Below are 115343 nucleotides of genomic sequence, written 5' to 3' on the forward strand. Positions count from 1 at the left end.
CTGAATCTGGGCTGCAATCTGCTCCAGAATGTCCTGGGGTTTCTGATCGTAGACACACGTGGGGGTACCGGTCTTTTTCCAGGCGGGTGGCTCGATGCTCTTCGCTGCGTAGAACCACTGGACGTAGGTGCCATTGGTTCCGGCGGTGCAGTTCGATTTCAGTTGTGACTGGCAGAACGCACCCGGATCACCACTGTTCTGGGCGTCCGCCTGACACAGCACCTCAAAGCGATACGTGTGAGTTGGTACAGGAACAATCGCATTGGACTCGGCCCATTTGGTGCTTCCGGGTACTTGGCGGTATCCGTCGGTCGCGATGCCGCTGTCAGTGAATCCAGTGTTGGTGCCGGTCCCGTCATCGCCAGCCGCATTCGCTGCGCCGATGCTGGTCATCAACGACGCGAAAAACAGGACGAATAGGAGTCCTGCACGAAGCGGCCTCATTGGGGAACTCCGATGTTGGTGATCAACCACTTGCCATTTGCATGGCTTGCGATGAAGATCTTCGCCATTGCAGGGTCTTCTGGAGTCTCCTTACCCACGATTCCGGTGCCCGTTAGGTACTTTCCTGCGGCTAGATTGAACTGGACAACTTCCTGGTAGGCGCCGTCAGTGCCAGGCGTGAAGTAGGTCTGTGCGGCATCGATCCTGGTCAGCTGCCCTACGATCCAGTGCCCCTTGTCGTACGCGGTTTTGAAAGATCCCAGCAATTGGCTGCAGGATGTGCACGTCGGGTCTGCCAAAATATCGCCCAGCACGGTGTCACCAGTTTGGGCTGCGTAGTTGTAGGTCTCAAACCAGTACCGGACGAACGCATCCAGGCCTTTTTCGGAGAACTCGTCTGCCAGCGGAGGCTTGACTGGTTTAGGCACGTTCTGCGCCGGGCCGTTCAGGTCTGCTGGTTTGTAGGGTGCTGCGGCTACGGTGGTGGTCGATGCTGCCGAAGCCGAAGGAGAGGCAGTCACGGGTGCCGAGGCCGATGATGACGTTGCGGGCTCGGATCCGCCAGAGCATCCGGCTAGCAAACCCAGGACCACCATCAATACCACAACGGCACTCACACGCTGCGAGGACCAGGCCGTCATCGAACGCTGGCCTGCTGCATCATGCCTTGCCGTACGTCGTTGCGTTCCTGCCATCGGGGCTACCTTCCGGGTTAGCCCATTGGATGGTCAACTGGGCTGAGTCCACCCTACGGTCACATCAGAGCAAAATGACAGCCCTCACACAGAAATGTGGATAACCCGGCCCCCAACCAGGACCCCTCACTTCCCGCAACCTCGTCACCAGGTCCCGCCGTGTAAAGCCTCCAGGCGGGACCTGCTATCTGGTCCCGCCCCACACGCCAACCAGCCGGGACCAGGAAACCGAGCAGCCGCCTCAGGCCAGCAGCTCCCGGACTCTCGGAATCACCTGCGTCCCATACAGCTCAATCGACTCGCTGAGCAGCCCGTGCGGCATCGCGCCGTTGGAGTATTTGAGATCAAAACGGTCCAGGCCCAGGGTCTTGACCGTTGCGGCGATCTTCGTGGCCACCGTCTCAGGGGATCCGACGTAGAGCGAGCCAGACTCCGCCTCCTGAGCAAACTCCTTAGGCCCGGTGGGGCCCCAGCCCCGCTCGGCACCGATCCTGTCCCGGGTGGCTTTGAAGTAGGGGTAGAGCTGTTCGCGGGCCAGCTCATCCGTGGCCGCGATATGACCCGGCGAGTGCGCGCCGAGCGGCATGATCGGCGTACCCAACTGCTGCGAGGCGCGGTGGTAGAGATCCACATAGGGGCGGAACCGCCCGGGGTCTCCGCCGATGATCGCGAGCATCATCGGAATCTGGTACTTGACAGAGCGCACCACCGACTCAGGGCTGCCGCCGACGCCGATCCAGGCGTGGAGCCTGCCGGACTCGGTTTTGGGGTAGACCTCCACGTCTTCCAGCGGTGTCCGGAACTCCCCCGACCAGCTCACCGGCTTCTCCTCGAGCAGCTGGGCAAAAAGGTCAAGTTTCTCGGTGAACAGGCTCTCGTACTGGCTCAGGTCATAGCCGAACAGTGGGAACGACTCGGTGAACGAGCCGCGGCCCAGAATCACCTCGGCACGCCCGGAACTGAGCGCGTCCAGGGTGGAGAACCGCTCAAACACCCGGACCGGATCGTCACTGGAGAGCACCGTGACCGCGGTGCCGAGGCGGAGACGGCTGGTCTTGGAGGCAATGGCGGCCAGCACCATATCCGGTGCACTCACCGCGAAATCGTCCCGGTGGTGTTCCCCCACGCCCAGGAAGTCCACGCCCACCTGGTCCGCCAGCACCCCCTGCGCGACGACATCGCGGATCACCTGCGCGGCAGGCCTGGCCGTACCGTCCAGGTTCTGGGTCATATCGCCAAAGGTGTCGAGCCCCAGCTCAACGGAAGCATTCTGCGTCATCGGGCCACTTTCCCTTCACTATTCATGCGTTTGCATGTTTGTTCTGCCGGGTGTAACCGGAAGAGTGACCTAGGAATTCCCGCAGCCGGAGAAGGGCCCCGGCCTCCGACAGAACCTCAGCGGTGCACGATGCGCACCACGTCGGCCGCACGCCAGAACCGCAGGTTGACCGAGAGCGTGAGTTCGCCCCGACGAGCCAGAATCAGGCTGACCACGATGGCGGCCAGGGCGGGTACGCCGCCGGAGACCAGCAGGGTCAGATGTGGGCCCAGGTGCTCGGTCAGCCAGCCCAGCAGCAGCCCGCCCAGCGCCTGACCGCCGATCAGCACCATGACGTAGAGGCTCATCACGCGGCCACGGATCTGCATATTGGTGGAAATCTGGACCAGCTGATTGGCTCCGGTGAGGAACATCAGCGAGGAGAATCCGGCGAAGACCATAACCAGGCAAAAGCTCCACATGGCCGGCATGAAGGAGGCCACCACAAGGGCCAGCCCGTAGAGACCCGCACTGGTCACCACCGAGCGCAGGCGCAGTTCCTTGCGTCGCGTAGAGGCCAGAGCACCCGCCAGCGCACCCACCGCAATGAGCGTGTTGAGCAGCCCGTAGCCACCCGCGCCGACCTGGAAGACGTTGTCCGCAAAGGCCGCCATCATGACCGGCAGGCTCAGGGCGAAGACCGCTACGAACCCGGCCATAATGGCGGAAAACAGAATGGCGGGCTTATTGACCAGGTAACGGGCGCCCTCCGCCAGCATTCCCTTGGAGCGCGGCGCCGGTGCGGCCAGGATCAACTCCTTGGTGTTCATCGCGATCAGCATGATCACCGTGAAGAGGCAGGCCAGCGCATTGGTCAGGAAGGCCCAGCCGCCACCCACCGCCGTCAGCATGACTCCGGCGATGGCGGGCCCCACCATGCCACCGAGCTGGAAGATCGAGGAGTTGATGCTGATCGCGTTCCGCAGATGGTGCGGTCCGACGAGCTCGTTGACAAAGACCTGCCGGGCAGGCTGATCGACCACCGTGACAAAACCGAGCAGGAACGCCACCAGGTACACCTCCCAGACCTGCAGGTGCCCGCTGAGGGTCAGGGTCGCCATCACGGCGGCGAGCACGCCCGCGGCACTCTGCGTGACGATCAGCAGGGTGCGCTTGGAGAAGCGGTCCGCCATCAGTCCGCCCCAGGGGCCGAACAGCAGAGTCGGGGCAAACTGCAACGCCACAGTGATGCCCACGGCTGCGACCGAGCCGGAGAGCTGCAGGACGATCCAGTCCTGGGAAATGCGCTGCATCCAGAGCGCGATGACGGCCACAAAGTGAGCCATGGTGAAGTACCGGTAATTGCGGATGCTCAGGGCAGCAAACGTTCCCTTGAGGCTGCTGCGCTGGGTGACAGCGCGGATCGGTGCGGTAATGGACGGGTCCGGGAGCTGCAGAGGCAGTGATCCGGTGACAGGGGTAGCCACGAAAATCCTTGAGGTAGCGGGGTGTCACTCCACCGTATCCAGTGACGGTGTCATTCTGAAGACATATGATGGCTCTAACTGCGATGACGATTCGTAATGGCTCCGGGCAACGCCCGCGCAGATGACCGCAGAGAGAAGGACGCCTGTGTTCGACAACGATCAGCTGCGCAGCTTTCTGGCGGTGGCCGAAACGCTGAATTTCACCCGCGCCGCTGAACGACTGGGCCTGAGCCAGCCCACGATCAGCCAGCACGTTCGCAAACTGGAAGATCATGCGGGCAGACAACTCGTGGTGCGGGACACCCGTGCGGTGCGCCTGACCGACAACGGCGATGCGATGGCTGGCTTTGCCCGCAGCATTCTGGCCGCGCAGGATGATGCCAGCCGCTACTTTTCCGGTGCCGCCATGCGCGGGCGGTTGCGCTTCGGGACCGCCGACGACCTGGCCTACACCCGGCTTCCCACGATCCTCCGCGATTTCCGCCAGCTCTATCCGCAAATCAATCTGGAGCTCACCGTGAGCCAGAGCGACCAGCTCTACCGTCGGGTCAAAGCGGGGCAGTTGGACCTGGTGTTCATCAAATGGGTGTCCGCCATGCAGGGCAGCGTGGATGCCGACTCCGATGCCCCCGCGCAGGAGGGCAAAGTGGTCCGCCACGACCACTTCTCCTGGGTAGGGCTGGAGCAGACCCGGCTGGACTCGCAGGCGCCCGTGCCGCTTATCGCCTACCCCAGCCCCAGCCTGAGCCGCAAGCTCGCCATCGATGCCCTGGAGAGCGTCGGCCGGACCTGGCGGATCACCTGCAACACCAGGGAGATCAATGGGGTGATCGCCGCGGTGCGGGCCGGCATCGGCGTTACCGTGATGCCCTCCACGCTCATTCCGGATGATCTGGTGTCTATCACCCACCAGTTCGACCTCCCCCGGGTGGGCGAGGTTGACTTCACCCTGATCCGGAATCCGTTGGCGCGGACCGATGTGGTGGATGCCCTGGAACAGGCGATCATCGGCCGCAAGCTCAGCACACCCAAAGGGCAGCTGCCAGGGTAGCGCCACTGCGCTGTGGGCGATCAGGGGTTCAGCGAATAACCAGGGGCGGAATACACTTATACCTGTCATGAACCGAACGATGTTTAAATCCAAGATTCACCGTGCCACGGTGACGCATGCCGATTTACACTATGTCGGCTCAGTCACCGTGGATTCCGACCTGCTCGATGCCGCAGACATCCTGCCCGGCGAGCTGGTCGCGATTGTCGACGTCAACAACGGCGCCCGGCTGGAGACGTACACCATTGCCGGCGAGCGTGGCTCCGGCGTACTGGGCATCAACGGCCCGGCCGCACATCTGGTCAAGCCCGGCGATCTGGTCATCCTGATCACCTATGGTCAGATGAGCACTGAGGAAGCCCGCGCCTTCGTGCCTACCGTGGTGCACGTCGACGCCCAGAATCACATTGTGGCCCAGGGCAGCGACCCTGCCGAAGCTTTGACCGAAGGGCTGCTCCGTCCGCCGCTGGCTGCCAGGGCCTAGGAGCTTGCCGCCCTCCGTCGCCCGTGCCCAGGGGCGTGTCGTTCCAGGATCAGCCCGTCCCGCGCTCCTTCTTCAGGTTCTTCAGGTTCTTCAGGTTCTTCAGGGGCAGGTGTAACCGATGGGTGGCGTGCTGATCGGCTTCTCCCTGGTCTGGCTGGTGATCGCCGTCGGCTATCTGCTGGCCAGATTCACGGTACTGGGTGTCGGGGCAGAGCAGGTGCTCAGCCGGTTCAGCTTCTTTGTGGCCACCCCTGCCCTGTTGCTGGAGACGCTCTCCCAGGCGGATTTCCGTAGCGTGTTCGGGCCGCCGCTGTGGACCATCGCCATCGCCGCCTTCTGCGCTGCGGGGCTCTATCTGCTGATCAACCGTCTGCGCTCAAAGCCCCTGGACAGCGAGCTCATGGTGGGGGCGATGAGCGCCTCCTATGCCAATGCCAACAATCTGGGCCTGCCGATCGCGGTCTATGTTCTGGGCAATGCCGCCCTGGTGGCTCCGCTGGTCATGTTCCAGCTGGCCATCTACCAACCGATTCTGGTGATCCTGGTGGAGGTGCTGCGGCGTCGTCGGTCACTGCCCGTGGGGAAGCTGATCCTGGGCGTACTAGCCAATCCACTGCTCATCGGGGCGGTGGCCGGCTCAGTGCTGGCTCTGCTCTCGCAGGACTACGGCTGGAAGCTCCCGGCCCCGGTGCTGCAACCCTTCCAGATCCTCGGCGGAGCAGCCGTGCCCTGCGCGCTGATCGCCTTCGGCCTGTCCCTGTTCGGATCCCGGCCGCTGCGCGAACCTGAAGGCCGGGCACAGGTGTTCCTGGCCACCGGTATCAAACTTCTCGCCCAGCCACTCCTGGCCTATCTGCTGGCCATGTTCGTCTTCCACCTGGAAGGCCCACTTGTGCTCGCCGTGGTGATTCTGGCCGGGCTGCCGACCGCACAGAATGTCTTTGTGCTGGCGTCCCGCTATCAGGTGGGCGTGGCGATGGCCAAGGACACCGTGTTGCTCAGCACCGCACTGGCCGTTCCGGCGATGATCATCAGCGCCGCGCTTCTTAACTAGGATCGCCGTCATCGACTGCTGCAATATGTGCCGCCGCGCCTTTTCGGCAGATACCGCAGCATTCGATGGAAAAACTCCCCGAGTAAAACGCCTCTCGCTAGTAGTCTTTCTTCATGGCATCCAAGAGCACGGAAGAGATTGTCCGCACCATCACCGAGGGGTACACCTTCGACACCCCCGCCATCGCCCTCGGCGCAGCCTTGGTCGATGGCGAGGTCCACGCCGAGGCGCAGGTCCGCCTCCCGCTGGCCATGATGAACCGGCACGGGCTGGTGGCCGGTGCCACCGGTACCGGCAAGACGGTCACCCTGCACATGATGGCGGAGCAGCTCTCCACCGCCGGAGTCCCGGTCTTCATGGCGGATATCAAGGGTGATCTCTCCGGCCTGGCGACGCCCGGAACTCCGAGCGATAAGCTCACCGCACGCACCCAGAGCCTGGGGCAGGAATGGTCCGCCAAGGCCTTCCCGGTAGAGTTCCTGGCCCTGGGCGGCGATGGCAACGGAGTCCCGGTCCGGGCAAGCATCACCTCCTTCGGGCCGATCCTGCTCTCCCGCGTGCTGGACCTGAACGAGACCCAGGAATCCAGCCTGCAGCTGGTCTTCCACTATGCGGACACGCACAATCTGGAGCTCTACGATCTGAAGGACCTGCGCGCCGTGGTCCAGTTCCTGACCTCCGCGGACGGCAAGGCGGATCTGGAGGGCCTAGGCGGGCTCTCCAAGGCCACCGCCGGGGTGATCCTGCGCGAGTTGGTGACGCTGGAGGCTCAGGGCATGTCCAAGTTCTTCGGCATGCCGGAGTTCGATACCACTGAGCTGTTGCGCATCGCACCGGACGGCCGCGGAGTGGTGACCTGCCTGGAGCTGCCGAGTATCCAGGACAAACCGCTGCTCTTCTCCACGTTCCTGATGTGGCTGCTGGCGGATCTGTTCCGTGATCTGCCGGAAGTCGGCGATCTGGACAAGCCCAAGCTGGTGTTCTTCCTCGACGAGGCTCACCTGCTCTTCAACGGTGCTTCCAAGGCGTTCCTCACCGCCATCACCCAGACGGTGCGGCTGATCCGTTCCAAGGGCGTCGGCATCTTCTTCGTCACCCAGACGCCGAAGGACGTTCCGCAGGACGTGCTGGCTCAGCTGGCCAATCGCGTCCAGCACGCCTTGCGGGCCTTCACGCCCGATGACGCCAAAGCCCTGAAGGCGACGGTCTCCACCTTCCCGGTGAGCGACTACGAGCTGGACAAGGTACTCACCAGTGCGGGGATCGGCGAGGCCGTCGTCACCGTGATGAATGAGAAGGGCGCTCCGACACCGGTGGCCTGGACCCGGCTGCGCGCACCCGAATCCATCATGGGGCCCAGCCCGGACGATCAGGTGAAAGCCACCGTGGGAGCCTCTGCGCTGCTGCCCAAGTACGGCACCGAGGTGGACCCCCTCTCCGCTTTCGAAAAGCTCCAGGCGCAGAGCGCGCCGAGCACTGGTGGTTCGGTGGGGACAGTTCCCGAGCCGTTGCCCGCACCGCCGATGCCGATCCCCCCGATGCCCGAGCCATCTGCCCAGCAGGGGGGCGGGCTGGGCGCTGATGTGGTGGGCGCACTGGGCGGGATCCTGGGCAGTGGGCTGAACTCCATGGTGCGTTCCATGGGCAGCTCGCTGGGCCGGAATCTCATGCGGGACATCTTCGGCACCACGAGTCGTCGCCGCTGAGCCGTGACGCATTCCGACACTCAGCGCTCAGAGACGGGGCGCTCAGACGCGGGGCAGAAGGCGGCCACCGAGACGTCATCGTCCGCTGAATCGCCGGCCCCGGGCACACTTCTGGTCCGGGTGGCAGCGCTGTGGCTTTTTGGTGCGCTGCTCACGGTGGGTGCCGCGATTGTCACCATTCAGCTGGTCAACACGAATCTCTACGGTCCGGAGCAGCCCGTGCGCGACTATGTGCATGCGCTGCAGGACGGCAACGGCGGCCAGGCGATGGGCCTGCTGCGGCCCCAGATTCCCGCTGGCGCCGCTGCGGATCTGCTCGACGGGGCGGCTCTCAAGGCGGCAGCATCGTCGTTGAGCGATGTGCATGTGGGCAGCCCGGAAGCGCGCGATGGCGGCCGGGTCAACGTGCGGCTGAGTTACGTTCTGGACGGCAAGCCCGGCGTCACCGACTTCCTGCTGGAACCCGCCGGCACGCAGTGGATGTTCTTCCGCAGCTGGCGCTTCGTCCCGGCGCCGTTGCCCGTGGTGGAGGTCAGCACGGTCAATTCCGGCCAGGCGCAGGTCAACGGAGCCACCGTGGGGCTGCCGAACGGGGTCACCAGCTTCGCCGCGTTCTACCCCGGGCGCTACCAGGCGGGGCTGGACACGGCGCTGTTCCACGCGGAGCCGCAGACCGCCATCGTCAATTCGCCAGGGTCCAAGGCGCCGCTGCTGGCGCTGTCCACGGAGGCTAGCCAGAAGCTCAAGGACCAGGTCTCCAGTTCACTGAAGTCGTATCTTGACTCCTGCACCACGCAGGCGGTGCTGCTGCCCACGGCGTGCCCGATCGGCGTGACCAGCAATAACCGGGTGGTGAGTCCGATCGTCTGGAAGATCACCGAGTACCCGACTCCGGCAATCTCTGCCTACAACGGTTCCTGGGTGTTGGCGCCGCTGTCCTTCAAGGCTGAGGTGAAGTACAAGGAGCAGGTGCTGGCGACCGGAGCCTTCCGGGATGTGGACACCACGCAGACTTACGGGTTCACCGCAACGCTGGCCATCTCTGGCGACACCGTCACGGTGACGCCGAAGGTGCAGTACTAGGGCCCCTCGCCTCTCGCTCTCGCGTCCCGACCGTTGGGAGGTGGAGTGGTCAGTTCATCCCGCGCAGATCCAGCACCAGCTCGGTGGCGCCGTCCGGCGTCAGACGCACTGGGATCCCCCAGTCCTGCTGGTAGAGGTGGCAGGCCGCAAACTCGGGAATCTCCGCCCCCTCTTCCCCGTCACAGGCCGCCGCGCGGGCGCTCAGATGAACGATGCCAGCCTCCACCTCAGGATTGAGCACCAGGGTGCGCTTGAGGCCAGTGGAGGTTCCGCCCCCGTCCAGGAGCAGCTCAGGCGGCGTGGAGGAGACCTTCAACTGGGTCGGGTCACCCCAGCGGAAGTCGAGTTTCTGCCCGCTCGGCGCACTGAAGCGCACCTGCAGCTCCAGGTCTCCGGCAGCGACCTCGGTAGCCGGGCGCTGGCTCTGCGCTGCACCTTCATCCACGGCAAGGGCTTCCGCGGGGAGCGGCAGCCGGACGACCTGGTGCCGGTTGGCCTCCACAACCAGCAGCAGCTCGCCGTCCAGCAGTACATCGGAGGGTTCAGCGAGATCGCGGGCCAGGGTACTGACTGTCCCGGAGGCGGGATCGTAGCGGCGCACCGCCCCGTTGTAGGTGTCCGCAACCGCCACGGAGCCATCGGGCAGCACCGCGACGCCCAGCGGATGCTGAAGCCGCGCCTGGCTGGCATCGCCGTCTCGGAAGCCGAAGTCGAAGAGCCCCTCCCCCACGGCGGTCTCCACGGAGACGATCCGGCGCGGGCCCTCTTCAGCCGCAGACACACGGGCCACCCGCAGCGCGGAGGTCTCAGAGTCCGCCACCCAGATGTTCCCGGCGGCATCGGCGGCCAGGCCGGAGGACTGGGCAAACCAGGCCTCCTCGGCGGGGCCGTCCAGCAGGCCTTCCAGACCGGTGCCAGCCAGAATTCCCACGGTCCGGGCCACCGGGTCGAAGCCGAAAAGCTGGTGAACGCCAGCCATCGCAATGACCACCTGGCCCAGCGCCTCGGAGTAGACCACATCCCAGGGTGAGGAGAGCGCCAGATCCAGCGGATCACCCGGCGCCAGGTCGCTGGGCAGCAGGCCCAGAGTGCCTGCGCCGTCATCGTCCACGCCGGAGTGGGTGTCCGCATCCAGCAGGCGCTGCACGCCGTTGCCTGCCACCGTCACCACCTCGCCGGTTGCCAGCGACAGCCCACGCAGACGGTGGTTGACCGAATCGGCCACGACGACGTCGTAGCCCACCTGAGCGGCGACCTCGGCGGGGAGCCGGGTAAGACCCTGCGGTTCGTTGAACTGAACGTTATCGGCTCCGCCGTCCAGGTAGCCCTTGACCCCGGAGCCGATAACCCGCACCACGGTCTGAAGGTCAGCGGCCAGCTCGACGAGGCGGTGGTGGCCGGTGTCAGAGACCAGGTAGGTGCCGGTGTCCGTGAGCGGCAGCACCTTGCCCGGGAAGCGCAGCGTCCCGGACTGCGGCTCCGGCGCCACGTAGGGTCCATCGCCGCGGTGCAGGGTGCCCTTCTCCTCATGCAGCGCGATCAGCTCCGGGATGAGCGATTCCAGGCCGGAGGCGTGCCCCTCACCGGAAAGGTTGGCCACCACATAGCCTTCAGGGTCGATGACGACCAGCGTGGGCCAGGCGCGCGCCGTGTAGGCCTGCCAGGTCAGCAGCTCCGGGTCGTCCAGCACCGGGTGGTGGATTTCGTAGCGCTCGACGGCGGCGGCGAGGGCCACCGGATCCGCCTCATGCTCGAATTTGGGCGAGTGCACGCCGACGGTGACCAGCACATCCGCGTATTTGGCTTCCAGCGGCCGCAGTTCGTCAAGCACATGCAGGCAGTTGATGCAGCAGAACGTCCAGAAGTCGAGCAACACGATCTTGCCGCGCAGCGCCGCGAGATCCAGCTCGACGCCGCCCGTGTTGAGCCAGGCGCGGCCAAGAAGTTCCGAAGCGCGAACGCGGGCATGCGGCTGTGCCGGGATCCGGGTAGGCAGGGTGGGCGTCATTCGTGTTCTCCTGTGGCTGGATCATCCTGGGCTGGCGCGCTCGGGGTTCGCTCGTTGCTGTGGGTCGGCATACTTCTGGTGGCCTGTGCCCGCACCTGACCGGCATCGCGCTCGGCCAGACGGGCAAACATGTCGTTATAAGCGGCCAGATCCGCATTGTTATTCCGGTCCGCCGCCCGGTCGGTGCGTTTAGTCTCCCGTGCATCGGAACGCGACCAGGTCACGGCGACGGCGATGGCGACCAGGACCGTGGGCACCTCACCGATCCCCCAGGCCACAGCGCCACCCATCTGCTGATCGGCGATGGCGGACAGCCCCCAGGTGCGGCCCAGATTGCCGAAGTAGGAGGCCTGCAGCAAGGCATTGGAAGACATGATGGCGACGCCGAAGAAGGCGTGGAAGGCCATCGTGGCCAATAGCAGGACCAGGCGCAGCGGGTAGGGCAAGCGGCGCGGCACCGGGTCCAGGCCGATCAGTGAGAGCACGAACAGGTAGCCGGTGATGGTGAAGTGCAGGTACATCAGCTCATGGCCCACATGCTGGCGCAGCGCAAAGCCGAAGAGCGGTGTGTAGTAGAAAAGGATGATGCTGCCTGCAAAGTTGGCCGCAGCAAACAAGGGGTTCGTCACCACAGCGGAGAACCGGGAGTGCACCACCACGAGGATCCACTCGCGCAGGCCCCGGCTGCCGTCTCCGCGGTCGCCATCGCCGCGCGGGGTGAGCGCCTTCAGCGCCAGACTCACCGGCGCCCCCATCACCAGGAACAGCGGCGCCACCATGGTCAGCGCCATATGGTCCACCATGTGTGCGCTAAAGAGGACGAGGCCGTAGACGGCGGGCGGTCCGGAGGTGATGTAGGTGAGCGCCAGCAGGCCCACCAGCCAGGAGACAGTGCTCAGCCAGGACCAGGAATCGCCGCGCTGGCGCAGTTTGCGCACGCCCAGCAAGTAGGCGACCGCGCCGCCGATGATCACCGTGAGCCAGAGCCAGTCCGGCCGCCACTCAGTGAGCCAGCGGATCGGGGTGAGCTCCGGCGGCATCGGATACCCGGTCAGGATCTCCACGGGCGGTGCGGTGGAAAGGATTTCGGTGGACTGCGGGGGCGCGGAGCGGCTCAGGCCCACCGCGACGCCGCTGGTGAAGCCCATCAGGACCGCTTCCACGCCGATCAGCTGCCAGAGGACCCGGCGAGGCTTGAGTGCGGTATGAGGCGTTCGAGCTGGCTTCTGGCCGGTGGGGGCGCCGTCCCCGAGCCGGGGAATGAGCCATTGCCGGTGCACGAAGCCGATGACGCCCAGACACACCGTGGCGCCGGCCTTGACCAGGATGATCTGGCCGTAGCTGGAGCCGAAGAGCAGGCCCCAGCTGGTGAGCCGGATGGAGGAGTTGACTACACCGGAGGCGGCGACCAGCACGAAGGCGAACAGCGCCAGCGAGGAGAACCGGGTCAGGACGGTGCGGGTCACATCGCTACTGCGCGGGTCGGTGCTGCGCAGGGTTCCGGAGACGACGGCCAGCGCAACCAGGCCGCCCACCCACAGCGCCACCCCGGTAATGTGCAGCAGCAGCGAGTTCACGCCACCGGAATGGTCCGTCGAGGAGGCGGAGTGCCCAATCAGCGCCTGCGGGACCAGGCCGATCAGGGTCAGCACCAGAGTCAGGCCCAGGCCGGTGAGCGAGCGCACACCGAAGCAGAAGGTACTCACGATGGCGGCAATCACCGTGGTGACCAGCCAGGCCTGTCCGGCCGGAAGCTGGGTCATGAAGAAGACCAGGCCCTGAGTGAAGTCCGGGCCGGTGGAGAGCGCGACGCCGGCCTGATCCAGGTAGGTGAAGATCAGCACCGCGATGGCCGCCACGGTCCAGACGACCGAGGCGGCGCCGGCCAGGGCCAGCGCACGGGTGAAGGCGGGGTGCAGTTCCGTTTTCTGGCCGCTCTTGTCATGTGTGCTGGCCCGCTGGGCGTTGCGCGGCAGGATGACCACCGCGAAGAGCAAGGCGCCGACGACGCAGGCCAGGGCGACGTTGTGAATGGCCAGGACGACCGGCAGTCCCCAGCGGACCAGGGGGCCGGGGTCGAGCAGTGTCTGGCTGGCGGCGGCTCCGCCGAAGATCAGGGTGGCGACCAGTCCAAGGACGGTGACCAGCGCAGCGGCGATCAGCCAGGGACTGCGGACCTGAGGGGCTTCCTGTGTGCCGTTGCCGTTGGTTTTGCCTGCCCTGCCGCTGGCCACCGGGTTACTGGCTACCGGGGCGGAAGGAGCAGGACGGTTAGCGGAAGGCACTTGTCCATTCTCCGGCATCGGCGGCAAGGCGACCAATCAGGGTGTTGGGAAGGGGTGCCGGGTGAGGTTTGCTGTGGGACTGGCTACGGGGTTAAACAGCTCGGGGACGGACCGCATGGTCCGTCCCCGATACGCGCTCTGAAGAAGCGGACTTCTTCCTGGCGGTTACTTCTTCTTGGCAGGAGCCTTCTTGGCCGGAGCCTTCTTGGCAACAGCAGCCTTGAGCTTGGAGCCTGCGCTCAGCTTGACGCTGAAGCCAGCGGGGATCTGGATGGTCTCGCCGGTCTGGGGGTTGCGGCCGGTGCGAGCAGCACGCTCGGTGCGCTCGATGGCGAGCCAGCCGGGAACGGTGATCTTCTCGCCGGCGGCAACGGAGCTCTCGAAAACAGAGAACAGCGCATCCAGCACGTTGTTCACGGCAACCTGGCTGGTCTCCGCCTTGGCGGCAACTTCAGCAACAAGTTCACTACGGTTCTTAGCCATTGAGGTCCTCCTGGACTAGGGATTGCGCTGGGACAGGTTGTTCCAGCCACTGACTGAGAACATACCAGCAATGTCACGATTCGTGACCAAAAGACCGGCGTTTTCCGCGGGATTTGGCGTTTTTGGTCATATTTCTCGGCGTTCTGGGCTATTTCCGGGAGGTTTCCGGAGGGGGGCGGGAAGCCTCGGCGAAGATCATGACTGACCGAATCGACGGCGGCGTGCAGCGTTGCTCCACCCGGTACGCCGCCCCATGGTGGAGCTTGCCGTGGGGGCATCTGCGGGATCGGCGAGCCGGAGCAATAGGGTGATTCCGTCAAAATCGATTGGTGTCCAGTGGTGCCCGTGGACCTTGAATTCCAGCCCTTGTTCATTTCGCGCTGAATACACCATGATGGCCCGGCCGTTTCCGACCATGGAGACCGCTTTCTCCCACATGAGTTCCCGAACTCGCTTGGAAACCCTGCCCACGAAAACTCCCGCCGACAGTTCGAGCAGCCACCGGGTCAGATATCCACGGAGTCCGGCTGGACACGCGGAAAGCACCAGGACAACCATCAATCGCCGCCGTAAGAAGTACCACCCGGAACGGCGCGTTTGGTTCCGTCCCAGAGCAGAACCACATCTTCGGCGAGTTCTTCGCTGACGTCCTCCGCGTCGTCGTCAGGTAGGAGGAGATGTTGGATGTCGGCGACGCACCGCTTGAGAAATGCTCCACCATACATAGCGTCCCGCACAGCACGTCTGGTCGAGCCACCCACATCCATCATCTGTTCAGCGGCGATGTCAAAGGCAAGCGGAATGGTCAGCTCAGCTTTGTAGAGATCGGCGATGTCATAGACGAACGACCTCACGTGTCCAGTGTGAACAAAGCCCAGGCCCGGCGAACAGCCCAGCGCAACGATAACCGAGTGAACCACGCCGTAGAGACTCGTGTGTGCTGCGGACAGCGCCTGGTTGATGGGGTCTCCCGCGGAGAAATCCTCCACGTCATAGCTGCGTTTGTCCCAGGGAACACCAGTGCGCTGGGACTCTGCTCGGTAGATAGCGCGTACCCGTGCTCCCTCCTTTCCGCGGAGCTGCTGCATGGTGAGCCCCGAGGTGTTCTCGTCGGGAAACCGCATGGCATACATTTCACGGGCCACAGCGAGCCGCGAGTTCTGGTTGGACACCAATTTGGCCTGAGCCTCGAGCAGTCTCGAACTTCGCGCCAATGACCGCCCGTGGGCGTAGTAGCGGACGCCTTGCTCTCCGACCCAGACCACGGACGATCCGCTCTCGGCAAGCAGCATCATTGCGTGATGGCTCACCCGCGTCCCTGGCCCCAGCAGCAGAGTGCCTAAGGAGGCTACAGGAATGTGCACGGTTCCGCGTTCGTCGGTCGCGGTGATCGCGTTGCTTTCACGATGAACAACCGAGCGCTCCAGATAGATGAAGGACACTCGATCCTCCACTCGCACCAGCTCAGGCAACGACGGCGGTGGCGCACCGGGAATCTTCATCTCACTCAGGGCCCCTGGACAGTGGGGCAAGCGTCATCAGGCCGCATCCGTACCCTTTGGCTCGCCCAATTCCGTCCATCAGACTGCGTCGCAACCTGGCTGCGTCCACCACGTCCAGAACCCCGTCAAACGTGGACACGGCGAGCGTGACCTGTTGGCCCTGGCGAAGAAACTTCCGCACACTGTCTTCTCGGATCTCAAACCGGTAGTCACCCGGGGTGGGCGGTTCCTCCGGGTCCAGCCCGTCGGCCAGCGGGATGGAAAAGCCCGAGCGCTCCGCTCGCGCCAAAAGCCACTCAAGCTGCTCGCTGGACGCTGACAATGGAATCACCTTGCCGCGCCCGCCTCCTGGAACCGCCAGGCTTTTGGTGGGATTCGCAGTCAGCCTGAAACCCCACCGTTGACCTTCAGCCAGGCCATCGAGAAATGAGTCGTAGGAGTGCGTCAACCAGGTCTCTGTGGTCGGCCAACCTGCTTGTTCCACCAGGTGGCTCAGGTCCGGTCGCGCGCCACTGACAATGTAGAGAAAGGCTTGATGTGCTTGAGAATCAACCCGCCACAGGACCCTGCCCACACCCTCAGCCTGCGGCTCTGCAAAACCGCTCAACACAGCAGCATGCATTGCCTGCGGCGAGGACAGTAGTTTGTAGGAGCCACGCCGTCGGGGATTAATCTGGAATCTCGTCAGGAACATTCAGATTCCTCCGGATAAAGCAGCCATCGGGTCGTGCTGGAGAAGCCCGTCTCGCGCTGCGCTGTCGTCACTCGTGTCAGGCGCATAAGCCTGGTTTGCCCTCGAGACCCTATAGGTCTTCACGCTCCTCCAGAGATACTGTCGGTTTTGCGGATCGAAGCTGAGCGGAACATCTCTGACCTCGACGCTCCTGGGAGTTCCAGGTTCCACATCTACAGTGATTTCCAGGGTGACAGAAGGTGCCCGGAGGTTCCGCTGGTACCAGCCTGCCGCCTGCCAAGGCTCCGCCTCTAGCACCTCTGCGAGCGAGCCCTCACGAATCTCGGGCCTAAAAGGCATTGCAGGAGGGCAGGATCGCCGCCCCAGATACAAAGGAAATTCCGGGTTCTTCAGGGCATACTCAAGGCCGCGAAGAAGCTCCGTGTTGTCACTCTCTATCCCCGCCAAAAACACGGCGTCGCCCAGGTAATACCTTTCAGACAGTGGCATAGAGACCTTGCCATCCAGAGTCCTTTCCGTTTGAAAATCACGCACCAAGCGTCCTGGCTGATCCGTCCGTACGCCAAATGTGAGTTCTAGCAGTTCGGTGATGGGGTCGGTGCGTCGAATACCCCTGGCTGCGGCCAATAGCCCGAGCACACCGCTCTTGCTGGGCATCTGGTCAGTGCCCCGTCGGGCAAAACGACTTGAGGTCCCCCAGGACTGCAACGGCCCTTTGAGAACAAAGGTGAGTACCGTCATGGCTGAGCCTTGAGCTGTTCTTCGACCACCGATCCCAGCTGGGTGACAAGTTCACTGAGCGGCACGCGGGGGCCCAAGGCATCCAGGGACTGCAGGGAATCAGACACTCGTGCCACCCACACCCGATCGGGTGCGACCAGTGAGCCATAGGCCTCCGACAGATCGCCGACGTACTTGGCAAGCTTCGCTGCTGCATTCTTCAGGTGGGGTGCGCTCACGGGCTCCTCGAAGGCACCCACCAGATTCACTGGTTGTGTTGACCGCACCGTGACAATGACCGCATCAGGCAAGGTCCGGTTACCGAACGTGTTCTGTTTCCCTGTGGGCATGGAGGTCACGAAAGAGTCGACAAACGCCTCGACGGCACGCTTTGTTGCCTCGACATCACCCAGATTGTCCATGAGGCGATTCGCGTCCACGGTGGCGTATCGATACAGCGTCGAAGAGTTGAACTCGACCGTTCCGATCATCCCTGCACCAGCATCCGCAGCATCGTCAGCCGCCTTGTGGTCGTCCACCGCGGTGTAGTAGTCGAACTCGTTGTCGACTTCATGAACACTCAAGGCATGAGCGACCTGCGAGGCAGCATCAACGTTGAGGTCGGTTGCATCTGCCACCATTCGGCCAAAGAGCGCGATGTCGACCGAGTGATTGAGGTCGAGTTTCTTCTTGAGCTCAAGCGACTTGAGGGTTGCCGCAAAGTCATCACTCGCTGCGGCCTCCAGCGCTGCCCCCGCCAGGTGATCGACCTGCAACGAGCTGAGGAACAGAAGGAACCCGGACTCGTCAGGACCCGCGGTCTGCCCCTTGGCTACCCGAGGAGGAGAGAGCTTTACTCCGGCTGATTCAAGGGTCTTTTTAGCGAGGTCCAGCGCAGCTTCTTTTTCGATGCCCGAATTCTTCTCATGAATCCGTTCCGCGAGCAGTTCCACGACTCGCTTGGTCCGCACCCCCAATTCCGAAGGGTTCAAGCGGGTCTTGAACCCGAGTCGGGTGGCACGCTTCCACGCCTGACTGGACACTCGCGCGCGCCGAGTGCCGCCGTAGACAGCGGTCTTAGGGCTTCCGTTGTCATCACGATTCAGGTTGCTCGGCGGAACCGTCTGCAGAACATTAATGTCAATGATGGTGCGAGTCATCTCAGTGATCCTCATTTCCAGGGTTCAGGTCAGGGTTATCGTGGTGCGAGTGCGGTTCTGGTTGTTCTGCGGGTTCGGACGCGGAACCAGTACCTAACCGGTAGAAATCAATTCCCCAACGGCGACGTACGAGCTTCGCCGTTTCAGGACGCTGGAGCAGATAGAGATCCACCGCAAACTGCCCATAGTCGAGGGGAATCTGTTCCTGTCGAAATTGCTGGATCAGGCCCCGGGCGTTGTACTCCAGGCCCTCAAAGGTTGATGCGGTGGCTAGCGCTTCAAATCGACGGACCACACCCTGATCGGACTTCTTCGCAGCACGGAGCATTCGGGCGGATCGTCCGAATGAATAACCAGCCCGATGTGCGGATCCGGATCGTTGAGACTGTTGGTGGGCCGCAAAAAGTGTCAACGCTGCATAAGCAGCCCGTTCTTCATCCGTCGGCTCCGTGGGGATGAACTTTCCGTCTGGAATTTCGTCGTAAAACGGCGCAACAGTCAGTCCGACAAGGTCCGCGTTCCAACCAATCCCGCGCCCGATGCCTCGTCGCATCCTGGCCAATTCGGAGACCGCCCCCGCTTCATTGGCCCGATAGGCTCTTTGTAGTTGGACCACCCGTGCTGTCACCAGCCGTCTCAGACGGTCAATCGGGCTTTCAGCGGTGGTCTGCTCTTTCGCGATCGAGACGCTCATGCTGCGCCTCCCTTCTTGATAGGTTCGATCGAACGCCCAAGCGCTGCGTCCAGTCCACGTCTGAAACGAAGCTCGGCCAATGGAACATTGAGGGTGGTGGCCCCGTCCCGCACCCGCCCTCTCCATGCGGCGGGGCTGGCCTGGTTAAGCAACTCCTCTGCAGAATTCCACATCAGCCTACGCACCAGCCCTCGCCACTCTTCGAGGCGTTCAGAGGGGTCGGTGTCTTCATTCAGACCGACAACCCAATCTCTGAACAATCGGTCCAGCTCATAGAAGGCGCTTTCATCCGCTCTCTTGCGGTCGCCAACACCTTCACCGCCCGCTGCCTGCGCAAGATCGCCGGCAAGGTTCTTCAGAGCAAGCACTGCCCCTTCGGCTGCCTCGACTGCAGACACCGCACACGCGGCGAGCGCAGGATTAGTTTCGCGGAGCAGCGCGATGGAGACATCGAGCCGGTCATCAACAATGTCCGAGACGACCGACGACTGAGCTCCATAGAGGACACCTACCGCATGTACCGATATCAGCTGGGAAGAGGGAAGATAGCCTTCTTTGAGCCGTGAAACCCATGAAATGACCCCGGGCACCAGCCCGGGAGCGGGGCCGGAGCCACCTTGCCCTACGGCCAGACCTGGAAGCAGCGCAGATAGTCCTCTCCAGAAGCTTCGCGACGGGTCATGTTCCTTCGGCATGTAAATAGTGCCGATGCCGTGCTTTTTTGTCTGAGGCTCGCTGAATCGCCATGCCGTCATAGGCTCAACATCAAAGAGATTCTGTGGCGTGAGCTTGTCGCCATTGCTGACCACGCAACTGGTGATCGTTCCGCCTGTGACCACCAGCCTTATCCGGCGACTCTGCCAGGTAAACAGATCCACCGGCCCCCTGGGCAGGCGTTGATAAAGGCCTGCGGTACCCCGCGGCGGCTGCCCTGCCAAATCTTCCTCAGCTGTGTGCGGAGAAAGCTCCCAGGGCGCTGCATCGTCATCGTCGTCATAGTTGATCTCATTCGGTTCGACGAGATTAAGCAATAGAGTTTCGTGAAGGTTATTTCCCTCCAGAGCGACGCCTCCCAGCAGACCGGCCCACGCCACTCCAAGCGGATACCCTTTGCCACCTTTGACTCGGCGATCGCCCACCGCGCCAGATTTGATGCCGGAGACGTCGTAGGCCTGCAGGTGGACCAGCCAGCGGGCGGCCTCCGCATAGCTCAGGCTCTCCAGCCCCACGCCAGCCCGCATGGAGAACAGCCTGTTGTTGGAGGGAACATCAAAAAGCAGCGTTGCTACCTCTTTGGTCTCATCCTTAGCTGTCCGCAGATCAGCGACCTGGAAAAAGGGAGTCTCCGGATGGAGCAGATCGAAACGTTCCCGGTACTGCTCCAGATGGGCCTTCACCTTGTCCAGAGGAACACCTTCCTCCCAGTAGCGCCCCCAATCGTCGGTCGAAAAATATTCATCCTTGAGGCTTCGATACGTGACTGCCAGCAGTAGCCGAAGAATCGAAAAGTCCTGAGTCGGCAGGTCCCCAGAAATCCGTTTGATGTCCCGCGCCCGTTCAAATACGTCCGTCAGCGACAGCTGCACCAAATCTCCGTTCACCAAACGGACCTGGATCCACGGCAGATCAATGAGGTTGAAGGTGTCCCCTGTGACTCTAGTCATTTGCCCCAACCTCTAATCCTCGCTCGGCGTTGTAGGACAGGGTATAAGAATCAAGGGTGGCCCGACCTGTCTGATCAAAAATTACGGCCAACTCACCTTTGAGCTCTCTGGATCCAGCCCATTGAGGAAAATCAAAGGCTCTCTCAAGATGAGATATAAGAGAATCGACCCGCCCTCCGCGACACATCCATCCAGGCAACGAAAGTGTCGATCCCAGGATCGCTCTACCCAGCCAGGGCTTGGGCGGAGCATCCAGCGGTAACGGGACACCTCCGTTTTCCTCCCACCAGGGAGGAGTCATCACCTGCTCAGATTCATCCCGGAACAACGCAATGACCTCAAGGCTCTCCTCAATATCTCGTACCGCCGCACCTGCCTTATTATCGGGGACCGACCCGACATCGGCCCCCATCCAGCCGATTAGGGTGGCCGCACTGTGCCTGACTTCCTTGAGGCAAAAGGTCTTGGCCTGAGCACGCTGGCCGTCAATGTGCGCTTGATAGTTCTGTTTCGAGGCGGTAAGAGCTTCATCCCAGCCAGGTCCACCCAGGGCTCCATCGCCGTAGACCTGCTGAACCAGCTCGGGGATGTCAGAGGGTAACGAAAGCGACGCCCGGTCCTCGAGAACCGCCAGAGTCCGGTAAGACACATAGGGCTGGTACACCTTGCTGAAACTCTTCTGAGGTTCCGGCGGTAACGCGTTCCAGTCGACGCCGCTCAGATAGAGCCGCGGTTGTCTGAGCTTCGCCGGCCGTTCTGCTTCGCCAACACCGCGTCGATGCCGGTGCAGGCGGCCAGCTCGCTGGAAGAGTAAATCGATCGGTGCGAGCTCAGCGATCATGACGTCAAAGTCGATATCCAACGATTGCTCAATCACCTGGGAGGCAATCACCACTGCCCGATGTGGCCGTCCGGTCGACCTCCTGGGTGAGCCAAACATGTCCAGAAGCAACGTGTCCTTCGAAGCCCTATCAGTGGCCAGGAACCTCGAGTGGGCGGTCACAATCTCACAGTCCGGCCAGCGAGCGAGTAGAACCTCCCTGAGATGGTCAGACGTCTCCTGCACCGCGCGAACAGTGTTGAGGATGACGGCAGCGCACCCGCCTTCCTCCAAGAGGTCGAGGAGAACGTCGCTGATCGACTCAGTACCTGGCACCAGCCTTTCCAGAGCTATCTCCAACTCCACGGCGCCATCCTCACGCTCCGGAAGAATAGCCCGCACCTGCTCTTGCTGATCGGTGCGCACTACCGAGGGATAGCCGAGATCAGGGCCAGCGGCTGCCTGAATCTTGCCTCGGTCCACCGAGCGCCGGATGCCTCGCGACCGCTGACGACCATCGTTGTAAGCAATAAGCATCTCCTGGCGCTTGTGCGTCGGCAGAGTAGCAGAAAGCAGAATTACCGGAACCTGGTAGGCACCTAACCAATGCAGCACGCGGCTCAGATAGACATTCATGAAGGAGTCATAGGCATGACATTCGTCGATGACCACCACTTTCCCAGCGAGCGCAAGGTGCCGAAGCATCACGTACTTGCTGCGCAGCGCCATGACCAGCCCTTGATCAACGGTACCCACCATGATGTTTGCTGAGGGGCCCAGCTTCCCAGTGAGCCACCGGTGTGCAATCAGCTCGTCGTCGACCCCGTCCTTGCTCCGAGGTGAGTTCCCGGCTGCCTCCTCCGTGATGGAGCGTACGAAGGCATCCTGAAGCATGCCTTGATACTGCTTATTGAGGCTGGATTTTCCGTGGCCGAGGAAAACGCTGCTGGGCTGGCCCTGCTCAAGAGCGCGAGCCCATTCAAGAACTCTGGAGAACATGCCGTTGGTGGTTGCCTGGGTGGGCAGGCCCAGATAAATACCGCCAAGACCAAATTTTGCGGCGAGAATTTCCGCTGCAGCGAGCGCTGCCTCGGTCTTCCCTGTTCCCATCTGCGCTTCAAGAATGAAAAGTTCTGGCTCTTCAGCCGCCTTAGCAGCCTCAATCAGCGCCGATTGAAGTTTTCGAGGCTTCGCGCCGTCAGGAAGTGAGAACCGAGCAGCGAACAATTCGTCCGTTTCCATCGGCGGGTCGGGCAACTGCCAGGGGCTGAGTGCGTCAAGGCGCTCCCAGGCCTCAGCCAGGCGCTGCACTGTATCCGCGTCCGCAGCTTCGCCGCGTTCCGCATAACTGAAGAGTTGCTCATTGCTGGCAATCCAGTCCGCAACGATGACGAGGGCACTGAGCAGGACGAGAGCGGTCTCCGGTAGGTCCACTCTCGACAGCTGATCCAAGTCGCCGTCCTGGAGATGGAGAGAGCGCGCTCGCTCCAGAAACTCGTTGCGCGTATTGAGCCACAGGCCATCGCCAATCAGCCATGAACGATCTTCAATCTGCTGGAGCAAGAGAGAAGATGGCGGCCTGCCGTGGTGAGCGGCGATGATTGAGGCAACGCTGGCGGCCCGTTGAGGTGGGCACCCATTCGATTGCACCAGCCAGTTGCGAACGGCGAAATAGCCCACGGACTCATGTCGGGCTTGCTTACGCTCTTCGGTGCCCCGGAGCGCGGGGTTCATCACGAACCCCGCCTGCTGCATATCCCCGCCAAGCTCCTCCGATTGGACCGCGAAGGCTGGGCTGGCTTTGCCGACATCGTGAATCGAGACGAGCCACGTGTATATCCGCTGGGCCAGCTCTTCATCGCCTCCGAGCGCCTCGACGATCAAACGCCTGACATTCAGCGGGACCCAATCGCTCCAGAGCATTGATGCCACCCCTGCGGCATCATCAAGGTGCTGGTAGAGAGGTAGCCAGGACACCTCTCCCGATTCAGGATCCCTGAAGCTCTTGGCCCACACCGAGCGTGCTGCATCACTGAGCTCATGGGAAAAGTTGTCAGTGGTACCCGGCAGACTCATGGAGAACTCCTTCATTGGAGGTGCACGTCTTGGCGTGGCCGAGCCCGGATAGGTAAGTATGAACCTCACAGGCTCGGCCACAGTCTCAGACTATCCGAAAATCCGTGGATGTGCCATGCACCTCAACTATCAAGTTACGGTCTGACTCAGAAAACCCCGCTATCGCGGGGAAAATTTCGGCCACTTCCCGTGCACTACAACGATCAATGGCTCATCCAGGCTGATCCGCCTAGCGACTCAAGCCTACCGGCATCCAATTTTCAAGTAGGCATACACACACAACGAGAAGGGCGGAGTCCAAAGACTCCGCCCTTCTCAACCCAAACTCAACCCAAAGTTTGGGGAAATATTTACCAGCTCGACTTGGTGACGCCGGGCAGCTCGCCACGGTGTGCCATATCGCGGAAACGAACACGCGAGATGCCGAACTTCTGGAAGGTGCCTCGGGGGCGCCCGTCGATCGCGTCGCGGTTACGCAGACGGATCGGGGAAGCGTTGCGGGGCAGCTTCTGCAGGCCCAGACGAGCCTCTTCGCGAGCCTCATCGGTCGAGTTGGGGTCAACCAGAGCCTTCTTCAGAGCGAGACGCTTCTCGGCGTAGCGCTCAACAATGACCTTGCGCTGCTCGTTGCGAGCAATCTTGGACTTCTTAGCCATCTCTTAGCGCTCCTCTCGGAATTCGACGTGCTGGCGAATCTTGGGATCGTACTTCTTCAGAACCAAACGGTCTGGGTCGTTACGACGGTTTTTACGGGTCACGTAGGTGTACCCGGTGCCCGCAGTGGACTTGAGCTTAATGATCGGACGTACGTCCTTGTCTTTTGCCATTAGAGCTTCACACCTCGAGCCAGGATGTCTGCAACGACGGCGTCAATACCGCGCACGTCGATGACTTTGATGCCACGCGCGGAAACCGTGAGCGTGACGTTACGGCGCAGGGACGGAACCCAGTAGCGCTTCTTTTGAATGTTCGGGTCGAACCGACGCTTGCTGCGACGGTGCGAGTGCGAAATGCTATGCCCGAAGCCCGGCTCAGCTCCAGTCACCTGGCAATGTGCTGCCATGATTTGCCTCCAGTTGTTGTTAAGGAATGCGCGCAGCAACGTCCAGCAATACCGGGGTTGATTCGGAATCGGCTGACTGTGGGATGGTGCAACCTGAGCCCCTGACTACCGATGGCCTTTGAAGGTCATCGGAGCGACTGCACAGTTCCACGCCACTGAGCGCCCCACAAGACTACCGGATGTGCTATAGGAGCGCCAATTGAGGCGGTTCGAGGAGACACTTCCCGTTCCCCCTTGCCTGCATCCCCTCCCAAAAGTTGAAGCCGACGACGTCAATATTCCTCCTTACGCTTGCGCTCAATCTCGTGCCTGCTGGTTATTGATGAGGGTCGTCCAGCAGACGCGAGGAGCACATTGTGAATTCGAGGAGTCGCAAGGATATCTCATGCGATTCATAAGCTTTTAGGTTCATCACCCATGCAGAGCACCCGCGGATCTCGAGTTCGCTGGAGAAGTGTCGGGCCACCCGGCAGAACCCTGTGTACCTCTTCCATAGGAGGTGCTGGTTCCTCCCCCAATCAGTGGAACCAGCACCTCCTATGGAATGTCTCAGGCTCTCCTAGCCTGCCCTCCCTTCACCTTGACGTACCTTGCAAATTCCTTCACCTAGGCCGTCCGGATGTGGGGAACACTGGCACCCAGCGGGCTCATCCCCGCGGACGCGGGGAACACTACTTGTGGCCTGGCGGCGCGTCTCCGATGTTGGGCTCATCCCCGCGGACGCGGGGAACACGAGAGCACATCTCCGCTCCGCCTACTGCTGGCGGGCTCATCCCCCCGGACGCGGGGACCACCCGCCTCCAGCGCACCGGAGGTTCGCGCGGATGGGCTCATCCCCGCGGACGCGGGGAACACCGGATCCGGCTACTGCACCGGCCGCGCAGCGTGGGCTCATCCCCGCGGACGCGGGGACCACCGGATCCGGCAACTGCTCCGGCCGCGCAGCGTGGGCTCATCCCCGCGGACGCGGGGACCACGAGAGCACATCTCCGCTCCGCCTACTGCTGGCGGGCTCATCCCCCCGGACGCGGGGAACACCCGACTCCAGCGCACCGGAGTATCGCGCGGAAGGGCTCATCCCCGCGGACGCGGGGAACACCGGATCCGGCAACTGCCCCGTCCGCGCAGCGTGGGCTCATCCCCGCGGACGCGGGGCACAAGGCCACCCTGACAGGCTGGTGCTGACCTCCGTGGGCTCATCCCCGCGGACGCGGGGAATACCCGATGAAGCATCCCGGCTAGTCGAACTGGCCGGGCTCATCCCCGCGGACGCGGGGAACACTTGTGGATCGTGACGCCCAGTAGGGGGGAATCGGGCTCATCCCCGCGGACGCGGGGAACACCGGAGCCGGCAACTGCTCCGGCCGCGCAGCGTGGGCTCATCCCCGCGGACGCGGGGAACACTGCCACCCTGACAGGCTGGTGATGACCTCCGTGGGCTCATCCCCGCGGACGCGGGGAACACCCGATGAAGCATCCCGGCTAGTCGAACTGGCCGGGCTCATCCCCGCGGACGCGGGGAACACTTGTGGATCGTGACGCCCAGTAGGGCGTCATCGGGCTCATCCCCGCGGACGCGGGGAACACCGGTTCGATTTCGCGGACCTTCTCCACGATCGGGGCTCATCCCCGCGGACGCGGGGAACACTCCCGAATTCGGTGGGGTCGGCGTTCACGGTCGGGCTCATCCCCGCGGACGCGGGGAACACATGACGGATCTGCAGCGCTATGCCAGCGGAGGGGGCTCATCCCCGCGGACGCGGGGAACACTCCTCGGTCTTTGGTGCCGTTGCGGGCCCGTCGGGCTCATCCCCGCGGACGCGGGGAACACCGGCTTTGGTGGCCATGCGGCGCAGTACTGCCGGGCTCATCCCCGCGGACGCGGGGAACACCTGGAGCCTCTCGCGCCGCGGCTGCCGAAGCTGGGCTCAGCCCCGCGGCCGCGGGGAACACGCCCGAATGCGGAGGGGGCGGCGATCACGGCCGGGCGCATCCCCGCGGACGCGGGGCACACGGGGCGCAGGCCCGGGGGGCGAGACCCCCCCGGGGCTCATCCCCGCGGCCGCGGGGACCACGACGACACTGCGTTGATCGCCGAGGAGACGATGGGCTCATCCCCGCGGACGCGGGGAACACGCGCTGCCTCCGATAAGTACGCCGCGCGCATGGGGCTCATCCCCGCGGACGCGGGGAACACGACGACACTGCGTTGATCGCCGAGGAGACGATGGGCTCATCCCCGCGGACGCGGGGAACACACCCGACAGATGGAAACCCATGGCGGAGTTTTCGGCTCATCCCCGCGGACGCGGGGAACACCAGGTTGCGGCTGCGGGACCGCCAAACCATGAGGGCTCATCCCCGCGGACGCGGGGAACACAGCTGTATTTGCCAGGAAACTTGTAGTCGAAAGGGCTCATCCCCGCGGACGCGGGGAACACGCTGACGCGGCGTCTGGTAAGGCATGGGGCGAGGGCTCATCCCCGCGGACGCGGGGAACACTGGAACCACACCGGGGCCGGAGCACCCCCGGTGGGCTCATCCCCGCGGACGCGGGGAACACATCAGTGCCTGGCTGACCTACATAGGGGCCCTGGGCTCATCCCCGCGGACGCGGGGAACACTGAGCTCTGACCCGCCTGGCGAGACCCCACCAGGGCTCATCCCCGCGGACGCGGGGAACACATCCTTGCTGGTGTCCAGGACGATGCATCAAAGGGCTCATCCCCGCGGACGCGGGGAACACACTGATCGGGCGGCGCGACGGGAATTCGTCTCGGGCTCATCCCCGCGGACGCGGGGAACACACCTGGAGAGGGAAAAACCGCGGAATCATGCGGGGCTCATCCCCGCGGAGGCGGGGAACACATACCCGACATGTCCGTGACCTCGGTGAGGCGGGGCTCATCCCCGCGGACGCGGGGAACACAGGTCACATTCAATCGAGGCCCGGGCGATGACCGGCTCATCCCCGCGGACGCAGGGAACACCGTGCAACCGTAGGCCGGGCACTCACCCGCTGGGGCTCATCCCCGCGGACGCGGGGAACACGGGGTGTCTAATCTTTCCGCGGCTGTGGGCCGGGGCTCATCCCCGCGGCCGCGGGGAACACAGGTCACATTCAATCGAGGCCCGGGCGATGCCCGGCTCATCCCCGCGGACGCAGGGAACACCGTGCCACCGTAGGCCGGGCACTCACCCGCTGGGGCTCATCCCCGCGGACGCGGGGAACACGGGGTGTCTAATCTTTCCGATGCTGTTGGCCGGGGCTCATCCCCGCGGACGCGGGGAACACACGACTATGACGCCGCATGGAATTTCCTCTACCGGCTCATCCCCGCGGACGCGGGGAACACGTTTTCCGGGATTTGGTGTCTGCTACCCGGAAGGGCTCATCCCCGCGGACGCGGGGAACACGTGACCAGAGGAACCGCACTCGCCACAGCCCTGGGCTCATCCCCGCGGACGCGGGGAACACACCAACACCGGGCCAGGCTTCGACCCTTACCCGGGCTCATCCCCGCGGACGCGGGGAACACCCATGATTCCGCGAGAGGCTTCACGTGTTCCAGGGCTCATCCCCGCGGACGCGGGGAACACTGCCGAGTGATCCGTCGAGTTTGTCGGTGACGGGGCTCATCCCCGCGGACGCGGGGAACACGAAAGGGTCCGCAATGACACCGGGCGGGCACCGGGCTCATCCCCGCGGACGCGGGGAACACAGGAGTGGCTGTTCCCGGCCGGGACGTTCGATGGGCTCATCCCCGCGGACGCGGGGAACACAGGGACAGGATCATCTATGGCGCCAGCCTCGTGGGCTCATCCCCGCGGACGCGGGGAACACGCCTCCACCGGGGGAGGAGTACTGACCGCCGCGGGCTCATCCCCGCGGACGCGGGGCACCCGTTCGGTGTCCCCCTGGTCGCGGTTCTTCGGGGGGCTCATCCCCGCGGACGCGGGGACCCCGTTCGGTGCCCTACTGGTCGCGGTTTTTCGCGGGGCTCATCCCCGCGGACGCGGGGACCACGCCTCCACCGTGGGAGGAGTACTGACCGCCGCGGGCTCATCCCCGCGGACGCGGGGAACACGTTCGGTGACCAACTGGTCCCGGTTTTTCGCGGGGCTCATCCCCGCGGACGCGGGGAACACTGATTTTTGGATGGTGGATTCTAACGGGACCGGGGCTCATCCCCGCGGACGCGGGGAACACAGTCGGTACAACCGTCGCTGGCCTTTCAGTCCGGGCTCATCCCCGCGGACGCGGGGAACACGAAAGTGCGAGCCATCCGGAATCCTGATTTTTGGGCTCATCCCCGCGGACGCGGGGAACACACCCGTCCTCGGGTAGCCCGGTGGTTCCGACAGGGCTCATCCCCGCGGACGCGGGGAACACACGACGGCCAGTTCCTTGAGTTCCAGGAACCTGGGCTCATCCCCGCGGACGCGGGGAACACCACGGTCGCTCGCATCAGCACAACGCCCGAGGGGGCTCATCCCCGCGGACGCGGGGAACACGATGCCTGCGCAGCCGCTAGGCGTTTTCCCACGGGCTCATCCCCGCGGACGCGGGGAACACTACCTGTGGTCACACCGGGGACAAGAGCAGCCGGGCTCATCCCCGCGGACGCGGGGAACACCCTGGGAGAGTATCGTCAACCGGTAGGACCGGCGGCTCATCCCCGCGGACGCGGGGAACACAGCCCAAGCGTCCCCGGGGACTGCCTAGGCCCGGGCTCATCCCCGCGGACGCGGGGAACACCGCGCGCTATCGCGCTCGTGGTCTTCATCCTCGGGCTCATCCCCGCGGACGCGGGGAACACGTCTATGCCGCCATCGGCCTGACGTACTGGCTGGGCTCATCCCCGCGGACGCGGGGAACACGGCAATTTCAACACGCCAGGAAAGTGCCCAGTGGGCTCATCCCCGCGGACGCGGGGAACACAGCGTATTCGAGGGCGAAAAGCAGGTTGCCGGGGGCTCATCCCCGCGGACGCGGGGAACACGGGGTGTCTAATCTTGCCGAGGCTGTTGGCCGGGGCTCATCCCCGCGGACGCGGGGCACACTATACGCCAAAAATCCCCTAGACTTCAAGGAACGGCTCATCCCCGCGGACGCGGGGAACACCGGGGATCTGCCAGGTCAACGGAGCCTTCGCGGGGCTCATCCCCGCGGACGCGGGGAACACGGGGTGTCTAATCTTTCCGATACTGTTGGCCGGGGCTCATCCCCGCGGACGCGGGGAACACTATACGCCAAAAATCCCCTAGAATTCAAGGAACGGCTCATCCCCGCGGACGCGGGGAACACCGGGGAACTGCCAGGTCAACGGAGCCTTCGCTGGGCTCATCCCCGCGGACGCGGGGAACACGGTTCGCATGCTGACGCCGACGGCCTGCCCAAGGGCTCATCCCCGCGGACGCGGGGAACACTTCCCTTTGATGCACCTGGTTGGTGAACCACTGGGCTCATCCCCGCGGACGCGGGGAACACACCGCCTGATTGAGGCGGGGGACCTGGCCACTGGGCTCATCCCCGCGGACGCGGGGAACACGGGTTGGTGGCAATCAGGGCGCCGAGGTCGCAGGGCTCATCCCCGCGGACGCGGGGAACACCAGACGCTGACGATCCATCCGAGACGTGCGACGGGCTCATCCCCGCGGACGCGGGGAACACGTGAGATAACAAACATTTTCGGTCTCCTACCGGGGCTCATCCCCGCGGACGCGGGGAACACACCACAGCGGCAGGTAAATCAGCGGAAGACGCGGGCTCATCCCCGCGGACGCGGGGAACACATCGCATGCCGGCCTTCCTGACCCGCGATGGAGGGCTCATCCCCGCGGACGCGGGGAACACATGGTGGCCTTCCATGCGGTGTCGTCGGCCGTGGGCTCATCCCCGCGGACGCGGGGAACACCCATCTGGAATGCATCAATTGATTTGAAAGTCAGGCTCATCCCCGCGGACGCGGGGAACACGGTATCCATGCGGTGGTGTAGGTCCAGAGTTGGGGCTCATCCCCGCGGACGCGGGGAACACGCTCGACGCCGGCCAACCCGGCCAAGGTGCCCAGGGCTCATCCCCGCGGACGCGGGGAACACCGAAAGCGGAGAAAGTTCTCCGTGGCTTGACGGGGCTCATCCCCGCGGACGCGGGCAACACGTCGGTGATGGATACTACGGCTTCCCAGTACTCGGCTCATCCCCGCGGACGCGGGGCACACCGAATGCGGAGCACGTTCTCCGTGGCATGACGGGGCTCATCCCCGCGGCCGCGGGGAACACGGTATCCCTGCGGTGGTGTAGGTCCAGAGTTGGGGCTCATCCCCGCGGACGCGGGGAACACCGAAAGCGGAGAAAGTTATCCGTGGCATGACGGGGCTCATCCCCGCGGACGCGGGGAACACGTCGGTGATGGATACTACGGCTTCCCATTACTCGGCTCATCCCCGCGGACGCGGGGAACACGGCGGTGATGGAGACTACGGCTACCCATTACTCGGCTCATCCCCGCGGACGCGGGGCACACCGAATGCGGAGCACGTTCTCCGTGGCATGACGGGGCTCATCCCCGCGGACGCGGGGCACACGTCGGTGTTGGATACTACGGCTGCCCATTACTCGGCTCAGCCCCGCGGACGCGGGGAACCCGGGGCCGTCCTCGGTGACCTTCACGCGCTCGGGGGCGCATCCCCGCGGACGCGGGGAACACTGTTTGCAACACGCGCAGTTGACGGCAGTGTGGGGCTCATCCCCGCGGACGCGGGGAACACGGGGCCGTCCTCGGTGACCTTCACGCGCTCGGGGGCTCATCCCCGCGGACGCGGGGAACACTGTTTGCAACACGCGCAGTTGACGGCAGTGTTGGGCTCATCCCCGCGGACGCGGGGAACACTCAGATAGTCGTCAGTAGATTTCACTGCTCTCCGGCTCATCCCCGCGGACGCGGGGAACACGGAGCCCTCGACGCTTAGATTCCGGCGCTGGTGGGCTCATCCCCGCGGACGCGGGGAACACGGGGGCGTGGTCCGTGACCTTCACGCGCTCGGGGGCTCATCCCCGCGGACGCGCGGAACACTGTTTGCAACACGCGCAGTTGACGGCAGTGTTGGGCTCCTCCCCGCGGACGCGGGGAACACTCAGATAGTCGTCCGTAGATTTCACTGCTCTCCGGCTCATCCCCGCGGACGCGGGGAACACCCAGCACGGGACCCTTTGAGTGCTGCGAGGGTGGGCTCATCCCCGCGGACGCGGGGAACACTGGGTCGCTTTCCGCGACCAGCTCGAAGACGACGGCTCATCCCCGCGGACGCGGGGAACACGTACCGGTGCCGTTGAGGAGCTGCTGCTCTTCCGGCTCATCCCCGCGGACGCGGGGAACACAGGAGCATGACCATGGCAACCACGCAGGCATTGGGCTCATCCCCGCGGACGCGGGGAACACCGTAGACCCAGGAGAAGACGATGACCACTTACCGGCTCATCCCCGCGGACGCGGGGAACACGTTTTCACTGACCCGGCCAGGCTGATTTCGCCGGGCTCATCCCCGCGGACGCGGGGAACACTCATCTCGCAGCCGCTCGTAGGACCGCCCATCCGGCTCATCCCCGCGGACGCGGGGAACACGGGTTCTGCCAAAACCCGCCCATGACCTGCACGGGCTCATCCCCGCGGACGCGGGGAACACGGCGTCGACGATGACGGATGGCACGTCGAGGAGGGCTCATCCCCGCGGACGCGGGGAACACCTCGCCGCAAACAAAGCGGCACTTGAGGAGCAGGGCTCATCCCCGCGGACGCGGGGAACACGTCTTCGGATCGGCGGTCGACTTCTTGCTGGAGGGCTCATCCCCGCGGACGCGGGGAACACCGGGTTTGAGTTCTTCGGTAATGGCTGCCATGGGGCTCATCCCCGCGGACGCGGGGAACACGCATGACGACGCTTCTCATCTGCACCAGCGGTGGGCTCATCCCCGCGGACGCGGGGAACACGCATTGATGCAGACGGCATGGTGCACGATGACGGGCTCATCCCCGCGGACGCGGGGAACACGCTGACGCGGCGTTCGATAGGGCATGGGGTGAGGGCTCATCCCCGCGGACGCGGGGAACACCTGACTGGTTGGCGCTCGACGGCCGTCCGCCAGGGCTCATCCCCGCGGACGCGGGGAACACGGGTTGGTGCCGGTCCCGTCGGCCACAAAATAGGGCTCATCCCCGCGGACGCGGGGAACACAGTCGAGCATGGCACTGGTCGAGTTCGACTGAGGGCTCATCCCCGCGGACGCGGGGAACACATAGGCCTTCTTGAGCACTTCGTTCCAGTCCTGGGCTCATCCCCGCGGACGCGGGGAACACGACCTCTCCACTCCGATGTCGTCCAGGCTATCGGGCTCATCCCCGCGGACGCGGGGAACACGTCCCGGGCCGAATGGTAGTCGGAGGATTCTTTGGGCTCATCCCCGCGGACGCGGGGAACACGTTGGTCGAACCAGGTATGGATTTCTTCGGTGGGGCTCATCCCCGCGGACGCGGGGAACACTAAAACGTTGACGGCGGAGCAGGCGCAGACCCGGGCTCATCCCCGCGGACGCGGGGAACACCCGAAGACTTTGCGGAAGACGGTGGCGACGTTGGGCTCATCCCCGCGGACGCGGGGAACACGGGGAGTGGTGCCCAGAAAATGACGTCCGTGAGGGCTCATCCCCGCGGACGCGGGGAACACGGGCAGGAGTTGGTCCGGCAGGCCCAGTTTCAGGGCTCATCCCCGCGGACGCGGGGAACACCCGCTGCAGCAGACTTCCGGCAAGAACTATTCGGGCTCATCCCCGCGGACGCGGGGAACACGGTGGCGACCGGAAGCTGCTCGGTGGCCAGGTGGGCTCATCCCCGCGGACGCGGGGAACACGCCGATGCGCAGACGGTGACGGCCCGGATGCTGGGCTCATCCCCGCGGACGCGGGGAACACCCCTTCAAAGCACCGAGGGCGTTGCCATACGCGGGCTCATCCCCGCGGACGCGGGGAACACTGCCTCCATTTTTGCGAGGCTTGCTGTTGTCGGGGCTCATCCCCGCGGACGCGGGGAACACCCCGGTGTCATCGTGAAAGTCGGTGCAGACCGGGGCTCATCCCCGCGGACGCGGGGAACACCGTTCCCGTACACCCGCTCCTAAGCGGGCCTAGGGCTCATCCCCGCGGACGCGGGGAACACCCATCCTCCTCGGTGACGCTTACGCCGAGATGGGGCTCATCCCCGCGGACGCGGGGAACACGCCGGGGCAAAAGAGGCCGCAATCCGGCACCGGGGCTCATCCCCGCGGACGCGGGGAACACCGACTCTTCTTGTTGTCCGGGTCAGGCTTTCGGGGCTCATCCCCGCGGACGCGGGGAACACGGTCGGTGCCAGGATTTGCACCCAGTCACCCTGGGCTCATCCCCGCGGACGCGGGGAACACACACTCACCATCCACGGCCACTCCAGGATCAACGGCTCATCCCCGCGGACGCGGGGAACACCTGGGCCACGGACCCGGTCCGGCAAATGCGCCGGGCTCATCCCCGCGGACGCGGGGAACACGCGGACCTGGAGGTATCAGATCCGGAGACGTTGGGCTCATCCCCGCGGACGCGGGGAACACCACGGGGGTGGTGGTCATTAGTGCTCCTTCAGTGGGCTCATCCCCGCGGACGCGGGGAACACGGTCTCCCCTGCCTCCAGGTCGCTGACGGGAACGGCTCATCCCCGCGGACGCGGGGAACACAGACGTGGAAAGCCTTGCAGGACGGCCCGCTGCGGCTCATCCCCGCGGACGCGGGGAACACTCAGCTTGTTTGATGCGAGCCCGGTAGGCTTCGGGCTCATCCCCGCGGCCGCGGGGAACACCCCGCATAAATGGCGAGCGGGGACTGCGAACCGGGCTCATCCCCGCGGACGCGGGGAACCCGCGGTCCTGGAGGTATCAGATCCGGAGACGTGGGGCTCATCCCCGCGGACGCGGGGAACACACAGCTTGTTTGCTGCGTTCCCGGTAGGCTTCGGGCTCATCCCCGCGGACGCGGGGAACACTCAACAATCAACGTTTCCGCAGGTCAAGACACGGGCTCATCCCCGCGGACGCGGGGAACACCCCGCATAAATGGCGAGCGGGGACTGCGAACCGGGCTCATCCCCGCGGACGCGGGGAACACCCCATTACTAGCGAATTATGCCGGCGTCATCGGGGCTCATCCCCGCGGACGCGGGGAACACGGTCTGGGTGATGAGCCTCCGGGCTGCCCACCGGGCTCATCCCCGCGGACGCGGGGAACACGGATCGTCTCCCCGCGCTCCCAGTTGCCGACGGGGCTCATCCCCGCGGACGCGGGGAACACTCAGCTTGTTTGAGGCGTGCCCGGTAGGCTTCGGGCTCATCCCCGCGGACGCGGGGACCACGCTGGCGTCGCCGGGTCCCCGTGCTGCCTTCTGGGCTCATCCCCGCGGACGCGGGGAACACGCAGCTTGTTTGATGCGTGCCCGGTAGGCTTCGGGCTCATCCCCGCGGACGCGGGGAACACGCTGGCTTCGCCGGGTCCCAGGGCTTCCAGCAGGGCTCATCCCCGCGGACGCGGGGAACACACTGGCCAACTGGTCTTCCACCTGGTGGAGGCGGGCTCATCCCCGCGGACGCGGGGAACACGGCCGGGTAGGCCAGTTCTCGGTTCCGACGGAGGGCTCATCCCCGCGGACGCGGGGAACACGCGCGGAGACGGGTGATGGCGGCGGGATCGTTCGGCTCATCCCCGCGGACGCGGGGAACACGCCACAAGGCTAACGGGCTGTCGACACTCGACGGGCTCATCCCCGCGGACGCGGGGAACACAGTCGTGCTATTTCGGTGGTGTGTTGGGCGTAGGGCTCATCCCCGCGGACGCGGGGAACACGAGGCCTGCAGTGTGTCCATGAACGGGCCGGCGGGCTCATCCCCGCGGACGCGGGGAACACTTCCGCCATTGTTACACCCATCAGGGCCGGTTAGGCTCATCCCCGCGGACGCGGGGAACACCTACTGCGGCTGTTGCCTTTCATGTGAAGGATGGGCTCATCCCCGCGGACGCGGGGAACACAAGGTAGAGAGCCTGCCCGACCTCGTGTCGGAGGGCTCATCCCCGCGGACGCGGGGAACACACTTGCTGACCAGTAACTTTACCTGCCACCACCACCATTTTTGATGAGATCGTCCGCTCAACACCACCTTTTTTGCCCGCCCTCCGGAAAACCGCCCTTGACACATCACCCCTCCTGGAGTTGAGTCAGGCCCAGCTGATGAAGCCACAGGCAACCAACCGAGGAGCCCCGATGAGCAAAGTTCTCTGGATGCATGACCCCGAAGACCATGACTACCCGGCGGCCGCCAGCTACCTGGCGCTCCTCGCGGACGACGCCACCATCAAGGCACTCGTCGACCGTCTGAAAACCGCGCCGGTCAGCCTCTTCAAGGCCAAGGACATCCTCCGCTCCTCCGGCCTGGTCGCCCTGCCTAAGGACAATCCGCACGTCGCCTCGGACCTGCATAAGATCGCTGCCAACAAGCCCCTCTCCCCCGTGATTCTGGTCCGTGGCGACCTCACCTCCGGCAGGCCCGCCCAGATCGCAGACGGCTACCACCGTGTCTGCGCCAGCTACATCACGGACGAAAACACAGACATCCCGGTCAAAATCGTCAGCCTGACCGACTGACTCACCGACTGACCACCACCCGAATCACCAGCCATGGGCTTCCCCGCACTCTCCCTCGTCGTCCTGGTCGCACTCCTCGGCCCGCTCCTCGCCCTGCCCCCACGCTGGCATCTGCCCGTGGTCCTGGGCGAACTCGCGGCCGGCATCGTGATCGGTACCACCGGCTTCTCGCTGGTCGACTCCACTGACACCACCTTCACCTTCCTGGCAGACATCGGCTTCGCCCTGATCATGTTCGTCGCCGGATCCCACGTCCCGGTGGGCGATCAGCGGATCCGCTCCGCACTGGGCCAGGGCGCCCTCCGCGTGGCCCTCACCGCCGCCATCTCCGCAGCCCTCGGCCTGGCCATCGCCGCCATCGCCGGCCTGAGCCACGCACCCCTCTATGCGGTCCTGATCGCCTCCTCCTCCGCCGCCCTGGTGCTGCCCATCATCGAATCGCTCCACCTCGGCGGGCCCAAGGTCTTGACCACGATGGCGCAGGTCGCCATTGCGGACACGGCCGCCATCGTCGCGCTGCCACTGGCAATTGACCCTGCCAACGCGGGCCGGGCGGCGCTGGGCGCACTCCTCGTCGCGGTCTGCGCCGCAGCGCTCTTCGTGGCGCTGCGACGTTTCGACCGGATGGGCGTCCGCGCCCGGGTCCACCGGCTCTCCGAGCAGCGAAAATTCGCTCTGGAATTGCGCGTGCAACTCGTGATCCTGTTCGCCCTCGCGGCCCTGGCCACACTCAGCCACGTCTCGATCATGCTGGCCGGCTTCAGCTTTGGCCTCGCCGTGGCCGCCGTCGGTGAACCACGGCGCCTGGCCCGACAGCTGTTCGCCCTCACCGAAGGCTTCCTCGGTCCACTCTTCTTCGTCTGGCTGGGCGCCTCGCTGAATCTGCGCGAACTGGGCGTCCACCCCACCATGATCCTGCTGGGCCTGGCACTCGGCGCTGCCGCCATCGTGGCCCATCTGGTCTCCCGCTTCCTCGGTCAGCCGCTCCCCCTCGGTATGCTGGCCGCCGCGCAGTTGGGCGTTCCGGTGGCAGCTGCCACCATCGGCACCCAGGAGAAGCTCCTGGCCCCCGGTGAGGCGAGCGCCCTGATTCTGGGTGCTCTCCTCACGATCGGCGCCTCGGTTCTGGCCGGAGCCCGCGCCGCGAAGAGCTTCCAGAGCGCGCCGAGCGAGCCAGGAAACCAGCTACCAGGTCCAGCGCCGTCCTGAAGACCGGCACTGAAGACACGCCCGCAACACAGCGAACCATCCTTGTCTGCGCCAGCTAAAACGCATTAGCGTACAAGACAGTAGCCGTGCAACGATGCGCTGAAAGGATGACTCCATGTCTCACCGCCCGAATATCGTCTTCTTCCTGACCGACGATCATGCGGCCAACGCCACCAGTTGCTACGGCTCCGTGGTCAATCAGACTCCGCAGATCGACGGCATCGCCCAGGCCGGAGTGCGCTTCGACAACGGCCTGGTGGAAAACGCCCTCTGCACGCCCAGCCGTGCGGCCTTCCTGACCGGCACCTACAGCCACACCAGCGGGGTCAAAACCCTCTCCACCTACCTGCCCCGCGAGCGCACAACCTTCATCACGGAGCTGAAGAAGGCCGGTTACCGCACCGCCCTCTTCGGCAAATGGCATCTGGGCCACGGCCCCGCCTTTGACCCGGCGGGCTTTGACCATTGGGAGGTGCTGCCGGATCAGGGCGAATATTTTGATCCGGAGTTCATCACGGCGCAGGGCCGGGTCCGCTACGAGGGCTATGTCACGGATCTGATCACCGATCACGCGCTGGCCTGGATGGCGGAGCAGGATGCAGAAACCGAGCACCACCCCTGGTGCGTGCTGATCTGGCACAAGGCCCCGCACCGCCCCTGGCAGCCGCACCCCCGCCATGCCGACCTCTTCACCGAGGAGATCCCGTTCCCGCCCACCTTCCTGGACGACTACGAAGGACGAGGCACGCCCGCGCATCACGCGACCATGCGGATTGCCGACTACCTGACCGACATCGACCTCAAGGAAGACCCACCCGCGGAACTGGACTATGCCGCCCGCGCCCGCTGGAAGTACCAGCGCTATATGCAGGACTACCTGCGCTGCGTGGCCTGCGTCGACGAGAATGTGGGCCGGGTGGTGGATGCACTCAAGGACTCCGGGCGCTGGGCGGACACCCTGACCATCTACGCCTCGGACCAGGGCTTCTACCTGGGTGAGCACGGCTGGTTCGACAAACGTTTCATGTACGAAGAGTCGCTGAAGATGCCGCTGCTGCTCAGCTACCCGCGGCGGATCGCTCCCGGCCAGGCACTGCCCGCGCTGGTCTCCAATGTGGACATTGCTCAGACCATCCTGGAGTTCGCGGGGGCCGAGGCGCCGGATCAGATGCAGGGTGCCAGTCTGGTGCCGCTGATGGCAGGCGCAGCGGACGATGCCGCAGTGCCCACCGAGTCGGTGCGCGACGCCCACTACTACCGCTTCTACGAGCACGACGACCATATGCACCACGTCTGGGCGCATTACGGAATCCGCACGGACCGTTACAAGCTCATCTATTACTACGCCGATGGCCTGGGCCTGCCCAACGCCTCCCAGGTGACATACCCGCCCGAATGGGAACTCTTCGATCTGGAGAAGGACCCCTACGAGCTCACCAGCGTGCACCTTGACCCGGCCTACGCGCAGATCCGCCAGACCCTCACCCAGAAGCTCTGGGACCTCCAGCAGGAGCTCGGCGATGCGCCCTACCCGCGGCAGGAGATGCCAGCGTGAGTCCCGCTCAGGACGTTTGAGTGTGCAGGGTTGCAGGGTGCGGCCGCCGGTCACCCTGCAACCCTGCACACACAGACACGATGCACGAGGTTAACCCCGGGGCGGTGAAGTACTCTCCCGCACGGTGAGCACCGGTTGCGGGCCCGTGCGGCTGGGCAGTGGTCCAGGGCTGTCCAACTGCTCCATCAACGTGGTGGCCGCCACCTCGCCCAGTTCAAAGGTATCCCGGGTCATACAGGTGATCGAGGGGTGCACCAGCCCGGCAATGACCGAATCATCAAAGGACGCCAACGAGATCGCCCCGGGCACCTCCACCCGCATCTCCTGCACCACCCGCAGACCCGCCACAGCGAGCACGTCGTTGTCGAAGACGATGGCGGTGGGCCGCTCCCGGGAGCTGAGCAGGCGACGGGTCCCGATAACGGCGGATGCCGGCAGATAGTCGGTGTAGACCGTCTCGGTGCGTACGCCGGAGGCCTGCAGGCGGTTGAAGGCCGCAACGCGCAGCGCAGTGTGCTCAAACGCCGCCGGGCCAGCCAGATAGGCGATATGCCGGTGGCCCAGAGCCACCAGGTAGTCGAACAGGGTGTTCGCTGTATGGTCGTCGTCAATCCACACAGCGGTCGGGCCGTCCTGTGGTGCTGGGTGACTGCCGATCACCACGGCGGGCAGCCCGACGTCCCGCAGCAGCGGAAGTCGCGGATCGTCATCGCGCGGGTCGATCAGGATCACCCCATCCACCTGTTGCGAGCCATGCCATTCCCGATAGATCTCCAGCTCATCCTCCAGACTCACTGCCACGCGCAGATGCATGGCCGTCCGGGTCCGGGTGAGGCCGGACTGGATACCGGAGATCAGATCGGCAAAGAACGCCTCCGCGCCGAGGGTACGGGCCGGACGGTTCACGGCCAGCCCGATCACGCCGGTGCGGGCACCGACCAGGGTCCGGGCTGCCATATTGGGCCGCCATTGAAGCTCCTGGGCGATGGCCAGGATCCGCGCCCGGGTGGCCTCGCTGACCCCGGGGCGCCCATTAAGGGCGAAGGACACCGCCCCGGCGGACACGCCGGCCAGTCGGGCAATATCACCGATCGTGGCGCGCTTCGGTGGGACCATGGCTTCGTCCTTCACTGGAAAATGCTCTGAACACTCGTGGGGAAACGGCGGCGTAACTCGCGAATACTGTGGATACTCTGGGAAAAACTGCTACAAATCGATGAGACACCACTGTAGCGGCATCACCGGCCCGCCGCTGAGGCACCGGGGATATTGACGGGGCCGTACCGCTAATGGAAGCATCAAGACACAACTTGAACGTTTTAGCTTAGGCCGTGCAGCAGTTGCTTATTGCCAAAGCGTTCATCGCCCCACTTACCTACCGCCTGACTTGTTCACTGCCTGACCCGAAAGGTTCACCCGTGCACGACGACATCTCCCTGACCACCGGACGGGCTAAACGCGTCCTCACCGAGCGCATCATGCCCGCCATTTACTCGGCATCGACGCCGCTGACCGTGGGTGTGCACGAGCTGCCCGGGGAGCCCATTCCGCCCGCGGAGGGCCTGGAACTCAGCTTTGAGCCCTACACCCCGGGCACCCCCTGGGGGCCGGCCTGGGGCACCACCTGGTTCCGCGTCGAGGCGCAGATCCCCGAGGGCTGGCGCGGCCGCAAGGTCGAGGCGCTCATTGACCTGGGGTTCGATGTGAACATGACCGGCTTCCAGTGCGAGGCGCTGGTCTACCGGCCGGACGGCACCCCGGTGAAAAGCCTCAACCCGCGCAATCAGTGGGTTCCGGTGACACAGGATGCCGCCGGCGGCGAGCAGGTAACCCTGTTCCTGGAGGCTGCCTCCAACCCGGTCCTGTTGGACTATCACCCCTTCCTGCCCACCCAGGAGGGTGACATCCTCACCGCCGCCAAGGACCGGCTCTACCGCACCCGGCGGATGGATCTGGTGGTCTTCGAGCCGGAGGTCTTTGACCTTTCACTCGACCTGGAGGTGCTGCTGGAACTCCAGGCCGAGCTTCCCGAGACCTCGCCGCGACGGATGCGGATCCTCCAGGCGCTCGATGACGCCCTGGACGTTCTGGACCTGCAGCACATCGCCGAAACCGCCGGGGCCGCCCGCGCCCAGCTCGCCGAGGTCCTGGCCGCTCCCGCGGAGGCCAGCGCACACCGCGTCGCCGCCATCGGCCACGCCCACATCGATTCGGCCTGGCTCTGGCCGGTCCGCGAGACGATCCGCAAAGTCGCCCGGACGGCATCGTCCATGACCACCCTGATCGAGGAACAGCCGGACTTCCTCTACGGCATGTCCAGCGCGCAGCAGTACGAATGGCTCAAGCTGCACCGGCCCGAGGTGTACGCCCGGGTCCGCGATGCCGTGAAGGCCGGGCGCTTCCTGCCACTGGGCGGCATGTGGGTGGAAAGCGACACCGTCATGCCCACCGGCGAATCCCTGGTGCGGCAGTTCAGCTACGGGCAGCGCTTCTTTGCCGAGGAGTTCGGCATCCGCTCCCGCGGCGTCTGGCTGCCGGATAGCTTCGGCTACTCGCCGGCGCTCCCGCAGCTGATGCGCCGGGCCGGTTTCGAATGGTTCTTCACCCAGAAGATCTCCTGGAACCAGGCCAACACCTTCCCGCACCACACCTTCCTCTGGGAGGGCATCGACGGCTCACGCATGTTCACGCACTTCCCTCCGATGGACACCTACAACTCTCAGCTCTCCGGGATGGAACTGGGCAAGGCCACGCGCCAGTTCAAGGAAAACCGGGTGGCAACCAGCTCGATTGCCCCGGTCGGATGGGGCGATGGCGGCGGCGGGACGACGCGGGAAATGACCGGCCGCGCCCAGCGCCTGGCAAACCTTGAGGGCAGCGCCACGGTCGAGTGGAAACACCCCGATGTGTTCTTTGAGGAGGCGAAGGCCGAGCTGGCTTACCCGGCCGTCTGGGTCGGCGAGCTGTACCTGGAGCTGCACCGCGGCACACTGACCAGCCAGCACGGCACCAAGTCCGGCAACCGGCATTCCGAGCAGGCGCTCATCGAAGCCGAGCTCTGGGCCGCAACGGCCGCCGTCCGGGAGGGCTTCAGCTACCCAGCCGCAGAACTCGACCGGCTCTGGAAGCTGTTGCTGCTGCATCAGTTCCACGACATCCTGCCCGGCACCTCGATCGCCTGGGTGCACCGGGAAGCCGTCGCCGTGTTTGCCGAGATCGTGGCCGGTGCGCGCCGGATCGCCGAGCAGGCCCGAGCGGCCCTGGCCGGTGCGGGCGATCAGGAACTGGTCTTCGCCCCGACGTCGATCTCCGGACATGCGGCCTCTTCTGAGGCAGTTCCGCTGGGTGCGAGCCCGGTACCCGCAGCCCCGGAGGCGGCCACGCTGCGCCCCGAGGACGGCGGCTTCCGACTGGAGAATGAACTGGTCTCGGTGCTGATCTCCGCCGAAGGCCTCATCGTCTCCGCAGTGGACCGCACCAGCGGGCGCGAAGCGATCCCGGCAGGGCGCCCCGCCAACCTGTTCCAGCTGCACCAGGACTTCCCGAATATGTGGGACGCCTGGGACATCGACAAGTACTACCGCAACCGGGTTGAGGACCTGACCGACGTCGCGGGGCTGCGGGCCGAGGTCGTGGACGGGGTGGCGACGGTCGTCATCGAACGCGTCTTCTCCGAATCCCAGCTGGAACAGACCATCACGCTGGCACCGGGCTCACGCACCGTGCTGCTGCGCAACGCCATTGACTGGCAGGAGACCGAGAAGCTGCTCAAGCTCGCCTTCCCGCTGGATATCTTTGCCACTCACACGGACGCAGAGACGCAGTTCGGCTACCAGAGCCGGGTCACGCATGTGAACACCAGCTGGGAGGCGGCGAAGTTCGAAACCTCCATGCACCGCTTTGTGCTGATCCGCGAGGACGGCTTTGGCGTGGCGCTGGTCAACGACTCGATCTACGGCTACGACACCTCCCGCGATGCCACCGAAAAGGAGGGCGTCACGACCACGGTGCGGCTATCCCTGTTGCGGGCGCCGCGCTTCCCCGATCCGGAGACCGATCAGGGCGAGCACGTCATCACCGTGGGCCTGGTGATCGGCGCCGACCCGGAGACTGCGACCGCGGCCGGCATCGCACTCGGTGCACCGAACACCGTGGTCCGCGGCGCGCACGCGGTGGCGCCGCTGGTCCGCGTGGATGGTGAGGGCCTGGTGGTCTCCGCCGTGAAACTGGCCGATGACGGCTCCGGCGACGTGGTGGTGCGGGTGTACGAGGCGCTGGGTCGCCGGGCACGCGGAACCGTGACCGCCGACTTTGAGCATCGTGGTGTGCAAACCGTGACCCTGCTGGAGGATCCGATCGATGGCCGGCAGTCCCCCAACCAGCCGGTGGAGCTTCAGCTGACGCCTTTCGAGGTGCGCACGCTGCGATTTATCCGGTAGCTCCCCGCATCCGGTAGCTCCCCTCGAGTGGTGAGGTCTGGCCCCTAACAGCCAGTGTTAGGGGCCAGACCTCACCACTCGGCATCAGGCGACGGCCAGGCATCACAGGACAGCCAGTTCAGTCCGCGCTGGCTTCGAAAACCGGCCGCAGATCCCTGCGCGTGGACAGGCCCAGCTTGGCCAGCACATTGCGGATATGGAAATTGACCGTCGCCGGCGAGACGAAGAGCCGGGCCGCAATCTGCTGGTTGGTCAGCCCCCGCGCGGCAAAGAACGCCATCTCCCGCTCGCGCCCGGTCAGCGATTCCAGCGCCGAGGTACCAGCACTGCTTGGGCGTTGCTCCAGCTCATCGAGCAGCGCCAACGTCCGGCTCAGATAGGGCCGCGCTCCGAGTGCACGGAAAATCCGGGCCGCCGCCCGCAGCGAGGCGGCCCCCGCAGCATGGTTGCCCTGAGCGGCCACCAGACGCCCCAGATCGAAGCTGGCCAGACCCTGCGCCAGAGGGAATCTGTCGATCCGGCTGGCGGCCCGATAGTGGGCGGCCGCCTCCCAGTTCAGCCCGTAGGCTTCCTCCACCCGGCCGCGCAACCAGTCGAGCGAACCGTAGATTGGCCACCATCCGGCATCCTGCGCCTGGAGACACACCTGCAATTCCCGGTCCGCCTCCTCGGCCCGTCCGAGTGCCGCGAGCGCGTCGACCCGGTAGGTCAGGATGCTCAGGCTGGCCCGGATATGTCCTTCAAACAGATCCTCCCGCACAGCCTTCAACTGCCGCTCGGGCTCCCCTGCCGCCCGGGCCAGCTCTGCCTCGGCCAGGAGTTCCAGCTGGTAGCCGAAAGTGTCGTAATCGGTGACCCGCACCTGCTCTGCGGTCACCATGGCGGCACGGCAGGCCGCCTCATCACCCTGGCTCGCGGCGATGGCGGCACCCACCATGAAGGTCAACGGCCTCGCCGTCAGCTCGGGGCTGTCGAAGGCGACCAGCCGCGCGGTGTCGATGAGCGTCGAAGCCTCCTCGTAACGGCCCTGTAGGTAGTAGCAATAGGCAAGGATGAGCCGAGTGTGACCGATGGTCCAGCCGGGCCGGTTGCGCAGGGCCACAGCCACGGCACGCTCCAGATCTGCCACCGCGGCCTCGATCTGCCCGGTACCGGCAAGGAACGCGCCGCGGCAGAGCAGGCCGTCCATCAGCGCGGGCGATTCCGGCGCGCCCTCCACACTGGCATTGAGTGCCCCCAGCGCCGCCCAGACCGCCGCGCCCGCCTGAGGATCCCCGGTACGCGCGGCCCATTGACCCATAGCGCTCAGAAAGAGGCCGGCCAGCCGCAACTCCACCTGATCCGCTGAGGGCAGATGCCGAAGCCGCGCATCGTGAATCCCGGCACCCGGAGTCGAAAAATCAGTGTCAGAAGCCGCCGCTGCCTGCCATCGCGCCAGATACTCGCGGCCCCGAGCGACCACGTCCAGCAGCCCGCCCTGATCCGTGCCTGCCAGCGCCATGAGCGTCGTGGAGAGGGCAATATGGGAGGCCATCAGGGCGCCATCGGGGTGCTCCAGAACCGCCTGCTCCGAGATGGCAGCCAGGGCATCGATCTGCCGGATATGCCCGGTCATCTGTTCCAACTGCAGCAGGCTGAAATCCCGCACCACGCCGGGTGGCAGGTGGCGCAACTGCGGGAGCAACTCCAGTACATCGGAGAGATTCAGCGAATTGGCGGTCAGCACGGCCGCCTCGATCAGGTAGTCATCCCGGGCCTGCCCGGTGAAGCGGTTCATCCCGCCGCGCACGTAACTCAGCGCCAGCTCATAGGAGCCGCGTCGCACCGCCTCATCCACGCCGAGGCGGATCTCCTCCGCCAACTGCTCATCGCCGGGCTCATCGATCATCAGCCGGAAGCGCAGCGACCGGTGCGGATCCTCCAACGCAGCAGCGATCGCCCGGCAGAGCGCGTTGCGTTCGGCCACCCCCAGGCTGTCCACGGCCGCAGCCGCCACCAGATCATGCGCCGGCCGGAAGGTGACCACCGGGAGGGGATCGTTCGACGTCGTCGACTGGCCCCATTCGGTCACCACCAGCCCGGAGCCCAGCGCCTCCTCCAGGTCCAACGGCCACCCCAGCTCCGCGCAGATTCCGGCGACGACCTCCTGTTCCGCCGGGTCGCGCAGCAGGCAGAGCAGCTGAACGAGGCGCCGACTCAGCTCGCTGAGACCCTCCAACTGGCGAACGAAGGGATTTCGATGCGAGGCCTCCAACAGAAGCCGCTCCTCTGCCGGGCTGATCAGCTCGTGGGCGGAATCGGTCAGACTGGAGGCGGTCAGCACGGCACTGAGCAGCAGCGGCGTGCCACCGGTGACCTCGCGCAGGCGTCGCGCAGCACCCACGGAGAGGTCGCGGCGATGCACCGAGCTGACGTAACGCTGTACCTGGGCGGTGTCCAGCGGCTCCAGCGTCACGGGAACCATCAACGGCCAGGCCAGCAGATTCTCGCCCAGCATCGCCTCAATGGCCGCCGCACCTGGGCCCCTGAGCCCGGCCAGCACCACCGCAGCGCCATCCGGGGCAAGCCGGGGAAGCACATAGCGCAGCGCAATCAGCGATTTCTCATCAATCCACTGGGTGTTGTCGATCACCAGGGTCAGCGGGGTCCGGCTGCCTCTGCCCGCCTTGGTGCCAATCCGGCCGCTGCCCGCGGAAGAGAGCGCGCTCAGCAGGCTACGGGCGGCATCGAGCGGCTCGGGGAACTCCGCCTCCTCACGATGCGCGGGATCCGCGGCGCGCAGGAGCTTGTCGATCAGCGCATAAGGCAGGTCCGACTCGAAGGAATCCGCGGCGACCGCCACGACCTGTCCACGCCCGATGACGTCCACGAGCTGACGGCACCAGGTGGTCTTGCCGATCCCCGCGATCCCGGTCACGCTGATCAGGCCACCACCGGCGGCGCGAACCCGCCGCACCAGAGCCTCCGGCTCAAACTCCTGCGCCAACCCCGGGTGGGTGATGTACTCCACGCGGCCGCCTTCCCCGCTCAGCAGAACAAGAGCCGCCCCCCAGCTCAGTGGCGATACCCGCCGTACCGAACTTTAAGCCCGGAATGGTGCGACAGACAAGGATCCGTCGCACCATTCCTTCACACCATCTCAGGGTTTATCCTGGTCTCCTTCCGGCGAAATCTGCCAGGAGTTCAGGCCTTCCGGGAGGCCCTCCTGCGCAGGCTCAGCACCATCGAGCCGCCAGCCGCGATGAAGGCCACGGAGAGGATGAGCGAGAAGCTCACGAAACCGCTGGCCACGCCGGTTGCTGCCAGCATCGGAGCCTGGCTGAAGTGCCCGCCGTAGCCACCGCTGATGGTCACGTTGCCCCCGGTAGCACTCACATTCGCCGGTGTTGGCGCCCCCGGCGTGCGAACCGCAACCACCGCCGGATTGGAGACACCGGCGAGGAAGAAGTCGTCACCGGAATAGCTCGCCGTGATCTGGTGATTGCCATCCGGCAAGGGACCGACGATGGCGACCGCCACCCCGTGCGCATCCACCGAGAACGGGGCCAGGACGGGCGTGCCGTCCACCAGCACCGTCAGAGTGCCGGTCGGCTGGAGCGGCTGGCCGATCTGCGGCGCAACGCCCATCTGGACCTGAATCGGTGTGGAGCTGGTAGGCGTCAGGTTCTGCGGAATAGCCGTCACCACCGGAGTGGCCTTAACCCCGGTGATCGTCAGGGTGACCGGGGCTGCCGCCAGGTAGCTCTCGTCACCGGCGTAGCTGAGGGTGAAATCCCGCACGCCCAGCGCCCACGGAATCTGGGTGCTGAAGCTGCCGTCCGGGTTGAGCGTCATCGTGGTCACCGGCGTTCCGGCCAGGCTCAGCACCACGGTGCCACTGGGCCCGGGAACTGCCGGGGACACCGGCGCCTGCGGCGCCACGATCGACGCTCCGTGGGGGGCGATCCCGGCCGGGAAGATCGGGATGCCGGGCGGGCCGGCCAGTGGGCCCGGGATCACCGTGCCAGTGATGGTCACCGGATGGCCGGTGACCGGGTTGTCCGCCGTGACGGCATCGAACGCGCTGGGCGCCTTGTCCACCTGGACCGAGGTCTGGCTCTGGGAGGCCAGGAACAAGGTGGTATCCGGTGTGAAGCTCGCGACGAGGTGCGCATTCCCGGCCGGAAGCAACACATTGCTGAAGCTCGCATGCCCATTCGCCACGGTGGCTGAGCCCATCGAGCCGCCGGGGCCACTGAGCGTCACGGAACCGGTGGGCACCGTTGAGGGGAGTTCACTGTTGACGACCGTGACATTCACCGTGGTGCTCTGCCCGTAGGTCACCGTGGGAAGGGCACTGCTCACGGAGGTGACCGTGGGGTACTGAACGCTCCAGGTCAACTGCACGCCACCATTGGCCACATTGGTGTAGCCGATGCCGGTCTGAACGACCCGGGCGGCATCGACCATGCTGCGACCACCGCCACCACCACCGCCACCACCACAACCCGCGCCGCCACCACCGCCACCACCACCGCTGGGCCAGCCGCCACCACCACCGGCGCCTCCACCAGCCAGACTGCCGGTGGAGGCATTGCCACCCTGGCCACCGTTTCCGGCGGTGTTCCCGGCGCCACCGCCACCACCGCTGCCGGCACCGGATCCACCACCACCGTTGATATCTCCGGGACCACCCGTACCGCCGTAGTAGTCCAGGAAGCAGCCGTTGCCGCCACCGCCACCACCACCGGCCGCGACGATCAGCGGGTTGCCACCGGTATCCGCCACGGCGGCCGCACCACCGCCGCCCGCACCGGCATGGGCATCACCGGAGCCGGTATTACCGCTGCCACCGGAGCGGAATCCCGCCCCACCGCCGCCCGTATCGTTTTTGCCGCTCCCCATGTTGCCGCCGGGGTAGGAGCCGTAGAACACAAGCTGCTGGCCCGGTGTGACAGCGATGGTGGCCTGGACCACCCGACCGGCTCCGCCTGCGCCATCGCTGGTCAGAGCGATATTGGTGCCCGGGATGACCGTGGGGCCACCGCCGCCTCCGGGCGAGCCGAAGACCTTGGCGCTGAGGCTGTGTACCCCGGCCGGAACGGTCCAGGTGTCGCCACCTGGGTTCCCGAACCACTGGGTCTGTGGGGCGGCCGGGTCGATGACCACGGCCGGTGCCGTCGCTGGCTGCGTCTGTGCCTGAGCCGCCTGCACCCCGCCCAGGAGCGCTTGTGCGACTCCGAGGACGAGGGCGGCGGTGACCACGGCCCCCCGACGTGGTCCGGTCCGAATGTTCATAAGTCGTTCCCCTTGAGATGTGCGCGCAGCGCTGGGCTGGCGGGCTGGTGCGAGAATCCGTGCAAAGCTTCTCCCCCGCCACGCTAGGAGTGTTGAGCCCAGATCGCGGGGAAAGCAGCAAAAACTATTCACCGCGAATAGGTGTGAGGCCTCTGGGCATGGACGGGGGCCCCGCGGTGAGCCTGCGAACCGTGCGGGTGGGTGGGTGGTTGGAGAGGGTGAGGAGGGCATGGGGAGTAGCGTGGAACCAGAACCACTTCCGGAAGGATCCCCATGCTTGCCACTATGATTCACGCCCCTCGCGACATCCGCGTCGAGGAGCAGCCCCTGCCGACCATCGCCCTGCCCACCGACGCCGTGGTGCGCGTCGTGGCCGCCTGCGTCTGCGGCTCCGACCTCTGGCCCTACCGTGGCGTCCGCCCCACTCACCAGCCGCACGGCATCGGCCATGAACTGGTGGGCATCGTGGAGGAGGTCGGTGCGGATGTGAGCACCGTGAAGCCAGGCGACTTTGTGATCAGCCCGTTCACCATGGGTGATGGCACCTGCGTCAACTGCCGCAACGGCTGGAACCAGGCCTGCGAACACCTCACCGGATTCGGCGGCCCGGACGCCACGGGGCACCTGGTACAAGGAGCGCAGAGCGCCTACGTGCGCATTCCCTACGCTGACGGCACGCTACAAGTGGTTCCGGGTGATCCGGCGCCGGAGCTGATTCCGCACCTGCTGACTCTGGCCGATGTAATGAGTACCGGACACCACGCGGCCGTCTCCGCGCAGGTGGGGCCGGGGTCCACGGTGGTCGTGGTGGGCGATGGCGCCGTCGGCCTCTGCGCCGTGCTGGCCAGCAAACGGCTGGGTGCGCGGCGGATCATTGCCATGTCCCGGCACGCGGACCGGCAGGCGCTCGCGCTGGAGTTCGGGGCGACCGACATCGTGGCCGAACGCGGCGAGGCCGGCATCGAGCGGGTGCGCGAACTGCTCACCGAGGATGGCGAACCCCGGATGGCTGATTCCGCCCTGGAGTGCGTGGGGACCGCGGAGTCGATGGACCAGGCGCTGCGCTCGGTGCGTGCCGGAGGCTACCTGGGCTTTGTGGGGGTTCCGGCGGGCGGATCGCAGTTCCCGATTCGCTATCTCTTCGATTCGAATATCCATGTGGCGGGAGGCATGGCCCCGGCGCATCGCTACATTCCGGAGTTGCTGCCCGAGGTACTGGACGGTTCGCTGCAGCCGGGCAAGGTCTTTGACCTGGAGTTGCCTCTGGCCGAAGCGGCTGAGGCCTACCGCGCCATGGACGAGCGCCGCGCCATCAAGGTGCTGCTGCGCCCCTGAGGCAAGCTGCGTTCATTCTCCACTTCTACAGGGTGCTTGAGCCGGACACCCTGTAGAAGTGGAGAATGAACCGCGATGCCGACGGCTCGGGCCTGGAAGCTCGCGATGCCGGACCTCAGCCCCACCGGAAAGCCCTCTCGAGTGCTCATTGACAGGCGCAAAGTAACGCGAGTAAGCTACATCACATCATGCAACTAACGCGCGTTACTACTGCAGCCGCGGCGACCCTCCAGCGCCCGCCACGAAATGGGCAGACACGCACCAACCCTGAATAACGAACCGACCACCCGCTGACCCCAGCAGCACACGATCCAATGGAGCATTCAATGGCGAAGACCCCCACGCGCGGCACTGCCGCTGCGAAAGCGGGTCATCGTGGGGTCACCATGACGGACGTTGCTCAGCGCGCGGGGGTCTCCCGCACTGCGGTCTCCTTCGTCCTGAACAATCGCGAGAATGCGAGCATCTCCGGTGAAACCCGGATCCGCATCGCGGAAGCTGTGCAGGCTCTGGGTTACCGGCCCAATGCAGGCGCCCGGGCCTTGGCCTCGCAACGCAGCGACTGGTACGGCATCGTCACCGAGATCGTCACCGCCCCCTTCGCCGTGGACATCATCAAGGGCGCCCAGGATCAGGCCTGGCTGGACCACCGCTTCCTGCTGATCGCCCCCTCGGACCAGGCCGACGCCATCGGACACAACCAGGGTCTGGAAGATGCCGCCATCGAAAAGCTACTGGAACAGCGCGTGGAAGGGCTGCTCTACGCGGCCACCTATCACCGCGCCGTACAGGTGCCTGCGAGCGCCCATGAGGTACCGACCGTCCTGATCAACTGCTTTGACGCGGACGGCAAGCTCCCCTCGATCGTCCCAGATGAACGCGCCGGTGGCCGCGTCGCCATCGAGCGGCTCCTTCAGGCCGGCCACACGCGGATCGGAGTCATCAACCTCGACCCGGATATTCCTGCCGCCATCGGACGTCTGGCCGGCTGCCAGGAAGCCCTCGGGGCAGCCGGACTGGAACTCGATCCGGAACTTCTCGTCGCAGGATATGCGACGGCAGATGGCGGCTATCACGCCGCCTGCACGATTCTTGACCGGTACCCGGTAGGAGAAGGCCGCCCGACGGCCCTGTTCTGCCTCAATGACCGGATGGCGATGGGCGCCTATGACGCCATCAAGGAACGGGGACTGACCATCCCCGGAGACATCGCCGTGATCGGATTCGACAACCAGGAACTGATTTCGGCCTATCTCCGGCCGAAACTGACCACGGTTGCGTTGCCGTTCGAAGAAATGGGCGCTCTGGGAGTGAAGACTCTCTCTGCGCTCACAGCAGGACAGCCGATCCCTGCAGACCAGCAGTTGGTCGGCTGTCCGCTGCTTGAACGTTCTTCAGTCTGACCGCTAAATCACCGCTGAAGAACTGCCTCAACCCACCTTTCACGTAAGACAGGAATGAGACCACTATCATGACACACCCCAGGTTTCTGAGGGCTGCGCGGATCACCGCTGTTGGCCTCGCCATGGGAGCCATGCTCCTCACCGGATGTTCCGCGAATGGCAGCTCCTCCTCATCCGTACCTGCAGCGAATCCGAATACGCTCCTGACCATCCCCCGAGAAGACATGAGCACCTTCGATCGCAACTTCAACCCCTTCGCGCCCACCGTGAACCCGATGGTGAACCAGGCGATCTATGAACCGCTCATGATCTTCAACCCGGCCAAGGGCAATACCGTCCCCTGGCTGGGGACCTCCTGGGACGCTGCCAAAGACGGCAAGTCCATCACCTTCACCCTGCGCGATAGCGTGAAGTGGTCCGACGGGCAGCCCTTCGTCGCCGATGACGTGGCCTATACCTTCGAACTGCAGAAGAAGATCAAGGGCGGCTTCGAATATCTGGATTCGGTCACCCCCAGTGGCACCAACAAGGTCACCTTCACCTTCAACAAGCCGTGGTCCCCGGCGCTGTACGAGATCGGCCAGCTCCCCATCCTGCCCAAGCACATCTGGGCTTCCATCGCGGACCCGGCGAAGGACACGAACGCCAACCCGGTGGGAACCGGCCCCTACACCCAGGTGGACAGCTTCCAGCCGCAGTCTTTTGTGCTGAAGAAGAACCCGAACTACTGGCAGCCGGAGAAGCAGCAGATCGCCGGCATCAAGATGCTGGCCATGTCTGGTAATGACGCCGCCAACCTGGCCAGCGTCAACGGCGATGTCGACTGGTCCACCCAGTTCATTCCGAACATCGAGAAGACCTTCATCGCCAAGGACAAGGACCACCGCCACTTCTGGTTCCCGCCGACGGGCGCCATGATCAACTGGCAGCTGAACACCACCAAGGCGCCGTTCAGTGACGAGGCCGTGCGCAAGGCGCTGAGCATAGCGGTTGACCGCGATCAGGTCACCAAGATCGGCATGAGCGGCTACGCCAAGCCTGCGGACTGTACCGGCCTCTCCGGCAACTACGCGGGTTGGAAGAATGCCGATGTCGCGAACAGCTGCACCTGGACCAAGCTGAACGTCGATGAGGCGAACAAGATGCTCGATGCCGCCGGCTACCCCAAGGGTGCAGACGGCAAACGCACGCTCAAGGACGGCAAGCCCTTCGAGTTCAGGATCTCCGTGGGCGCCAGCTCCTCCGACTGGCTCTCCGTGGCCAATGTTATCTCGCAGAACCTCCAGGCTATCGGTGTGACAGCCAAGGTGGACTCTCCCGACTGGGCTTCGGTCGTCTCCGACTACGAGCAGGGCACGTTCGATACCGGCATCGTCTGGAGCGCCAACGATCCGAGCCCGTATAAGTACTTCGATGCCGCGATGGGCACCAACACGGTCAAGCCGGTCGGAACCAAGGCCACGGAGAACTACCAGCGCTTCGGCGATCCCAAGGCCGATGCTCTCCTGCAGCAGTTCGTGGCCACCGGTGACGAATCCACACAGAAGCAGATCGCCAACCAGCTTCAGGCCGAATACAATGCGGCCGCCCCGCTGGTACCGCTTTTCTCTGGCCCGGAATGGGGCGACTACACCGACGTGCACTTCACGGGCTGGCCCACTCAGGACAACCCCTACGCAACGCTCTCGGACCGCTCTCCGACTACCGTTCTGGTGCTGACCAGCCTGGCACCGCGTAAGTAACGCCACCAGCCTGGTTTGGTCTTCGGCTGGTGGCTGCGAACTCCTGCAGCCACCAGCCGGACGCTCTCCACCTCTTCACCTTCCATGCCCGGGGCCGCCATCGTCCCGGACCCCATCCTTCCTGAACGGAGGAACCGTGCGCTTCATCCTGCGCCGTCTGGGTTTCTACCTGATCGCCTTCTGGGCTTCCATCACTCTGAATTTTCTCCTCCCACGGTTCATGCCGGGAGATCCGGTCTCGCGGATGTTCGCCCGCACTCAGGGCAAAATGCAGCCCGAACAGATCGAGGCCCTGCGCAAGATGCTGGGCGTGGACACCCGGCCGATCTGGGAGCAGTACCTCGACTACATGCACAACATCCTGACCGGAAATCTGGGCATCTCGATCACACGGTTTCCCACCCCCGTCGTCGACGTCATCTCCGGCCAGGTGGGCTGGACCCTGCTGCTGGGCGGAACCTCGCTGGTACTGGCCGCCGTCATCGGTAATCTGCTGGGCATCCTCGCAGCCTGGCGTCGGGGCGGCTGGATCGACTCGGCTCTGCCGCCGGTGCTCGTGTTCATTGGCTCTTTCCCCTATTTCTGGCTGGCCATGGGTGCACTGTACCTCTTCGGCATCACCCTAGGCTGGACGCCGCTACGGCACGCCTTCAGCGACGGCATGGAGCCTTCCTTCAGCTGGGCTTTCATCTCCGATGTCGGCGCTCACCTGGTGCTCCCGGCGCTGACCATCGTCGTGGTGTCGATCGGCGGCTGGATGCTCGGCATGAGGAACACGATGATCGCCACGAACTCCGAGGACTACATCACCATGGCTGAGGCGAAAGGCCTCCGTCCCGGCCGGATCATGTTCCGCTACGCCGCCCGGAACGCCATGCTGCCCTCCGTCACCAGCTTCGGCATGAGTCTGGGTTTCGTGGTGGGCGGCGCACTTCTGACGGAAGTTGTCTTCGCCTACCCGGGCGTCGGCTACCAGCTACTCAATGCCGTACAGGGCCTGGACTACCCGCTCATGCAGGGGTTGTTCCTGGCCATTACGGCGGCCGTGCTGTTGGCCAACTTCCTGGTGGACATGTTCTACGTCCGCCTCGACCCGCGCGTGCGCAGCAACTAGGGAGCGCTCATGACCACCATCACCAACCCGGCCGACACCGGGAAATCCTCACCCCGCACCCAGAAACGGCGCCAGGGTTTCCTTCGCGGCCTGCTGCAAAACCCCAAAGCCGTCACCGGGTCTGCAATCCTGCTGGCGTTCATCCTGCTGGCGCTGCTGGCTCCCGTATTGTTCCCCGGCGACCCTTCCCGGATCACCGATATGGCGAGCCTGGAGCCCTCCCTCGATCACTGGCTCGGCACCACAGCCAAGGGTCAGGACGTCATGGCCCTGACCGTCTATGGAGCGCGCAGCTCCCTTCTGGTAGGCCTGACCGTGGGCCTGGCCTCTACGTTCGTCGGCATCCTGGTGGGGCTCGCCTCGGCCTATTTCGGCAAGTTCGTGGATGAGGCCCTGTCCCTGGTCACCAATGTCTTCCTGCTACTGCCGGGCCTTCCTCTCCTGGTGATCCTGGCGGCATTCCTGCCTCCCGGACTTGGCACTGTGATCGTGGTGCTGATCATTACCGGCTGGGCGGGATCTGCCCGCGTGCTCCGTTCCCAGGCCCTCTCCATCCGTTCCAAGGACTTCGTCGCCGCCTCCGTGGTGTCCGGAGAAGGGGCACTGCGGATCATGTTCCGGGAGATCCTTCCAAACATGGCCTCCATCGTCATGGGTACCCTGCTCGGTTGCGTGATCTACGGAATCGGCGCGCAGGCAGGCCTCGAATTCCTGGGTCTGGGCGACACCAGCACTGTCTCCTGGGGCAACAACCTCTTCTGGGCCGGCAACGAGGGCGCACTGCTGACCGGCAGCTGGTGGGTGTTCGTGCCATCGGGCCTATGCATCGCCTTGGTGGCGTTCTCCCTGGCCCTCATTAACTACGCCGTGGACGAGGTCACCAACCCTCGTCTGCGGAAAATCAAGGCCGCCAAGCCGGCCCGTACCCAAAGGAGCGCATCATGACCGTCTCCCAGGTCTCCTTCGGTTCCCACGAGCCGGTCCTGGAGGTCAAAGACCTCATCGTGAAATATGTGGGCGACACCCGATCCACCACCGCCGTCGACAGGGTCTCCTTTAGCATCGGCACCGGCGAGATCTTCGGCCTGGCCGGCGAATCCGGCTGCGGCAAATCCACCATCGCCAACTCGATCATGCGCCTGCTCAAGGACCCGGCGAAGATCGCGGCCGGGAGCATCCGCTTCGGCGGCAAAGATGTGCTGGCGATGAGTCCCGAGGAACTGCGCAGCTTCCGCTGGCAGGACGTGGCTATGGTCTTCCAGTCCGCCATGAACTCGCTCAACCCGGTGCTGACCATCGGCGAGCAGATCACGGACATCTACACCACACACGCCGGATACTCCCGCAAGGAGTCCCTGCGCCGGGCCGCCGAGCTGCTGGAACTGGTCCGGATCAATCCCGCCCGGCTCAAGTCCTACCCGCACCAGCTCTCCGGCGGCATGCGCCAGCGCGCCGTGATCGCCATGGCCGTGGCACTCAAACCGTCCCTGCTGATCCTGGACGAACCCACCACCGCGCTCGATGTGGTGGTGCAGCAGGAGATCATGGCCCAGATCAAGGAACTGCAGCAGGAGCTGGGTTTCTCCGTCCTGTTCATCACCCATGACATGTCCCTCATGGTGGAGCTCTCGCACCGCATGGCCGTGATGTATGGCGGCCGGATCGTGGAGACCGCCCGGGCCGCTGACATCCACACCAGTCCGCAGCACCCCTACACGAAGGCGCTCATGAGCGCTTTCCCTCCCCTCACCGGCCCCCGCGTGCCCCTGACCGGGCTGGCCGACGGCGTGAAGTTCCGTGACATCCCGGACCTCGCCGAGGTCTCTCCGGGCCATTTCGCGGCGCCTGTCGTGGGCACCGGTAAACCCGCATTCCTGCAAGGAGTTTCCCGATGAGCAGCACCACAAAGCCCTCCCCGGCATACGCCGTCGGCACCGCTGAACCTGCACTGGAAATCCGTGGCCTGAGCAAGACCTTCTCCCTCGGCGGGCTGTTCTCCAGCAAATCCGTCCGAGCCCTGAACACGGTGGACCTGGCCCTGGGCCAGGGTGAGATCGTGGCCCTCGTCGGGGAATCAGGTTCCGGCAAGAGCACCTTGGCCCGCTGCGTGGCCCGGCTGGAAAAGCCGAGTGCCGGAGAGATCCTGTTGGGCGGCGTCGACGTGCTCAAACGCGACCGTTTCCAGGCCTCGCGCCACTACCGCTCCCAAGTGCAGATGGTGTTCCAGGATCCCTTCGGCTCGCTCAACCCGGCGCACCGGATTGAGCATTTCCTGCGGCGTTCCTTGGCCGTCCACGGCAAGGCCCGCTCGGAGCCGGAGGTGCAGCGGCGCCTTGAAGAGCTCATGACCACCGTGGGCCTGCAGGCGGAGATGCTCAATTCCTACCCGCATGAGCTATCAGGCGGGCAGCGCCAGCGCGTGGCGATCGCCCGCGCCCTGGCCGTGGAGCCACAGGTGATCCTGGCGGACGAGCCCACGTCGATGCTGGACGTTTCCGTGCGGATCGGCGTCCTGAACCTGATGCGCAAGCTCCGCGACGAGCAGGGCATCTCCATGCTCTACATCACCCATGACCTCGCCTCGGCGCGGTACCTCGCGGACCGCACGGCCGTGATGTTCGCCGGCGAGCTCGTGGAGGAGGGCGAATCCCTGGACCTCCTCGCCAACCCGGCGCATCCCTACACCCAGCTGCTGGTCTCCGCCGTACCGGACCCCGCACGGACGGGCTCCTATGACCCGGTCCTGCGGGAAGAGCTGCGCACCGCGGTGATGCGGCCGACGTCGTGCGCTTTCGACGGCGACCCGGAACAGCCGTGCTCTGCCGAGCGCCCGGTGCGCCACCGCGTGGGCGATCCCGAAAACCGTCATTGGGTGCGATGCCACCTCTACCGTCCCGCCGCCGGTTCATCCGGCCACGCCCTCGCAGAATCCAAGGCCAGCAAGTGACTGAACTGATCCATCCCCTCGCCACCGTTCCCCGTGGGGAGCTGGTGGCCCGTGCCGATGCGGATCCGCACCGGCCGCGCTTCCACTTCGTCTCCCCGGCCGGCTGGCTTAACGATCCCAATGGCGTGGGCCAGTGGGACGGCGTCTACCACCTCTTCTACCAGTACAACCCGGAGGGCGCCTTCCACCACAGGATCCTGTGGGGTCACGCGGTCTCCACGGACCTGGTCACCTGGCAGGATGCACCCGTGGCGCTGGAGCCGGGTGACGGGCCGGAGGATCCGGACCGGGACGGCTGCTGGTCCGGTGTCCTGGTGAACGACAGCGGTGTACCCACCCTGGTGTACTCCGGCCGGCACGACGGGCATGAACTCCCCTGCGTGGCGGTCGGTTCGCCGGATCTGCTCAACTGGAACAAGGCGCCGGAGAATCCGGTCATCGCCGCCCCGCCGGCCGGGGTGGATATCACCGCCTACCGGGACCACTGTGTGTGGCGTGAAGGCTCCCGGTGGCGGCAGCTGGTGGGTTCCGGTGTCCGCGGCCAGGGCGGTACCGCCTTCCTGTACGAATCAGAGGACCTGCGGTCCTGGGACTATCTGGGGCCATTATTCGTCGGCGACGCCACAGACCGCCCGCAGGATGCCACAGACTGGACGGGCACCATGTGGGAGTGCGTCGATTTGTTCCGCGCCGGCTCCGGCGAACTGGGCTCTGCGGGGGGCCCGGGCGAGGACGTTCTGGTCTTCTCTGCCTGGGACGAGGGCCGGACACACCATCCGCTGTACTGGACCGGGCGCTATAACGGCGATTCCTTCGAACCGATGGACCTGCAGCGCCTTGACTACGGTGGTCGGTATTTTTACGCTCCGCAGTCCTTCCGGGATGAGTCCGGGCGCCGGATCATGTTCGGCTGGTTGCAGGAGGGGCGCAGCGACGCTGCCGCCCAGGAGGCCGGGTGGTCCGGAGTCATGAGCCTGCCACGGCTGACCACGCTGGCGGCGGACGGCACGCTCTCCTTCGAGCCCGTGCCGGAGTTGAAACGGTTGCGCTCCGGTCACCGGACCCTTCCCAGCCGCGTCCTGGTGGGACCGGAAGCGGATACCCCCGGCTGGTCCATCGACGCCCCGGTTCTGGTGGGGGTGTCCGGGGTTCAACTCGACTTGGAGGTGGAACTGCAGCTCTCCCCCGGCTCCGCGGTCCGACTCGGCCTGCTCGGCACCCGGGATGAGCGCGGGACCGTCCTGGAGGAGACCGCCGTGGAGCTCTCTCTCCCCGAGGAGGGTGGCGTCGGGCACCTGCGGCTGGACCGCAGCCTCAGCAACTCCTCCGGAGAGCCGGGCCTCGATCTGGATACCGGCGTTAAGGAAGGGCCTGTGCCCATGGCGGGCGGCCGGGTGTCACTGCGCGTGCTGGTGGACCGCTCCGCTATCGAGGTATTTGCCAATGGCAGACCGCTCACGGCCCGGGTCTACCCAGCGTTCGATGACGGCCAGCTCAGCCTGGGTGCGACGGCGGGCACCGCCCGCCTACTGGCCCTGGACGCCTGGACCATGGATGACATTTTCACCTCCGAGCGGCAGCTCCGGCCGGGCGGCCGTGCCGGCTCCGGGCGCCTGGCCCATCCCACGTCAACCACTTCAACCGACGAATCGACAATGACGACGAAAGCAGGAGTTGCATGAGCAAGTTCAACACCACCCCGGGCTCCCGGGTGACCCGACGTTCGCTGGTCGCAGGCGCGGGCGCCGCCGTATTCACCGGCCTGGTAGCCCCGGTCATGGCGACGGCCGCCTCCGCTGCACCGCAGCCCGGGGTCGGCAATCGACCTCAAAACCAGCGCCCGGAATACCACTTCAGCGTTCCTGACAATTGGAAAAATGACCCCCAGCGCCCCATTTTCGTCAATGGTGAGTACCTGTACTACTACCTCTACAACGCCGACTACATCGCCGGTGGCGGGGGCACCGCCTGGCGACTGGCCACCACGGTGGACCATGTGTCCTTCCGGGACCGCGGCGTGGCCATCCCGAAGTTCTCCAATACCAATGGGGACTGCTGGAGTGGCAGCCTGGTGGTGGACGATCAGAACACGGCCGGCTATGGCAAAGGCGCGGTGATCGCCATCGTCACTCAGGCACCGAGCGGGGCGCAGGCACCGTACCTGTGGTACTCCACCGACCATGGACGCAGCTTCACCTCCGGAGGCAACGCACCCGTTCTGCCAAACCCCGGTGCCCCGGACTTCCGTGACCCGAAAATCATCTGGGATACCGACCGGCATCACTGGTTGTTGGTGAATGCTGAAGGCCACAAGCTCGGCTTCTACACTTCTCCCAATCTTCATTCCTGGACCCGAGTGGGCGAATTCGTGCGAACCGACATCGGCACTCTGGAGTGCCCAGATCTCTTCACCATGGCGGCCGATGACGGCACCACTCATTGGGTGCTCGGCACCAGTGCGAACGGCAAGGGGCGCGGACTGCCTGCGACCTATGCCTACTGGACCGGATCCTTCGATGGTGCTGCCTTCACACCCGATCACGGCGACCCACACTGGCTGGACTGGGGATTCGATTTCTACGGTGCCGTCACCTACCCCGATCATCTGGCCTCCGGAGCCGAGAACCCGGCATTGCGCCGCGCCATCGGCTGGGCCAACTTCTGGGATTATCCGCACAACACTCCCACGCTGGTCACCGACGGCTACAACGGGGACGACATGATCGTCCGTGAAGTGCGCCTCATTCACACCGGTGATGGCTACCGGCTTGCCTCGACTCCGTCAGCCGCACTTGCCTCCTACGTATCCCGCACCAACGCGCTGGGTGATATTCAGGTCCGTGGGACGAAAGATCTGGCCATCCGCTCGGGCGCCTATGACCTTTCCTGCGATCTGGTCTGGGACCCGGCTGCAGCACCGTCGAACATCGGTTTTGAGGTGTGCAGGGCACCGGGTGGCGGTCGGCACGTCGACATCGGTGCATTCCTGCGCGGCCCGTACTGCTACGTCAATCGGCGGGGCACCGTCAATCCCACCGGTGGGGAATCGCAGACGCCCTTCAACCCCTCGACGGGGAAACTCACAGTGCGGATTCTGGTCGATCGCACCAGCGTGGAGTTCTTCATCGGCGACGGCACGATCGTCCATTCCCACCGGGTCTTCCCGCTGGAGGGCGACAACGGCATCCGACTCTACGCCAATGACGGCCAGGCCACCTTCCAGAACCTGACCATTCGTGAAATCCGGATGCATTAGTCAGCCGCTCGTGCCCAGTGTCCAGTACCGCACACTGTTTCGCGCTGCGATTGTGCGGTACTGAACACTGGGCGCGATGCCGCCGTGAACCGCGATGCCTGGATGTTCAGGTCTGAGCCTGGCCCAGCTTCCAGTAGCCCATGAAGGCGGCCTGCGACCGGTCGAGGCCGCACTCCCGCAGCAGGTACCGGCGCACGCCGCGCACCAGTCCGGCCTCACCCGCGACCCAGGCGTAGGGCCGCTCCATCGCAGAAGGCCCACTGACAGAAGGCTCGATGCCGGCCTCCTCCGGCACATCCCAGAGAACCTCCAGATGCCCAGTCGCCTGGTACCCGGTCGCCAGATGCCCGGTCAGCTGGCGGCCGGGCACTGCAGCGGAACCTGCCGGGCCACGGCCTACGTCGGGGGCAAACACCTCGCGGAGACGGGCCAGAAGCAGCTCCCCCGGGGGCCGCGCGCCCCGGGCCAGCCAGTACACGTTCACTCCGGGCGGCATCAACAGATCCTGGAAATCGGCGGCCTCCGGAACCTCCAGAATCGCCGTACCACGCGCTGTCGGTGCCAGAGATTCCAGGATGGCACCCACCGCGGGAACTGCTGTCTCGTCCGCCACCAGGAGCAGGGACGTCGCGGTTCCCGGAGCGAATTCGATGCCAAGGCAGACCTCGGCCGCCAGGTTTGGGCCCAGAATCAGCATCGGGTCCCCCACCTGCGCCGAGGCCGCCCACTCCCCGGCCGGCCCGGACGAGCCATGCCCAGATGACCCAGACTCAGCACCCGCCGGATGCAGCACAAAATCGATATCCACTTCCCCGGCCTCCAGACGACGTTCCCGGATGGTGTAGGTCCGCAGGAACCCCCGACGGTCCGGATCCAGACTCAGCCAGGTCTGGTACCAGTTCTCTGAGGAGTCCGCGAAAATCCTTGCCAGATCCGGCCGGGGCTGCCCGGGAACAGGGATCACCAGCTTGACCCGAAGGTCCAGGGTGCGGCCGTGCGGATCGGCCCCGAAGAACCGCAGGTCCTCCGAGGCGAAGGTCAGCCGACGCAGATGCGGGCCCAGGCTGCGCACGGCACTGACCCGCACCTCAAAGGCCCGCGTGGTGCGTACCGGATCTGCCACCACCCTCATCCGCGCACCCCGGTCCCCAGAGCCGCGGAGTCCAGCACTTTCGCCCGCTCGCGTCCCAGCGGCACCACCATCGGCGCGCCGGTCACCGGATCCGCCATCACCACTGATTCCAGGCCAAAAACCTCGCGGACCAGGCCCTCGGTCACCACCGACGATGGCGCCCCCTGAGCCACAATCCGGCCCTGCTTGAGTGCCACCAGGTGGTCCCCGTAGCGCGCCGCCAGGTTGAGTTCATGGAGCACGATGGCGACGGTGGTCCCCCGGCTGCGGTTGAGTTCGGTCACCAGATCCAGCACCTCCACCTGATGCGCCAGGTCCAGGTAGGTGGTGGGTTCGTCGAGCAGCAGAATCGGTGTCTGCTGAGCCAGCGCCATCGCGATCCAGACCCGTTGCCGTTGCCCGCCGGAGAGCTCATCCAGGCTGCGATCCGCCAGCTCCAGCGTCCTGGTCACCTCCAGCGCCTCAGCCACGGCACGCTCATCCTCCGCAGACCAGCTGCTCAGCCATCCCTGATGCGGGTAGCGCCCGCGGCCCACCAGCTCGGCCACGGTGATCCCCTCCGGCGCAAGTGGTGACTGGGGCAACAGTCCCAGCCGCTGCGCCACCTTGCGGGCCGGCAGCCGGTGGATGTCTGCGCCATCGAGCAGTACCGCCCCACGACTGGGGGTGAGCAACCGCGCCAGCCCGCGCAGCAGGGTGGACTTCCCGCAGGCGTTGGCCCCCACGATCATGGTGACCTGCCCGGGTGGCAGTTCCAGGCTGAGTCCTTCGACCACGGTCCGATCGCCGTACGCCAGGGACAGCCCCTCCGCTGCCAGCTGCACGGATTCACTCCCGGACAGGGTGGATGTGTTCATTGGTTCCTCCACGGGGATTTCGGTTCTCATGATCTGGTTTGTCCTGTGCCTGAGCCGGAGCCGCGGGCCAGAAGCCACAGCAGGAAGGGCGCCCCTGCCGCCCCGGTGACCACGCCGACCGGCATCGCGCCTCCGGGCAGCAGGTAGGCGGCGGCATAGTCGGCCGCGAGCACGATGCCAGCCCCCACCAGCGCGGCAGCAGCAAAGGACACCCGGCCACGGAGCAGGCGCCGGGAGATGGGACCGGCCAGGAAGGAGACGAAGCTGATGGGGCCGGTGGCTGCGGTGGCGAGCGCAGCCAGCGCCACCCCGACGGCGCTGAGCCCCAGGACCGTCCGGCTGACCGGAACCCCCAGCCCCGCGGCCAGATCACCGCCCAGCACGAGCACCCGGAGCCTGGACAGGTAGAACACCGCAAACGGCGCCACCACCATCAGCCCCACCAGCAGCACCCCGATTCGCTGCCAGGAGGCCTGGTTCAGCGATCCGGTCAGCCAGATCAGGGCCTCCTGCGCCCGGTACACCTGCGCCCGCTGCATCAGGAACACCACCAGGGCATTCATCAGGGCGGCGACGCCGATGCCGATCAGGATCAGGCGGCCCCCGGCTCGCGCCAGCGCGGCCCCGGAGCGCCCCCGGGCCAGCAAACTGATCGTCCCGGCGACGACCAGCGCCCCGAGCACTGCGAGAACCGACACGGCCGCGCCGCTGGCCGAGAAAAGCACAATAGCCACCACGGCGCTGGCGCTGGCCCCACTGGAAATGCCGATGACGTCCGGGCTGGCCAGCGGGTTGCGCAGCATGGTCTGGAAGATCTGCCCGGCCACGCCGAATGCCGCGCCCACCAGCAGCGCCAGAATGCTGCGCGGAAGCTTGTTTTCCATCACGATGAAGCTGGCTCCGGGAATGTTTTTCCCACCCAGAATCGCCAGGAAGTCCGGCACGGTGACGGTGAAGCTGCCCAGCAGGATGTCGGCGGCCAGGAGCCCGAACACCACCAGGGCCAGCAGCGAGCAGACCAGCCGGGTGCGCCGTTGACGGCCTCGGCGCTGGGCGGGCAGGGCCGGCATCGGACGTACTTCGGTAGAGATCACAGGGCCACCAGTCACAGGGCCACCGCCTGACGTCCGCGGACCAGCCAGATGAACACCGGCGCGCCCAGGAACACCGCCACCACCCCGGCCGAGACCTCGCCGGGCAGCAGAATCATCCGGCCCACCACGTCGGCCAGCACCACCAGCAGCGGCGCTACCAGCAGGGAACCCGGCAGCAACCACTGATAGTCAGCCCCGCCGAACGCCCGCAGCAGGTGCGGAACCACCAGTCCGATGAAGCCGATCGGACCCGCCAGCGCCGTCGCACTGCCGCAGAGCAGAACCACGCCAAGCGCCGTCACGGCACGTGCCACAGCGGGCCGCTGACCCAGCCCGCGGGCCAGATCATCGCCCAGGGCCAGTGCGTTCAACCACCGCCCGGCGAAGACCACCAGCAGCACACCCAACGCCATGAGCGGCAGCACGGCCACCAGCTCCGGCCAGCCAGCCCCGGCGAAGGAGCCGACCTGCCAGTTACGGAAGGCGTCAAAGGCATTCTGATGGGTGATCAGCACCGCGCTGACCAACGAGCTCAGCCCCGCGGTCAGCGCAGCACCGGCCAGCGCCAGCTTCACCGGGGTGGCACCGCCACGGCCCAGACTGGCCACGGCATAGACCACGATGGCGGCCAGCGCCGAGCCGAGGAAGGCGAACCAGAGATAGCCAGTGATGGACTGCAGGCCCAGGAAGGCCGAGGCGCAGACGACGGCGAGCGCGGCACCCGAGTTGATTCCGAGCAGCCCCGGATCGGCCAGCGGGTTGCGCACCATGCCCTGCATCGCGGTGCCGGCCAGGCCCAGGCAGGCGCCGACCAGCAGTGCGGCCATCGTACGGGGGATGCGGCTCTGCACCACGGCCATATCGCCGCTCGTCAGGGCACCGGAAGTCAGGGCACCACCGGCACCACCGGCACCACCGTGTGGAGCCGCACCGAGGTTCCCCAGCACCTCTGCCACCGTGGCGAGCGGCACCGATCGGGCTCCGACCGCCATCGAGAGCAAGGCTGCCAGCAGAAGGGCCAGCCCGAGCGCCCCCAGAATCAGGAGCCGACGTCTGCGGACCGTCATCGTGGTCAGTGGGCGGAACTGGCGTCGACCGCGGCGACCATCTGGGGCAGTATCCGGTCAAGGCTCCAGGGCAGGCTCAACGGCGAGGACGCGGAGATGGCCAGGCTGAGGGTTTTGTCCGAATCCGCAATCAGCCCGCCCTTTTTCAGGGCCGGAATCTGACCCAGCAGCGGGTCCGCCAGCAGGTCGTGTGTGGTGGTTCCATCGGGCAGCCAGCTCAGCAGCACATTGGAGTTGAGCTCGCTCGCCTTTTCCGCGGACCACGGGATGTAGAAGCCGGGCGTGCCCTTGCTGGCCTCCGACACCACGGGAGCCAGCGTCAGTCCCAGCTCCGCCATGAACCGTGAGCGCGAATCGTCTGCGGCGTAGAGGTTGATCACGGTGTTGTTCCTGGTTTCCAGGTTCGCGGCGATGAACGACTTCCCCGCCAGCTGCGGGTGGGCGGCGGCTGCGCTCTTGATTGTTTGCTGCACGCTCGTCACGAGATCCCTGGCCTGCCCTTCACGCCCCAGCGCTTTGCCGATGGTCAGCGTGGAGTCCTGCCAGGCGGTGCTGTAGCGCTCGCCCTGGTAGGCCACCACGGGCGCGATCTTGCTGAGCTTGTCGTAGTCCTCACGGCTGAGCCCCGAATAGGCGGCCAGGATGACGTCCGGTGCGGCCTGGGCCAGAGCGGTGAAGTTCACGCCGTCCTCCTCGGAGTACAGCGTCGGCGCCTTCGGGTTGCCCAGCGGTGCTCCCAGTTTTTCCAGGGCCGCGTTCTTCCAGGGGGTCGATCCCTGGGCATCGCCACCCCAGGTGATGCGCGGAACGGCCACCGGGATCACGCCGAGGGCCAGGGCGACGTCATCGTTGGTCCAGCTGATCGTTGCGACACGTTGTGGGAGCCTGGGGATCACCGTGGTGCCGAAGTTGTTTGGCAGGCTGACCGGGAAGGCGGAGGCATCTGCGCTACTGCCTGTTGGCGCAGTCCCGGCGTCGGAGGAGGCGATGCTGCCCGTGGAGCAGGCGGTGAGACTCACAGCAGCGACGGCCAGGGCAGCGGCTATTGCAGTGAGGGTGGGGCGTAGCGAGATCACGGCGAAAGTCCTTGCAATGGAAGGTCCACCTCGACAGGGACGGGCCCACGAGGCGCGGATAGTTAGGTAAACCAAACCTAAGAAACCCTAACGCAACCCGGGGCAATTAAGAAACAGCTATGTGATCTAATTCATGGTGCGGCTGATATGGCGGAGGCCGCGCCGTTCATTGTCCACTTGCGCACAGTGTCGGCGCTTCGCACTGTGCGCAAGTGGACAATGAACGGTCTGGCAGCGAGCCCGGTCCTCAGCGGGAGCTGAACGGCGAGGGTCCAAGCAACGGCTCCAGCCTGCGGCGATGCTCCGGATTGAGCCGGACGAGCCGCCCGGCAGGTTCATCGAAGAACGCCAGTGCCGTTTCCGCCACCACGCAGCGCACGTTCTCCACGGGATCGACGATGGCGTACGCCAGCGTCAGGCTGGCGCCCTTGAGTCCGCTGACCCACAGCTGGACCTCGACCGGGACGTTGCGGTAGTTCAGCGGCTGGAGATACTTGATCCGATGTTCCACCACCAGAGTCTGCACGCCGTCGGGCAGATCGTTGAACACCGGAAGATCCACGGGGACGCCGGGACGGCCCGTTCCGGCAGGCGGCCCGAAGGCGTGGACCCGGGCCTCTTCCAGAATGCGCACGATCTCCACATTGTTGATGTGCCCATAGGCATCCATGTCTCCCCACCGCAGGGGCACCTTCAGAATCAACGGCCCAACACTCATGAGCCCTACGCTACGCCAGCCGATTGAGACCGGACGTTTGAGACCAGCCGTTTGCCAGCGGAGGAGCCACCCTGTCTAGAATGTTCAGTGGTCCCCAGGACGCCTCAGGTTCGGCACTCCTGATGGGCCTCTCGGAACGTGTCATGAACCGGGGCTGCGACGGAACGCGCCCCAGGAAGTGAGTTGGCCACGTGGCCTTCATGGAACTCAAGGTCGCATCGGCGAATAGCTGACCTACCCGGTCGCCGATGCCCAGGGCCACCCCTCCGGGCGCTTTGAGCGCGCCCAGACCCGGCCCAGCTGCCCTGATTCCAGCACCTTCCGATGTTCAAGGACTTCCCATGCTTCCTCTGACCCAGGACCAGATCCGTTCCAGCTTCCTCAATGCGAGTCGCAGCGAGATCAAGGCCATCACCTTCCCGGCCGACTTTGCCCAGCTGCGCTGGGAGGAGCTCGATTACCTCGGCTGGCGGGACCCCAAAATGCCTCAGCGCGGGTACCTCGTGTTCCCGGCGGACGACGGCACGATCACCTCCGCCATCCTGCGCGCGCCCGAGGGCGGTAGCGGCAAGCTGCGTAAGGTGCTCTGCGATCTCTGCCGCGATGTGCGCTGCGAGGTGGAGGTGTACCTTTATGTCGCACGGCGCGCCGGGGCAGCAGGCCGGGCCGGAAACACTCTCGGCACGCTGATTTGCGCTGATTTCCAGTGCTCGGCAAATCTGCGGGTTCCCGTTCCGCAGAGCCAGCGGCGCGGTGACTGGGAACAGACCCGGGAGCACAATCTCGAGGGCCTCCGGCATCGAACCGCCCGGTTCATGGCCGCCATCCGCGGCAACGAGGGCTGAACGCTCTGAGATCCCGCCGAGAGGTGAGGTAATGCCCCTCAAAGCGCCGTTTAAGGGCGTGATCTCACCTCTCGGCGGGAGAGTACGGCGCGGGTTGACGCGCTCCGGGTAGGGCGGTGGAACTCCTCCACTGCCCTACCCAGTCGGGCACCTGATGACCCTCCGGGCTGTCCCCGATCAGGGCCGCCAGTTCCTCGTTGTCCACCGGCCGCCGGTTCGCCACGAACCTCATGGCCATATGCGCGCGGACGTAGATCTCGCCGTCAACCACAATGCACTGTTCAAAAATCATCGCTTTACCGTCAAAGCCCAGCAACCGGGTCTCCAGCGAGAATCTGGTCCACAGGGTGACCGATTTGCGGAAGGTGATGGTCTCCGCGCTCATCACCGGCATCCAGCCCCGGGCGCGCATCGGCTTCCAGATCCCGGCCCGGATCAGCAGGTCGATGCGCCCCAGATCCATCAGCGAAAAATACATGCCATTGTTGATGTGCCCTGCCACATCGATGTCGGTGAGCCAGGCGCGCATCCGCAACGTGGAGCGCTCCCACAGCCCCAGGGGCTCCTTGGTGGCAGAGAAGATCAGGTGGAAGAGGGTGCGCAACAACAGATGCATAGAGCCATGTTACTGACCAGTAGCCTCAGAAGGCTGTGAGTATTCCGGCCAGCTCAGCGAATGCTCAGCGCACGCTCTTGATCCGGAGCACGAACACCGCGCCCAGAATCCCGATCACCCCGGCCACCAGATACAGCGCCACATAGCTGCCCACCACGGTGACCAGGAAGGCCGCCATCACGCCGGAGAGCACCTGAGGCAGGGAGTTCGCCACATTGATCACGCCCAGGTCTTTACCCCGGCTGGCAGCTGTGGGCAGGACCTCGGTGAGCAACGCCAGGTCAACGGCCAGATAGACACCCTGCCCGATGCCGAGCAGTCCAGCCCCGAGCAGAGCACCGGACCAGGTGGGGAAAAAGGCCAGGGTCACGGCTGCGAGAGCAATAACCGCAGAGGAAACCATGACGAAGATCTTCCGCCGTCCCAGCCGGTCCGCCCACCAACCGCCGATGCCGGCCGTGACCAGGGTCAGCAGGCTGAAGATACCGGTCAGCACGAGCACCCCGAACTCCGGCTCGGTATACCCCACGCGGTCGCGCAGGAAGAAGAGCAGATAGACGATGCACAACTGGACGCCCAGCTGGACCAGGAACCGGGTCAGCCAGGCCCAGCCGAAATCCGGGTAGCGCCGTGGGTTGATCCAGAAGCCGCGCAGAAATCCCGCCATCGACCATGGCTCCCGGGGAAGCCCCTCGGTGGGCGCGTCCTGGCTCTGGAAGAGATAGAGCAGCACCCCAGCGATGAGTGCCACGGCACAGATCACGTAGCCCAGAGCGAAGTTCTTCCCGGCAACGGCCCCCATGGCGGCACCGCACAGAATCCCGATCACCGTGCCCATGGCGACGAACCCACCGATCGAACCGCGCTGGCGCACCGGCACCCGGTCCGGGATGGCGGCCGTCACGGAGGCCAGCATGCCGTTGCAGCCCAGCTGTACCAGACACCACAGGGCGGCCATGAGAGCCACGCTGGGAGCCACGGTCAGCCCCAGCAGCGCAAGTGAGCCCAGGATGGCGCCGATCACCACCCAGGGCACGCGTCGGCCGAAGCGGGACCGGGTGCGGTCAGAGAGGGCGCCGAACAGCGGATTGGCCACCAGCGACACCGCGGCACCACAGCCGGTCACCAGCGCCAGAATCGCCTCCTTATGCGCTTCATCGAAGGCGATGGCCTGATTGCCCAGCAGCACCTGGATCGGACCGAAGAAGGCGGCATTGATACCGACGTTAACCAGGACGACGGCGCTCACCCAGAGCGGACGGACACCCACGGTCGGCTCAGCCAGCGGGTCCGCCTCTACGGCAGGTCCTCCGAACGAGGGGGTGCCGTCCGAAGAGAGACCGTTCGCTGCGGCGCCAGCCTGCCGTGGAGTGTTCCGGTCGCTCATGAGGTGCCTCCCCGTCGTGGCTGGCGGTAATCTGGATTTACTCTACCTGCCCGCGGAAAGCGATCCATGACGAAGCCTGTGCTGCAATGCCCCCGCTCGCCCCGGGCCCGGGGCGCGTCATTTTCCGGTCGGCACACGGCAATTTCCGGGCGGGTGAAGAAGGCGACCGGCCAGGCCACCCCGGCGCTGGCCCTGCTGATCGTCGTGTTGCTGGCAGTCCTCACCGGCTGCAGCAGCACTTCCGGCGGTTCGGGGATCTGGGCACCGGCCGGATCGGGCGGCGGATCTGCGCCCACCGCAACGGCGGCCGGTTCGCAGCCCGGCAAGGATCGCACCGGGACCGACAACTCGCCGGCCACCCCGCGCAGCGATTTCAACCTTCCCACCTCGGTGGGACCGGCGTCCCTCGATTCCAAAGGGTTTCTGCACAAGCAGATCGGTCAGCTGGCTGGCGTGATCAGGGACAACGACCCGAACATCCGATTGGCCAGCTTTTCGGTGGCCGCCATCACGGCCAATTTTTCCTGCCCGGTGGACCCTGCCCTTAAACCGAAAAACGGCCACTTTGTGGCCGTTGAAATGTGGGTGGAGACCTACAGCCTGCTTTCCAGCTCGACGACTCCCTACTTTGGTGTGAGCCCCCGCGACTTTGACATCATCGCCCCGGATGGGGCGATCACCCCCGGTACGGCCTTGGACACCTGGCCGGCACATGCCTGCCTCGATGACGGCACGGGGCTCCCGGCAAGGATCGGCCCCTCGCAGAAGGAGCGCGGTCTGGTGATTCTGGATTCTCCCGTGGCCGCCGGTTCAGTGGTGCTCTCGCAGCAGGACACCAAGGGGTCGGGCTGGCTCTGGAACATTCCGGGCTGAGGCAGCCGCAGCCCTACGTCGCGCGGCTACTTCCCGGCAGCGATCTCGCCCAGCAGGGCCACCATGGCGCGCAATTCTTCGGCTGTGGGCCGGTCCTCAATCCCCGAGTCATTGCTGTCCGACTGCAGGAACAGCGCGGCGAAAACCAGTGAGGTCGCGGCACGGGCGCGCTCCGGCGTCGTCTTCTGCTCAGCCAGGCCGATCACTTCGCCCCGGAGCCCGGACATCCAGTGGTGCACCGCCGCCATCAATTCCGGCTCGGTGTGCATGAGCTTCTTCAGTTGTGGCACGCTGTCCGAACCACTGGAGAGACTGCCGATCAGCGAACACAATCCGTCGATGATCGACTCGCGGCTCTCCAGAAAATGCCGTATCCGCGACTCTGAGAGAGGCTTGTCGGGCAGGCCCAGGGAGGCGAGGGCCTTGGACGGGAAATAGTTGAAGAAGGTGCGTTCCGACACCCCGGCAAGTGCACAGATGTCCGCGATGGTGACCTGCGCCAGGCCGCGTTCCAGCACCAGGGTGCGGGCCGCCTGATGAATGGCCTGCCAGGTCTGCTGCTTCTTCCGCTCGCGTAGCGAATGAGACGGCGAGTGCGGCGATGCCGCCTCCTCCTCGGGAGAGGCTGCGTGGGCGTCTGTGGGGGGAACGCTGTTCATGGGATGCATCCTGTCCGGCCTGTCCGTTGCCGGAAGCCCCGCCCGTCAAGAGCAGAGCTTCCGGCAACGGAATCAGTCCTGGATCCTTAGACCTGAGCGGCTTCAGCTTCGGCTTCAGCCTCGGCGTTGCGGTTGGCCTGTTCCTGCAGCGCCGAGTTCTGACGCAGCGGAGGCACCCGGAAGAACCAGCTGAGCAGGAACGCCAGCGCAATCACCCCGAGGCCAACCCAGTAGATGCTCACGGCCGAGTTGTTGAACCCGGTCATGAACTGGCGGGTCAGCCGAGGATCTGCACCCTTGAGGTAGGAGGTGTCCGAGGTTGAGGCGCTGCTGTTGCCGCTGTCGCTCGACTTCTGCTCCTTGAGCTTCTGCACCATGGTGGGGACCAGCTTGTCCACCACAGCGGAGCGCTGTGCCGAGTTGGCGTAGTCGATGCTCAGCTTGCCGTTCACCACGGAGGCATTGGCCTGCTGGGACGCCGCCTCCAGGGCTTTCTGCTCGGCCGCCGGGGTCGCCGTTGCCACCTGCTGTGCGATCAGCCCTGGCGCCATCGACGCCGGCACCTCACCGGCTGCCACCTTGGCCTGAACTGCCGCCGTCACCTGCTGGGTCACGGCGGCATCGGCCGCCTTCTTCGCTGCCGCAGTGCCCTGATCAAGACCCGTCTGAATCTGGTCCTTGACCGGGTTCACAATCGGGTTCCAGAGCTGGTTCATCACGCCCTGATTGCCGGGTGCGGTGGCTACCGATGGCGTCAGCGCCGCGTCCAGCGAGGAGCGGAGATCACCCTCGTTCTGCATGGCCGTGGTGATGTTGGTCGGCATGACGGCGAACAGCACGGAGAGCAGCACCGCGGTACCCAGCGTTCCGCCGATCTGACGGAAGAAGGTGGAGGCGCTGGTGGCGACGCCCATGTCCTGCGGCTGCACCGCGTTCTGGGTAGCCAGGGTCAGGGTCTGCATCAGCTGGCCGAGGCCCAGACCGATCAGGAACATACCGATCATCAGGAACCAGAGCGGCTTGTCGATGGTCATGAAGGTCAGGACCAGGTAGCCGCAGGCGGTGGCGAAGGTTCCCGTGATCGGGAAGATCCGGTATTTCCCGGTCTTGGAAATGAGCTGCCCGGAGACGATCGAGGCGATCATCAGGCCCAGGATCATCGGCAGGGTGGCGAAACCGGACTCGGTAGGCGTCAGCCCTGTGACCAGTTGCAAGTACAGCGGCAGGGTCAGCATGGCACCGAACATTGCGAAGCCCACCAGGAAGCCCAGGATGGTGGCCATGGAGAAGGTTCCGGACTTGAACAGGCGCAGCGGAATGATCGCATCCTGCTTCATAAGCGTCTCGATGATCAGGAAGGCGACAAGGCCGATGGTGCCGATCACGTAGCAGGTGATGGAGGCGAAGGAGGTCCAGCCCCAGTCGCGGCCCTGCTCGGCCACCAGGAGCAGCGGAACCAGAGTGACGATGACCGCGGTGGCTCCACCCCAGTCAATGCGCACCTTCTTGTGCTCACTGACCTTGGGCAGGTGCAGGAAGGCGAGCACCATGACCAGTGCGGCGATGCCGATCGGAACGTTGATCAGGAAGACCCAGCGCCAGCCGGTGATCCAGAGGATCTGGTTGGCATCGGCGAAGAGGCCGCCGATCAGCGGGCCGACCACGGAGGAGACGGCGAAGACGGCCAGGAAGTAGCCCTGGTATTTGGCACGCTCACGGGGCGCCAGGATGTCTCCCATGATGGCCAACGGAATGGACATCAGCGCACCGGCACCAATGCCCTGAAAGCCACGGAAGGCGGCCAGCATGAGCATCGAGTCGGAAAAGGAGGAGAGCAACGAACCCAGGAGGAATACGCCGAGGCCAAAAATATAGAGCGGTCGGCGACCGAAGATATCGGAGAGCTTGCCGTAGATCGGCGTGGCGATCGTGGAGGTGATCAGATAGGCCGTGGTGACCCACGCCTGCTGATCCAGACCGTGCAGATCATCACCGATGGTGCGGATCGCGGTACCGACAACGGTCTGATCCAGGGAGGACAGGAACATGCCTGCCATGAGCGCGTAGATGACCAGCAGGATCTGCCGATGGGTCATCACCGCATTTCCGGGCCCGGTTTTACTGGCGTGTGCCAGCGGGGCGTTCTCAGTTTTTGTGGACATGTTGGCGACCAGGACTTTCAGGGAGTGGCTGGAGTTACTGTGGAGTCAAAACTCAACGACAATTTTGCAGACCGTGCAACATTACACACTCTGCAACAATTTGCGCAAGTGGCTCCGGGCAACCACCTTTCCGCTGCTCGCGTCGCCGTCAGGCGGTCGCCGTCACTACCAGCGCACTCATACCGGCCCGGATCGGATCGGGGCCGAATCGATCACTCAGAAACTCAGCCACCGCCTCACTGACGTCCGCAGCGCTGCCCCGCCTCGCCGCTTCCACATGATTGAACGTGGGCGTTCCCTGAACATGGGCAATGGCGGCATCCCGGGCACTACTGGGTCGGGTGAGATGCGCCACGGTCCGGATCTGCACCTCGTGGAAGCCTGCGGCATCGAGCTCCTCGCGAATTCGCCGCGGGTCATCGTAGGCAAAGGGCACGCGATGGACGAACCCCGCCGCCTCCTCAAAGCCCAGTTCCATCAGCGCATCGGAGATGGCCTCCGGCAGCGGATTCCGGGGCAGCCGGTCCCAGACCGAGAGCACCATCCGCCCGCCCGGAGCCAGCACGCGATGCGCCTCACGGTATGCACCGATCCGGTCCGGGAAAAACATCGCTCCGAAGGCCGTGACCACCACATCAAAGGAGGCGTCGGGGAAGGGCAGGCTCTGCGCATCGGCCTGTTCCCAGATCACGGCATCGGATGCCGTGCCCGATGCCGCTGCGGCGCCGATCATGCCCGGGTTGAGATCGGTGGCGGTCAGCCGGGCCGCCGGAAGGACCTGCGCCATGGCCCTGGTAACAACGCCGGTGCCGGCGGCGGTCTCCAGGATGCGCGCAGGGAAGGTCATTGCTGCGTCCCGGGCTACGTCTTCCGCGTAGTCCTCAAAGAGCAATGGCACCAGAAGGCGAGCGTAGATATCCGGAAGTGTTCCGGTGAAGGCGCTGTCTGCATTGTCGGCACTGACTGAGCTGGCCATGGTCAATTCTCCCACCGATGCCCGCGGGAAAGAAGGGTTGACGACGCCCGTGCGCGGGCTGAATCACGGGCCGGTCAGCGGCCGTTGATCCGCAGAACGTCCTCCACGATCCGCAGGCATTCCACGGCCTCCATCGGATCCACCGGCGTGGGTGCCCCGAGCCGGATGGACTCGCTCATCAGGCGATAGAAAGCCGGATAGTCTCCGCGCAGCGTCGGCACCGTCAGCAGATCCTCGCCGCGCCCCAGGGTCCCCCAGTTGTCCGCCGGATCCACCCCGTAGCGGGAATCCCCGGGCAGAATGCCGTTCTGAATCTGCTCCTCCTGCAGATCGCCGAAGTGTTTGACGTAGGCGGCTTTGGAGCCAAGCACCCGCATCCGGGAGGTCTTCTGGGCCACCGTCGCACTGGCACTCAGGTGAGAGCGGACGCCATTGCTGTGCAGCAGCGCCACAAAGACGTCGTCATCGCTGGGTTCATTGAAACGCCGCGCATCGAGCTCCCCGTAGACCTGTTCGACTGGGCCGAACAGGTGCAGCGCCTGGTCAATCAGATGCGTCCCCAGATCGAACAGCAGGCCGTTACCCGCCCGATTCTCCGTCTTCCAGGCCTTACTGATACTGGGAGCCCAGCGCTCCATGCGGGATTCAAAGCGGTAGACCTCGCCCAGTTCACCCGCCTCGATCAGACTGCGGGCGGTCTGGATCTCGCCATCCCAACGCCGGTTCTGATAGACCGCCAGCGGTCGGTGCACGCGCGCAGCATGCTCGGCCAGTTCCAGCGCCTGCGCACTGGAGGTCGCGAAGGGTTTGTCCACCACGACGGCCAGGCCGGCATCGAGCGCCTGGTGAGCGAAGGGCGCGTGGGTTGCGGGAGGGCTGGCCAGCACCACGAGATCGAGCTCCGACCAGGCCAACTGGTCCAGGGAATCGACGATGGCGGCCCGCGGGTAGCGGCTTGCGGCCGCTGCGGACCGCTCGGGATTCGCGGTGACAATCGCGTCGAGCTGGAAGGTGGGGTCGGCATCGAGCGCTGGAGCGTGGAAAACGCTACCCGCCAGGCCATAGCCGACCACCGCGGTGCGGATAGGACCTCCGCTGAACCAATGCGGCTCCAGGACGGTGTGCTCCGTTGTGCGCTCCGGGGCTGGTTCAGGGACCATACTCCGAGTCTAGTCCGCCGTCCCTCCCAGGGACCTGACCCCGGCCTTGCTTCTGACTCGATCTCCTGGGCCTACAGAGTTCAGAGGCGGGGACGGCGGGACCAACGCTCGGCCTTCAGCGCCGCATGCAGTTCCAGCCGGGCGGCACCGCGCAGTGGGTCGGTGCCAATGATCCGCCGCACCCGAGCCACCCGGTTATAGATGGTGCTCCGGTGCACGTGCAGGGCATCGGCCACCTGCTGAACCGCCGCATCGCTGTCGTAGAGCATCTCCAGCATCGGGAGCAGGTCATGGCCGGAGTCCTCATCCCGGACTCGGCGGTAGTAGACGGACTCCACCCGGTCCGGAACGCGCGATGCCGCCCGCTCACCAACGCGGCCAGGCGCACCACGGCCAGTCGGACCACGACCAGGCGCGCCAGATCCGGCAAACAGCTGGTAGATGCCTGCATCGCGGCATTCCACCAGCTCACCGAACCCCGCATCCACAGCGCCAGCCTGAGCGGCAACCTGGGCCTGGTGATACGCCACCGGCAGTGCAGACAGCCTGGACACCGGCTCGCTCAATCCCAGCACCACCCGACCCGCCGGGCGACCCAACCGCTTGCCCAGTTCCAGCTGATAGTGCACCAAGACCCCCGCGTGGGCGGCACGGGCCTGCGAATCCCGGAACAGAAACACCGAATGACTCGGCGTCCCGGCGGTGAAGACGACGGCGTCCACGCCCACCGTGGATTGCAGCGCGGCGCTGCGGTGCGTCAACACAGCCGCCACCGGATCCTCGGTCTGTGCCACCCCCACCTCCACGGCACAGACTACCTGCCAGGATCCGGCCTTCGAGGAACCTGAGGCAGGGGGCTGAAAGGCCGGCCAGGCCGCCAACTCAGCCTGGGCGGCGGGCTCCCCGGCACAGGCGGCCAGAAATTGTTGCTCCCGCGCGCGGCGATGCTCAGACTCTGCCGTATGCGAATCGAGCAGGACGGCGGCCAGCAGGTCCAGCTGGTCGCGCACTGCGGGCAGCTGGCCCAGAATCGCCGTCGCACTGGACTGCATGCCTTCCCTGTGGACATCCTCCGATCCGCTTTCCTCCAGCTGAATCCAGAGGTATCCCACCCGGTAGCCACGCACCATCAGCGGAACACAGATCCTGCCCAGCATGCCGAGCGCCTCATTGGCGGGCACCACCACAGGGCGTACCGCGACGGCAACCCCATGAGCCAACTGCCACCTGCTCACATCGGCAGGGACTCGCTTGCTGAGCAGGAAGTTCACCCGCACCCGGTCGGCATGAGTCTGGTTGGAGCTGTAGGCGAGCAGCACGCCGTCCACATCCTCCAGGGACAGGCCGCGCCCCAGCCGTGCCGCCACGTCCTCCACCAGCTGTTCGACGTCCTGAGACTCCATCTCGACAGGATACGACAATTGCTCAGTGCATAATCGACAAATGTCGAGCCGCCCGGAGAAACCACCCCGCAACGGCGCGGATTTCCGCCGCCCCGCTCTGGAGCCGGACTGTGAGCTGGCTCATCCGGCCACAGACCGGTTCTACGCTGATGGCAGACACCTGGAACCACCACGAGCCACCTGGAGAGCCTGATGATCATCGGAGTGCCGAAAGAGATCAAGAACAACGAGTTCCGCGTCGCCATTACGGCCTCCGGCGTACATGAACTGAGCAGTCAAGGTCATACGGTCATCGTGGAGGCCGGTGCCGGAATCGGCTCCTCGATCAGCGACGCCGAATACGCGGCGGCGGGTGCCGAGCTCACCTCGGTGGAGGACGTCTGGGCCCGGGCTGAGATGATCATGAAGGTCAAGGAGCCCATCGCCTCCGAATACGGCTACTTCCGCCCCGGTCTGGTGCTTTTCACCTACCTGCATCTGGCCGCCGAGCCGGAACTGACCGCAGCCCTCGTCGCCTCGGGCGCGACCGCCATCGCCTATGAAACCGTGCAGGAGGGCCGGGTTCTGCCACTGCTGGCCCCGATGTCCGAGGTCGCCGGACGACTGTCCGTCCAGGTCGGCGCACAGTGCCTGACCTCACCAGCCGGCGGCCCGGGGGTTCTGCTCGGCGGCGTCCCCGGCGTGCGACCGGCCAAAGTGGTGGTGCTCGGCGCGGGCGTCGCGGGCTCCAATGCCGCAGCCCTGGCCGTGGGTGCCGGGGCGGATGTGAGCATCCTGGATATCAACATCGCCAGGCTCCGCGAACTGGATGCCCACTATGCGGGCCGCCTGACCACGATCGCCTCCAACACCCTGGAGATCGAGAAGTCTCTGCTGGAGGCAGACCTGGTGATCGGTTCGGTGCTGATCCCCGGAGCCAAGGCCCCCAAACTAGTGACCAATGCCCTGGTGGCCCGGATGAAACCTGGCTCCGTGCTGGTCGACATCGCGGTGGATCAGGGCGGCTGCTTCGAGGACACCCATCCCACCACGCACCAGGATCCCACCTTCCGGGTACACAACTCGCTGTTCTACTGCGTGGCCAATATGCCGGGAGCCGTGCCGCACACCTCCACCTACGCGCTGACCAATGTCACGCTCCGTTATGCCAGCCAGCTGGCAGGCGGTGTGGAGCAGGCGCTGCTCGCCTCGCCCGCTCTGGCTGCCGGTCTCAACGTCCAGGGTGGCCGGATCATGAATGCCTCGGTCGCGGCAGCGAACCCTCACCTTCCGGCCGCCTGAGTAGCTGCGCGGCTAGGTGCTGCGCAACTGGGCGCTCACGGCATCGACCAGGAAGACCCAGGCTCCATACTGCCCTTCCCTGCTCAGCCCCAGCCCTTCCCGCTGGTAGACCAGAAAGTCCGGCTGCAGCGCCTGGAACAGCGTCAGGGCCAGAATCTGAGGGTCGATGCCGGCACTCACCGGGCGGGCGGCACCTGGAGGGTGCGGCCCGGGCACCATCTGGCGCAGTAGCATGCTCAGATGCAGCCGGTACAGCATGGAACTCGGGCCACTCCAGCGCCGTTCCGAGCTCTCCTGCGCTGCGCGAAGCAAGTTCTCGAAATTTTCGGAACGGTTGATGACCGCCTGCCCGTAGGCCAGCAGACGCTCTCTGGGCGGAGCGCCCGGCCCCAGCGGGGGCGGCCCGGAGATGAGAGCGGCCTGAAACTGCTCGTCTTCATAACTCAGTAGCGCCTCAAACAGCCCGGCTCGGTTGCCGAACCGACGGAAGATCGTGCCCTTGCCCACGCAGGCGCGTCCGGCAAGTTCGTCCATGGTCAGGGCCTCGATGCCGTGCTCGGCAATCAGCGTCGAGGCGGTCGCCAGGAGTTTGCGTCGGTTGCGTGCGGCATCCTCCCGCTCAACCGTCTGATTTTCCGGCTCGGGAGGGCCGGAATTCAGGGAAATCTGCATTTTTTCCTCAGGCCGGGAATAGTAAACGGACTACGGTCCGTTTACTCGATGGAACGCCCGTTCGGGCGATGACTATTTGAGGAGAATCCTATGTCCAACACCACCATCATTGCGCTCGTGGGCAGCCTCCGGGCCGGCTCCACCAACCGCCAGCTGGCTGAGGCCGCCGTAACAGTCGCCCCGGAGAACGTCGATCTGACGATCTTTGAGGGTCTGGAGAACATTCCCTTCTACAACGAGGACCTGGATGTGCCCGGGCAGGTCCCTGCGGCCGCCGAACGACTGCGCAACGCCGTCGCCGCTGCAGACGCAGCCCTGCTGGTCACCCCGGAATACAACGGCACCATTCCCGCGGTGCTGAAGAACGCCATCGACTGGCTCTCCCGCCCGCACGGCCAGGGCGCCCTGACCGGCAAGCCCGCGGCCGTGGTGGGCACCGCCTACGGCCAGTTCGGCGGCGTCTGGGCTCAGGATGAGACCCGCAAGGCACTCGGCGTCGCCGGCGCCCAGGTTCTGGAGAACGCCAAGCTGTCCATCCCGGGCTCGCTGGTGCGTTTCGCTGCGGTCAACCCCAAGGACGATGCCGAAGTGGTCGCCGGGCTGACGGCCGTTCTGGACACCGTGGTACAGGGCGTCGCGGAGAAGGCTGCCGCCTGACCAGGGTCACCAACTGAGCAGGATCACCAACGGTGGCCCCGGAGATGTCCCGGGGCCACCGCCATGTCTGAACTCCATCCACCTTCCAGGCGCGATGTGCAGATGCGATTCCAGGCGGGAAATCAGGATGCCAGCAGCTCAGCTTCCAGCATCGTCCCGTCGCCGAGGGTGACGCTCAGCCACACCCGGTCCCCGTGGTCCACACAGCGGACCTCCCCCGGTGCGGTGCGCGGTGCGGCTCCGCCGAGGTACACCAGAGAGGCAAAGACTGTCCGCCGGCCGGTGAAGTGCCCCTCCACCAGAGGAACCGCACTGTGCATGGCCAACGGCGACACCCCGACGGCGTGACTCACCGCCACGCTCTCATAACCCCAAAGCCGCCAGATCACCGAATGCAGGGAGCTCACCGAATGCAGGGAGCCCGTCGATACGCTGGCCGATTCCGCACGCTCCTCGATCCGGATCGACTCCGGCTGATGGTCCGCCAGCGGGTAGCCGCCCTCGCGAACCAGGACTGCCATTCCTTCCCCAGGGACCTCCGGCCCGGAGTACTCGACCAGGTGTAAACGCACCTCGTAACCGCCGGTCGTGGCGGTGACGGTGGAGATCCGCCACGGGGATTCCTCCGGATCCTGCATCCCCCAGACCGGCCGGTAGTAGCTGGCCAGCGAACCCGCCCGGGCTGGAAGACGGTGAATCCTCAACCGCCGGGACGCTGTTCCGTACTCATCCAGCACCGCCACATGGTTATCCAGCGGCCCCGCCGGGTGGTACAGCGGTGCCGTGTGGCTCGAATACGCCAGTCGACTGTAGGCCGGATCGTCGTTGAGTGCCGGTCCGTAATATTTGTCGCTGCCGTGGTTGAGCACCCTCGCCACGCCATCGTCGGCGGTGGAGGCGAGGAGAAAATTGGGCCCGGTGGCAATCCGCCTCCGGTCCGCACGCTCCACCGGCATCGGCTCTTCCACCGCAGTCCACACGGGGTGTTCGGTGGGAAGCAGGAGTCCCACAAAAGCCTTGCTCGACCAGAAAGGTGAGGCCGGTCCGGAGTAGTCCTGGGTCATCGGCTGAAATTCGTGAAACCAGCCCATGGTCGGCAGGCCCGTCCGGTAGGCACCATGGTCAACAAAGAATCGGGCTGCGCCACTGGCAATCCGCCGGATCTGGCCGGGCCGCAGGCCCGAGTCCGCAGGGGCGTCCTCCGCATCGAGACCCAGGAGAGCTGCCGCGAAGAAGGGCGCCACGGCGGCGTAGCGGTAGATCAGGGAGCGCCCCTGGTACACCGGGGAGCCGGATGAGCCGAAAAACCCGGCATGATCGGGCAGGAACTCCGCCAGGCGGGCACCGAACACCGGCCTCAACCGGGCCACCCGCTCTGGGTCACGAGCCTCGGCCATTCTGAGCCACAGAACAGGGTAGAGGTGCATGGCCCAGGCGCAGTAATAGTCGAAGTAGTCGCCATCGCCATCGCGATACCACCCGCCACCGACGTACCAGTCCTCCAGCCGCCGGAAGCCGTGCTGCAGATGTTCCGGGTTGTAGTCATACCCCACGCCCGCCAGGAACTCGGCCACAACCACCTGGAAAAGCACCCAGTTATTGTCATTGGCCGGACCGTCGTTGGAGCCGAAAAGCCAGCGGGCCACCGCGGCCTGCTCTGCTTCGGAAAGCGTCTCCCAGAGCCATTCCTTGGTCAGGTAAAGCCCGATCGCGATCGAGGCCGCTTCCACCTGGGGCTGGCTGCGCGGCGTCATCGGCGGCCACCCTCCCCTCACCCCGGCCACCAACCCGCGACGGTAGGACTCCAGATAGCCGTGTGGATCGGAACCCCGCTCCCCCGCAACGCGGAAGGAGGCCAGTAGGAAGGTCCGGGCAAAGCCCTCCAGGCCATCCGACCAGTACCCGGAGCGTGCCGTGCGTCCGGGAAGATTGATCAGCGCGTGATCCTCCATGGCATAGGGGCGCACCGCCAGGAGCTGGGCGTCGGCGAAAACCAGCCAGTGCTGGCGCGTCCAGCCGGTCAGTGGACTGAGGGACAGATCAGGGTCGGGGAGCTGCACACAGAGCCTTTCACGCAGACGCAGTTAAAATCCCGTCCACGCTACGTGCAACTCTTCACGACCGGCAATGATCTGAACATATCTGCTCATTCCAGTCTGCTCATTCCAGGAGCAGCGCCGGCTCCTCGAGGATCGAGGCGACATCGCCAATGAAGCGGGCGGACAGATCGCCGTCCACCACCCGGTGATCGAAGGAACCGCCCACCGTGGTGACCCACCGCGGCCGCACCTCACCGTCCACCACCCACGGCTTCTGCTTGATGGTGCCGAAGGCCATAATGGCAACCTCGCCGGGATTGATGATCGGTGTGCCCGCGTCCAGACCCAGCGCCCCGATATTGGTGATCGTGATGCTGCCGCCCTGCTGCTGCGCGGGGGACGTCTTCCCGGCGCGCGCTGTGCTGGAGAGCTCACCGATCGCCACCGCCAGCTCGCGCAGGCTCAGCGTATGTGCGTCCTTGATATTGGGCACGATCAGCCCGCGCGGTGTGGCGGCCGCGATGCCCAGGTTCACAAAATGCTTGATCAAGATCTCTTCATCGGTCCAAGTGGCATTGACCTGCGGGTTCCGCAGCGCGGCCCAGATCACCGCTTTGGCCACAATGAGCAGTGGCGAGACCTTGATGCCCTCATAGTCCCGGCTGCCCTTGAGTTTGGCCACGAACTCCATGGTCCGGGTGGCGTCCACATCAACAAAGATCGAGGCGTGCGGGGCGGAGAAGGCGCTGGCCACCATGGCCTGTGCCGTGACTTTCCGGACCCCCTTGACCGGAACCCGCTCCACCGAGCCGTCAAAAGTGGCCTCGACGAGCCCACCGTGGCGGCGCGGATTGGCGGCCGGATTCGGGATGAACGTGTGCGCGTTGCGGTGGAACTCCTCCAGATCGCGGCGGGTCACCTGCCCCTGGCCGCCAGTGGCCGGCACCTGCGCCAGATCGATGCCCAGATCCTTGGCAGCCTTGCGGACCGGCGGCGTGGACAGCGCACGGTTGGCACCGACCGCAGGAATCGTTGAGTTGAGCGTGCCCGCGGACGGCACGGCTGCTGGCGGGACACCAGCGGAGTCAGTGCGACGCGCACGACGGCGCACCGGATCAGCCTTGGGCCCGGAACCCACCAGCGCCTCGGTGGCAGCGTCCTCATGGGCGCTGGCGGGCAAATGGATATCGGGCGAGGGCGTGCCGGTCGGCAGCATGGTGCGCCGGTTCTCGCTCGATACCAGGGCAGGATCAACCGATGCCTCACCCGAACTGAGGATCTGACCGTCCGAGCCCACCGGAGACGCAGCAGCCTGGGTCTCAGCCGCCGAGCCGATCGTGATGATGGGCGTGCCGACATCGACCGTTTCCCCCTCCGCTACCAGTAGCGCCGTCACGGTACCGGCATAGGGCGAGGGCAGCTCAACCAGGGATTTGGCGGTTTCGATCTCCACCAGTACCTCGTTGACCGCAACCTCCTGACCCACCGAGACTTTCCAGGACACGATCTCTGCCTCGGTGAGGCCTTCACCGACGTCGGGCAGTTTGAAGCTGTTCATCTGCTCGGGTTCCTCCTTGAGAGAACTGGCCTGATTCAACAGGTCTGTTCAGTAGGCCATGGCGCGGTCAAGCGCTTCCAGAATACGGTCCAGATCAGGCAGGTAATGCTCTTCCACGCGGGATACCGGATAGGGCAGATGGAAGCCACCCACCCGGATCACCGGCGCCTGCAGGGCATAAAACGCACGCTCACTGATCCGCGCGGCGATTTCCCCGCCCAGGCCGCCGAAGGTCGGCGCCTCATGGGTCACCAGAAGGCGCCCGGTCTTACGCACCGAGGCCTCGATCGTGTCGAAATCCACCGGGGAGAGGCTGCGGGCGTCGATCACCTCGACGCTGACGCCGTCCTGCGCGGCGGCATCGGCCGCGGCCAGCGCCACCGGAACCAGCGGTCCGTAAGCGACCACCGTGGCGTCCCGGCCCTCGCGGAGCACCTGCGCCTCAAAAGCACTGCGAAGCGGCTGCTCACGATCCACCTCGCCCTTGAGCCAGTAGCGTCGCTTGGGCTCAAAGATGATCACCGGATCGGGGCAGGCGACGGCCTCCTGGATCATCCAGTAGGCGTCATGAGCGTTCGATGGCGTGATGATCCGCAGGCCAGCCGTGTGGGCAAAGAGGGCCTCCGGGGATTCGGAGTGGTGCTCGATTGAGCCGATGCCGCCACCGTAGGGAATCCGGATGACCACGCCGGTGCTCAGCCGGCCCTCACTCCGGGCATGGATTTTGGCCAGCTGCGTGGTGATCTGGTTGAAGCCGGGGAAGACGAAGCCGTCGAACTGGATTTCGCAGACCGGCTTGTAGCCGCGCAGGGCCAGGCCGATCGCGGTACCCACGATGCCAGACTCGGCGAGCGGGGTATCGATGACGCGGTCCGCGCCAAACTCGGCCTTGAGCCCTTCGGTGACACGGTAGACGCCGCCGAGGGAGCCGATGTCCTCGCCCATGAGCAGCGATTTCGGCTCCGTGCTCAGCACCTGGCGCAGGCCTTCATTGATCGCTTTCGCGATGGTCAGCGTGCTCATCGGGCCCCTCCGCTCACGGCCGCAGTAGCCTCAGCACCGGCGTCGCTCGCCGCGTCATCGTCCGCGAATCCGGCCTCGTAGCTTTCCAGGAAGGCCAGTTCCTCGGCGACCAGCGGGTGCGCTTGCGCGTAGACATGGGCAAAGCTGGTGCGAAGATCCGGCGCATCCTCGATATGCACCACCTGGCGGACCAGAGCGGCCATCTCTGCGGCTTCGGCATCGACCGCGTCGAAGAATGCCTGATCGGCAAGACCTTCGTTGTCGAGAAGTGTTTTCAGCCGGGTCATCGGGTCCCGGCTCTGCCAGAGCGCTTCTTCATCGCTGCCCCGGTATTTGGTGGGGTCATCGGCCGTGGTGTGCGCGCCGAGGCGGTAGGTGACCGCCTCGATCAGGGCCGGGCCCTCGCCGCGGCGGGCACGATCCTGCGCCCAACGGGTCACCGCGTAGACGGCCAGCACGTCGTTGCCATCCACCCGCAGGCCGGGGAATCCGTAGCCCGCCGCGCGCGTGGCCAGCGGTACCTTGGACTGGACTTCGAAGGGCACCGAGATAGCCCACTGGTTGTTCTGGCAGAAGAAGACGACGGGGGCATTGAAGGAGGCGGCAAAAACCATGGATTCATGGACGTCGCCTTCGGAGCTGGCACCGTCACCGAAGAACGCCATCACCGTCTCTGCTGTGGCGGGATCCTCCGGTACGGTTCCCTGATCACGCGCCACACCCATCGCGTAGCCCACCGCGTGCAGCGTCTGGGCCGCGAGGACCAGCGTGTAGAGGTGGAAGCGGCTGACGCTCGGGTCCCAGCCGCCGTGTGAGACGCCGCGGAACTGACGCAGAAGTTCCTCCGGGGTCACGCCCCGGGCCAGCGCGATGGCGTGCTCCCGGTAGGTCGGGAAGAAGTAATCCTGGGGCCGGGAGGCATGAACAGCACCCACCTGGGCCGCCTCCTGCCCGCGCACCGGGACCCAGAGGGCGAGTTCACCCTGACGCTGAAGTGCCGTGGACTCCTGGTCAAAGCGCCGGACGACGGCCATATCGCGGTAGAACTGCCGCAACTTCTCGCCATCGAGTTCCGCCGCATACGCTGCGAACTCTTCGGGGACGCCACTGCGCCGCACGCCATCGGCGTCGAGCAGTTGAATCAGAGTGTCCTGTGGCTCCACGCGTACTCCTTCAATCCCTCGTCACGGTCGATATATTCCGCCAACGGAATGCATTCCTGCTGCGGCATATTTCCTTGGGCCGAGTTCTACTGTAGCCCGATTCCACCGATATTTCGGGCTCTATGACCGCTCAGAGCGCCGGAACGGGCCGCTGAGCCTCCGGCCACTGGGCGCAGATCTCCAACAGACGGCTGTTCCCCTCGACTTCCCCGATGCTGATCCGCACCCCCTCCTGCCCGAAAGCGCGGACGGAGAGTCCCCGGGATTCGGCCAGAGCGGCGAACTCCGGGGAATGAACACCGAGCGCCAGCCAGAGGAAGTTCCCCTGGCTCTCCGGAATCCACCAACCCGAGCTGCGCAGAGACGCCAGTACCCGCTCCCGTTCGCTGACCAGGCCCTGCACCCGCTCCACGATCTGATCATGGCGGTGCAACGACTCGATCGCAGCATACTGGGCCACCGTGGAGGCGGCGAAGGGCACGGCCGCAACCCGCAAGTACTGCGTCAATTCCGGATGCGACACCGAATAGCCCACCCTCAGGCCGGCCAATCCATACGCCTTGGAGAAGGTACGCAGCACCACCACATTCGGGTGGGTACGGTACAGGCCCAGCCCCTGGACGGCATCGGACTCGGTCACAAACTCGACGTAGGCCTCATCGATCACCACCACCACATCGTTGGGCACCTTCGCCAGAAAGGCCTCCACCTCCGCCGTGCGCAGCACCGGTCCGGTCGGGTTATTGGGGGTGCAGAGCACGATGACGCGCGTCTGCTCGGTGACGGCAGCCGCCATCGCGTCCAGATCGTGGCGGGCCTGATCGTCCAGCGGCACCATGACGCTCTTCGCTCCGGCCAGGCCGACAGAAATCGGATACGCCTCGAAGGAACGCCAGGCGAAGATCACTTCATCCGGCTGGCCGCCATCGTTGGCTCCGGCAAAGGCAGCCAGGATCTGGTTGAAGGCGCCCAGACTCCCTCCGCCCACCACTACGTCCTCTGCGGGAACGCCCAGAAAATCGCTCAGCGCTTCTCGGAGCGGCGCGGCCGTCGCCTCGGGATAACGGTTCAGCTCCGGGTGGCTGGCGATGGCAGCCAGAACCTCCGGCAGCGGCGAGAGCGGGTTTTCATTGGAGGACAGCTTGAAACTGGTCAACCCGGCAACAGCGACGGGAGGCTTGCCGGCAGCGTAGCGGGGCAATCGCCCCAGAGCGCTGCGGCCGGAAACTTCAGCGGATTCGGTACTCACTCCGTCACTCTATCCGGTGGGTCTTTCTCCATTGGATAGACCATGACACCATGGAGCCATGGGGAAGTTCCTGGTACGACTGGTGATCAGCGCGCTGGCGTTGTGGATCACCAGCTGGATTCTGCCCGGCGTCAAGGTTTATGCGGAGAACGCGCTGCCTGCGGAACGTGGCAGCGCCACGCTGACCACGGTGCTCGCGTTCCTGTTCATCGGGCTGATTTTCGGGGTCGTCAACGCCCTGGTGAAGCCGATCGTCTCGCTGGTGTCGCTGCCCGCAACGTTTCTGACGCTGGGCCTGTTCACGGTGGTAATCAATGCGGGAATGCTCTGGTTGACCGCCTGGCTGAGCAGCTTCACCCCGGTGCACTTCACCATCGACGCGTTTTTCTGGACGGCCATTTTCGCCGCCATCATCATCAGTGTGCTGTCGATGATCGGCAATGCCGTGACCGGGATCAACCGGAAGGAAGAATCATCGCAGAACTGAGCGAAGCCCGTGCCAAACGTGGGCTGATCCGTAGCGCCCGTCTGCTCGAACTGGGGCAGGAATCGGTCCCGGCGTTCCTGGCGCAACTTGACCTGGCGATGACCGAGGCCAGGTTTGAGCTGAAGGACCCTGAGGCGCGATTTGGCAGTGCCCACGCCCCACTAGCCTCCGGGGTTCAGCGCTTCTACCGGCGCGGCTCCGCAGTGGGCTCTGCCTTGGAACTCGCCGGCGGCATGAGCTACTTCCTGCGCAGGATTGGGCCCTGGACCGTGACCGGGGGCGTCGTAGTGGTCGCGGAACAGCTGGGAAACGGCCAGGTGCGTCTGACGCTCTCACTGGTATTCGGTGAATCCAGCGCCCCCGATTTCGCCCGGGCCATTGATGCCGCGGTGGCTGCCTGGCAGCGCCAGGGTGGGGCGGTGCGTGATGCCGGGTGGATTCGCGCCGTCGATGTTCCGCAGGAGAGTCCGGCACACCCGACGACCGCGCGAAGCCTGGGCTTCGTCTGAGCGGCACTCGATGCGGAATAATGGGGAACATGCCTGAATCCAGCCTTGCCTCCGGGCGACTTCTCTCTGGCCGCAAGGCCCTCGCCGCTGCCGAAGAGCCCCTCGCCCTCGGCCCCCTTGATGGGCGCTACCGGGCGGCTGTGGCCCCGCTGCTGGACTTCGTCTCCGAAGCTGCGCTCAATCGCGATCGGGTCGCCGTCGAGATTGAGTGGCTGATCCATCTCACCGACCAGGCAGTCCTTCCCGGCACCGAGCCTCTCAGCGAGGAGCAGAAGAGCGCGTTGCGAGCCATCGTGACGGATTTTGATGCCGAATCCGTGGCGGAACTGGCGCAGATCGAGAAGACCACCGTGCACGACGTGAAGGCCGTCGAGTACTTCATCGGGCGCCGACTCGGCGGCATCGGCCTCGAGCGCCTCAAGCCGCTGGTGCACTTCTCCTTCACCAGCGAGGACGTCAACAACCTCTCCTACGCACTCGGCGTGAAGGGAGCGGTGGAGCAGGTCTGGCTTCCGGCAGCCCGCCAGCTGAGTGGGGTGCTGCACACCATGGCCATTGAGAACCGCGATGTCGCCATGCTGGCCCGCACGCATGGGCAGCCGGCCACGCCCACCACCCTGGGCAAGGAGCTGGCCGTCCTGGCCCATCGGTTGGACCGCCAGCTGACACGTATTACCCGTGCGGAATATTTGGGCAAGCTCAACGGCGCCACCGGCACCTATGCCGCGCATTATGCCGCGGCTCCTACGGTGGACTGGCAGGAGGTCTCGCGCAGCTTCGTTGAGGGACTGAGGCTGAGCTGGAACCCGTTGACCACGCAGATTGAAAGCCACGACTGGCAGGCCGAGCTGTACGCGGACATCGCGCGCTTCAACCGGATTCTGCACAATCTGTGCACCGATATCTGGAGCTACATCTCGATCGGTTACTTTGCGCAGATTCCGGTGGCCGGCGCCACGGGGTCCTCGACCATGCCGCATAAGGTCAACCCGATCCGCTTTGAGAATGCCGAGGCGAACCTCGAAATCTCCTCTGCTCTGCTGGATACGCTGGCGGCGACTCTGGTCACCAGCCGGTGGCAGCGAGACCTGACTGATTCCTCCAGCCAGCGCAATATCGGCGTCGCCCTGGGCCACTCGGTGCTGGCCATCAACAATGTGATTGGTGGTCTGGGACGCCTGGACACCGCACATGCCGTGATTGCTGAAGATCTGGAGCACAACTGGGAAGTGCTGGGCGAGGCGATTCAGACCGTGATGCGGGCCGAGGCCATCGCCGGAACCCCCGGGATGGATGACCCGTACGAGCGACTCAAGGATCTGACCCGCGGACAGCGAGTGGACGCAGAACGGATGCGCGAATTCGTTGGAGGCCTGGGGCTATCCACCGAGGCACAGGCCCGACTGGAGGTCCTCACCCCGGCCAGCTACACCGGCATCGCGAGTCAGTTGGTGGACCGGCTGGGCTAGAACTTCCTAGCCGAGTGATCAGATAACGCCCTTCTCAGGCGTGTTGAGGGGCGTGATCTCACCACTCGGTGCGAGGGGTGAGGAGCGCCTGCTCCGGTTCACTGGTAGCGAGCGAATCCAGGGCTGCAAACGCACGTAGTGGCGTGGAGCACGCTCGGCCCAGTCGATGTTGGAACTGCTGAGGATGGGCACATCAACCCGAAGTCGAATCTCTCCCCGCTCATCCAACCCCTCACCGATTCCAAAGAATCGCCAATTCTCATCTTTAAGGCTGTCCCAGACACGCTGAAGTTGCGGTCGGGTGTAGGCGCTGTGCCTGATCACCAATGAATGGGGAGCATGTCTCCGCAACTCTGCTTCGGCCCGCTTCGGGTCTGAGGTAAGAATATATGAGCAGGCCGTTGGTGCGCCTTGGCGAGTTCTGACAGGAATGGTCAAGAACCACAGAGTAGTGCCGGTCAACGAAAGGCGCTCTCTCGCGTGATCGAATTCCACCAAAAGTTCCGGTTTCGATTCCGTCCAGCCTTCCTCAGGCTCATATGGACGAATGATCGTCATTCCAGGTGAAGAGATCCCTGCTGGCTTCTGGGCGGCGCTGACGCGCTGCACAAGAATGGTGGTTCCAGTCCAGATGCCCTCCACATGAATGCCATCACTCTGTCGGAACATATCCAGAACGCCGTTTGCATCGGCAAGGTCACAAGCAGGTAGATTTCCGTTGATCTCGGGAGCATCCGGTGCGAATGATCGCACGGCCAAGGTGGGCGATACTCCTCGTAAATCCAGCAACCCACTTGCCTGAACACGTTCGCCGACTCCAAGGGCTCTAGCCTGCAAGCCAACCTGCTTCATGCATCATCCGCCCGTCGACGCACTTTAGCTTTAGTCGGCTGCGCATTCCTGGCATCCAAGCGGGGTGGTCGCGGCCGCCCCATCTTTGCGAAGGATGCCGGAAGTCGTCATCCTGCACCCGTACGGATCAATAAAGTCCAACAACAGCGTCCATTTTCCAGCTTCAGTTCCTGGCTGGCAATACCAGTCGTCGACATCAGCCCAGATGCTGACCTCGAAGCGAGGAGTGCCTACTCTGGCGAAGGGACAGCAGGCCTACGGCGACCACGATCAGCGTGGTCAGACCCACCGTTACCGGACCGGCGCCCCAGTTGAGGCCGCCGCGACCTTCCGGAACCGCCATCCAGTCGGCCAGGCTGGCACCGAGCGGCCGCGTCACGATGTATGCGAACCAGAAGGCGGCGACGGCGTTCAGCCTGAACTTCCAGAAGGCCAGGGCGGGGATCGCGATGACGACGGCGAATATGAGCCCTGATCCGAGATGCCCCAGGTTCAACGTCATCGCCGTCAGATCTCCCGCCGCCGTGCCGAGTGCGAAGGTGGTCACGACGACCATCCAGTAAAAGATCTCGCGGCGGCGCGTGACGATGCTGTGGATGGAGAGGGTTCCTTCGCTGCGGCGCCAGAGGAGGAACACTGCCGCCAGCACCACCAGAAACCCGAGAGTGGAGGCCGTGTAGGGAACACCCAGCCCGACATGAAGCACATCAGCACACATGGTGCCGAACACACTGACCATGACAACGGTGGCCCAGTAGATCCATGGGATGTACCGGCGGACCGCGAGTTGCAGCACCAGCGCCAGCACGAAGCCCGCGGCACCCAATGCGACGGCCAGCTCCGGTATCAGCTGGTGTGTCAAGTAATCGCTGGCCGTCTCCCCCATTCCCGTGGTGAGCACCTTGATGACCCAGAACGCCGCAGTGACTTCCGGTACTTTCGAAGCCCCGGTCAGGAGCCGACGGGTGGGATTTTCGGTCAGAACCATGCTTGGGATTCTCGCAGGCATCCCTGTGCAGTTCCCGTGGTCACCGGGCTGCGGCCTGCCGACGACGCCGTTCCCAGGCTGTGGCGTGCAGCGCGAGAGCCACGACGGCGGTGGCTACTCCGCTGGGCACCAGTAGAAAAGCGTACGGGACCAGGTAGCTGTACCAGGGTCGTTCCAGCGAGTAGATCGGCTGGCCATTGACGGTGAAGGAACTGGCGTAGGTTGGAGTCGAGCCGTTCACCATACCCACGATGGCGAGCAGCACCTGAAGAACCGCGAAGGCCCAGAGCGCGATCAGCCAGGGGTTGAAGGTCGGCCCGCGGTACGTCTGCTGCTCAGCCGCCAGCTCCGGGACCGCCTCGCCGCGGTCATCCACCTCAACGATCTGCACCTCGTCATACTGACTGGTCATGCGGCCCAGTGTAACCGTCGACTGTGCCAACCGTTTGGCGAACGAAAACGGCGAGTGGGGAACCCGCAGTCCTCAGGAGGTCTTCTTGCTGATCGGCACATCGACGGCCTGGGTTCTACTCGGATCTCCCTGCAGGAACTTCTGGAAACTCGGATCCAGACCCGCAAGCTGGCCTTGGTTCTCCACCTGCCGGACCGACTGGTTGTAGTTGGATCCGTTGTGCTGGCCGGGGACATCGAGATAGCCCACGGACTGCGGGTTCGGCAGATCGACCAGCTGCACGTTGGACGGCGTCACAGCGGGCGGGGCGTTGTACGTGACCCCATTCAGGTCCACCAATGGCACCACATCCCGCGGATGCTGAAAGGCCACCACCTGCACGCCGGGTGCCGGATGATCGTTATCCACCGGGCTGCCATAGGTCACCACATTGGTCAGCCGGTAGCCCGGCAGTGCTGTGGGATCGGAGGCAATATTCATTGCGGACATACCGCCTTGCGAATGGCCCGCCAGCAGAATTTCCGACCCGGCCGGCACGTTGGCCTTGATCGCGTCGATCACGCCCTGCGTCATCGTGGATCTCTGCCCGGCCGCCGTCGCCAGATTGCTGCTGAGGTCAAACACGCTGCCCTCCGCCGTCGGGGACCAGTTCTGCGTCCCGGGGATGCTGACCACATAGCGGTTCACGCCGTCCTCACCCTGCACCGTGGTAATCCGGATACCGCCCTGCGGCAGCTCTGGCGAGCCAGTGGCTCTGTATTCACTGGTGGTCATGGCGACCAGGTCAGCCATGGACGATGGCGTCTGCAGCCCTGGGGTGCCGACCGTACCGTCCGGCCGGATCTGGTCGTTGACAGCGACCGGCACCGCATCTCCGACGACCGCTGTGCCCCGGGCACCCAGCTTAAGGTCAAGGTGGCCGAGGCTGGCCGTCACCCCGGCCAGGCCTAGCCCGGAGGTGAGAGCCAGCAGTTTGGCGGCCTCGAGCTCCCCTGAGGGTACGGGCAAACCCACGGCAATCATCCCGTAGAGGCGCGCGAGATTCCCTGCGTCTCCGGCGAAGTGTCCAGCCCCTTCCACCACATTTCCTGTGGCCTTCAGAGGATTGAGCTCAATCTTGGAGGCCAGCCACGGCACGGGCCAGGGCAGGTCCTTGCTGATCAGCTTGAGGCCGTCGCGCACCTGGTGATCAGCCCCCCGGGCAGACCGCCAGAGATCACCCCAGAAATCTGCGCCAGGATTCCCCTGCACCGGCCCGAACGGGTTGCGCAACCCCCAGGGATCCGCGGGTAGCGGCTGGGGATGCTGGCCGAATCCCGGCATCCCGACAAGACCCCCGAGCGACGGACCGGGCGAAGGAACCTTGTGGAACGGACCCACTCCCAGCCCGGTTCCTGGCCCGCCTGCCAACCCACCGCCTGCTGGGCCGCCCTTCGAGCCCTCCACGGCGCTGGCGGCATCCTGCTCGGTAGCCTGTTCGCGCAGGATGGTCGCGTACTTATCCAGATCCTGGGCGACGTTCTGCAGCAACTGCCGGTAGGAGCCGCTCCACAGGGTGCGAATGCGCGTGGCATCCGGGCCCTGCCAACGGCTGCGGCTGAAGGTGGCGCTGAGCAGCACCTCGGTGCCGCGGAAGTCCTGGGCGCATCGGCTGAAATCCTGCGCCAGATCCCGCACGGCCGCAGGTTCCATCCCCAAAAACTCGCTCATGACCACTCACCCGCTACCGCCATAGCCGCCGGATGCGGTGCGGCATGGGCGCGGTCGGCCGTCAGAAACGCTTCCGCCTCAGCTACCGCACCCTCCAGCCAGCGGGCACAGTGTCCCGTCGCCACCCAGACCACCGCCGGTTCCAGAGTGCCCGACGGCCCCGTCCGGTCCTCGAAGCTGAACAACTGCCCGGCACCGATCGACCACCTCCCCAGCCGACTCAGACCTACGGCATCGGGCGTCGAGCCAGGCGAGACCGTGCTCACAGACAGTGTCAGGCTGGGGCTTGCGTCGTCGATGGCGGAGCGAAGCCCGGAGGGCAGATCAAGGCTGCGCAATGCCTGGCCTGGGGTTTCGCCGGGATGGGTGTGCAGGTGCTCCACCAGTTCCGGGCCCCACGGGGTGAGGAACTGCGGTTCGCCCGTACCGCCCGGGTATTCGTCCGCCGGTGCGAGCAGGCTGGGTAACGGAGGCAGAAGCGCCTGCATCACCGTCCACAGCTCCGCCGCCGGGAAGAGCGCCAGCCGGACGGTGGCACCGAAGCCCCGGCCGCCATCGGGCTCCAGAACCGACTGCTGGAAGCAGGCGACGCCCCGGTTCCGGTCCAGAGCCCAATACACCTGGCCACGGATTGCACCGAAACCGACCGTCGCCAGTCCGGTCACGGGAGAGGTGGCCAACATGGCAATCACCGAGGCCCACTCCGGGGCAAGCTGCTGCCCTGTAGCCAGGCCCGCAGCTTCGAGGTGCTGCCAGGCCTGTTCCCGGGCTGTGCTGTCAGAGTGGCCGATGACGGCCCGGGACCGGGCGCACAGCTCACTCAACGATGCGGGCGCTGTGGCGGAGCCGGGTGCCTGGCTGCCCAGCGGAGTGCTTTCCGCGAGGATGGCCCAGGCGGTTTCCTGGAATTCCAGCCAGGCGATGGACGGTGTGGTATTCATCTGATCTCCTCGAACAACTGTGGATAACGTCGTGTTCGAAGAGCGTAAATTTGCGGAAGAACCCCCAGATATGGGCAGAACTACCCTGTGGATAACCCTCTACTGGGGCTCAGAGTTATCCACATAGAGGGGTGAGCCGTTTGCCGAACATCGAGTGCCGCGTTATGTGCCGAAAATCGACGAAAAACGGCACACAACGCGGCACTCGATGCGGGAAGTTAGGAGGAGAGCTTCTTCTCGCAGATCAGATGTGCCACCAACGCTGTCCAGCCGGTCTGGTGCGAAGCGCCCAGCCCCACACCGGTATCGCCATTGAAATACTCGCTGAACGTGGGGTGATCCCACAGCGGCCCGGTACCATGGTCGCGCGGTTGACTGGGCCGCCGACCCTGCGCATCGGGGCGGAAAAGTGAGACCAACCGGAACCGCAGCTCCTCGGCAATCTCCTCCAGATCCACCCCGCCCAGACGAACCTGCGAGCCCAGACCCACTGCGTGGGTCCGCAGAGCATCCATCAACAGGAAGTTCACCGGGAACCACAACGGTCCGCGCCAGTTGGAATTGCCGCCGAACAACCCGGAATCAGACTCACCGGGCAGGTACTTCAGGCCCATCTCCCGCCCGGCCAACTGCATGGAGAAGCCGTCCCGGTACGCCGCGGACAAGGAACGGATCCCGTACTCGCCCAGAAACTCGTTCTCGTCCAGCATCCGGCTGACCACCCGGGTCAGCCGGTCGGCATCGAGCACGCTGAGGCCGTACAGCGCCTGATCGGATGCGGAATCGGCAATCAGCGAGGCCGCCAACTCGGGCCGGTGTTTCTGAACCCAGCGCACCCGGGAGACGAATTCCGGCAGCTCCTGCTCCACCCACGCCGGGGAAAACGCCACCGCGATCAGCGGCAGCAGGCCCACCATGGAACGCACCCGCACGGGCTGCGTGCCGCCATCGCCGGCCACCAGCACATCGTAGAAGAAGCCATCCTCCTCATCCCAGAGCTTCACCCCCTCGGAACCGAAACTCTCCATCGCCTGGGAGAGGACCAGGAAGTGCTCCAGAAACTTGGTGGCCATGTCCTGCCAGACGGGGTCCTTGCGGGCCAGTTCCAGGGAAATCCGAAGCATCCGCAGGCAGAAGAACGCCATCCAGCTGGTGGCATCGGACTGCTCCAGACGGTAGCCCTGCGGGACATCCTTGGAGCGGTCGAACAGCGAAATATTGTCCATCCCGAGGAAGCCGCCCTCGAAAAGATTGGAGTTATCCGCATCCTTGCGATTGACCCACCAGGCGAAATTCAGCAGGAGCTTGCTGAACACGCGCTGCAGGAAGGCCAGATCTCGGCTGCCGTCAATCTGATACACCAGCCAGGTTGCCCAGGCCTGCACGGGCGGGTTGACGTCGCCGAAACCCCATTCGTAGGCGGGCAGCTGGCCATCCGGGTGCATGGCCCACTCCCGGCACAACAGCACCAGCTGATTCTTGGCGAAATCAGGGTCAATGTGGGCCAGCGGCACGGTGTGGAAGGCCAGATCCCAGGAGGCGAACCAGGGGTACTCCCACTCGTCCGGCATCGAGATGACCTCGCAGAGATCCACGTTCTTCCAGTCGGAATTGCGCCCGTGCAACCGCGATGCCGGAGGCGATGGCTCAGCCGGATCCCCCTCCAGCCAGTGGCTGACGTTGTAGCGGTACAACTGCTTGCCCCAGAGCAGCCCCGCAAAGGCGCGCCGGGCGGTGAGTGTATCTGCGGCATCGGCCTCCGCCGGAATCACCTCCGCGTAGAACTCCTCTGACTCACGATGCCGGTCCGCCAGTACCGCGTCAAAGTCGGCACCGAAGGGGTGCTGGCTCAGCTCGTCGGCGGTGAAGCGCAGCCGGACGGTCACGCTCTCCCCCGGCCCGACGGCGTCGAAATGGTAGTGGAAGGCCACCTTGGTGCCGGTGTGCTGTGGGTTGAGTCCGCTCTCCTCACCGTGGACGACCGCGGCATTGATCGCATCCTTGGGGTACTCTGCCGTCTCCTCAGCGCCAAACAGTGCCCGGGCATTGGTCTCGTTATCGCAGAACAGGACCCCCGGCGCACCCTCCGCGGCCAGCAGATACGCCCCCAGCGCTCCGTGCACCGCCCGGACGGCGCTCAGATTGGCCTGCTCCAGCTGGGGCGGAAGGATCTGGCTGATGAGAGGCCGCTCCGGATGCCTGCCCCAGGACCAGGTGTTGGTGAACCAGAGCTGCGGCAGCAGATCCAGCGGTGCCGCCTCCGGCCCATTGTTGGTGGCCGTGATGGTCAGGCAGATGTCATCAGGGGAGGCTTTGGCATGGCTGACCACCACATCGAAGAAACGATTCTCCGACAGCACGCCCGTGTCGGAGAGCTCGTATTCGGGCGCGTCCCGGCTGAGCCCGGCGTTGACGTCGCGTAGCTCCTGATAGGGGAAGGCCGCCTGCGGGTAACGGTAGAGCCACTGCGCCCAGGAATGGGTGGGGGTCGCATCGAGCGGCCACCAGTATTCCTTGACATCTTCGCCATGATTGCCCTGCTCATTGGTCAGGCCGAAGAGCCGCTCCTTGAGCCGGTCGTCCTTCCCGTTCCAGAGCGCCACCGACAGGTTGAGGAGTCCGGCGTCATCGCACAGTCCGGCCAGCCCGTCCTCACCCCAACGGTAGGCCCGCTGATGCGCCTGATCAAAGGGCAGGTAATCCCAGGCGTTACCATCCGCGGAGTAGTCCTCGCGCACCGTGCCCCACTGTCGGGCGGACAGGTACGGGCCCCAGCGCCGCCAGGGATCGGACATCTGTTGCGATTCGGCCAGGCGGTTCCGTTCAGCACCCATGGGCTCAGTCTGTCAGCGGGCGATGCCGGACGCCAGCCGCGGGCGGACAGACTCAGACCAGCTGCGCTCCGGGGATCGCAGCGAGCAGCTCGCGGGTGTACGGATCCTCGGGCGAGCTGAACAGCTTCTCCGGCGTGCCGCTCTCCACCACCCGGCCGCGCTGCATCACATGGACCTGATCGGAGATCATCCGGACCACGGCAAGATCGTGGCTGATGAAGAGGTAGCTCAGACCCAGCTGATCCTGAAGATCGCTCAGCAAGTCCAGAATCTGCGCCTGCACCAGCACGTCCAGCGCGGACACCGCCTCATCGAGCACCACCAGTTCCGGGGAGAGCGCCAGCGCCCTCGCAATCGCCACCCGTTGCCGCTGACCTCCGGAGAGCTCATGGGGCAAGCGTTCCGCCATCGTCGCCGGTAAGGACACCTGCTCCAGAAGTTCCGTGACCCTGGCCCGCCCCGAGGCTGCGGTGCCGATTCGGTGCACCCGCAACGGCTCGGTGATCGACTTCTCCACGCTGTAGCGGGGATCGAGGGAGGCATACGGGTTCTGGAACACCGGCTGGATGCGACGGCGCAGCGCAAACAGCTCCCGCCGGGACAGCCCAGCGGTGTCCACGCCGTCAAAAGTGATCCTGCCTGAAGTGGGCTGCTCCAGGCCGAGCAACAGGTTCGCGGTGGTCGACTTCCCGGACCCGGACTCCCCTACCACCGACACCGTCTGGCCGCGCGGAATGCTGAAGGAGACGCCATCGACCGCGACGAACTCGCTCGCGGCGCTACTGCTGGAAGAGCGCAGGGTGAAGACCTTGCGGACATCGCGGAGCTGGACGAGCGGCTCCCCTGCGGGAATAGCAGAAGCTGCTTGAACGTCTACAGATACAACAGGCCGGGAGACCGGCCGGATCCGCACCGTATTGAGGCTGGGGGCGGCAGCCAGCAGCTGCTTCGTGTACTCGTGCGTGGGGTTGCTCAAAATCTCCTTCGCCGCCCCGGATTCGACGATTTCGCCGCGATACATCACCGCCACCGTCGTGGCCCGCTCAGCAGCCAGGCCCAGATCGTGAGTGATCAGGAAGACGCTGGTTCCCAGGGTGCTGGTGAGTTCCTCCAGCTGATCCAGGATCTTCCGCTGCACCGTGACATCCAGGGCGGAGGTCGGCTCATCGGCGATCAGCAGCTTCGGCTCACAGGCCAGACCCATGGCGATGAGCGCGCGCTGGCGCATGCCGCCGGAGAACTCGTGGGGGTACTGACCGACCCGGCGTTCCGGCTCCGGGATGCCGACCAGGCCCAGCAGCTCGACGGTCCGCTTGCGCGCCGCGGCACCGCTGGCTCGGCCATGGACCTCCAGTGCCTCCGCGATCTGGTCCCCAATGCGCATCAGGGGGTTCAGATTGGACATCGGATCCTGCGGCACCAGCCCGATGCCGGCACCGCGCAGCGCGATCATCTCCCGCTCGCTCAGCTGCGCCAGGTCCTGCCCCTCAAAGAGAATCTGGCCGCTGGTGATCCGCCCGCTCTCCGGAAGCAGACGGTTGATGGCCGCCGCGGTGGTGGATTTCCCGGACCCGGATTCGCCCACAATGGCCAGCGTTTCACCCTGGGCAAGTTCCAGGTTGACGCCCCTGACGACGGTATTTTCCGGCGTGTCCCGTCCCCTGCCGTTGCCCCGGAAGGCGATGGAAAGATCACGCACAGACAGTAAGGCTGGGGAGGTCATGGCTGGTCGTCCTTGTTCTGGGATGGGTTCTGGGATGGATGGGTGTCGTGATGACCGGAATGAAGTTCGATGGCGGCAGCCTTCAGGAGTGCCTCCCACAGGGTGGCGGTGGGCATCGGCTGGCCCGCGGTGAGCAGACGATTGCTCACAAGGGCCAGCGCAATATCGCTGCCCGGGATGAACCCCACCGCACAGCCGATGAATCCCGGATGTCCAAGGAGCGTGCGCGGGCCATCCGGCGTATCCAGTTCATAGCGGCGGAATCCCAGGGCCTGCTCGGCATCGGGCCCCGCAGCGAAGAACCCCCGGGCCACCTGGGGATTCCACCAGTCCTCATGGTGTTCGTACTGTGCCAGGGCCAGCCCCCAGCGCAGCATGTCCCCCAGGGTGGAGAACAGCCCGGCGTGGCCGCTGACGCCGCCGAGCGCATGGAAGGCATTGCCGTCACTGACCTGCCCGGTGACCGGCTCCGTCCGCCATCGGGAAAACTCTGCAGTTCCCGGCAGCACCGGGTAGGGCTGACCGGTCGCCACCATGGTCCGTTCAATCCGGTCGTCCCAGGAACTGGTGGCGACGGATCCAGGCACCGGAGTGCCATACCGAGTGAATTCCAGACCCAGGGGTGTGGCCACGAGGTTGTCGAACGCCTGCTCCAGAGGCATCCCAGTGACGGTCTCCACCACCTCGCCCAGCACCATGAAGCCCAGATCGGAGTAGTGCCGTTCCACGCCGGGGGCGTAGCGCAAGGGCATGCTCTCTGCCACGGCGAGCGCCGCTTTCCGGCCGTGTGTGGAGGTATCCACCGTGGCGTAGAGCGGTTGCCATTCCCAGAGGCCGCCCCGGTGCAGCAGAAGATCCTCGATGGTGACCCGATCCGCCCCGACCGAGCTGAAGCCTGGAAGGTAGCGCTGAACGGCATCCTCCAGCCCCACCAGTCCCTGGGAGACGAGGCGCAGGAGCAGGGTGGTGGTGGACATGACTTTGGTGACCGAGGCCAGGTCGTGGCTGGTCCAGGCGGTGAGCGACTCGGCGGCAGATCCGGCTCCGGAGCCCCCAGCCACATTGGCCAGCCCGGCCAGCCCGGCAACACTCGTCACACCGGCCCAACCCGCTGTGGCCAGCAGCGTCGTCCCGCCCGAAGCCAGGGCAAAGCCGACGCCAGAGGGCGGCGTCTCGCCAGAGGACGAAGCCAGGGGGGATCCGATGGCGGGACGGGAGACTGCTCCGTCCGCCAGGCTGAGCGGCCGGGCCGGGACCCAGGCCTCCACGGCCCGTTGCCAGCGTGCATTACCCACGGGGGCTCCTTTCCAGATCGACCGACACCACATCACCGGACTCCACATCACCGGAGGCCAGGCCCAGGATTCCCAGCCCCGGCCGAGCGCTTGGTACCAGTGTGGTCCCTTCGCAGAGCAGCCCGCCGGTCACGGGAGAATTCCACAGCCACGTTGCAGCATCCAGATCCTGAGCCGCTCCGGCGCCTGGCAGCGTCAAGGCTGGCAGCGTCAAGGCCAGCGCCGCCGCAGCAGCGAGTCCCACCGAGCTCTCCAACATCGAGCCCACCATGACGCTCAGACCGTGCTCCGCGGCTACGGTCACCATCCGACGGGCCTCGCTGAGGCCGCCGCTTTTGGCAAGTTTCACGTTGACCAGGTCAACGGCATTGAGCGCTACCAGCCGGTGAATATCCGCTGTAATGCGGACGGACTCATCCGCCATCAGCGGCGTCGAGACCGCCCGCCGAATCTGCGCCAGTTCCTCCAGCTGGGTGGCCGCGACCGGCTGCTCCACGAATTCGAGGCACGCTCCAGCATCCTCCCAGTGCCGGATCGTGGCGATCGCAGTGGCCACGTCCCAGCCCTGGTTGGCGTCGGCGCGCAGGGCGATCCCCTCCCCCAGCGCGGAACGCAGCGCGGGAAGCGCCGCCAGATCGTCGAAGCCCCCACCCACTTTGACCTTGAGGCTGGTGAATCCGTCCGCCACATGGGCCAACGCCTGCTCCACCAGTTCCGCGGTGGGTGCGGCGGAAAGCGTCATATCGGTGCGGAGGGCTTCCGGCGATAGGGCCACGCCAGGGGAAAGGAAAGCCGCCAGGCTCTGCCCCGCCTGTTGCGCGGCCAGATCATGCAGGGCGCAGTCCACGGCGGAGCGGGCGGCGGCGTTTCCCCAGAGAGCACGCACGATGGCGGCATCCACCCGGTCCCAGTCGTCCAGTCCCAGCCCATAGACGGCTTCACTGAGCGGGCCATCGACGGCGGCCCGGACGCTGCCGGCCGACTCGCCAGTGACCCGCCACGAACAGGCGGCCTCACCCCAGCCACTGCGGCCGTCGGCATCGCGCGCCTCCACGAGGCACACCTCCAGTTCGGTGGCCCGACGGACGGCGGTGACAAAGGGTCTGCGCAGGGGCACCCGCACCGTGTGAACCACAAGTTGCTGAACTACGGCGCTCACGAGCCGACCGCCACGGCAGCAGGACGCCACGGCCTGGCAGCAAGCACGCCGAGCAGCGCAGCAGCAGCCGCGATCGCCGCGGTGCTGGCGGCAGCACCGGCCGAGCCATTGCGCAGGCTGGCTGCGAGGGGAATCAGCGAGCCTCCTGCTGCGCCGAGGGCCACCAATGTGGCGGTCAGCGGAACGGCCCGCCGCACGCTGGCCTGTGCCACTGCTGTGCCGAGCAGCAGGGAGTAGCAGGGGCCAGCGGCGAGGACCGCGAGGGCCAGGAACAGCAGCGAAGCGGCAGCAGGCACCCCGCTGGAGAGCGTCACCTGCGCACCAGTCAGCGCTGCCAGCAGCAAGACCGTGCAGATCAGCAGCAGATGCCCGGAGGCCCAGTGCGTGCTGGCCCAGACGCCCAGGGCCCTGCCCGACGTCATCAGCAACCAAAAAGCGCTGGTCCCCAGAGCTGCCACACTGGCCGGAAGTAGCAGGGTGTCCTGCACGATGGCGGCCGACCAACCGGCCAGGATCGATTCCGCGCCGACATAGCAGATTAGCGCGAATGCCAGGGGCAGGAGCCGGGACCACGTTCGGGACCAAGCAGGTTTCGCCGATGATGCCGGCGCGGTAACGGAGGACTCTCCGACAGCCGACGCGGAAGGCTCGCCCACGGCGGCTGACGGCGAACGGAAGCTCACCGCCGCGCCGACCGGGATCAACGCGGCCATCAGGAACGCCAGCCGCACCCAGCCCAAAGCCCCGAGCAGCAGCACGATGATCGGCGTCACAGCCGCCGAGGCCGCCACCCACAGGGTCATCGACGAAAGCGCCCGCGTCGTCTGGCTCCCCGCCGTGGCCCGCAGCATGGCGGTGGCGGTGACCTCCAGCAGTCCGAACCCCAGCCCGATCAGGCCAGCGGCGGTCAGGAAGGCCTCGGGGATCCAGGCCAGGCAGGCCGCCAGCAGGCCGAGCGCCTGAAGAACCGTGGCGATCCGCAGTACGAGCACCGAGGTGAGGTGGCGGTGCAGTACGGGAGCAAGCACAACCCCCAGCAGCAGCCCGGCAAAGAGCACGGAGACGGCGGGCAACACCGCCTCCGTGCCGAGGCCGAGGCTCTCCGCGGTGGCAGGGAGCGCAGCGGGGACGATGGCGGCGCAGACGCCCAGTCCGCAGAACACCCAACGGAAAGGCCGGGGCACCAGTGGTCCGTTGGTGGGGGCTGATCCGGTCCCGGAGCAGAGTGTTTCAGACATGGCCCAGGACCTTGCTCAGATGCAGTTCCGGTTCGCCGAACTGCGGTTCCACGCGCCGCTGCCCGTCCGGCGTCCAGCCCTGCCGGAGGTAGAACCCCAGGCTGGGTGCATTGTCCGCGAAGACCCACAGTCCCGCCCGGTGCGCACCGAGCTCCAGCAGCCGTTCGCCGGCCGCGCGCAGAAGCTGGCCTCCCACGCCACCACCCTGGGCCGCAGGGTCCACGTAGAGCGAGTCGATCTGAGCGGCATCGTCCGCATCCCCGTCCGAGGAGAAGCTCCCGTTCAGCGAGAACCGACAGACGCCCAGCACCCACTCGGTCTCAGACGAACACCCGGAAGCACACGCCAGCAGCACCCGCTCAGGACAACGCGAGAGCGCCTCCGCCCACCACCCCCTGGCGGTCTCCTCGGAGAGCGAGTCGATCAGGATACGAGGCAGCACCGAGGCGTAACTTCCCTGCCAGCAGGCCAGGAAGATCTCTACCACCCGGTCCAGATCTGCTTCGGTGGAGGTGCGAATGCTCAGCGTCTGCACGGACACTACCCCGCCACGGAGGAGTGCAACACCAGGCCCTCGGGCGCCTGGGTCAGCGGTTCGGGCAGCCGCAGCGGGCCGGCCCCGGGAGTCAGTGTGCCCAGAATCCGGGGTTCGCGGGCTCCGGTGCCGCTGGGCAGCGCGCCGGGAAGACCGTGCCAGCTCAGCCAGCCGATCAGCGCGAAGGCGATCGCCTCTTTACCGTCCGTGGAAGCACCCAGTTCATCGGAGGGAACCACCCGGACGCCGGGCAGCCCAGCCCGCAGCTGCTCCATCAGTACCGGGTTGCGGTAGCCGCCACCGGAAACCAGCAGGGTGTCCACCGCTGCCGCCCGGACGTCGCGGGCCACCGACTGCGCAGTGAACGCCGTCAGCGTCGCCACCAGGTCTTCGGTGCTCAGGCTCAGGTCAAGCCGCGCCAGCGCCTCCTCCACATAGCGTCCGTGGAAGTGCTCCTTGCCCGTGCTCTTGGGCGTGGGCAGGCTGAAGTAGGGGTCTGCGAGCAGCCCGGCCAGCAGCCCCGCGTGCACGGCACCCCGGCGGGCCACCTCGCCATCGGCGTCAAAACCGAGGTCATTGGCACCACTGGCCACCATGACGGCATCAATGAGCGCGTTGGCGGGCCCGATGTCGTACGCCACCACATCGGTGGCGCTGCGGACCACGGTCATATTGGCGATGCCGCCCAGGTTCAGGGCCGCGGTGCGGCCGGGCAGTGCAGCCAGCAACAGGGCATCCATCACGGAGACCAGCGGCGCCCCATGCCCGCCAGCGGTGATGTCCCGGATCCGCACATCGGAGAGCACCGGGCTGCCGGTCTTCTCCGCGATCCAGGCAGGCTGGCCGATCTGCAGGGTGCCCAGAGCGTGATCGTCCCGCACCCAGTGATAGACCGTCTGCCCGTGGGAGACCACCAGGTCCACCGGCCCGCTCTGGCGCAGGGCGGCATCGGCCGCGTCCGCGAAGGCCTGGCCGATCAGCGTATCCAGCTCGCAGATCTCAGCGAGTGTAGTCTGCGCCGGGGGCAGTGCTGCGGCCAGCCGGGCGCGCAGTTCCGGCGGGTAGCCGGGGCTGGAAAGGTGCAGGACCTCGGCCTCGAGCTGCCCCACCGGGTTGACCGAGGCGAAATCCACCACGGCCACGTCGATGCCGTCATGCGAGGTGCCGGAGATCATGCCCATGATCCTCATGAGGTGCTCTCCCCGACATCGGGATCCACATCTTCACCCAGCGCGCGCCGCAACCGGCCGCCCGCCCGGGCCATCAGCGTCTCCGTCTCCCCGGCGTCCACGCCGAGTCGAATCTGCACCACAGCCCGTTTGACCGAGAAGTCATTGGCTTCCAGCGCAGCGATTCCCTGCTCGCGGGAGACTCCCGTGATGGTGCAGACAATGCGGGCAGCCCGCTCCACCAGTTTCAGGTTGGTGGCTTTGACGTCCACCATGAGGTTCCCGTAAGTCTTGCCGAGGCGCACCATCACGATGGTGGAGAACATGTTCAGCACCAGTTTCTGTGCGGTGCCGGCCTTCAGTCGGGTGGAGCCGCTGACCACCTCCGGCCCCACCACCACCTCAATGGGATATTCGGCGGAGGCGCTCAGTGCGGAGCCCGGATTGCAGGAGAGCCCGACGGCGGCCGCCCCCAATTCGCGGGCCCGGCTCACCGCCGCCACCACAAAGGGGGTGCGTCCGCTGGCGGCGATCCCCACCACGGTGTCCAGCGGGCCGACGCCGGCCGCATCGATCTCCGCCGCCCCGGCCAGGGCGTCATCCTCCGCGCCCTCAATCGGGGTGACGAAGGCATCCGTGCCGCCGGCCATAATGGCGAACACCGTCTCCGGTGAGGTGCCGTAGGTGGGCGGGCATTCCGAGGCATCCAGAATCCCGATCCGCCCGGGGCTGCCTGCACCCACGTAGATCAGCCGGCCGCCGCGTTCCATCCGCTCTGCCGCCGCCTCAATCGCGGGGACAATGCTCGGTAGCGCACGCTCCACGGCAGCCGGGACGGAAGCGTCCGCCTGGTTCATGGTCGCTGCGAGTTCCGCCACGCTCATCCGGTCGATCCCGGAGTAGCGATCGTCCGCTGCCTCGGTGGACAGTCCGGTCAGCGTCGTGATCTCTTCAGAACTCAGGCTCATGCTTTTCCTCGATTTCGTGGGTCCAGTACATCGCGCAGGCCGTCGCCCAACAGGTTCAGTGCCACCACTAACAACACCACAACCACCCCGGGGGCCACCATGGTCCACGGTGCGATCTGCAGCAGAGTCCGCGCATCGAAAATCATGGCACCGAGCGATGGCGCCGGAGGTGGCGCGCCCAGCCCCAGGAAGCTCAGCGAGGCCTCGGTCAGAATCGCCCAGGAGAGCGAGAGGGTGACCTGGACGATGATGATCGAGGTGATGTTGGGCAGCACATGGCGGAACATGATGGACGCCCGGGAGGCGCCCGTGGTGACCGCCGCCTTGACGAAGTCGATTTCCCGCAGCGACAGGACCGGCCCCCGGGTCACCCGGATGAAGATCGGCACGTAGACCACGGCAATCGCCACCGCGATGGTGAACCAGTTTCTGTCGAAGACCGAGGCGAGCGCGAGTGCCAGTAGCAGCGGTGGGAAGGCAAAGAGCACATTGGTGACCGCGCTGATCACCGCGTCCGGGATGCCGCGGATGAACCCGGCCGCCACCCCGCCGAGCGTGCCCACCACGGTGGCGAAGGCCACTGCGACGATCGCGATCAGCGCCGAATTGGCGATGCCGGCCGCCACTCGGGAGAAGACGTCCCGGCCAAACTGGTCGGTGCCGAACCAGTGCGCCCCGGAGGGGCCCTGCAGCCGCGCCGGTGCGTTCTGCGCCACCGGGTCATAGGGCAGCCAGCCACACGCCGACAGCAGGGCGGCCACGCCCAGAATCACCACGATGACGAGTCCGATGACGCCGCTCGGGTTCCGCAGCAGGGCCCGCCAGCGTACGCCCCCCTGGGCCGCACCGGGAAGAACGGTGAGGGCTTCGGTGCTCATCGGGCACGCACCCGCGGGTCGATGGCACGGTAGAGCAGATCGGTGAGCAGATTGACCACCACAAAGGCCAGCGCGATCACCAGCACGGTGCTTTGCACGAGGGCGTACTCCTTCTGTTGGATGCCCAGCAGGACCTGGCGGCCGATGCCGGGAATCGAGAAGATCTGTTCCACGACCACGGCACCTCCCAGCAGGTAGCCGAACTGGAGGCCGGTCATCGTGACGATGGGCACCAGCGCGTTGCCCAGGACGTGTCTGACCGCCAGTCTGCGCGGCGGCACACCCTTGGCCCGGGCGGTGCGGACAAAGTCCTGCGAACGGACCTCCAGGACGGCAGTAGTGGTGGTGCGCATGATGGGCGCGGCGATGCCGAATCCGAGCACCAGGGCGGGCATGAGCAGCTGCTGGAGGTTCAGCCCCGGGTCCACCCAGAGAGCGGCGAAGGGTTTGCCGTTCGGGTTGAAGCCCCAGTTCGATGCGGACAGGGACAACATGCTGGTGGCCAGCAGGAAGGCCGGAACGGACAACCCGGCCAGGCCGACCACCTTGCTCAGCACCGCGCCGACCCCCTGCCTGGCGGAGGCAGAGAGCATGCCGAGCGGAATGCCGATGGCCAGGGCCAGCAGGATCGAAAAGATCGCCAGCTCTGCCGTGACCGGCAGCGCTTTGGCGGTCAGATCCAGCACGCTGTCCTGGTTCCGTGCGGAGTACCCGAGGTTGCCGGTGAAGAGGTTGCCCAGCCAGGAGAAGAACTGGACCACCAGCGGCTGGTCCAGTCCGTAGTAGCGCTTGAGCGCCTCCTGCTGGGCGGGAGTGAGTGCCGCAGCCTCGGTACCCAGCCCTGCGGTGATCTGGTTGCCGGGGATGGCGCGGAGCATGATGAAGACGATGATCGCCACGCCCAGCAGGGTCAGCACGGCGCCGCCGATTTTCCGGACGGCGCCGTTACTGCGTACGAAGTTGACTACGGCGCTCACTGTTACTTGGTCACCGAGGTGGTCCGCAGGAACTGCAGGGACTGGTTCGCCATCGGGACGAAGCCGTGGACCGAGCTCAGGGTGGCTGTGTAGGTGTAGCTGGAGAACAGCCAGATCCATGCCGCGTTGTTCTCCAGATTGTCGGAGACCTTCTTGTAGATGTCCTTGCGAGCAGCCACATCGGTGGTCGCCTTGCCCTGCGCGAAGAGGGCGTCGAGTTCCGGTGAGCTGTAACCCGCCACCTTATTGAGGTTGCCGGTGCTGGTGAAGTAGCGCCCGTACATGCCGTCCGGGTCCGGGCGCCCACCGTTGAGCGCGACGGCGGCATCGAAGTCGGCGGCCACCCAGCGGTTGACGTAGGTGCCGGATTCGAGCACCTCCAGGTTCAGGGTGATATGGGCCTCGGCAAGCTGGCTCTTGAGGTTCTGAGCTTCATTGACCGAGGTGGCGTATTCCCCCTGGGAGACGATGGTCTTCAGGGTGACGGAGGTCTTACCGGCCTTCTTCAGGTAGTCGGCGGCCTTGGCCAGGTCCCGGGTGGGACAGGGCCGGGAGTTGGGATCCGAGAGGTAGGCCGGGGAGGTGATCGGCCCGACGACGGAGCCTTCACCCAGTGCCGCAGTGTCCAGGACCTGCTTACGGTCGATGGCGCACTGGATGGCGAGCCGGACGTTCACATCCGTCAGATCACCCTTCTTCGCGTTCAGCTGCAGCGTGTGGTAGCTCAGCTGCGGGGTCTTCGCCACCGTGACATTGGGGCCTTCCGCAGTCTTGGCCACCAGCGGATCATCGAAGGTGGCCATCTGCACATTGCCGGACTGCATGGCGGAGACGATCGAGTTCTGATCGGGGATGACGCGGAATTCCACGCTGTCCAGGCCGGGTTTGGCGCCCCAGTAGCTGGCGTTGCGGACCAGGCTCAGCGACTGGCTGGGCACCCGGGCCTTGAAGGAGTACGGGCCGGTGCCATTGGGCTTATCGGTGAGCGTGGCATCGGTATCAGCGGCGGAAAGGATCGCCATGTTCACCGAGGCCAGGTTGGCCGGCAGCGATGCGTCCGGGGCCTTGAGATGCAGCACCACGGTCTTGGCATCCGGCGCGTCCATGGACGCTACCGAGGAAAGCGAGGTGCGGGCGACGGCGGCCGTGGCCTCCAACTGGATCTTGCCCAACGAGGAGGTGACATCGGCGGAGGTGAACGGGGCGCCATTGGCGAAGGTCACTCCGGAGCGGAGAGAGAAGGTGACGGTCTTGCCGTCATCGGAGGTCTTCCAGGACTCGGCCAGACCGGGGACCACATTGAGGTCCTTATCGAATTCGGTCAGCGTGCCGTAAATGTTCTGGAGGATGTTGATCGCCTGGAACTGGGTGGCTTTCCAGGGCAGCAGGGTGTTCGGGTCTGCGGTGACGCCGACCACCAGGTCGCCTCCCACCGTCGCGGTGGTGGCGGGCGCTGGGGTGGAGCCGCCGCAGGCCGTGAGTGCGAGTGAAGCGGCGACAGCAATGCTGACGGCCGCCACAGCCACCCGGGTGACGCGGGATCGTGGTGACATGGGTTTCTCCTTGCGAGTGGGCGGTGACGCTCTGAGCCGCGATGGCAACCACCCGTCCCCGGAGCATCTGCGATCAAGGCTAGGTCATAAAAGTACACCGCAGGTTTCCTTTGTGTAACTAATTTCCGGAATGTGACGCCGGACTCACCGGAGCACGCGCTACTCTGACTGAGTGACCAACGGTTCTGAGCCTGAAAGCCCCGGGCAGACCCCTGAGCGGGACGCCCGCACCATCCTGGTGCGCATCCGGGCCGCCGTACCCAGCCTGCGCCCCTCGGAACAGCGGATCGCCCAGCTTCTGCTGGACAATCCAGCGGGAAATGCCAACCTCTCGGTCGCGGAACTGGCCGCCCGCTGCTCCACCTCCACCACTTCGGTGGTGCGCTTCTACCAGCGCATGGGCTACGCGCACTATAAGGATCTGCGGCTGGACCTGACCCGGGAGGCCACCCGGGAGCACCTCGCCTCGCCGGTGGACGCACCGGTCACTGGCGACATCGACCGCAATGACACCCTCGATGAGGTGATCGCCAAAATCGCCCACAACGAGACGGTATCCCTGGTGGATACCGCCAAGGTGCTCGACCGGGAGGCCCTGGCCCGGGCCATCGAGCTGATCGGCCGCTCCCGCCGACTCGACTGCTTCGGAGTGGGCGCAAGCTCCTTTGTGGGTCTGGATCTGCAACAGAAACTGATCCGGATCGGGCGCACGGCCCTGCACTGGCCCGATGCCCACTCGGCCCGGACCTCCGCCGCCACGCTCGACGCCGACTGCGTCGCCCTGGGCATTTCACACAGCGGCACCACCGCGGACGTGATCGAGTTCCTGGAAGTCGCCCGCCAGGCCGGAGCCGCCACCATCGCCCTGACCAACTTCGACTCCTCGCCGCTGGCCCAGGCGGCCGACATCGTGCTCACCACGGCCGCCCGGGAGAGCGGCTTCCGCTCCGGCGCTTTCGGGAGCCGCATCGCACAGCTGATGGTGGTGGACTGTCTGCTGGTGGGGGTGGCACAGGCCAATTACGAGAACACGATGAGCGCGCTCTGGAGCACCTACGTCGCGGTGCATCACCACACCCCTGACACCTCCGGGAAGGCCTCCTCATGAATGCGCCTGTTTCTGCTCCAGCCCACTCCGCTCCAGCCCACTCCGTTCAGGCCCACTCCGTTCAGGCCCTTTCTGCCAGGGCCATCGACCGGCATGCTGCCGCCCACGACGCCTCGCACTACCTGCTGATCCCGCAGGCCGTGGCCACTCCCGGCAGCGTGCAGGAGATCGTGGATCTGCTGGCCCGGGCGTCCGATGACGGCCTGCCGCTGACCTTCCGCTCGGGTGGCACCAGCCTGAGCGGCCAGGGCGTGACGGATGGCCTGCTGGCCGACACCCGGCGGAATTTCCGCGGGATCACGGTGCTCGACGACGGCGCACGGGTCCGCGTCCAGCCCGGCGCCACGGTGCGTTCGGTCAATGCCCAGCTGGCCCGCCACGGGCGCAAACTCGGGCCCGACCCCGCCAGCGAAGTGGCCTGCACCATCGGCGGCGTCGTGGCCAACAACTCCTCCGGCATGGCCTGCGGAACCGAGCAGAACACCTACCGGACGGTGGAATCCCTGGTGGTGGTGCTGCCCAGCGGCACCGTGCTGGATACTTCAGCGGAGGATGCCGACGCCCAGCTGCGCGACCGCGAACCGGCACTCTACGCCGGGCTGGTGGAACTGCGCGAGCGCGTCCGTGCCAACCCGGAGTCTCTGGCCCGGATCGCTGCGCTCTTCTCGCTCAAGAACACCATGGGCTACGGCGTGAACTCGCTGGTGGATTTCACCGAGCCGGTGAAGATCCTGGAGCACCTGATGGTGGGCAGTGAGGGAACGCTGGGCTTCATCGCCTCCGCCACCTTCCGCACCGTCCCGCTCTACACCGCCACGGTCACCGGCCTGGCGATGTTCCCCGATCTGGCCGCGGCGACGGCAGCACTGCCCGCCCTGGTTGCCACCGCCCCGGCGACCATCGAGCTGATGGACGCCACCTCGCTGAAAGTGGCCCAGACGCTACCGGACTGCCCGGCCGATCTGGCAGCGATCAGTATCGTGAGCCAGGCGGCTCTGCTGATTGAATACGCCGCCTCCACGGCGGAGAAGGCCACCGCCCTGGTCAGCGAGGCGCGGCCCGTTCTGGATGCGCTGGAGCTGGATGTTCCGTTGGCCATGACCTCGGATCCGGGCGAACGCGCGGCGCTCTGGCATCTGCGCAAGGGCCTGTACACGGCAGTGGCTGGCGCCCGGGCCTCCGGAACCACAGCACTGCTGGAGGATGTGGTGGTCCCGGTGGCCGCGCTGGGTGAGACCTGCGAGCGGCTGATTGAGCTGTTCGACAAGCACGGCTATAAGAACAGCGTGATCTTTGGCCATGCCAAGGACGGCAACATCCACTTCATGCTCTCGGAACGCTTCGATTCGGAGCAGAACACGGACCGCTACCGGCGCTTCACCGATGACATGGTGGAGCTGATCCTCTCCCGGGGCGGATCGCTGAAGGCCGAGCACGGTACCGGACGCATCATGGCGCCCTTTGTCCGCCGTCAGTACGGCGATGAGCTGTACGCCGTGATGTGCCGGATCAAGGAACTCTTTGACCCGGCGGGGCTACTCAACCCCGGGGTGCTGCTCTCCGATGATCCCGAGTCGTACCTGCACCATGTGAAAACCGCGGAGACGGTGGAGTCGGAGGTGGATCGCTGCGTCGAGTGTGGCTACTGCGAGCCCGCCTGCCCCTCCAAGGACGTGACACTCACGCCCCGGCAACGGATTGTACTGCGGCGGGATATCCGGGCCGCAGAGCAGGCCGGGGACACGGAGCTGGCCGGGGAACTGCGGCGGGATTACGAGTACGAAGGCGTGCAGACCTGCGCGGTGGACGGCATGTGCCAGGGGTCCTGCCCGGTCGGGATCAATACCGGGGACCTGGTACGTCGGCTGCGCGCGGAGCAGGCTGGGCCCCTGGCCGGGGCGGCGTGGAAGGTGGCCGCAGGCCACTGGGGAGCGGTCTCGGAGCTCGGCGGGGTGGCCCTGAGCGTGGCGGAGGCGCTGCCCGCGCCGCTGGTGAGGGGCGTGACGACGCTGGGGCGCGGCATCGTGAGCAAGGACCTGCTCCCCGAGTACCATGCCGCCCTGCCCGGCGGCGGACAGCCTCGCCGTTCGTTCTCCTCGTCTGCTGCCGTCGAGGCTTCTTCTGCTTCTGAGCCTGCAGCGGTGTTCTTCCCGGCCTGCATCGGCACCATGTTCGGGCCGGAAGCCTCTCCCTCCGGAGAACCCGGTCTGGGCGCGGGCGCAGCTTTCCTGGCCCTCTGCGAACGGGCCGGGGTCCCGGTGCGGGTGGCCGATCGTACGGCGGATTTCTGCTGCGGGACACCCTGGAAGTCCAAGGGATTCCTGGACGGGTACCAGCGGATGACCGCGTTGGTGCTGCCTGCACTGCTGGCCGCCACGGAGGTTCCGGGGAGTTCTGAACGGCTTCCGGTGATCTGCGATGCCGCCTCCTGCACCGAGGGGCTGGAGACCATGCAGGCGGTGGCCGCCCGCGCGGGAGGCGAGTTCAGCCAGCTACAGTTTGTGGACGCAGTGACCTTTGTCCGCGAGCGGGTGCTCCCCGGGCTGACCGTTCACCGCACGCTGGATTCCGTGGCACTGCATCCCACCTGCTCCTCCACCCAGCTGGGCACCACTGGCGATCTGTCCGCGCTGGCGGCTGCGGTAGCCGGGGAGGTCTACACCCCGCTGGACTGGGGGTGCTGCGCATTCGCCGGGGACCGTGGGCTGCTCCACCCGGAGCTGACCGCCTCCGCGACGGAGCGTGAGGCTGCGGAGATCGGCGCCCGGGAGTTCACTGCCTATGCCTCGACCAATCGCACCTGCGAGCTGGGGATGAGCCGGGCCACCGGCAAGCCCTACCGGCACATTCTGGAGCTGCTCGAAGAAGCCACCCGCTGACGTCATCGTCCGCTTCCCCTCCTCCTTTCCTTCCCTTCTACGCTGTTGGGAAGGGAACGGAGGGCAACGAGCAATAAACGCCCACGTGGTGAACACGATTTGGTCTGGCAATTTTGCCGTCCATAGAGTAGAGGAGTGCTTTTCGACCCTGTACCAGCCCGCTCTGGGCACCTCGGCCGCGAAGCCCGGAAAACATCTGTCCTGAAAGAGGTTGAGGCATGAGCCGGCCCTTGCGTTCCCGCACCAGCACCCACGGCCGTACGATGGCGGGTGCCCGCTCGCTCTGGCGGGCCACCGGCATGACGGATTCCGACTTCGGGAAGCCGATCATCGCCATCGCCAACTCGTACACGCAGTTTGTGCCCGGCCACGTGCACCTGAAAAACATGGGCGATCTGGTGGCGGGCGCCATCAAGGAGGCTGGCGGCGTCTCCAAGGAGTTCAACACCATTGCGGTCGATGACGGCATCGCCATGGGTCACGCGGGCATGCTCTACTCGCTGCCCTCCCGGGAGCTCATCGCGGATTCCGTGGAGTACATGGTCAACGCACACTGCGCCGACGCCCTGGTCTGCATCTCCAACTGCGACAAGATCACCCCCGGCATGCTGCTGGCAGCCTTCCGGCTGAACATCCCGGTGGTCTTCGTCTCCGGCGGGCCGATGGAGTCCGGCAAGGACGTCTCGGGCCAGCTCACCAACGGCGGCTTTGCCAATCTGGTGACCGCCATCAATGCCTCTGCCGACGATTCGGTCACTGATGAGGAACTGCTGGCCATCGAAAAGCTGGCCTGCCCCACCTGTGGCTCCTGCTCCGGCATGTTCACCGCCAACTCGATGAACTGCCTCACCGAGGCCCTGGGCCTGTCCCTGCCGGGTAACGGCAGCACGCTCGCCACCCACTCCGCACGTCGCGAGCTGTTCCTCGAAGCCGGGCGGACCATCGTCGAGCTCTGCCGGAAGTACTACGAGGAAGAAGACGATTCCGTCGCACCGCTCTCCATCGCGAGCCGGGATGCCTTCGAGAACGCGATGGCGCTGGACATGGCGATGGGCGGCTCCACCAATACGGTGCTGCACCTGCTCGCCGCAGCCGTGGAAGGTGGCGTCGACTTCACGCAGGACGACATCGACCAGATCAGCCGCCGGGTGCCCTGCCTGAGCAAAGTGGCGCCCAACCACCCCGATTTCCACATGGAAGACGTGCACCGGGCCGGCGGCATCCCCGCGATCCTCGGCGAGCTGAACCGCGGCGGCCTGCTCCACCAGAACGTCACCTCGATCCACTCCGAGGATCTGCAGAGCTGGCTGGACGAATGGGACATCCGCGGCGGCAAGGCCTCCGAGACCGCTGTGGAGCTTTTCCGCGCGGCACCGGGCAATGTGCGCACCACCGAGGCGTTCTCCACCTCCAACCAGTGGGCCACGCCGGACGTCGATGCCGCCGCAGGCTGCATTCGCGACATCGAGCACGCCTACACGAAGGATGGCGGCCTGGCCGTCCTCAAGGGCAACCTGGCCCCCGATGGCGCCATCATCAAGACCGCCGGCATCGATCCGGCATTGTTCGAGTTCAGCGGCACCGCGATCGTCATGGAATCCCAGGATGAGGCTGTGCAGAAGATTCTGGACAAGACCGTCCAGCCGGGGCACGTCGTCGTGATCCGCTACGAGGGCCCCTCCGGTGGCCCCGGCATGCAGGAGATGCTCTACCCGACTTCCTTCCTGAAGGGCCGGAAGCTGGGCACGGTCTGCGCGCTCATCACGGACGGCCGCTTCTCCGGCGGCAGCTCCGGCATCTCGGTGGGCCACGTCTCCCCCGAGGCTGCGGCGGGCGGTGCCATCGCGCTGATTGAGGATGGGGACCAGATCACCATCAACGTGCACACCCGCGCGATCACCATTGACGTCGATGACGCCGTGCTTGAGGAGCGTCGGGAGAAGATGCTTCAGCGCGAGAAGCCCTGGACGCCCACGGATCGGGTCCGCCCGATCAGTGCTGCGCTGCGGCTCTACGCGCAGATGGCTACCTCTGCTGCGACCGGAGCGGCGCGTCTGGTGCCCTGAGCCTCGCTCTGATCGACGATAATCGCTCCGGGACGCAGGTTCCGGGGCGATCGTCGTCTCCGGGCATACTCCGTACGATCATCAGCAACATCCTGGGGAGGAGAGCTGCCATGAAGGCGACTTTGGGCGGCACGTTGCAAACTGCGGAAGTGGGATTCCGGGCGGCGGTGTCGGTAGCGATACCGCTGGTGGTGCTGTTGGCGATGCACCGGCTGGATCTGGCGGCCTACGCCGTCTTTGGCTCCTTCACTGCCATCTACGGCTCCAACGAGCGGTACCGGGTGCGGATCCGTTCGCTGCTGGTAGCAGCGTTCACCATGGTCCTTGGCATCTTCCTGGGAGTCAGCGTCGCGGCACTGGGTCGTCCGCTGGAGTTGATGGTCCCCGCACTGCTTCTGCTGGTGGTCAGCGGACTGCTGCTGGGTGCGGTCTTCCAGCTGCACCCGCCCACCCCGGTGTTTCAGACCTTCGGCATGCTGGTCTGCGCGCAGATGCCGACCACCGTGGAGGAGGCCTGGCCGCGGATCGGCGTCGGTGCTGCGGTGGCGGTGCTGTCGGTGTTGCTGGGCCTCTCCGGCTGGTCGATCCGTTGGGCACTGCGGCGCTGGAACGCGCAGCATCCGGGGGTCCAGCTGCTGTTCAAGGAACTCCGGCGGGAGCCCGTGGTGGATCTGGCGGCGCTGCTGGACCGCAGGGTCTGGGTGTCGGTGGCGGAATACGTCCTGGCGGTGGTGGCAGCCGGAAGCCTGGCCCTCGCCTTCGGCCTGGGACACACCTATTGGGCGATTGTGACCGTGGTGGCCGTCCTGCCACCGCCACGGGCGCCGCAGACCTTTGCCCGGGCCTGGAACCGGGTGGTGGGGACGGTGGGCGGCCTCCTGCTGAGCGGTGCGCTGCTGTTCTGGTCACCCGATCCTGCTGTGGTGGTGGCCGCCATCGTGCTTTGTGAGGGGTTGGCACAGATGCTGCTGACCCAGCGCTACTGGGCGGCGCTGCTGTTCATCACGCCGATGGCGCTCGCACTGTCATATTTCGGCGGACCGGTGGATCTGGGAGGGCTGCTGGCGGATCGGATTGTGGAGACAGTGCTTGGTGCCATGATGGCGATGGCGGTCATGCTGCTGGTCACAGCCGTCACCCGTCGTCATGCCCGGGTGGGGTGAGAACGCGGATTTGCCCGGCCGATAAAAGTGGGCTTAGGGTGTGGCTATGACTAACCGTTGGTATGCGTATTTTTCGTTGGCTCTGGAGGGGCCCGCGTCTAGCTGACACGCATCCACACACCTTCAGAGCCAACAGGGCAGAGATCATTCTCTGCCCTTCGTCGTATCCGGCGGGTTCTGATCAGGGCCCGCTCCGCCCAGCAACAGGAAGCACCCCGTGAACACCACCCTTGCCGCCCAGGCCGCCCAGCAGATCCCGTCCACCGCCAATCTGCGGGTCAGCGAGTTCACTCCCCTACCAGCACCGTCGGAGCTGGCGGCCGAGCTGCCGCTGAC

Annotated in this window: 85 protein-coding genes, 1 pseudogene and 1 CRISPR repeat array (1 of these 87 running past the window's edge); of the genes and pseudogenes, 30 read left to right on the forward strand and 56 right to left on the reverse strand. The window is 65.5% G+C overall.

What is annotated here, in order from left to right; translation table 11 throughout:
* The 4 genes and pseudogenes from QQM37_RS09390 to QQM37_RS09405 all read right to left on the reverse strand — a co-directional run.
* A pseudogene (locus QQM37_RS09390) lies at positions 1-393 on the reverse strand (hypothetical protein); the annotation flags it as partial.
* A 47-nt stretch (positions 394-440) separates the two neighbouring features.
* Positions 441-965: a DUF6318 family protein gene (locus tag QQM37_RS09395; RefSeq protein ID WP_285726842.1), complete on the reverse strand. Its 525-nt coding sequence runs from the start codon at positions 963-965 to the stop codon at positions 441-443.
* Between the two features lie 415 nt (positions 966-1380).
* Positions 1381-2418, reverse strand: coding sequence for an LLM class flavin-dependent oxidoreductase (locus QQM37_RS09400; RefSeq protein ID WP_285726844.1), 1038 nt, complete (start codon positions 2416-2418; stop codon positions 1381-1383).
* Positions 2419-2534: 116 nt separating this feature from the next.
* Positions 2535-3884 carry an MFS transporter gene (locus QQM37_RS09405; RefSeq protein ID WP_285726846.1) on the reverse strand — a complete coding sequence of 450 codons (1350 nt, stop codon included), beginning with the start codon at positions 3882-3884 and terminating at the stop codon, positions 2535-2537.
* Between the two features lie 145 nt (positions 3885-4029).
* Here QQM37_RS09405 and QQM37_RS09410 point away from each other — a divergent pair, with 145 nt between their 5' ends.
* The 5 genes from QQM37_RS09410 (at position 4030) to QQM37_RS09430 (ending at position 9262) form a co-directional block, all read left to right on the forward strand.
* On the forward strand, positions 4030-4935 hold the full coding sequence (locus QQM37_RS09410) for a LysR family transcriptional regulator (protein ID WP_285726848.1): 906 nt from the start codon (positions 4030-4032) through the stop codon (positions 4933-4935).
* A 67-nt stretch (positions 4936-5002) separates the two neighbouring features.
* Complete coding sequence (panD, locus tag QQM37_RS09415) at positions 5003-5419, forward strand: aspartate 1-decarboxylase (RefSeq protein WP_285726850.1); 417 nt, start codon at positions 5003-5005, stop codon at positions 5417-5419.
* Between the two features lie 118 nt (positions 5420-5537).
* The gene (locus QQM37_RS09420) at positions 5538-6473 is read left to right on the forward strand and encodes an AEC family transporter (RefSeq protein ID WP_285726853.1); all 936 of its coding nucleotides are present in this window, start codon (positions 5538-5540) and stop codon (positions 6471-6473) included.
* 113 nt (positions 6474-6586) lie between these two features.
* Positions 6587-8179, forward strand: coding sequence for a helicase HerA-like domain-containing protein (locus QQM37_RS09425; protein WP_285726856.1), 1593 nt, complete (start codon positions 6587-6589; stop codon positions 8177-8179).
* Positions 8180-8182: 3 nt separating this feature from the next.
* A complete protein-coding gene (locus tag QQM37_RS09430) occupies positions 8183-9262 on the forward strand; it encodes a hypothetical protein (RefSeq protein WP_285726857.1) in 1080 nt (359 codons plus the stop codon).
* A 49-nt stretch (positions 9263-9311) separates the two neighbouring features.
* Here the strand turns inward: QQM37_RS09430 and QQM37_RS09435 are convergent, their stop codons facing one another.
* From QQM37_RS09435 to rpmB, 14 genes are all read right to left on the reverse strand, one after another.
* Positions 9312-11270 carry an NHL domain-containing thioredoxin family protein gene (locus QQM37_RS09435; protein WP_285726860.1) on the reverse strand — a complete coding sequence of 653 codons (1959 nt, stop codon included), beginning with the start codon at positions 11268-11270 and terminating at the stop codon, positions 9312-9314.
* A complete protein-coding gene (locus tag QQM37_RS09440) occupies positions 11267-13573 on the reverse strand; it encodes a bifunctional copper resistance protein CopD/cytochrome c oxidase assembly protein (protein WP_420030152.1) in 2307 nt (768 codons plus the stop codon). The genes QQM37_RS09435 and QQM37_RS09440 overlap by 4 nt, the downstream gene beginning before the upstream one ends.
* A 147-nt stretch (positions 13574-13720) precedes the next feature.
* Complete coding sequence (locus tag QQM37_RS09445; RefSeq protein WP_285726862.1) at positions 13721-14038, reverse strand: HU family DNA-binding protein; 318 nt, start codon at positions 14036-14038, stop codon at positions 13721-13723.
* 195 nt (positions 14039-14233) lie between these two features.
* Positions 14234-14596 carry a type I-E CRISPR-associated endoribonuclease Cas2e gene (gene cas2e / locus QQM37_RS09450; RefSeq protein WP_285726864.1) on the reverse strand — a complete coding sequence of 121 codons (363 nt, stop codon included), beginning with the start codon at positions 14594-14596 and terminating at the stop codon, positions 14234-14236.
* Positions 14596-15540 (reverse strand): type I-E CRISPR-associated endonuclease Cas1e, encoded by a 945-nt coding sequence (gene cas1e / locus QQM37_RS09455; protein ID WP_285726866.1) that lies wholly within the window; start codon positions 15538-15540, stop codon positions 14596-14598. Before cas1e ends, cas2e begins: the two co-directional genes overlap by 1 nt.
* A gap of 1 nt (position 15541) precedes the next feature.
* Positions 15542-16234, reverse strand: a complete 693-nt coding sequence (gene cas6e / locus QQM37_RS09460) for a type I-E CRISPR-associated protein Cas6/Cse3/CasE (RefSeq protein WP_285726868.1) — start codon at positions 16232-16234, stop codon at positions 15542-15544.
* On the reverse strand, positions 16235-16975 hold the full coding sequence (gene cas5e, locus QQM37_RS09465; RefSeq protein WP_285726870.1) for a type I-E CRISPR-associated protein Cas5/CasD: 741 nt from the start codon (positions 16973-16975) through the stop codon (positions 16235-16237).
* Positions 16972-18114, reverse strand: coding sequence for a type I-E CRISPR-associated protein Cas7/Cse4/CasC (gene cas7e, locus QQM37_RS09470; RefSeq protein ID WP_285726872.1), 1143 nt, complete (start codon positions 18112-18114; stop codon positions 16972-16974). The genes cas5e and cas7e overlap by 4 nt, the downstream gene beginning before the upstream one ends.
* A 1-nt stretch (position 18115) precedes the next feature.
* Positions 18116-18808, reverse strand: coding sequence for a type I-E CRISPR-associated protein Cse2/CasB (casB, locus tag QQM37_RS09475; protein WP_285726874.1), 693 nt, complete (start codon positions 18806-18808; stop codon positions 18116-18118).
* The gene (gene casA / locus QQM37_RS09480) at positions 18805-20472 is read right to left on the reverse strand and encodes a type I-E CRISPR-associated protein Cse1/CasA (protein ID WP_285726876.1); all 1668 of its coding nucleotides are present in this window, start codon (positions 20470-20472) and stop codon (positions 18805-18807) included. Before casA ends, casB begins: the two co-directional genes overlap by 4 nt.
* Positions 20465-23368, reverse strand: coding sequence for a CRISPR-associated helicase Cas3' (gene cas3 / locus QQM37_RS09485; protein WP_285726878.1), 2904 nt, complete (start codon positions 23366-23368; stop codon positions 20465-20467). Before cas3 ends, casA begins: the two co-directional genes overlap by 8 nt.
* 350 nt (positions 23369-23718) lie before the next feature.
* Positions 23719-24024, reverse strand: coding sequence for a 30S ribosomal protein S14 (gene rpsN / locus QQM37_RS09490; protein WP_285726879.1), 306 nt, complete (start codon positions 24022-24024; stop codon positions 23719-23721).
* Positions 24025-24027: 3 nt separating this feature from the next.
* Entirely contained in the window at positions 24028-24195 is a 168-nt protein-coding gene (gene rpmG, locus QQM37_RS09495) for a 50S ribosomal protein L33 (RefSeq protein ID WP_003798558.1), read from the reverse strand.
* Complete coding sequence (rpmB, locus tag QQM37_RS09500) at positions 24195-24431, reverse strand: 50S ribosomal protein L28 (protein WP_285726881.1); 237 nt, start codon at positions 24429-24431, stop codon at positions 24195-24197. The genes rpmG and rpmB overlap by 1 nt, the downstream gene beginning before the upstream one ends.
* Positions 24432-25074: 643 nt before the next feature.
* A CRISPR array of direct repeats spans positions 25075-35598; the repeat unit is 29 nt; unit sequence GGGCTCATCCCCGCGGACGCGGGGAACAC.
* Positions 35599-35769: 171 nt separating this feature from the next.
* On the opposite strand from rpmB, the gene QQM37_RS09505 reads away from it, so the two are divergent.
* From QQM37_RS09505 to QQM37_RS09515, 3 genes are all read left to right on the forward strand, one after another.
* Positions 35770-36150 (forward strand): hypothetical protein, encoded by a 381-nt coding sequence (locus tag QQM37_RS09505; protein WP_285726883.1) that lies wholly within the window; start codon positions 35770-35772, stop codon positions 36148-36150.
* A 33-nt stretch (positions 36151-36183) separates the two neighbouring features.
* Positions 36184-37359 (forward strand): cation:proton antiporter, encoded by a 1176-nt coding sequence (locus QQM37_RS09510; RefSeq protein WP_285726885.1) that lies wholly within the window; start codon positions 36184-36186, stop codon positions 37357-37359.
* Between the two features lie 115 nt (positions 37360-37474).
* A complete protein-coding gene (locus tag QQM37_RS09515) occupies positions 37475-38914 on the forward strand; it encodes a sulfatase family protein (protein WP_285726887.1) in 1440 nt (479 codons plus the stop codon).
* 90 nt (positions 38915-39004) lie between these two features.
* On the opposite strand, the gene QQM37_RS09520 is transcribed toward QQM37_RS09515, so the two are convergent.
* Positions 39005-40030 carry a LacI family DNA-binding transcriptional regulator gene (locus tag QQM37_RS09520; RefSeq protein ID WP_285726889.1) on the reverse strand — a complete coding sequence of 342 codons (1026 nt, stop codon included), beginning with the start codon at positions 40028-40030 and terminating at the stop codon, positions 39005-39007.
* A gap of 302 nt (positions 40031-40332) precedes the next feature.
* Here QQM37_RS09520 and QQM37_RS09525 point away from each other — a divergent pair, with 302 nt between their 5' ends.
* Positions 40333-43353 (forward strand): alpha-mannosidase, encoded by a 3021-nt coding sequence (locus QQM37_RS09525; protein WP_285726891.1) that lies wholly within the window; start codon positions 40333-40335, stop codon positions 43351-43353.
* Between the two features lie 118 nt (positions 43354-43471).
* Here the strand turns inward: QQM37_RS09525 and QQM37_RS09530 are convergent, their stop codons facing one another.
* Positions 43472-46363, reverse strand: coding sequence for a helix-turn-helix transcriptional regulator (locus QQM37_RS09530; RefSeq protein ID WP_285726893.1), 2892 nt, complete (start codon positions 46361-46363; stop codon positions 43472-43474).
* A 173-nt stretch (positions 46364-46536) separates the two neighbouring features.
* Positions 46537-48630 (reverse strand): Ig-like domain-containing protein, encoded by a 2094-nt coding sequence (locus tag QQM37_RS09535; RefSeq protein ID WP_285726896.1) that lies wholly within the window; start codon positions 48628-48630, stop codon positions 46537-46539.
* A 273-nt stretch (positions 48631-48903) separates the two neighbouring features.
* On the opposite strand from QQM37_RS09535, the gene QQM37_RS09540 reads away from it, so the two are divergent.
* From QQM37_RS09540 to QQM37_RS09580, 9 genes are all read left to right on the forward strand, one after another.
* A complete protein-coding gene (locus QQM37_RS09540) occupies positions 48904-49965 on the forward strand; it encodes a zinc-binding dehydrogenase (protein ID WP_285726897.1) in 1062 nt (353 codons plus the stop codon).
* A gap of 326 nt (positions 49966-50291) precedes the next feature.
* Positions 50292-51368 (forward strand): LacI family DNA-binding transcriptional regulator, encoded by a 1077-nt coding sequence (locus tag QQM37_RS09545; protein WP_285726899.1) that lies wholly within the window; start codon positions 50292-50294, stop codon positions 51366-51368.
* Between the two features lie 224 nt (positions 51369-51592).
* Entirely contained in the window at positions 51593-53110 is a 1518-nt protein-coding gene (locus QQM37_RS09550; RefSeq protein WP_285726901.1) for an ABC transporter substrate-binding protein, read from the forward strand.
* A 136-nt stretch (positions 53111-53246) separates the two neighbouring features.
* A complete protein-coding gene (locus tag QQM37_RS09555) occupies positions 53247-54224 on the forward strand; it encodes an ABC transporter permease (protein WP_285726903.1) in 978 nt (325 codons plus the stop codon).
* Positions 54225-54233: 9 nt separating this feature from the next.
* Positions 54234-55169: an ABC transporter permease gene (locus QQM37_RS09560; RefSeq protein ID WP_285726905.1), complete on the forward strand. Its 936-nt coding sequence runs from the start codon at positions 54234-54236 to the stop codon at positions 55167-55169.
* Positions 55166-56119: an ABC transporter ATP-binding protein gene (locus QQM37_RS09565; protein WP_285726907.1), complete on the forward strand. Its 954-nt coding sequence runs from the start codon at positions 55166-55168 to the stop codon at positions 56117-56119. The genes QQM37_RS09560 and QQM37_RS09565 overlap by 4 nt, the downstream gene beginning before the upstream one ends.
* Positions 56116-57171 (forward strand): ABC transporter ATP-binding protein, encoded by a 1056-nt coding sequence (locus tag QQM37_RS09570; protein WP_285726909.1) that lies wholly within the window; start codon positions 56116-56118, stop codon positions 57169-57171. The genes QQM37_RS09565 and QQM37_RS09570 overlap by 4 nt, the downstream gene beginning before the upstream one ends.
* Positions 57168-58853, forward strand: a complete 1686-nt coding sequence (locus QQM37_RS09575; RefSeq protein ID WP_285726911.1) for a glycoside hydrolase family 32 protein — start codon at positions 57168-57170, stop codon at positions 58851-58853. The genes QQM37_RS09570 and QQM37_RS09575 overlap by 4 nt, the downstream gene beginning before the upstream one ends.
* A complete protein-coding gene (locus QQM37_RS09580) occupies positions 58850-60427 on the forward strand; it encodes a glycoside hydrolase family 32 protein (protein WP_285726913.1) in 1578 nt (525 codons plus the stop codon). The genes QQM37_RS09575 and QQM37_RS09580 overlap by 4 nt, the downstream gene beginning before the upstream one ends.
* A 106-nt stretch (positions 60428-60533) precedes the next feature.
* Here QQM37_RS09580 and QQM37_RS09585 read toward each other — a convergent pair whose 3' ends face one another.
* The 6 genes from QQM37_RS09585 to QQM37_RS09610 all read right to left on the reverse strand — a co-directional run bounded on the left by QQM37_RS09585 (position 60534) and on the right by QQM37_RS09610 (position 66371).
* Positions 60534-61559, reverse strand: coding sequence for a siderophore-interacting protein (locus tag QQM37_RS09585; protein WP_285726915.1), 1026 nt, complete (start codon positions 61557-61559; stop codon positions 60534-60536).
* Positions 61556-62416 carry an ABC transporter ATP-binding protein gene (locus QQM37_RS09590; RefSeq protein WP_285726916.1) on the reverse strand — a complete coding sequence of 287 codons (861 nt, stop codon included), beginning with the start codon at positions 62414-62416 and terminating at the stop codon, positions 61556-61558. The genes QQM37_RS09585 and QQM37_RS09590 overlap by 4 nt, the downstream gene beginning before the upstream one ends.
* Before the next feature lie 26 nt (positions 62417-62442).
* Positions 62443-63486 carry a FecCD family ABC transporter permease gene (locus QQM37_RS09595; RefSeq protein ID WP_285726918.1) on the reverse strand — a complete coding sequence of 348 codons (1044 nt, stop codon included), beginning with the start codon at positions 63484-63486 and terminating at the stop codon, positions 62443-62445.
* A 35-nt stretch (positions 63487-63521) separates the two neighbouring features.
* On the reverse strand, positions 63522-64577 hold the full coding sequence (locus QQM37_RS09600; protein WP_285726920.1) for a FecCD family ABC transporter permease: 1056 nt from the start codon (positions 64575-64577) through the stop codon (positions 63522-63524).
* Positions 64578-64582: 5 nt separating this feature from the next.
* Complete coding sequence (locus QQM37_RS09605; RefSeq protein ID WP_285726922.1) at positions 64583-65653, reverse strand: ABC transporter substrate-binding protein; 1071 nt, start codon at positions 65651-65653, stop codon at positions 64583-64585.
* A 247-nt stretch (positions 65654-65900) separates the two neighbouring features.
* The gene (locus QQM37_RS09610) at positions 65901-66371 is read right to left on the reverse strand and encodes an acyl-CoA thioesterase (protein WP_285726925.1); all 471 of its coding nucleotides are present in this window, start codon (positions 66369-66371) and stop codon (positions 65901-65903) included.
* Between the two features lie 341 nt (positions 66372-66712).
* Between QQM37_RS09610 and QQM37_RS09615 the strand changes: the two genes are divergently transcribed.
* Complete coding sequence (locus QQM37_RS09615) at positions 66713-67216, forward strand: FBP domain-containing protein (protein ID WP_285726927.1); 504 nt, start codon at positions 66713-66715, stop codon at positions 67214-67216.
* A 64-nt stretch (positions 67217-67280) separates the two neighbouring features.
* Here the strand turns inward: QQM37_RS09615 and QQM37_RS09620 are convergent, their stop codons facing one another.
* Positions 67281-67832 carry an acyl-CoA thioesterase gene (locus QQM37_RS09620; RefSeq protein ID WP_285726929.1) on the reverse strand — a complete coding sequence of 184 codons (552 nt, stop codon included), beginning with the start codon at positions 67830-67832 and terminating at the stop codon, positions 67281-67283.
* A 64-nt stretch (positions 67833-67896) separates the two neighbouring features.
* Positions 67897-69219, reverse strand: coding sequence for an MFS transporter (locus QQM37_RS09625; RefSeq protein ID WP_285726931.1), 1323 nt, complete (start codon positions 69217-69219; stop codon positions 67897-67899).
* Positions 69220-69285: 66 nt separating this feature from the next.
* Between QQM37_RS09625 and QQM37_RS09630 the strand changes: the two genes are divergently transcribed.
* Entirely contained in the window at positions 69286-70092 is an 807-nt protein-coding gene (locus tag QQM37_RS09630; RefSeq protein ID WP_285726932.1) for a hypothetical protein, read from the forward strand.
* Positions 70093-70118: 26 nt separating this feature from the next.
* Here QQM37_RS09630 and QQM37_RS09635 read toward each other — a convergent pair whose 3' ends face one another.
* The 5 genes from QQM37_RS09635 to QQM37_RS09655 form a co-directional block, all read right to left on the reverse strand.
* Positions 70119-70751 (reverse strand): TetR/AcrR family transcriptional regulator, encoded by a 633-nt coding sequence (locus QQM37_RS09635; RefSeq protein WP_285726933.1) that lies wholly within the window; start codon positions 70749-70751, stop codon positions 70119-70121.
* Between the two features lie 86 nt (positions 70752-70837).
* Positions 70838-72913, reverse strand: a complete 2076-nt coding sequence (locus QQM37_RS09640) for an MDR family MFS transporter (RefSeq protein WP_420030153.1) — start codon at positions 72911-72913, stop codon at positions 70838-70840.
* 148 nt (positions 72914-73061) lie between these two features.
* Positions 73062-73889: a class I SAM-dependent methyltransferase gene (locus QQM37_RS09645; RefSeq protein ID WP_285726934.1), complete on the reverse strand. Its 828-nt coding sequence runs from the start codon at positions 73887-73889 to the stop codon at positions 73062-73064.
* A 74-nt stretch (positions 73890-73963) separates the two neighbouring features.
* Positions 73964-75049, reverse strand: a complete 1086-nt coding sequence (locus QQM37_RS09650; RefSeq protein WP_285726936.1) for a Gfo/Idh/MocA family protein — start codon at positions 75047-75049, stop codon at positions 73964-73966.
* A gap of 80 nt (positions 75050-75129) precedes the next feature.
* Positions 75130-76452, reverse strand: coding sequence for a helix-turn-helix domain-containing protein (locus QQM37_RS09655; RefSeq protein WP_285726938.1), 1323 nt, complete (start codon positions 76450-76452; stop codon positions 75130-75132).
* Positions 76453-76644: 192 nt separating this feature from the next.
* Between QQM37_RS09655 and ald the strand changes: the two genes are divergently transcribed.
* Positions 76645-77733 carry an alanine dehydrogenase gene (gene ald / locus QQM37_RS09660; RefSeq protein WP_285726940.1) on the forward strand — a complete coding sequence of 363 codons (1089 nt, stop codon included), beginning with the start codon at positions 76645-76647 and terminating at the stop codon, positions 77731-77733.
* Between the two features lie 12 nt (positions 77734-77745).
* On the opposite strand, the gene QQM37_RS09665 is transcribed toward ald, so the two are convergent.
* Complete coding sequence (locus QQM37_RS09665; RefSeq protein ID WP_285726943.1) at positions 77746-78405, reverse strand: TetR/AcrR family transcriptional regulator; 660 nt, start codon at positions 78403-78405, stop codon at positions 77746-77748.
* Positions 78406-78495: 90 nt separating this feature from the next.
* On the opposite strand from QQM37_RS09665, the gene QQM37_RS09670 reads away from it, so the two are divergent.
* Positions 78496-79062, forward strand: coding sequence for an NAD(P)H-dependent oxidoreductase (locus tag QQM37_RS09670; RefSeq protein ID WP_285726945.1), 567 nt, complete (start codon positions 78496-78498; stop codon positions 79060-79062).
* A 122-nt stretch (positions 79063-79184) separates the two neighbouring features.
* Here QQM37_RS09670 and QQM37_RS09675 read toward each other — a convergent pair whose 3' ends face one another.
* From QQM37_RS09675 to QQM37_RS09695, 5 genes are all read right to left on the reverse strand, one after another.
* Positions 79185-81122, reverse strand: coding sequence for a DUF2264 domain-containing protein (locus QQM37_RS09675; protein WP_285726947.1), 1938 nt, complete (start codon positions 81120-81122; stop codon positions 79185-79187).
* A 100-nt stretch (positions 81123-81222) separates the two neighbouring features.
* Positions 81223-82659, reverse strand: coding sequence for a dihydrolipoamide acetyltransferase family protein (locus QQM37_RS09680; protein WP_285726948.1), 1437 nt, complete (start codon positions 82657-82659; stop codon positions 81223-81225).
* Positions 82660-82707: 48 nt separating this feature from the next.
* Positions 82708-83682: an alpha-ketoacid dehydrogenase subunit beta gene (locus tag QQM37_RS09685; RefSeq protein WP_285726950.1), complete on the reverse strand. Its 975-nt coding sequence runs from the start codon at positions 83680-83682 to the stop codon at positions 82708-82710.
* Positions 83679-84845 carry a pyruvate dehydrogenase (acetyl-transferring) E1 component subunit alpha gene (gene pdhA, locus QQM37_RS09690; protein WP_420030154.1) on the reverse strand — a complete coding sequence of 389 codons (1167 nt, stop codon included), beginning with the start codon at positions 84843-84845 and terminating at the stop codon, positions 83679-83681. The genes QQM37_RS09685 and pdhA overlap by 4 nt, the downstream gene beginning before the upstream one ends.
* Before the next feature lie 130 nt (positions 84846-84975).
* Entirely contained in the window at positions 84976-86094 is a 1119-nt protein-coding gene (locus QQM37_RS09695) for a histidinol-phosphate transaminase (RefSeq protein WP_285726952.1), read from the reverse strand.
* A gap of 58 nt (positions 86095-86152) precedes the next feature.
* On the opposite strand from QQM37_RS09695, the gene QQM37_RS09700 reads away from it, so the two are divergent.
* The 3 genes from QQM37_RS09700 to purB all read left to right on the forward strand — a co-directional run bounded on the left by QQM37_RS09700 (position 86153) and on the right by purB (position 88559).
* On the forward strand, positions 86153-86581 hold the full coding sequence (locus tag QQM37_RS09700; RefSeq protein ID WP_285726954.1) for a phage holin family protein: 429 nt from the start codon (positions 86153-86155) through the stop codon (positions 86579-86581).
* Positions 86582-86679: 98 nt separating this feature from the next.
* Positions 86680-87090 (forward strand): hypothetical protein, encoded by a 411-nt coding sequence (locus tag QQM37_RS09705; protein ID WP_285726956.1) that lies wholly within the window; start codon positions 86680-86682, stop codon positions 87088-87090.
* Between the two features lie 29 nt (positions 87091-87119).
* On the forward strand, positions 87120-88559 hold the full coding sequence (gene purB / locus QQM37_RS09710; RefSeq protein ID WP_285726958.1) for an adenylosuccinate lyase: 1440 nt from the start codon (positions 87120-87122) through the stop codon (positions 88557-88559).
* A gap of 18 nt (positions 88560-88577) precedes the next feature.
* Here purB and QQM37_RS09715 read toward each other — a convergent pair whose 3' ends face one another.
* From QQM37_RS09715 to QQM37_RS09790, 16 genes are all read right to left on the reverse strand, one after another.
* Positions 88578-89411: a hypothetical protein gene (locus QQM37_RS09715; protein WP_285726960.1), complete on the reverse strand. Its 834-nt coding sequence runs from the start codon at positions 89409-89411 to the stop codon at positions 88578-88580.
* 196 nt (positions 89412-89607) lie between these two features.
* Complete coding sequence (locus QQM37_RS09720; RefSeq protein ID WP_285726962.1) at positions 89608-90399, reverse strand: COG4705 family protein; 792 nt, start codon at positions 90397-90399, stop codon at positions 89608-89610.
* Between the two features lie 40 nt (positions 90400-90439).
* Positions 90440-90811, reverse strand: a complete 372-nt coding sequence (locus QQM37_RS09725; RefSeq protein WP_285726964.1) for a hypothetical protein — start codon at positions 90809-90811, stop codon at positions 90440-90442.
* 72 nt (positions 90812-90883) lie between these two features.
* The gene (locus QQM37_RS09730; protein WP_285726966.1) at positions 90884-92521 is read right to left on the reverse strand and encodes a hypothetical protein; all 1638 of its coding nucleotides are present in this window, start codon (positions 92519-92521) and stop codon (positions 90884-90886) included.
* Positions 92518-93462 (reverse strand): ESX secretion-associated protein EspG, encoded by a 945-nt coding sequence (locus tag QQM37_RS09735; protein WP_285726968.1) that lies wholly within the window; start codon positions 93460-93462, stop codon positions 92518-92520. Before QQM37_RS09735 ends, QQM37_RS09730 begins: the two co-directional genes overlap by 4 nt.
* A 218-nt stretch (positions 93463-93680) precedes the next feature.
* A complete protein-coding gene (locus tag QQM37_RS09740; RefSeq protein WP_285726969.1) occupies positions 93681-96296 on the reverse strand; it encodes an MGH1-like glycoside hydrolase domain-containing protein in 2616 nt (871 codons plus the stop codon).
* Between the two features lie 52 nt (positions 96297-96348).
* Positions 96349-98019 carry an ABC transporter ATP-binding protein gene (locus tag QQM37_RS09745; protein WP_285726980.1) on the reverse strand — a complete coding sequence of 557 codons (1671 nt, stop codon included), beginning with the start codon at positions 98017-98019 and terminating at the stop codon, positions 96349-96351.
* The gene (locus QQM37_RS09750) at positions 98016-99314 is read right to left on the reverse strand and encodes a serine hydrolase domain-containing protein (RefSeq protein WP_285726982.1); all 1299 of its coding nucleotides are present in this window, start codon (positions 99312-99314) and stop codon (positions 98016-98018) included. Before QQM37_RS09750 ends, QQM37_RS09745 begins: the two co-directional genes overlap by 4 nt.
* Positions 99307-100473: a mandelate racemase/muconate lactonizing enzyme family protein gene (locus tag QQM37_RS09755; RefSeq protein WP_285726984.1), complete on the reverse strand. Its 1167-nt coding sequence runs from the start codon at positions 100471-100473 to the stop codon at positions 99307-99309. The genes QQM37_RS09750 and QQM37_RS09755 overlap by 8 nt, the downstream gene beginning before the upstream one ends.
* Positions 100470-101711, reverse strand: a complete 1242-nt coding sequence (locus QQM37_RS09760; RefSeq protein ID WP_285726985.1) for an MFS transporter — start codon at positions 101709-101711, stop codon at positions 100470-100472. The genes QQM37_RS09755 and QQM37_RS09760 overlap by 4 nt, the downstream gene beginning before the upstream one ends.
* Positions 101704-102252 carry a GNAT family N-acetyltransferase gene (locus QQM37_RS09765; protein WP_285726987.1) on the reverse strand — a complete coding sequence of 183 codons (549 nt, stop codon included), beginning with the start codon at positions 102250-102252 and terminating at the stop codon, positions 101704-101706. Before QQM37_RS09765 ends, QQM37_RS09760 begins: the two co-directional genes overlap by 8 nt.
* Positions 102252-103421 (reverse strand): anhydro-N-acetylmuramic acid kinase, encoded by a 1170-nt coding sequence (locus QQM37_RS09770; protein ID WP_285726989.1) that lies wholly within the window; start codon positions 103419-103421, stop codon positions 102252-102254. The genes QQM37_RS09765 and QQM37_RS09770 overlap by 1 nt, the downstream gene beginning before the upstream one ends.
* Before the next feature lie 11 nt (positions 103422-103432).
* Positions 103433-104383, reverse strand: a complete 951-nt coding sequence (gene murQ / locus QQM37_RS09775) for an N-acetylmuramic acid 6-phosphate etherase (protein ID WP_285726991.1) — start codon at positions 104381-104383, stop codon at positions 103433-103435.
* A complete protein-coding gene (locus QQM37_RS09780) occupies positions 104380-105261 on the reverse strand; it encodes an ABC transporter permease (RefSeq protein ID WP_285726993.1) in 882 nt (293 codons plus the stop codon). The genes murQ and QQM37_RS09780 overlap by 4 nt, the downstream gene beginning before the upstream one ends.
* Positions 105258-106238 (reverse strand): ABC transporter permease, encoded by a 981-nt coding sequence (locus QQM37_RS09785; protein ID WP_285726995.1) that lies wholly within the window; start codon positions 106236-106238, stop codon positions 105258-105260. The genes QQM37_RS09780 and QQM37_RS09785 overlap by 4 nt, the downstream gene beginning before the upstream one ends.
* 2 nt (positions 106239-106240) lie before the next feature.
* Positions 106241-107791, reverse strand: coding sequence for an ABC transporter substrate-binding protein (locus QQM37_RS09790; RefSeq protein ID WP_285726997.1), 1551 nt, complete (start codon positions 107789-107791; stop codon positions 106241-106243).
* A 172-nt stretch (positions 107792-107963) separates the two neighbouring features.
* On the opposite strand from QQM37_RS09790, the gene QQM37_RS09795 reads away from it, so the two are divergent.
* The 5 genes from QQM37_RS09795 to QQM37_RS09815 form a co-directional block, all read left to right on the forward strand.
* Positions 107964-108899: a MurR/RpiR family transcriptional regulator gene (locus QQM37_RS09795; protein WP_285726999.1), complete on the forward strand. Its 936-nt coding sequence runs from the start codon at positions 107964-107966 to the stop codon at positions 108897-108899.
* On the forward strand, positions 108896-111778 hold the full coding sequence (locus QQM37_RS09800) for an FAD-binding and (Fe-S)-binding domain-containing protein (RefSeq protein ID WP_285727001.1): 2883 nt from the start codon (positions 108896-108898) through the stop codon (positions 111776-111778). The genes QQM37_RS09795 and QQM37_RS09800 overlap by 4 nt, the downstream gene beginning before the upstream one ends.
* 218 nt (positions 111779-111996) lie before the next feature.
* The gene (gene ilvD / locus QQM37_RS09805) at positions 111997-113844 is read left to right on the forward strand and encodes a dihydroxy-acid dehydratase (RefSeq protein WP_285727003.1); all 1848 of its coding nucleotides are present in this window, start codon (positions 111997-111999) and stop codon (positions 113842-113844) included.
* A 110-nt stretch (positions 113845-113954) separates the two neighbouring features.
* Positions 113955-115007, forward strand: coding sequence for an FUSC family protein (locus QQM37_RS09810; protein WP_285727005.1), 1053 nt, complete (start codon positions 113955-113957; stop codon positions 115005-115007).
* 217 nt (positions 115008-115224) lie between these two features.
* Positions 115225-115343: the 5' end (the start) of a 3-deoxy-7-phosphoheptulonate synthase gene (locus QQM37_RS09815; RefSeq protein ID WP_285727006.1), read on the forward strand. Its footprint extends 1009 nt past the window's final position; the window shows 119 of its 1128 coding nt (coding positions 1-119); the start codon lies at positions 115225-115227; its stop codon lies off the right edge, out of view.

It is taken from the genome of Psychromicrobium xiongbiense (assembly GCF_030271165.1).
Lineage (GTDB): Bacteria > Actinomycetota > Actinomycetes > Actinomycetales > Micrococcaceae > Renibacterium > Renibacterium xiongbiense.

Bases quoted from the DNA above. Each gene is read 5' to 3' on its own strand.
- QQM37_RS09655 (WP_285726938.1), bottom strand. From the start codon at position 76,452: ATGGAGTCTCAGGACGTCGAACAGCTGGTGGAGGACGTGGCGGCACGG.
- QQM37_RS09580 (WP_285726913.1), top strand. From the start codon at position 58,850: ATGAGCAAGTTCAACACCACCCCGGGCTCCCGGGTGACCCGACGTTCG.
- QQM37_RS09515 (WP_285726887.1), top strand. From the start codon at position 37,475: ATGTCTCACCGCCCGAATATCGTCTTCTTCCTGACCGACGATCATGCG.
- QQM37_RS09505 (WP_285726883.1), top strand. From the start codon at position 35,770: ATGAGCAAAGTTCTCTGGATGCATGACCCCGAAGACCATGACTACCCG.
- cas1e (WP_285726866.1), bottom strand. From the start codon at position 15,540: ATGAAGATTCCCGGTGCGCCACCGCCGTCGTTGCCTGAGCTGGTGCGA.
- QQM37_RS09630 (WP_285726932.1), top strand. From the start codon at position 69,286: ATGACGAAGCCTGTGCTGCAATGCCCCCGCTCGCCCCGGGCCCGGGGC.
- QQM37_RS09670 (WP_285726945.1), top strand. From the start codon at position 78,496: ATGTCCAACACCACCATCATTGCGCTCGTGGGCAGCCTCCGGGCCGGC.
- cas6e (WP_285726868.1), bottom strand. From the start codon at position 16,234: ATGTTCCTGACGAGATTCCAGATTAATCCCCGACGGCGTGGCTCCTAC.
- QQM37_RS09610 (WP_285726925.1), bottom strand. From the start codon at position 66,371: ATGAGTGTTGGGCCGTTGATTCTGAAGGTGCCCCTGCGGTGGGGAGAC.
- cas5e (WP_285726870.1), bottom strand. From the start codon at position 16,975: ATGACGGTACTCACCTTTGTTCTCAAAGGGCCGTTGCAGTCCTGGGGG.
- QQM37_RS09535 (WP_285726896.1), bottom strand. From the start codon at position 48,630: ATGAACATTCGGACCGGACCACGTCGGGGGGCCGTGGTCACCGCCGCC.
- QQM37_RS09810 (WP_285727005.1), top strand. From the start codon at position 113,955: ATGAAGGCGACTTTGGGCGGCACGTTGCAAACTGCGGAAGTGGGATTC.
- casB (WP_285726874.1), bottom strand. From the start codon at position 18,808: ATGAGCGTCTCGATCGCGAAAGAGCAGACCACCGCTGAAAGCCCGATT.
- casA (WP_285726876.1), bottom strand. From the start codon at position 20,472: ATGACTAGAGTCACAGGGGACACCTTCAACCTCATTGATCTGCCGTGG.
- QQM37_RS09740 (WP_285726969.1), bottom strand. From the start codon at position 96,296: ATGGGTGCTGAACGGAACCGCCTGGCCGAATCGCAACAGATGTCCGAT.
- QQM37_RS09735 (WP_285726968.1), bottom strand. From the start codon at position 93,462: ATGAATACCACACCGTCCATCGCCTGGCTGGAATTCCAGGAAACCGCC.
- QQM37_RS09540 (WP_285726897.1), top strand. From the start codon at position 48,904: ATGCTTGCCACTATGATTCACGCCCCTCGCGACATCCGCGTCGAGGAG.
- QQM37_RS09520 (WP_285726889.1), bottom strand. From the start codon at position 40,030: ATGGTCCCACCGAAGCGCGCCACGATCGGTGATATTGCCCGACTGGCC.
- ald (WP_285726940.1), top strand. From the start codon at position 76,645: ATGATCATCGGAGTGCCGAAAGAGATCAAGAACAACGAGTTCCGCGTC.
- murQ (WP_285726991.1), bottom strand. From the start codon at position 104,383: ATGAGCCTGAGTTCTGAAGAGATCACGACGCTGACCGGACTGTCCACC.
- rpmB (WP_285726881.1), bottom strand. From the start codon at position 24,431: ATGGCAGCACATTGCCAGGTGACTGGAGCTGAGCCGGGCTTCGGGCAT.
- QQM37_RS09715 (WP_285726960.1), bottom strand. From the start codon at position 89,411: ATGAAGCAGGTTGGCTTGCAGGCTAGAGCCCTTGGAGTCGGCGAACGT.
- QQM37_RS09640 (WP_420030153.1), bottom strand. From the start codon at position 72,913: ATGTCCACAAAAACTGAGAACGCCCCGCTGGCACACGCCAGTAAAACC.
- QQM37_RS09565 (WP_285726907.1), top strand. From the start codon at position 55,166: ATGACCGTCTCCCAGGTCTCCTTCGGTTCCCACGAGCCGGTCCTGGAG.
- QQM37_RS09760 (WP_285726985.1), bottom strand. From the start codon at position 101,711: ATGTCTGAAACACTCTGCTCCGGGACCGGATCAGCCCCCACCAACGGA.
- QQM37_RS09510 (WP_285726885.1), top strand. From the start codon at position 36,184: ATGGGCTTCCCCGCACTCTCCCTCGTCGTCCTGGTCGCACTCCTCGGC.
- QQM37_RS09720 (WP_285726962.1), bottom strand. From the start codon at position 90,399: ATGGTTCTGACCGAAAATCCCACCCGTCGGCTCCTGACCGGGGCTTCG.
- QQM37_RS09600 (WP_285726920.1), bottom strand. From the start codon at position 64,577: ATGACGGTCCGCAGACGTCGGCTCCTGATTCTGGGGGCGCTCGGGCTG.
- QQM37_RS09400 (WP_285726844.1), bottom strand. From the start codon at position 2,418: ATGACGCAGAATGCTTCCGTTGAGCTGGGGCTCGACACCTTTGGCGAT.
- QQM37_RS09730 (WP_285726966.1), bottom strand. From the start codon at position 92,521: ATGAGCGAGTTTTTGGGGATGGAACCTGCGGCCGTGCGGGATCTGGCG.
- QQM37_RS09790 (WP_285726997.1), bottom strand. From the start codon at position 107,791: ATGTCACCACGATCCCGCGTCACCCGGGTGGCTGTGGCGGCCGTCAGC.
- QQM37_RS09440 (WP_420030152.1), bottom strand. From the start codon at position 13,573: ATGCCGGAGAATGGACAAGTGCCTTCCGCTAACCGTCCTGCTCCTTCC.
- panD (WP_285726850.1), top strand. From the start codon at position 5,003: ATGAACCGAACGATGTTTAAATCCAAGATTCACCGTGCCACGGTGACG.
- QQM37_RS09685 (WP_285726950.1), bottom strand. From the start codon at position 83,682: ATGAGCACGCTGACCATCGCGAAAGCGATCAATGAAGGCCTGCGCCAG.
- QQM37_RS09725 (WP_285726964.1), bottom strand. From the start codon at position 90,811: ATGACCAGTCAGTATGACGAGGTGCAGATCGTTGAGGTGGATGACCGC.
- QQM37_RS09590 (WP_285726916.1), bottom strand. From the start codon at position 62,416: ATGAACACATCCACCCTGTCCGGGAGTGAATCCGTGCAGCTGGCAGCG.
- QQM37_RS09770 (WP_285726989.1), bottom strand. From the start codon at position 103,421: ATGATCTCCGGCACCTCGCATGACGGCATCGACGTGGCCGTGGTGGAT.
- QQM37_RS09545 (WP_285726899.1), top strand. From the start codon at position 50,292: ATGGCGAAGACCCCCACGCGCGGCACTGCCGCTGCGAAAGCGGGTCAT.
- ilvD (WP_285727003.1), top strand. From the start codon at position 111,997: ATGAGCCGGCCCTTGCGTTCCCGCACCAGCACCCACGGCCGTACGATG.
- rpsN (WP_285726879.1), bottom strand. From the start codon at position 24,024: ATGGCTAAGAAGTCCAAGATTGCTCGCAACGAGCAGCGCAAGGTCATT.
- QQM37_RS09635 (WP_285726933.1), bottom strand. From the start codon at position 70,751: ATGAACAGCGTTCCCCCCACAGACGCCCACGCAGCCTCTCCCGAGGAG.
- QQM37_RS09800 (WP_285727001.1), top strand. From the start codon at position 108,896: ATGAATGCGCCTGTTTCTGCTCCAGCCCACTCCGCTCCAGCCCACTCC.
- QQM37_RS09650 (WP_285726936.1), bottom strand. From the start codon at position 75,049: ATGGTCCCTGAACCAGCCCCGGAGCGCACAACGGAGCACACCGTCCTG.
- cas3 (WP_285726878.1), bottom strand. From the start codon at position 23,368: ATGAGTCTGCCGGGTACCACTGACAACTTTTCCCATGAGCTCAGTGAT.
- QQM37_RS09645 (WP_285726934.1), bottom strand. From the start codon at position 73,889: ATGGCCAGCTCAGTCAGTGCCGACAATGCAGACAGCGCCTTCACCGGA.
- QQM37_RS09585 (WP_285726915.1), bottom strand. From the start codon at position 61,559: ATGAGGGTGGTGGCAGATCCGGTACGCACCACGCGGGCCTTTGAGGTG.
- QQM37_RS09550 (WP_285726901.1), top strand. From the start codon at position 51,593: ATGAGCACCTTCGATCGCAACTTCAACCCCTTCGCGCCCACCGTGAAC.
- QQM37_RS09420 (WP_285726853.1), top strand. From the start codon at position 5,538: ATGGGTGGCGTGCTGATCGGCTTCTCCCTGGTCTGGCTGGTGATCGCC.
- cas2e (WP_285726864.1), bottom strand. From the start codon at position 14,596: ATGGTTGTCCTGGTGCTTTCCGCGTGTCCAGCCGGACTCCGTGGATAT.
- QQM37_RS09705 (WP_285726956.1), top strand. From the start codon at position 86,680: ATGACCGAGGCCAGGTTTGAGCTGAAGGACCCTGAGGCGCGATTTGGC.
- QQM37_RS09665 (WP_285726943.1), bottom strand. From the start codon at position 78,405: ATGCAGATTTCCCTGAATTCCGGCCCTCCCGAGCCGGAAAATCAGACG.
- QQM37_RS09620 (WP_285726929.1), bottom strand. From the start codon at position 67,832: ATGCATCTGTTGTTGCGCACCCTCTTCCACCTGATCTTCTCTGCCACC.
- QQM37_RS09700 (WP_285726954.1), top strand. From the start codon at position 86,153: ATGGGGAAGTTCCTGGTACGACTGGTGATCAGCGCGCTGGCGTTGTGG.
- QQM37_RS09435 (WP_285726860.1), bottom strand. From the start codon at position 11,270: ATGACGCCCACCCTGCCTACCCGGATCCCGGCACAGCCGCATGCCCGC.
- QQM37_RS09680 (WP_285726948.1), bottom strand. From the start codon at position 82,659: ATGAACAGCTTCAAACTGCCCGACGTCGGTGAAGGCCTCACCGAGGCA.
- QQM37_RS09615 (WP_285726927.1), top strand. From the start codon at position 66,713: ATGCTTCCTCTGACCCAGGACCAGATCCGTTCCAGCTTCCTCAATGCG.
- QQM37_RS09625 (WP_285726931.1), bottom strand. From the start codon at position 69,219: ATGAGCGACCGGAACACTCCACGGCAGGCTGGCGCCGCAGCGAACGGT.
- QQM37_RS09595 (WP_285726918.1), bottom strand. From the start codon at position 63,486: ATGCCGGCCCTGCCCGCCCAGCGCCGAGGCCGTCAACGGCGCACCCGG.
- QQM37_RS09780 (WP_285726993.1), bottom strand. From the start codon at position 105,261: ATGAGCACCGAAGCCCTCACCGTTCTTCCCGGTGCGGCCCAGGGGGGC.
- QQM37_RS09570 (WP_285726909.1), top strand. From the start codon at position 56,116: ATGAGCAGCACCACAAAGCCCTCCCCGGCATACGCCGTCGGCACCGCT.
- QQM37_RS09745 (WP_285726980.1), bottom strand. From the start codon at position 98,019: ATGACCTCCCCAGCCTTACTGTCTGTGCGTGATCTTTCCATCGCCTTC.
- QQM37_RS09425 (WP_285726856.1), top strand. From the start codon at position 6,587: ATGGCATCCAAGAGCACGGAAGAGATTGTCCGCACCATCACCGAGGGG.
- QQM37_RS09560 (WP_285726905.1), top strand. From the start codon at position 54,234: ATGACCACCATCACCAACCCGGCCGACACCGGGAAATCCTCACCCCGC.
- rpmG (WP_003798558.1), bottom strand. From the start codon at position 24,195: ATGGCAAAAGACAAGGACGTACGTCCGATCATTAAGCTCAAGTCCACT.
- QQM37_RS09445 (WP_285726862.1), bottom strand. From the start codon at position 14,038: ATGGCTAAGAACCGTAGTGAACTTGTTGCTGAAGTTGCCGCCAAGGCG.
- cas7e (WP_285726872.1), bottom strand. From the start codon at position 18,114: ATGACTCGCACCATCATTGACATTAATGTTCTGCAGACGGTTCCGCCG.
- purB (WP_285726958.1), top strand. From the start codon at position 87,120: ATGCCTGAATCCAGCCTTGCCTCCGGGCGACTTCTCTCTGGCCGCAAG.